The organism is Sinorhizobium sp. P24N7 (assembly GCF_042436655.1).
Taxonomy (GTDB): domain Bacteria; phylum Pseudomonadota; class Alphaproteobacteria; order Rhizobiales; family Rhizobiaceae; genus Sinorhizobium; species Sinorhizobium meliloti_A.
This window is the reverse complement of record NZ_JBHMIW010000026.1, coordinates 1-92976: the sequence shown is the minus strand read 5'-3', so window position 1 is coordinate 92976 and position 92976 is coordinate 1. Positions and strand designations below refer to the sequence as shown.

Genomic DNA, 92976 nt, shown 5'->3' with positions numbered 1-92976 from the left:
CCATCTTGGCCAGTGGCCCTGTGCGGCCACACCGAAAGGCCGAACATATGGAAGCAAGCGATCCGATCAAAAAATCTGCAAAAAACACTTGCAAGGGGGAGCCGTCCACATAAGGGATGAGGATGAGGAGAGATTGCAGTCCTCCGGAAAGTTTCTACAGCGCCACGCGTCTTATGAGACGCGCAAAGGTCGCTGTAGCACGTTGAGCTGCTGCATGTTTTTGTCCATTGATCGGCTACGATCAAAGGACACCTACAGTGGCGCACGGTCGGTACGCAAGGAATTCAAGCGCATCGCCATGCGTGCCGAGAAAACCGAACAGGCCTTAGCTCGTCCGCAGGGTTTGGGCCATGGCGCGGATGATCATGACGGCCGAGGCGGCGCCGGGATCCATGTGTCCGAGCGAGCGCTCTCCGACCCGGGCCGCGCGGCCCTTCGTTGCGACCATGGAACGCGTCGCGCTGGCGCCGTTTTCGGCGGCTGCGGTGACATCCGCCCAGAATGCCTCGGCGGACTTGCCGGCTGCGGCCGCCTGCGCCGCCGCGTCGGCGGCGGGAAGCCAGACGTCGAGCATCGTCTTGTCGCCGCGCTGCCCCTTGCCGCGCTCGCCTATGCCGGAGGCAACCGCCTGGATGAGAAGGGAGCAGGCCTCGAGGTCCAGTGTGTCGCGTCCTTCCAGGGCCTGGGCCGCACGTCGGAAGGCGGTGGCGTAAAGCGGTCCCGTCGAGGCTCCGACGGCGTTCAGGAAGGCGCTTGCCGCCGCCGTCATGACACCGCTCAGCCCGGCGCTGCCTGCATCCGTCCTCGCAAGTTCGCCGGTCACGGCAGAAAAGCCGATCGCCATGGTGATCCCGTGATCGGCGTCGCCGATCGCGCCGTCAAGTTCGGACAGATGGTCCCTCTCCGCCTCGATGGCATCGGAGATCGTCTCGAACATTTCGATCAAGCGGCGCACCGCGTTTTCCGGCATCATTTTCCTCCCGCGGCCTTTGGGTGGATCCGCAACCACCCGCCAGAGCTTCGCCCAGTTCTAGTTGACCTTCAGAAACGCCGTTTCGCAAGGGTGATGAAGCAGATCGCACAATTCCTGATCAAGATGGAGAATGGTGATCGAAGCGCCCGCCATGTCCAGCGAGGTGCAATAATGTCCGATCCAGTTTGCTTCGATCAGTATGTCCTTTGCCGCCAGTCGCTGCTGAACCCGCCGGAACAGGATATAGAGCTCCATCAGGGGCGTCGCTCCGAAGGAATTGACGAGCACGGCGACGCGCTCGCCGGGTGCTGTCTTCATCTCCTTGAAGATGCGGTCCATGATGCTGTCGGTAATCTCGTCCGCCGATCGGATGCGCTCGCGCGTCACGCCCGGTTCGCCGTGGATGCCCATGCCGACCTCCATGTCGTCCGGGCCTATCTCGAAATTGTGCCGTCGCGTCTGCGGCATCGAGCCGGGTTCGAGCGCGACGCCCACCGTATAGGTGCGCAGGTTCGCCTTGCGCGTGACGGCTTCGCAGGCTTCCAGCGACAGGCCGCGATCGCAGGCCGCGCCCGCGACCTTGAAGATGAAGAAGTTGCCGGCGACGCCGCGCCGGCCTTCGCGGTCCTCGACCGGCGAGGAGGCGACGTCATCCGTCGTCAGGACAGTCCTTACCTTGATGCCCTTTTCTTCGGCAATTTCAGCCGCCATCTCGAAATTCATCACGTCGCCGGCATAGTTGCCGTAGACGAAGAGCACGCCTTCGCCTCCGGACGCGGCCCCGGCGCATTGCACGATCGGATCGGGCGGCGGCGAGGAAAAGATGTTCCCCACGGCAACCGCATCGGCAAGACCCTTGCCGACATAACCGAGGAAGCACGGCTCATGCCCCGTGCCCCCGCCGATGACGAGGCCGACTTTTCCGGGCCTGGGGCCGCTGCGCGCGACGAGCGCCCGGTGCGATCCGTTGATCGGCTGCAGATATTTCTGATGCGCCCTGACGACCCCTTCGAGCATCTCTTCGACGACTTCGTTCGGGTTGTTGAGGAATTTCTTGACGTGGGTGCGATAGGAGCTCGGTGTCTGGACAAGCTTCGGCCGGTGCAAAAGCTTGGCGTCGAGTGCCCTGACGCCGTCGGCCCGCAAGATGCCGTGACCGGTCGCCGCGTCGGTGATGAGCACGTTGACATAGCCGCCGCGTAGCGCCGCGAGCAGGGCCGGCACCTTGTCGAAGCCGCCGGCGACCGCAATGCGCGTGCCTATCTTGCGGAGCAGGTCAAGCGAGATGCCGACCGTACGATCGTCGAGCGGGCCGGCGACCGGACGGCCGCGTTCATCGATGAAACGGCCCGCGACGACGCCGACCGCGCCGGCTGCCAGATAGTCCTGCAGCGAGACCGATTCGAAGAAGCCGCTGGTATGAATGGTGGAATTCGGCCGAAGCGAGGAGATGCCGAAAAGCACCCGGTTTGCCCTTGCCAGAGTCGCGAACTGCTCCTGAACCAGAGGTTCCTCCAGAAGCATATGCAGGAGTTCCGGCGATTTGACCACGGCCGGCGCGGTGATGTTGACGCAGCGGGCCGAAATTGCCCGTGCGACCGCCGAGGCACAAAGCTCCGGCGTATAGGCAAATGAGGCCGTGGTGCCGCCGGTCGCCTGAACCACCGTCATGTCCTGAAGGGAAGCGATACCGGCGTGCTCGCCAACCGAAAGCACGGTGCGGCCCCAGGCGACGGCGAGCGTATCGCCGGATTTCAGGAGTTTTGGAAGCGCCTGCGCCCCGGCCGCTCCGAGGCGGTCGATCAAAGGACGCGCATTGTCGTCGCTCGGGACCACGAGACAGTCGGTCAGGCCGAAATGCCGCTTCAGTTCCTGGGCGATGGTGAGCGATGCCAGTCGCGCCGACTCGATCGAAATGTTGACGATGCCTTTTTCGCGGGCGTCGGCGAGATAGCTGTTTACCGTCGCCCGCGACACACCCATGGCCTCGGCGATCTCGCCCTGCGTCATGCCGTCTTCGTAATAAAGCCAGCAGGCCCAGACATAGGGGTCGTCACCGTAGCGCAAGGGGATCGCGTCCGAAGCATCGATCGTACCGCTTCGATTGGCAGCGCCCTTGCGCGGAGAAGGTGTCTTGATCGTCATGCAGTCCTGTACTTCCCCTGTTTTCGGACCGCGAGGATGGAAGCAACGCCGTGCTTTTGCAATGGGGGCTGGGTGCCGCTGCCCCCTTTGCGCGCAATCGCGAAACCGCGGCGTCAGGCGAGCCGGGCGCGAGCCCCGTGCGACAACTCCCTGAGGATGATCGCACAGGAGGTGGCGCCGGCGTCCAAGACGCCGAGCGAGCGTTCGCCGAGGCGGCTCGCCCGGCCGATCTTGGCGACGAGATCGCGCGTCGAATCGCGGCCGGCCTCCGCGGCCGATACGAGTGCGTCGAGCGCTTCGGCGAAGGGCTTGCCGTCGGCAGTCGCCGCATCGAAGGCGTCCACCGCGGGCACCAAGGTGTCGAGCAGCGTCTTGTCGCCCACCTTGGCGGAGCCGATCGACTGGATGCCTTCGAGCCCCGCATGAAGCATGCGGCTATAGGCGGCGGCGTCGATTGCATCGGCACCCTCGATCTTTTCGGCGAATTCGGTGAACATCACGCCGTAGAGCGGCCCCATCGATCCGCCGATCTCCGTCATCAGCACGGTGCCGAGCGTATCCAGCGCCTCTGCAAGAGAGGCGTCTTTGCCCTTCAGGCGTTCTGCGGCAAGGCCAAAGCCCTTGGCCATGTTCACGCCGTGATCGCCATCGCCGATCTTGCCGTCGATCTCGCTCAGATAGGCGCGGTTTTCGATGATCCGGTCGGCAAGCGTGAGGACGATGTCGCCGGCTTTTGCATTTTCAAACGTCTGCATGTCCATTTCCTCAGAGAACGGCGGTGCAGCGGACCTCGACATCGAGGAGCGCCTTGAGTTCGTCGTCGAGCGCCATGACCGTCAGCGTCGCTCCGACCATTTCGAGCGAGGTGAAGTAGTTGCCGACGAAGGTGCGGTAGATCCTGAGGCCCCGTGCGGTGATCTCGCGCTCGATCGTGTCGTTCAGGATGTAGAGTTCGTTGAGCGGTGTCGCGCCGAGGCCGGAGACGAGCACAGCCACTTCCGTGCCCTCTGGCAGGTCGTGATCGTCCAGCACGATCTTGCACATGTCGACCGCGACCTCTTCGGCGGTCTTCAGCGCTTCGACGCGCACGCCGGGCTCACCGTGATGGCCGATGCCGACTTCCATCGTGCCGGGCTCGATCCGGAAGTTCGGATGCCCGACCGCGGGCAAGGTGCAGGGGCCGAGCCCGACCCCGATCGAGCGGCAATTGTCGATCGCCTTCTGGGCAGCCGCACGGACCTCTTCGAGGCTCGCGCCGGCGGCCGCCTTGGCCCCGCCGATCTTCCACATGAAGATTTCTCCGGCGACGCCGCGCCGCTTCTCGCGCTCTTCGGGCGGCGCGGAGCAGACGTCGTCATTGGCAACGACCGTCGCGACTTCGATCCCTGCCTTGGCCGCGAGCTTCACCGCCATCTTCACGTTCATGTTGTCGCCGGCATAATTGCCGTAGAGGCAGACGACGCCCTTGCCGCCGTTCGCTTCACGCATCGCGTCGTGAAAGCTCTTGGCCGTCGGTGAGGAAAAGAGTTCGCCGACTGCAACCGCGTCCAGCATGTTGCGGCCGGTGTAGCCAATGAAGGCAGGCTCATGGCCGGAGCCGCCGCCGGTCACGACACCCACCTTGCCGGCAACCGGCGCGCCCCTGGCGACGATGACGCGCGGATTTTCTCCGAGGCGAACGATGTCGGCATGCGCCTTGACGAAACCCTTGACGGTATCCTCGACGACTTCGTCCGGATTGTTGATGAAACGCTGCATGGCAGTCCTCTTTTGTCCGTCGCTGGCGATACGGCTCAGCGCAACACTACGTTGAATCTAACATCGTCTGCCGGAGCAGATCGGGGTCTGCCGGCGCGGTTCGCGTGCCAGGCCGGCTGGAAAATCTTGATCGAGAGCTCCTCCCTGATGACCAGCCGGATCAGCCGAACTGCGAATTTCCTACATAATTCAAACATGGCTCGACAAATGTCAACATTCACGTTAGATTGCCGGAAATTCGAGAGGGATGGAAGTGGTCATTTCCAAGATTTCCATTATTTCTCATGGACTTGGTCGTCATCCCCTGCGATCGCCCTCGGCGATCGGCTGGGGGCGGCGGGAAGTCGACGGGTGTGAAGCGCCCCTGAAATGCGGTGTGGGAGAGGCTGAATGAAAAGCATGTTTGCCGACCGGCAATTCAACTTTCTTGTGGCGACCAACGCTCTCGTGGTCGCGCTCGCTGCGGTGTTCGCAGGAGACACCTTTCTCAGCCTCTACAATTTCCAGTCGATGTCCGCTCAGGTACCGGAGCTTGCGCTGCTGGCTCTCGGCGTGATGCTTGCGATGATTGCCGGAGGCGGCGGCATCGATCTGTCCGGCATCGCGCTCGCCAATCTTGCCGGGGTAGGTTCCTACCTGCTGGTGCGCGATTGGGTTTCGGCCGATGAAGCGCCACTCGCTTTTTCGTGGCTGTTCGCGGTGGTGGCGCTGATCATCGGTCTCGCCGGCGGCTTGCTGAACGGTGCCTTGATCGCCTTCGCCGGGCTTACGCCGATCATCGCCACGCTTGGCACGCAGCTATTTTTCACAGGTCTCGCCGTTGCTTTCACCAACGGCTCCGCGATCACCCTCGGCTACATCGAGCCCCTCGACAATTTCGGCAATACCCCGGTACTCGGTGTGCCGATGTGCTTCACGCTCTTCGTCGCCATAGCGGTCCTGATCGGTGTCGTGCTCCGCTTCACGCCTTTCGGTTTCAAGCTCTACCTGATGGGCAGCAATGCCAAGGCCGCCCGTTACGCCGGCATTCCGCAGCGCCGGATGCTTCTTCTGACCTATACCGTCTGCGGAGTGCTTGCTTCCATCGCTGGGATCATCATCGCCGCCCGCACCTCAAGCGTGAAGTGGGACTATGGCAGCTCCTACGTCCTCATCGCCATTCTGATCGTCGTGATGGCGGGTGTACGGCCTGACGGCGGGTATGGACGCACGGTCTGCGTCGTCCTCTCCGCGACGGCGCTTCAGATGCTGTCCAGCCTGTTCAATTTCCTCGATATCTCGAATTTCTTCCGCGACTGCGCCTGGGGACTGCTTCTGATCGTGTTCCTGGCAACGTCGCGCGTCGATCTCCGCGCATATCTTTCGCCGCGACGCTGATCCCGAGGTCCCCAAACGGCGCAATGCCCCCCGCCGTCGATTTCTGGTCGGGCAAACAACAAGTGATGAGGAGACACTCATGTCTGTCTACAAGAAGATTGCCGCCTGCACGGTCGCTTTGGGTGCGCTTTGCGCTGCCCAGCTTGCGGTCGCGCAGGACGCCCCCTCCGTCGTTACCGTCGTCAAGGTGACCGGTGAGAATTGGTTCACGCGCATGGAGGAAGGTGTCGTTGCCTATGGCAAGGACAATCCAGCTGTGTCGACGAGTCAGATCGGACCGGCCAAGGCCGACGCGGCCCAGCAGCTTCGCCTCATCGAAGACCTCGTCGCGAAGAACGTCAGCGCAATCGCCGTCGTGCCGATGGACCCTTCCGCTCTCGAAGGCGTCTTCAAGCGGGCGATGAACCGCGGCATCAAGATCATCACGCACGAAGCCGACAGCCTGAAGAACACGCAGGTCGATATCGAGGCCTTCGATAACAAGGTCTTCGGCGCGCGTTTCAACGAGAAGCTGGCTGAATGCATGGGCAAGTCCGGCAAGTGGACGTCGTTCGTCGGGTCGCTCGGCAGCCTCACGCACGTGCAGTGGGCCGACGGCGGTGCGGAGAACGCCAAGAAATATCCGGACATGGAACTCGTTTCGGAGAAGAACGAATCCTTCAACGACGCCAACAAGGCTTACGAGAAGGCGCGCGAGATCCTGCGCAAGTATCCTGACATCAAGGGCTTCCAGGGTGGTTCGGCCATTGACGTGATCGGGATCGGCCGCGCGGTCGAGGAAGCCGGCCTCGTCGGCAAGGTTTGCGTCGTCGGCCTCGGTCTGCCGAAGGACACGGCCAAGTATCTCGAATCGGGTGCCGTCCAGAGCATCTCCTTCTGGGACCCGAAGGATGCCGGCTACGTCATGAACAAGGTCGCCCAGCTCGTGATCGAGGGCAAGGAAATCACGGACGGCATGGATCTCGGGGTGCCGGGTTACAACAAAGTGTCGGTGAAGAAGGGCCCCGGCGACGGCATCATCGTTGTCGGCGAAGCCTGGGTCGACGTCGATAAGTCCAACTACAGCCAGTATCCGTTCTGATCGCGCATCGAAGGGATACGCGGCTGCAGCCGCATCCGCCGGCAGGGATGGCCCTGCCGGCGAACTGACCGCAACTCCGGACCATGCCAATGCAGTCGACTATCATTGCCGAGAAGAAGATGCCCTCCGCAGAGACGCGGAGCGATACGACGCCTTTTCTGGAAGTTCGCGACCTGGAGAAGCGCTTTGGCGGCGTTCGCGCCCTGAAGGGGGTGAGCTTCACGATCGAGCGCGGACGTACCTACCATCTCATGGGCGAGAACGGATGCGGCAAGAGCACGCTCATCAAGATCATCTCCGGCGCCCAGCCGGCAGATGGAGGTGAGCTTGCGATCAACGGTAAAAAGGTCGAGGGCCTGACGCCGATCGGCGCCCTGGCAGCCGGCATCGAGACGGTTTATCAGGACCTGTCGCTTCTTCCCAATCTGAGCGTCGAGGAGAATGTCGCGCTGACGCAGCAGCTGGTTGCCTCCAACGGCAGCCTCGCGCGGCGTCTCGACCTCAAGGGTCTGCGGGAGACGGCCGTCCGTGCATTGAAGGACGTCGGTCTGCCGACGGAGCCCGCCTTCCTGGCGACACCCGTCGAAGAACTCCCCATCGCAACGCGCCAGCTCATTGCCATTGCCCGCGCGATCGCTTCCGATGCCGGCCTGGTCATCATGGATGAGCCGACGACCGCTTTGACGCGGCGCGAAGTGGACAACCTCATTCGCGTCGTGCACGGCCTGCACGCCAAGGGCGTGTCTGTCCTTTTCGTCACGCACAAGCTCGACGAATGCAAGGCGATCGGCGGGCAGGCGATCATCATGCGGGACGGCCTGAAGGTTGCCGAATGCGACGTCGCCACTCAGTCGAAGACCGAACTCGGCTTCTGGATGACGGGCAAGAAACTCGACGACACGCGTTATCGCGTCGATTCGCATGGTGACGAGACGCTGCTCTCGGTGGAGCGGCTCGGGGCCGCCGGCTTCGACGATGTCAGCTTCACGGTCTCCAAGGGCGAGATATTCGGGATTACGGGACTTCTCGATTCCGGGCGAAACGAGCTTGCGCTTTCGCTGGCCGGCGTGGAACCGGCGCGGCGGGGCTCGGTACAGCTCGCAGGCAGACGGGCCGATCTGTCGTCGCCCGCCTCTGCGATCGAGGCCGGCATCGGCTATGTTCCGGAGGACCGCCTGTCTGAAGGGCTTTTCCTTGGGAAATCCATCCGCGAGAATATCGTCATGGCGGTCCTCGATCGACTGCGGGGCGCTTTCGGCCTGCTCGACAGCCGCCGGGCGAAGGCTCTGGCACAGAAAACGGTCGACGATCTGCAGGTTGCGACTCCGGATATCGACAACCCCGTCATGTCCCTTTCAGGCGGCAACCAGCAGAGGGTTCTGATCGGCCGCTGGCTGACGATCGAGCCGAGCCTGCTCATCCTGCATGGCCCAACCGTCGGCGTCGACGTCGGATCGAAGGACACGATATTCCGCATCATTCAGCGCCTTGCAGGAGACGACATGAGCGTCGTCATCATCAGCGATGATCTGCCCGAGCTTCTGCAGAACTGCGACCGCGTGATGGTGATGCGCAAAGGTCGGGTCGCCGATATCTTTCCGGCCGAAGGGCTTGAGGAAGACGCAATCTACAAGTCGATGATGGCCGAAGACGGCCAGGGAGTTCAATAACATGGCCGATGTCGCAGCGACCCCCGTCAGCGGGACCGAGGGAGTGCCCGCCGCAGTCCGGACCATGCGCTGGTTTATCCGCCACCCTCCGGCCGTTACCTTCCTCCTCGTCGTGATCGTCTGCATCGTCGTGGGCACGATCAACCCGGACTTCTGGCAGGTTTCCAACCTGTTCGACATGGCACGCTCCACCGTCGTGCGCGGCCTCTTCGCGCTTGGCGTTCTCGTCGTGCTGGCATCCGGCGGGCTCGACGTCTCGTTCACGGCCATTGCTGCGCTGGTGATGTACGTCATCACCATGCTGGTCACGAATTATGCGCCGGATCTGTCCATCTGGCCGATCCTTGGCATCGCAGCCGCCGGCGGCGCGATCCTCGGCATCTGCAACGGCTTGCTGGTCCACGCATTGAAGGCGCCCTCACTGATCCTGACGATCGGCACGCAATATGCGATCCGCGGGTTTCTGCTGACCTTCATCGGAACGGCACTGTTCATGAACATCCCCGAATCCATGGACGCTTTCGGAAAGCTCGCGCTTTTACGGCACGAGGGGGCGAATGGTGCAGTCTCGACTTTGCCCGCCTATTTCCTCGTACTGGTCGTCGCTGCACTCGCCACCTGGTATATCCTCAAGCGGACCCTTATAGGCCGGGCTATCTATGCGGTTGGCGGAAACGCCAGTATCGCTTCGCGTCTCGGATACAACCTGCGCACTGTCCACGTGTTCGTCTTTGCCTATGCCGGTCTGCTCGCCGGGATCGCGGGTATCATGCACGTGTCGAGCAATCGTCTCGCCAACCCTTTCGATCTGGCGGGGTCGGAGCTGGACGTCATTGCCGCGGTCGTCCTTGGTGGCGCGCGCATCACCGGAGGCTCGGGTACGGTGCTCGGAACACTTCTCGGGGTACTGCTGATCACGCTCGTCAACAATGTGCTGATCCTCGTCGGCATCCCGAGCACGTTTCAACTTGCAATCATCGGGCTCTTCATTGTCGCCGCCGGTGCCATGTTCTCCATCAGACCGAAAAGCTGAGCGCTGACGGATGTGAAGACGTGCTGCGATCCGCAGTGTTACTGAAGGCCATCGGCGAGCCATGCTTCGACGCCGCGGGCCGCAGCACGGCCCATGGCGAGGCACGCGGTGAGGAGATAGCCGCCGGTCGGCGCCTCCCAGTCGAGCATTTCTCCGGCGGCGAAGAGGCCGGGGAGCGCCTTCAGCATGTAGCGGTCATCGATGGCGTTCAGGCGGATCCCGCCGGCCGATGAGATCGCTTCGGCGATCGGCCGTGTTGCGAGCACCGGAACGGGCAAGGCCTTGATCACGGCAGCGAGTTGCTCCGGCGCGGCTCGTGCCGCCTCCGTCGAGAGTTCGCGCAGCAATGCCGCCTTGACAACGTCGAGCCCCGCGCCCTTGCGCAGGCGGTTGGAGAAGCTCGCCTTGCGGTCTTGTCGCGCGAGATCCCGCGCGAGCCTGTCGGCCGTGCGGCCGGGTGTGAGGTCAAGGAGGAGCGCCGCCTTGCCGTCCCGGTCCAGCCGGTCGCGCAGGCTTGCCGCATGGGCGTAGACGAGGCTGCCTTCGATGCCGTGGCGGCTCACCACGAATTCGCCCGGGATCGTCCCCGCATCGGATGTTGCGGTAACGCCTTTCAGCGGTTGGCCGGCAAAACGCTCGCGGAAAACCTGCGTCCAGGCGACGTCGAAACCGCAATTAGCAGGGCGGAAATCGCTGATCGGCACGCCTCTTGCCCGCAGCAACGGCACCCAGGCGGCGTCGGAGCCGAGCCGTGGCCAGCTTGCGCCGCCAAGCGCCAGGAGAGCCGCGTCGCAACGAACGACCGTCATTTCTTCCGGCGTATCGAATACGTAGCCGTTCTCCGTGAAACCCGACCAGCGATGGCGTGTTAGAAGCCGGACGCCCTGGGCCTCCAGCCGGCGGAGCCAGCTGCGCAACAGCGGCGAGGCCTTCATAGCCTTCGGAAACACGCGGCCGGAAGAGCCGACGAAGGTCTCCGCGTCAAGTCCGGCTGCCCAGGCGCGCACGTCATGCGGGGTAAAGGCATCAAGGGCCGGGCGCAGGCTTGCCGAAGCATCGCCGAAGCGCGCTGCGAAGTCCCGGTACGCTTCGGAATGGGTTATGTTCAGGCCGGATTTTCCCGCGAGCAGGAATTTGCGCGCCGCGGTCGGCATAGCCTCGTAGACGGTCACCGCATGGCCCGAGCGGGACAAGACTTCCGCGGCCATCAGACCGGCGGGACCGCCGCCGATAATTGCGATTTCTTTTCTTTCCATCTGTGGACCACCCAGGATCTCCTCAGGCTCTCTTGGCCTGCGGCGGGCCAGGGCGCAAGCAGATTGAGGCGATTTGCGTGCCAAGCGGCTGGCGGGATGGGGAAAGGGTGCGCGGTTTTCGCGAACCAAATGGGGAAGGCGGCGCGGGCCGCCTTCCCCATCCGAGAGCGTCAGAGCGTTGCGCCGACCTTGCGAAGTTCGGCGAGAACCGGTGCCTTCGGCAGCCAGATCTTGTCGTATTCGGCGATGATCCGTCCGGCATCGGCGACGGTGACATCCTTGATCGGAATGCCTGCGCCGGCGAATTTTTCGAGGAGGGCCGGCTCGTTGGCGACGGTCGCGTCGATCTGCTCGTCGAGCGCTGCCTTGGTAAGGCGGGCGATGATCTCCCGGTCGGCCTCGGGAAGGGTCTGCCAGACGCGACCGGAGGCCAGCGCGACGCAGGGCATGAAGATGGCGTTCATCTTCAGCATGGTCTTGGACACCTTGTCGAAGCGCTGGTTCCAGGAGAAGTCGAGGTCCGCCTCCAGACCGTCCACCTGGCCGTTCGACATTGCGTCGAAAACGGCCGGTGTCGGGATCGGCGTCGGCGCTGCGCCGAGCAGCTGGTAGAAATCGCGGTAGGCGGGCGTCGTATTGATGCGCAGCTTCATGCCGTTGATGTCGTCGAGCCCGGCGATCTCCTTAGCCGAGAAGACGACGCGCATGGTGGTGATGCCCCAGGCAAGGCCGACCGTTCCGGTCTCGGCCGGAAGGACGTCGAGGAGCTTCATGGCGACCGGCTCGCGCACGAGCTTGGCGACCTTGGCAGTCGAATCGACGACCCAGGGCGCGGTGATCGCGGCAACGGCGGGAATGCGCGAGCCGAGTTCGGCGGTCATGATCCAGCCGAGATCGAGCGCGCCGCTCTGCATCTGCTGCAGCATCGCGGCCTCGTTGCCGAGCTGGCCGGCCGGAAAGACCGAGATCGACAGGCGACCGTTCGTCTCTGCCTTGAGGGCTTCGCCCACCTTGAGTGCGGCATTGTTCCAGGGATGTCCCGGCGGCGTGACGATGCCGAGGCGCAAGGTGCGCGTTTCCTGCGCGCGCACGAGCGACGGCGTGGCGAGCGAGAGGGCTGCGCCGGCGGCAACGCCGCCAAGGAAGGTTCTGCGGGAAAATGTCATGGAAGATCCTCTGGCTGGTTCGTTGTGGTTATCGGGCGAAGAAGGTCGAGAGCGAGGGAATGAGCGACAAGAGCACGAGCATGAGACAGGAGACGAAGAAGAAGGGCAGCGTCACCAGGAACATCTTGCCGGGCTTTGCGCCGGTCACCGCGGCCGCCACGAAGAAGCAGAGCCCGACGGGAGGCGAGAGGAAGCCGAGCACGAGGTTGACGACCACGACGACGCCGAAATGGATCGGGTCGATGCCGTAGACCTCGGTCGCGATCGGCAGGAGGATGGGCACGGTCATGATGAGTCCGGGGGCGCCGTCGATCACCGTGCCGATGACGAGCAGGATGACGTTGACGAGCAACATGAAGGTGACCGGATCCGAGGCGACGGTCTGGACCCAGCCGGCGACCTGCTGCGGCACCATGCCGTAGACAAGTACCCAGGAGAAGACCGCGGCGGCCGCGACGAGGAAGAGGACCACGGCCGAATAGATCCCGGCGCGCAGCATCATTCGAGGAAGATCGGAGAATTTGAGCTCGCCGATCCAGAAGCGGCCGACGAGCACCGCTGCAACGGCGCCGACGGCTGCGGCCTCCGTCGCGTTGGCGAGGCCGGAGAGGATCGAGCCGACGATGACGAAGGGGATGAGAAGCGTAGGCAGCGCATCCAGGACGATACGGGTGCGCTCCTTGAGCTTCATGCGCTCGCCGCGCGGATAGTTGTAGACGCAACCCATCGCCGCGATGACGAGGCAGAAGGCTACAGTCAGCAGAATTCCGGGCACAATTCCTGCGGCCAGCATATCGCTTACCGGAACCTGCGCGAGCACGCTGTAGACGACGAACATGATCGACGGGGGGATGATGGGACCGAGCATGCCCGAATAGGCGGTGAGCCCGGCGGCGAAGGTCTTGTCATAGCCCTTCTTCTCCATCTCCGGCACCATCATCTGCGCCATGACGGCAACCTGCGCCGTGGCCGATCCGAGTATCGAGGCGACGAACATGTTGGCGAGCAGGTTGACATAGGCAAGCCCACCGCGCATCGCGCCGACGAAAGCCATCGTCATGTCGATGATGCGCCGGGTGATGCCGCCGCCGTTCATGATCTCGCCGATCAGCACGAAGAGCGGAATGGAGATCAGCCCGTAATTGTCGACGCCGCCGAAGAGCTGCGTCGGAAAGCTCTGGAAGAGCAGGGGATTTCCGGAGGCGAAGATATAGACGATGCTGCCGAGGCAGAGGCAGACGCCGATCGGAACGCCGACGAGCATGAAGAGGAGGAAGGCGGCGGTGGTGACCATCAGTTCACTCCCTCGGCGCTCGAAAGTTCGCGCCGCTCACGCTGAGGCGACAGACCCAGGTCTTCGACGAGATTGGCGGCGCAATGGACGGTCATGGTCACGGCGAAGAGCGGAATGACGAGGCTGATCGCCCAGATCGGCCAATTCAGCGTCTGGCTGCGCTCGGTATAGAGAAAGTTGAAGCTCTCGGCCGCGAAGGCCTTAGCGTCGAAGCCGGCGCGGATGATGCCGACGGGGTCCATCCACATCCAGCAGAATGTCGCAAGCGCAAGGGCGAACAGGAGGACGAGCAGTGTCGAGGCAGCGCGCATCCAGCGCGCCGCCGCGGGCGGCAGGTAATCCGTCAGCAGCGTCACGGCGAAATCAAGTCTGAGACGCGTCAGCGCCGAGCCTCCGAGGAAGGCGAGCCAGACCATGGCGTATACGGCCGATTCATCGACCCAATAGAGCGGATGTCCGCTGTAGCGGGTGACGACGTTCAGGAGGATGAGCGCGAGAAGCACGCACATCAATCCGGCAACAGCGCGCTTTTCGAAGGCGAGCATGGCTTCGGAGAGAGAGACGATGGCGCGCGCATAAAGCGGCGGCGCGACTGACTGGTTCATGACTGTTCCCTGGGTTCCGTATAAAGTAGATTTTATACATTCTTCGAGTCAATATCATTTTTGGCGGTATTCCTGTAGCGAGCGTCCATGGTGTCACATCTCAAACATCGCACCCTCTCCGGGGCATTAATCGAGGAAATCCGGCAGGCGATTCTCTCCGGGCGCTATCCGGCCGGCAGTCAGCTGCGCCAGGATGCGTTGGCCGAAACCTACGGCGTCAGCCGCATTCCGGTGCGCGAGGTCCTGTTTCAGCTCGAAGCCGAAGGGCTGGTCAGGATCGTCCCGCAGAGGGGGGCGATCGTCTCCGAACTGTCGCTCGCCGAGATAAACGACGTTTTCGAGCTGCGGGCGCTTCTGGAACCGCGGCTCTTCCGCAAAGCGGCGCCGCTTCTCGATGGCGACGATTTCGCACGGGTGGAGGAGGTTCAAAACCGATTCCTCAGAGCGACGGCCGCAGGAGAAATCGACTCCTATGGCCAGCTCAATGCCGAGCTGCACCTGGCCCTCTACCGGCGCGCCGAGATGCCCCGGACACAGCAGATCGTCGCGTCCCTGCTGCAGACGAGCGACCGCTACACGCGCGTCCAGCTCTCAAGCGTCGCAGCGATGACCCGAGCGATGGAAGAGCATGCCGAGCTGATCCGCCTCTGCCGTGCGGGCGCTTTCGAGGAGGCGGCCGGCTTCCTGGTCTTCCACCTCAAGGCCGTGCATGAGGACCTGCTGTTCCGGTTGAAGGGACGCGAGTAGAGCCCCGCCAGAGAAGGATGGTCAAGCCTCCGGCGCCCGACCGGTCGACTCGCGCAGGATCAGCTCGACCGGCCAGAGCTCATGAATCTCCGTGGCGGGCCGTCCGGTGAGCAGCTGCAGGGTGAGGTCGGCCGAGCGCGCGCCGGCGGCGCGCAGGGACGACCGGCTCGTCGAAAGGGACGGGACCATGTTGTCGGCCGTGAGATAGGGGAAGACATCGTCATGGGCGATGACGGAGATGTGCTGCCCGACCACAAGGCCGACCGAACGCACGGCGCGATAGACGCCGAGCGCCGTCATCATCGAGCCGGCGACGAAGGCCGTCGGGCGGGGGGACTGCTCGAGGAAGGAACGGGCCGCGCGAAAACCGATCTCGTCGGTGAACTGGCCATGCGTGACGAGGCGCGGATCGAAGGGCAGCCCGCGCTGATCAAGCGCCTCGCGATAGCCCTTGTCGCGGTGGTGCGTGAAAGTGAGACCGTCGCGGCCGTTGATGAGTGCGATCCGTCTATGGCCGAGGTCTAGGAGGTGCGAGGTGGCGCGGCGGATCGCGCCTTCGTTGTCGATATCGAGCCAGGCGTGCGGCACGTCGGTCTCGGAGCGGCCATGGACCAGAAAGGGAATGCCGAGCTTGTGGAGCAGCAGAATGCGCTCGTCGTTCGGCCTCGGTGAATGGATGATCACGGCGTCGACCCGTCCGCTCGTCGCCAGCCGGCTATAGAGCTGGAGCTCGGCTTTCATATCATGGTCGGCAACCGGGCTCACGAGAATGTCTATATCCTCGCTGTCCAGCCGTTCGGCCATGCCGCTCATGAATTCGGAAAACTGGAATTCGTTGCGGCCCATAACGACGCCGATCGCGCCTGCGCGGCCCGTAACGAGGCGCACGGCGTTGATGTTCGGCCGGTAACCGAGGCGCACAGCCTCCTCGGCAACGCGCTTGCGGGTCTTCTCGCTGACTTCCGGATAGCCGCTCAGAGCACGGCTTACCGTCGTTGGAGAGAGCCCCAACTGTTGGGCGAATTCCTTAAGCTTCACGGTTCTTCCCTGCGCCCCTTCTGCGTATTGTCCGGGGATCGCTTCCGAAGCAAGTCACGCAGCAAATCGAAAGCTGCATTCGCTCGTTTTTGCGCATCGCTTCGATGCGCGGCCCTGCAGACATTCGCGGCCGGACTATACCCGGTTTGCCGGCAGTCACAATCGGTGCCTTTGCGTCGAGGACATTGCCCAGGCTTGATCGAAGGCTATCGGGGAACTATCCAAATCGTTTTAAATTCCTGTGGATGAAGTATTCTTGCAAACCGGTTGAGCGCCGAGCCGGGTTGTGGCGATGCGGCGTTGCGCGTTGGGTTAACGTTCTGATTATACGCCAAAAAATCCGAAATGGCCATGGCATTTATTTCCGCTTCGACCTCGGCTTGACAGCAGATTGTCCTTCTGACAGCTTCTGCGCACCCAAACCGTTTTCGAATTGCTGAGGAGCCTGCGGAATCGGGGGGAGTTTTGGAGGGACCAATGAACGTGAAGCCATTTGTAAGGACGCTGATTTCCTGCGCGGCGATCGTCGGCGCAATCGACCTTGCTGCGGCCGCTGAACTGTCTATGGCGGCCAATTCGACCGGCAAGAATCTGAGCTTTCTGCGGGACCAGATCGCCAAGTTCGAGAAGGAAACCGGTCACAAGGTCAACCTCGTGACCATGCCGGCTTCGAGCAGCGAGCAATTCAGCCAGTATCGACTCTGGCTTGCGGCCGGCAACAAGGATGTCGACGTCTACCAGACGGACGTCATCTGGGCTCCGCAGCTCGCCGAGCAGTTCGTCGACCTGACAGAGGCGACGAAGGATGTGGTCGGCAAGCACTTCCCCTCGATCATCCAGTCGCAGACGGTCAACGGCAAGCTCGTCGCTCTGCCCTTCTATACCGACGCGCCGGCGCTTTATTACCGCAAGGACCTGCTCGACAAATACGGCAAGACGCCACCCAAGACCTGGGACGAACTGGCGGCGACGGCGAAGGAGATTCAGGACAAGGAGCGTGCCGCCGGCAGTGCCGATATCTGGGGCTTCGTCTTTCAGGGCAATGCCTATGAGGGGCTCACCTGCAACGCGCTCGAGTGGATCAAGTCGTCCGGCGGCGGTCAGATCGTCGAGCCCGACGGCACGATCTCCGTCAACAACGAAAAGGCGGCGGCGGCCGTCGAGAAAGTCAAGGAATGGATCGGCACGATCGCGCCCAAGGGCGTGCTTGCCTATCAGGAAGAGGAATCACGCGGCGTCTGGCAGACCGGCAACGCAGTCTTCATGCGTAACTGGCCCTATGCCTACGCGCTCGGCAACGGCGAAGACAGCGCCGTAAAGGGCAAATTCGAGGTGGCCCCGCTTCCGGCCGCCACGGACGGCGATCAGCCGTCCTCGACACTCGGCGGATGGAACCTCGCGGTCTCGAAATATTCCGACGAGCAGGAGGCGGCGATCGCCTTCGTCAAGTTCCTGGGCTCGGCCGAAACCCAGAAGGTGCGCGCCATCGAGCTTTCGAACCTGCCGACGATCGCGGCGCTTTACGACGATCCGGAAGTCGCGGCCGCCCAGCCGTTCATGCCGCATTGGAAGCCGATCTTCCAGAGCGCCGTGCCGCGCCCCTCGGCCGTGGCAAAGGTGAAGTACAACGAAGTGTCATCCAAATTCTGGAGCGCCGTGCACAACACGCTTTCGGGTAACGGAACGGCGGCGGAGAATCTCGAACTTCTCGAAGTCGAACTGACGGAACTCAAGGGCGACGCCTGGTAAATCGCGAGACCCGGACGGCAGCTCTGCCGTCCGGGTCAAGATCAAACGGCACGGGCGGGACCCGCGCCAACCGGTAGGCTCACGTCATGACTGATCTCTCCCTCGCGGATCGGCCGGCTGCGCTTGCGCATGGCGGCAGGATAGGCTCGGACCTGCAGGCGCAACGGGTCCGTTCGGCCTGGCTCTTTCTCGCGCCAACCTTCCTCGTCCTGGCGCTCGTTGCCGGCTGGCCGCTCATCAGAACCATCTATTTTAGTTTCACCAACGCGTCGCTGACCAATCTGTCGGGCGCCGAATTCGTCGGCTTCGCAAATTATCTCTCATGGGTCACCCTGAAGAGCGGGCGGACGATTTACAGGGGCCTGCTTGCGGATCCCGCCTGGTGGAATGCGGTCTGGAACACGCTCAAATTCACGGTTCTTTCGGTCAGCATCGAAACGGCGCTGGGCCTTGTCGTCGCTTTGGTGCTCAACGCCCGGTTTCCCGGTCGCGGCCTCGTCCGTGCCGCGATCCTGATCCCATGGGCGATCCCGACCATCGTCTCCGCGAAAATGTGGGCCTGGATGCTCAACGACCAGTTCGGCATCCTCAACGACATGCTGCTCGGCCTCGGTCTGATCGGCGAGAAGATCGCCTGGACCGCCAGCCCCGACACAGCCATGATCGCCGTACTGATCGTGGACGTGTGGAAGACGACGCCCTTCATGGCGCTCCTGATCCTCGCCGGCCTGCAAATGGTGCCGGGCGATATTTATGAGGCGGCCAGAATCGACGGAGTCCATCCGGTACGCATCTTCTGGCGGGTCACCCTGCCGTTGATCCGGCCGGCGCTGATGGTCGCGGTCATCTTCCGCATGCTCGACGCGTTGCGCATTTTCGACCTCATCTATGTGCTGACGCCCAACAACGCGCAGACCAAGACCATGTCGGTCATGGCGCGCGAAAACCTTTTCGATTTCGACAAGTTCGCCTATGGGGCGGCCGCCTCGACCCTGCTGTTCCTGATCATCGCGACGATTACGATCCTCTACATGTGGCTCGGCCGCCTGAATTTGAGCGGAGGAGAACGCTGATGGTCGTCGCGATCGCAAAGCGGGCCGCGTTCTACGCGCTGGTTGCCGTCATCATCCTCGTCGCAGTCTTTCCCTTCTATTACGCGATCCTGACGAGCCTGAAGTCCGGCACGGCGCTGTTTCGTATCGACTACTGGCCGACGGATATTTCGCTCGCCAATTATGCCGACATCTTTTCGCACGGAACCTTCGTGCGCAATCTCGGCAACTCACTCCTCGTCGCCACGCTGGTGGTTGCCATATCGCTGCTTCTTGCCGTGACCGCAGCCTATGCGCTTGCCCGGGTACGCTTCCGCGGCCGCGGTCTGCTTCTCCTGACGATCCTGTCGGTCTCGATGTTCCCGCAGATCGCCGTTCTTGCAGGTCTCTTCGAGCTCATCCGCTTCGTCGGGATCTTCAACACGCCGCTCGCGCTCATCTTTTCCTACATGATCTTCACGCTGCCGTTTACGGTCTGGGTCCTGACCACCTTCATGCGAGACCTGCCGATCGAGATCGAAGAGGCGGCGATCGTCGACGGCGCCTCGCCGTGGGTGGTGATCACCCGCGTCTTCATGCCGCTGATGTGGCCGGCGCTGGTGACGACCGGGTTGCTGGCCTTCATTGCGGCATGGAACGAGTTCCTCTTCGCGCTGACATTCACGTCGTCGAACACGCAGCGCACCGTGCCGGTCGCGATCGCCCTGCTTTCGGGCGGCAGCCAGTTCGAGATTCCCTGGGGCAACATCATGGCGGCATCCGTGATCGTCACCGTGCCTCTCGTGGTCCTCGTGCTGATCTTCCAGCGGCGGATCATTTCCGGCCTGACGGCCGGTGGCGTCAAAGGATAGGAGAACAAGATGGCAGAGCTTCAATTGCGCGATATCCGCAAGTCCTTCGGCGCCTTCGATGTGATCAAGGGCGTCAGCATGGAAATCAGGTCGGGCGAGTTCATGGTCTTCGTCGGCCCTTCCGGATGCGGCAAGTCGACCCTCCTGAGACTGATCGCCGGGCTCGAGGAAATCACCTCCGGAACCCTTGCCTTCGACGGCCAGATCGTCAATCGGCTGACGCCTTCGCGCCGCGGCATCGCCATGGTCTTTCAGTCCTATGCGCTCTATCCGCATATGACGGTCTACGAAAACATGGCCTTCGGGATGCAGCTCGCAGGCAAGGACAAGCAGCAGTGCCGCAAGCGGGTCGAGGCGGCGGCGGAAATGCTGCAGCTCACGCCCTATCTCGAACGCCTGCCGCGCCAGCTTTCGGGCGGGCAGCGCCAGCGCGTCGCGATCGGCCGTGCGATCGTTCGCGATCCCAAGGTCTTTCTGTTCGACGAGCCGCTTTCGAACCTCGACGCGGCGTTGCGTGTGGCCACCCGGCTCGAAATCGCCAAGCTTCACCGCAGCATGCACAAGACGACGATGATCTATGTGACACATGATCAGGTCGAGGCGATGACGCTCGCCGACAGGATATGTGTCCTGAGGGACGGTCTCGTCGAACAGATCGGCACGCCGCTGGAGCTTTACGAGACGCCGAATTCGGTGTTCGTCGCCGGCTTCATCGGTTCGCCGAAGATGAATTTTCTTTCCGGCGCCTTCGCAGAGCCATACAAGGCGGACACGATAGGCATCCGCGCGGAACACCTGGAGATCGAGGAACAGGGAGGTGAGTGGAGTGGGACCGTCATCCATTCGGAGATGCTCGGTTCCGACAGCTATATTTATCTCGACATCGGGACCGGCGAGCCGGTGATCGTCCGCGAAAGCGGCATCGCCAAGCATCAGCCCGGGCAAACGATCAGGATCTCGCCGGCCGCCGGCCAGGTTCACCGCTTCGATGCGGGCGGCCGGGCCCTCGGGCGGACGGAAATGCGGGGTGCGGCCTAGAACGCAGCCACCCGATTTCGCTCGGAAAGTTTCGAAACCAAGGCTGATCCGAAGGATTTCGGATCATTCCAAAGCCTCAAACGTTAGGGCAGAAAAGGGCGGGGACCTGTGTGGTTTTCCCGGCCCGGCTCCGCGCCCACACTTCAAGTCACGGACGGTCGGCATCCGGCAGCGGGTGCCCCAAATCACGAGGAGAATGACCTTGTCTATCAATGCCATCGTGTGGGGTGAAAACATCCACGAGCAGACGAATGCGGTGGTTCGGGAGATTTACCCGGACGGCATGCACAACACGATCGCAGCCGCACTCAATTCCGACCCGGGGATCGATGCGACGACGGCGACGCTGCAGGAGCCGGAACACGGGCTCAGCGAGGCGCGGCTCGCCGCCGCCGACGTGCTCCTGTGGTGGGGCCACAAGGATCATGGCGCCGTCGACGACGCCATCGTGGAGCGCGTCGCCAAACGCGTTTGGGAAGGCATGGGTCTGATCGTTCTCCATTCCGGCCACTTCTCCAAGGTGTTCAAGCGGCTGATGGGCACGCCCTGCGCGCTCAAGTGGCGCGAGGCTGGAGAGCGCGAACGCGTCTGGGTCGTCAATCCGCGCCACCCGATCGCCGAAGGGCTCGGCGAGAACTTCGTCATCGAGAACGAGGAGATGTATGGCGAGCAATTCTCAGTGCCGGAGCCGCTGGAAACGGTGTTCATCTCCTGGTTTGCCGGCGGCGAGGTCTTCCGATCGGGCCTCACCTGGCGGCGCGGCGCGGGCAATATCTTTTATTTCCGCCCCGGGCACGAGACTTACCCGACCTATCACGACGCGACCGTACACAAGGTACTGCGGAACGCGGTGAAATGGGCGTACAACCCGCAGGGCACCTATAAGGCCATCCATGATGCGCCGAACGTCCCGGTGGAGAAGGCGCTGGAGCCGATCGTCGAGCGCGGCCCGAGACTGCACCGGGCCGGCGAAGCCGGCTATCGATGAAGGGGGCCGCCATGCGTTTGCTAATTCTCGGAACCGGCGGCATGGCCAACAGCCATGCGAAAGCCTTTGCTGAGATCGAAGGCGTCGAAATGGTCGGCGCCGTCGACGTGGACCCGTCCCGTGCCAAGGCCTTTGCCGTCACGCACGGCATCGAAAACACCTTCACCTCTCTCGACGAGGCGATCGCCTGGGGAGAGTTCGACGCCGCCACCAATGTGACGCCCGACAAGGCGCATCACCCGACGACCCTGGCGCTCATTGCCGCCGGCAAGCATGTGCTGTGCGAAAAACCGTTGGCAGAAAACTATGAGAAGGCCGCCGAGATGGCGGCCGCAGCCGAGCGGGCCGGCCTCGTCACCATGGTCAATCTGACCTATCGCAACGTCGCTCCGCTGCAGAAAGCGCGTGAACTCGTGGTTGCCGGCGAAATCGGCCGGGTGCGGCATCTGGAGGCTTCCTATCTCCAGAGCTGGCTGGTGTCGCGGGCCTGGGGCGATTGGGCAAGCGAGTCGAAATGGCTATGGCGGCTGTCGACGAAACACGGATCCAATGGCGTGCTTGGCGATGTCGGCATCCACATTCTCGACTTCGCCGGCTACGGTGCCAACAGCTCGGTCGAGCGGGTATTCGCGCGCCTGAAAGCCTTCGACAAGGCGCCGGACAACCGTATCGGCGAGTACGACCTCGACGCCAATGACAGCTTCGCCATGACGGCGGAGTTCGAAAACGGTGCGATGGCCGTGATTCATGCCAGCCGCTGGGCGACAGGCCATCTCAACGAACTGAGGCTCAGGCTGCACGGCGACAGGGGAGCCTTGGAAGTAATCCATACGCCTGATGGTTCGAGCCTGCGCGGCTGCACGGGGCCCGATGTCGAAAAGGCCGTTTGGCGGACAGTTGATGCCGGCACCGTGCCCACCAACTACCAGCGCTTCGTCGAGGCTGTGAAGGCCGGCCGGACCGTCGAGCCGGGTTTCCGCCATGCCGCGGACCTGCAGCGAGTGCTCGATCTCGCCATCGAGACGGAGCGCTCACGCCGCGAACTCGGCGTACCGGACATCGACGCGGTGGTGCAGGAACGCGCTGTGGGGTGATAAGCGGCAGGACCGCTGGACCCCGCGCGCCGCGTTCAACGATGCGGCGCGCTTTAAATCCACTTGAATCGTTCATGACCCTGGTCGATCCGACGCTGGAGTCATCGTCATCTAGGCGTGTGAATGGTGACGATAGTCCCAGACCGCCCAGGCTGCGATTGCGGCGACGAGCACGCCGAGAATGACATGGGTCCACATCGCGTTCACATTTCCCATGAAGCCGAGCAGCCAGGGAGAAACGATCAACCACAGGCCGATTATCATATTGGCCCATTCCTCCCATTCGGCGAAGGCCGAAAGGATTGCGACCGCAAGGGCGCCGAGCACGATACCGGCGATCCAGGCGTTCCACGTCGGCGCGGCTTCAGCCGCAAAGCCGATGACCCAGGGAGAGAGGAACAGGCACGCTGCCAAGACCAGATTTGCCCAATCCTGGCTTCTTCTTCCTGCCATCAGAGTGTTGGGCATGACAACCTCCACATATGAAGTTTGGCAAAGCGTCACCACTCGCGTGCAGCTTACGTTGCAACTCCGTTCGCCTCCGATCGCACGGTTCTGTAACGCTTTGAATTGCTGCCGTAATTTTACTCGCAAACCGCGGGTGTTTCAAGGAATCCATCAAGACGCGGAGTTTTGACGCCCGCTAGGGCTTCCATAGAGCATGACCAGCTCATGGAAACTGCAGTGACCGCCTGCTGCGCCTTCGTGCGTCCTTTCGGATGTTGTAGAAAATTAAAACGGCGGCGCAACGTCCGTCGCGTTGCCCCTTGGTCCAACTTCTCTCGCCAGATGCTTCGGCCGATAATCATGCGGGCTCCAGAGTGCGCGGATCCCGCATGGCTTCGAACGTACAAGTTTAATCAAGGAGTGAAGCATGGGCCTTCCAGATGCTGAAAAGCGCAAAAATGCGCAAGAATCGATCTCTATAGATCGTCGGAGCCTCCTGCTGGGCGGTACGATCCTTGCAGCTGCTGCTGCGGCAAACGGGGCCGTGGCCGTGGGCAGCGCGAAGGCTCAGGAGCAACCGGTGGCAAACACCGGCAAGCCGCCGAACGTCCTCGTCATCTTCGGCGACGACATCGGCATTCCGCAAATCAGCGCCTACACCATGGGCCTAATGGGTTATCGCACGCCGAACATCGATCGTATCGCCGCCGAGGGCGCGATCTTCACCGATGCTTACGGGCAGCAGAGCTGTACCGCAGGGCGTGCCTCCTTCATTCTCGGCCAGGAACCGTTCCGCACGGGGCTGCTGACGATCGGGATGCCCGGCGACCCGCACGGCATTCAAGACTGGATGCCGACCATCGCCGACGTCATGAAGTCCAAGGGATACGCAACCGGCCAGTTCGGCAAGAATCACCTGGGGGACCGCGACGAGCACCTGCCGACGAACCACGGCTTCGACGAGTTCTTCGGCAACCTACTACCACTTGAATGCCGAAGAGGAGCCGGAAGGCTACTTCTACCCGAAGGACGAGGAGTTCCGGAAGAATTTCGGGCCACGCGGAGTCATCAAATCGAGCGCGGACGGTAAGATCGAAGACACCGGAGCGCTCAACACCAAGCGCATGGAGACCGTCGACGAGGAGTTCCTCGCGGCCGCGAAGGATTTCATCGATCGTCAGGCAAAGGCCGACAAGCCGTTCTTCTGCTGGTTCAACTCGACGCGCATGCACGTGTTCACCCATCTGAAGCCGGAATCCTTGGGCAAGACGGGCAAGGGCATCCACGCAGACGGCATGGTGGAGCATGACGGCCATGTCGGCCAGCTTCTGCAGCAGCTCGACGACCTCGGCATCACCGAAAACACGATTGTGCTCTACACCACCGACAACGGCGCCGAGCTCGCTTTGTGGCCGGATGGCGCGATGACCATGTTCCATGGGGAAAAGGGCACAACCTGGGAAGGTGGTTTCCGCATTCCTATGATGGTGCGCTGGCCGGGCGTGGTGAAACCGGGCACGCAGATCAACGATCCCGTGACCCTGATGGACTGGATGCCGACCTTCGCGGCCGCCGCCGGTGTCCCCGACGTCAAGGAGCAGATGAAGACGGGCTTCCAGTCTGGCGACAAGAACTTCAAGGTCCATCTCGACGGCTACGACCTCACCGCGCTCCTGGAGGGCCAGTCCAAGGAACCGCCCCGCGAAGCGGTCTACTATTTCGACCAGGGCGGCAACCTGAATGCGATCCGGTGGAACGATTGGAAACTCAGCTTCGCAATCAACAGTGAAGGCAACATCGCCACGGCCACCCGCGAGACGCCGAGCTGGGCCAATATTACCAATCTGAGAATGGATCCCTATGAGCGAGGTGCAAAAGAAGGGGGAGGGGCCATGGATTTCATCGCCCGAAACATGTGGCTCCTGGTGCCGATCCAGGGCAAGATCAAGGAGTTCTTCCAGGACTTCGACCAGTATCCCTACCAGCCGGGCAGCACTCTGAACGCCAGCGGTATCAGCTATACCTGGCTGCAACAGCAGGCCGCGCTCAAGCGGCTCGGAGAGTTGGAAAGCATGGCGCCGCGTTGATGCACGTCTTCGAAGCCCGCCGCCATCGCCAGTAGGGTGGGCAATGCAGACGAGTAACGAGGATCGCATATTCCAGCCATATTGCGATCTTCGGGAAAGGCGGGGGGAAGCCTCCGCCTTTCCTTTTCGGACTTCCTGGCAATGTTCCAAGGCCTGTTTAGATTCGGGCCACCCGCTGCGTCTCGTTCGATCGCTTTATCCCTGTGCTCGTCACAGGATCGAGCCAGACCAAGTCCTTGGGCTGAAAGAACGCTTCCCGCGCCGCAGACGCGGCGCTGCTGGATCTCTGTGACAAGCACAGACGCGCAAGGTCTCTGGAAGTGCTCTATTGCTCTTCGGGCGAGGTCGCCAGCAGCGAGGACGCCGGGGACCGTACGAAGCCCGTGTATCGTTCGAACTGAAACAGAACATCGTTGATGATCTGGTTGTCCGCCATTCCCATGATGTCATAGCCGCGGCTACCGTCCGAAAAGAACGTGCGCGCCTCGTAGCGGACATCTGCCACGGTTGCGTCGTGCGCGGTGAAGGCCGGAAGTTTGTGTTCCGACATTTGCACCCCATAGACGAAATCGCGATGGCCTTCGGCCGGAACCGTGAGGGTCAGTGCTCCCGTTTCGGCATCCCGACCGACCGAAGCCGGCCGGGACCGGCGCGTCAGTTCCCTGGCCACTGCCTCCAGTGCCGGGAGCACGGAGGCGTGCAGGAATTTCTCCACCGCACGTTTGTCCGGCGTGCTCAAGGTCATCGCCAGGCGCCGCTGCCAGGGCACGCCGGACGCGGGATAGGCTCTCGGACCGACCGATCCGGGTGATTGTGTGCGGGCGAGATCGGCCCGCATCCCGACGAACAGCGACCAAACCAGAATGAGCATCACGAAGCTGAACGGCAGTGCCGTGGAGATCGTGGCGGATTGGAGTGCCGTCAGACCGCCGGTGGAGAGCAGAACGGCCGCCACGATACCGCTGAGGGAACACCAGAAAATCCGCTGAAGAGCAGGTGTCGCCGTTTCTCCGCCGGACGCAATCGTGTCGATCACCAGCGAGCCGGAGTCGCTGGAGGTCACGAAGAATATGCTGACGAGCAGAACCGCGAGCGTCGAGGTTACCGCGGGCCACGGCAGATATTCGAAGAACTGGAAAAGGGCGACCGAAAGGTCCGCCTTCACGTCACGCGCCAGCTCGCCATTGGCGATCGTCGTGTCCACGTAGATCGCCGTGTTTCCAAAGACCGTCATCCAGAGGAAAGTGAAAAGGGCGGGTACGAAGAGGACGGCGGTGACGAACTCTCTCACGGTGCGCCCACGGGAAATGCGCGCGATGAACATGCCGACGAAGGGTGACCAGGAAATCCACCATGCCCAATAGAACAGGGTCCAGCTGTCGATCCACGGGCGCGGCTCATAGGCATAGATGTTGAAGGTTCGCAAAACCAGGCTATCGAGGTAGAGACCGATGTTCTGGACGAAGTCGCGCATGAGCGTGCCCGTCGGTCCGACCGCGAGCACGAAGAGCATCAGCAGTACTGCCAGGAACAGATTGGTCTCGCTGAGAATGCGGACACCCTTCTCGACGCCGCTGACCACCGAGACGGTCGCTATTGCCGTGACCACGGTCACGAGCAGGAGCTGGACGTAGATCGACTGGGGGACACCCAACAGATAGTTCAGTCCGGAGTTTATCTGAAGGACTCCGAATCCGAGCGAGGTTGCGAGCCCGAACATTGTCCCGCAGATCGCGAAAATATCCACGACATGTCCGATCGGCCCGTGAATACCCTCCTTGAGGAGCGGGTAGAGGCCGGATCGGACGGTCAGGGGTAAGTTGTAACGGTATCCGAAATAGGCGAGTGACAGCCCGACGACCGAGTATATCGCCCAGGCGTGCACGCCCCAATGGAAGAAGGTCACGCTCATTGCCTCGCGCTGGGCTGCGATCGTCAGCGGTTCGGCTTCCGGCGGCGAAGCAAAATGCGTCATCGGCTCGCCGACGGCAAAATACATGAGGCCAATGCCCATGCCGGCGGCGAACAACATGGCGATCCAGGACAGGTACCTGAATTCGGGTTCTGAATCGTCCGGCCCGAGCTTCAGCTCGCCGTAGCGGCTGAACGCCAAAAAGAGCATCGAAAACAGAAAGATCGCGACCGCGAGCAGGTAGAGCCAACCGAAACCGGACAGGATCGCAGATTGCATTCCGCTGAAAATCGCTTCAGCTCTCTTAGGCGCAATCACACCTATCCCGACGAACAGAGCGATGACGCCCACCGAACCCACGAATACCGGCATATTCACTTTGAGATACTGCACTTAATGCCACCTCCCCACAGATTCAGCGCCCAAGAGAGGACGAGGAAAAGGACGTGTGATCTCCCTCGAATCCCTTCCGGCATAGTAGCACGCCTGCACATCGCACCGACGCATCGATAGAGACGACCCGGTTTCGCATTCTTCGTATCAGGGCATGGTCGGGTTGAGTGGGTGCAAGGCGGGCTCGCGGCGTCGGGGCGCCTTCTCTCCTTGAGTCAGCCAGATCTTCCGTGCCTTTTTCAGCCCCGGAAGGAGCAGGTCTCCGCGCACCGGCGGGGAAGATGCCTTCGCAAGGCCGTAAAGCGCTCCCTGCCGGGTCCGGTAGACCTGCTGCGTTTCGGCGTCGGCAAATCGGTCGAGCCAGAATTCGAGCGGCATCACTCCCGCCTTGCGAGACCAAGCGTTGAGCGCGCGCGCGATGGCCTCGTCCGAGCCGCTCCTGCAGGCCTGCTCCAGCTGACGGAAAAATGCCGGCTCCGATTGCCGCTCTTTCGAGCGGCGTTCCTGCCACCATGCTTCCAGCCGGCTCAGTCCGTTGGCCGAAGCCCAAAGGACGAGGGCAGTGAGCAACACGCCACCGCCGATCACAGCCAGCCGCAGCCAGTCGAAGGGCGGGCGTTGCGGCTCGGCCGCCGGAGGCGCGATGGCCGGGGAGTGGGAGGCCGCGGCTGCGACGGTCACGCCTACGGCGGGTGCGCTTGCCGATTCCGTCGCCGCGGAGGCCGGGTCGAACCAGCTCAGGGCCACCGCGGGCAGGACATAGGTGCCGGGCTCCCGGAAGAGATAGCTTGCAACATCCTTGCGGATACCCGCAATTGACTGGCCGTTGCGGTCCGTTTCTTCCGAAAGTGCGGGATCCTGCCGGTAGAGGCGTACCCCGTCCGGGGCTGAAAAATCCGGCTCGGGGATCATCATGGCGCGAAGGCCTACGGCGCGCACGGCGATCGTCCGGACCAGTGTGTCTCCCGCCTTCAAAGCTGCCGGATCCCGATCGAGCTCCTGGCTGATGCTGACCTTTGCGGCGACCACACCGGGACGTTCTCCGGCATTCGCGGGTGCTTCCCGAACGGTGAAGCGAAGCGGTGGAAGCGTAACTTCGCCGCGAGTGGCCTGAGGGGGTACTGCCGCATAGCCGAAAGTGATCACGGCAGGAGGCAGGGTGAAATCGCCCGGCGATTGAGCCGTGACGATATAGGTGCGGCGAATGCCCGAGTAAGCCGTCCCGTCGATCGTTTCGTTGAGGTTGAGCGCCCGCCCGTCATCAAGCGTCACCATCGCGCCCGGCAGGTCGATCGCGGGGAATTGCGGTGGCTGCAGGAAGTAATTCGGGACAAGCACGTCGACGTCTATGAGAATTTGCTGACCGGCATAGAGCGTTCCCTCCGACTGCAATGCGGCCCGGGCGAGCGGATCGGCGGACAGGGCCGGACCGGCGGCAGCGACCCAGCAGAACAGCGCTGCAACGAGCCGGCACAAACGGGACGCTGGGGTCATCATTGTCGGTCCCCTTCCGATGCCTCGATCGCGAACTTGCGTGCGAGAAGTGCGGCCGGCGAAACCTGGATGTTGCGCATCCACATCTCCGCCGTCTGCGCGCCGGCCTGGACCTGACCTTTCTTGCCGTGCTTGGCCTTGTCGTCGAACTGTACGTCGTCCGGGTCCAGTCCGGCGGCCTCCTGCTGCTTCTCCTCTTCCTGCTTGTCCTTCTCCTTCTTGCGCCGTTGCGCAAGCGCCAGATTGGTCTTTGCCTCGGTCCAACCGCCGCGCTGCTTGAGAGCCTGCTGGTAGGCGGCGATCGCTTCGTCGGGTTTGTCCAGATGCATCAGGGCGTTGCCTTGATTGAAATAGCTCTCCGGTGCCGTGGATTGGGCAAAGGCGTCGATCGCGTCCTGATAACGGCCGGCACGATAGAGCGAAACACCGCGCCATTGCGGCTCGGCGAAGAGTTCTGCCGCGGCGGCATAGTTGCCGCGGGAGAAAGCGCGCTGTCCCTGCTGGTCGGGCGTCAGCCACAGGTCCACGAAATCCGCCGCCTCCCCCCGCCCGGACATGGCGAACGACAGGAGCACCACGACGGCCCCGAGCCAACGGACGCTCTGACCCCGGCGGAAGGTGAACACGACCAGGATCGCGACCGCGATGGTCAGGTACCAGCCCATATCGCGCCAACGGGTAAGACCCTCCTCCGTTCTTTGTGCGAAGGACGTCTGTATGCGCCGGACGATCCAGTCGACGTCGCCATCATCCAGGGTGACCGTCGCCACCTGCGCAGAGGAGGCCGACTGGAGTTCCTTCAAAGCGTCGACATCGAGCCGTGCCTGAACGCGGGCGCCACTGCCGTCCGTCAGATATTCTCCGCTGCCGATTTTCACCGGGCCGCCTTCTTCGGTGCCGATGCCCAGCACGATCAGGTCGTTGCGGCCCGTATATTGCGAGAAAGCGGCAAATGCGCCCTGCTCGACGCCATCGGTCAGAAACAGGATCGTGCCCGGCGCCGGCTCGGCGGCCAGGGCCGCCTCGGCGGCTTCGAGCGCCATGGCGGTGTCCTTGCCTTCGACGGGCATGAGGGCTGGCGACAGGGCTGCGAGATAGGTGGCGATAAGCGACGCGTCCTCGGTCAGGGGCAGCACCATGTGGGCCGAGCCGGCATAGGCGAACAATGCCGTCCGGGCGCCTTTCCGTCTGGCCATGATGTCGCGCACCTTGAGCTTAGCGCGCTCCAGCCGCGTCGGCGAGATGTCGGTCGCATTCATCGTCCGGCCCAGATCGACCGCGATCGCGAGCGGCGCCGTGTCTTCGACGAAGGGCGGACGCTCGCGTTCCCATGTCGGGCCTGCCGCGGCAAGGCCCGAGAGGGCAATCAGGCCGGCCACCAGATAGACGGGCCGGAACGTGCGCGCCTGGCCACGGTCGACGAGGAGGTGATCGAGCAGATTGGGCGCGATCAGGTGCTTCCAGCGGGAGCGCATATCCGGTTGCCGGCGCATGAGCCATACGAGCAGTCCTGCCGCCAGGACTGCAAGCAGCCACCACGGGCGAAGGAAGTGGAAATCGGCGATCATGCTTCTGCCTCGCTGTTACGCCTGCGGGCGGCGCGGATCGACAGCAGCCACATCAAGCCGTGATAGCCGAGCACGAGGAGAACGGCGGCACCCAGCGGGTGGTGGAACAGCTCGATGCGTGGCCGCCAGCTCAGCGTCTTCTGGTTCGCCGGCGTGATGCTGTCGAGCAGAGCGTAGATATCTGCAAGCGCCTGCTGGTCCTGGCCGAAGAAATATCGCCCTCCGGTCGCAGAGGCGATCTTCTGCAGAACTGCCGTGTCGAGCTTCTCCTCTCCTTTGGCATTTGGATCGCCGATGCCGATCGCATGGATGCGGATCTTGTTCTGATGCGCGATCTCGGCTGCCTTGTCGGGGGGCATCTTGCTTGCGGTGTCGTTGCCGTCGGTCAGGACCACCAGCACCTTGTCGGGCGCCCGGCTCTCCTCGAACAGCTTGATCGACAGCCCGATCGCGTCGCCCAGCGCGGTTCGCGGGCCGGCCATTCCGGGCAAGGCGCCTGTCAGCATGGATCGGACGGTCGTATGATCCATGGTGAAGGGAACGAGCGGGTAGGGAGCGTCGCCGAAGGCGATCAAGCCCAGCCGATCATGCGGGCGGCGCTCGACGAAGTCCGCCACCACGGCCTTTACCGCATCGACTCGCGCCTCGAGATTACCCTGCGGATCGCTGAAGTCGCGCGTGTCCATCGATTGGGAAAGGTCGAGGGCGAGCATGAGATCGCGCTGCGGCTCGGTCTTCTCGATCGGCGGCTCGACGAATTGCGGGCGGGCGAGCGCCGTCAGTACCAGAACCCAGCAGATCGGTGCGATGATCTTCTGGAGCAGGTTGGCACGCGGCACGACCGAGCCTTCCGTCGGGCCGATGCCTGCGGCCCTGGTGATGTCCTCGAAGAAGGGAATGCGCACCGCCGGCGTCTGCTCCCGGTATGGCGGCAGCAGCCACCAGACGAGAAGGGGCGCGGGCAGGAGCACGAAGACCCAGGGATGGTCAAGGACGTACATCGTGGGCCTCGATCCATTGGCGTGCCGCCGCGAGGCTCCGACGCGTCGTAGCCTCGTCCGTCGAGGCTAGCGCCGACGGGCGGTATTCGCTCTCGGCGAAGAAACGATAGGCTTCGTCATTTAGCCCCGCCGTGCCGGCATGTGCGCGGAGGAAATCGGACCAGCCTTCACCACTGAGGGAGGCGACCGTTTCCCTCTGCCAGGCCGCGAGCGCAGTGCGCTTGAGAAGCGCGGGCAGGCTCTGCAAGGCGTGTCTGCGCCCGGCCGGCGTGTCGATGGCCTTCTCCAGATAGGAGAGTTCCGCGAGCGCTTCCCGGCGATAACGGTTCCGTGCGCGTCGGCGCAGCCAGCGCCAGAGGAGCGCGGCGAGGACGAGCGCCACCGCCGTGATGAGCGCCGCCCAGCCCCAGGTGGCCGGCATCATCGATACGTGCGGCGGCAAGGCGATATCGGCCATCTGCCGCAAGGTGGCGTCGAGCATCGGATCGGGCGCGGGGGCCGGGTCCATCTACCGCCTCCTTTGCCGCCAGGCAAGTTGGCCGAGGAGCGTGCGCAATTGCGGTGCCACTTCTTCGGCCGCGGAGACAGGCAGCATGGGCAGCCCCATCTCCTCCTGCCAAGAAAGCAGTTCGCGGCCCCTGTTGCGCGCAAAACTGTCTACCGCATCGCGAACATTGCCGCGGCCGAACTGCAACTCGGCCTGGAGCGCGCCGCCGCTCACGACCATTTCGCCCTGGCGCGGCAGGTCGAGGAGGAAAGGATCGTAGACGAGGACGGCAATGACGTCGTTTGCGACGGACATTCGCAAGAGAAGATCGCGTGTCTCCGGCCCATGCCCGTCGAAATCACTGACGACGATGATCAGATGGTCGTGCCGGGCGAGGGCTGCGACGCTGCCGAGAACGGCATTCAGTTGACCGGGCGACCTCTCGATGTCGGAATCTGCGCTGAGCGCATTGTTCTGGATCGAAATCGTTTCGGCGAAACGGATGACGGCCCCGCGGCTCCGGTGCGGCCGGATGGCTTCCTGCTTCACGTCGTTGAAGACCACGCCGCCGACGCGATCGCCGAGCGTCATCACGCGCCAGGCGCATAGCGCCGCAACCTCGGCGGCGGCTACCGATTTCATCGACCGGCGGCTTCCGAAGAACATGTTGGTGCGCTGGTCGACGACGATGAGGGCGGGGCGGTCCTTCTCTTCGTTATAGACGCGCACGAATGGCTGCCCGGTGCGGGCAGTGACGCGCCAGTCGATCGTTCGGACATCGTCCCCCGGCATATAGGTTCGAAGTTCCTCGAAGCTCAGGCCACGACCGCGCATGCGCGATTCATGGCGCCCGGCGAGGAAGCGGCGAACGGGGGCCTTGCGCAGGAACGTCAGGTCGGTGGCGATCGATTCCAGCGCCACGAGATTGTCGACGGAAACGTAGGCGCCATCCGTATCGCCTGCGGCCCGGCGTACGATCTCCTTCGTTCTTCCGAATGCGGGCAGAGAAATTGCCATCGCAAGTCCTCCCGATCAGGCGGTTGCCACTTTCTCCACGATCCGGTCGACGGCCTGATCCGCGGTGATCCCGCCGGCATGTGCCTCGTAGGAGAGCACGAGCCTGTGGCGGAATACGTCGTGGACGATCGCCTGGACGTCGTCCGGCGTCACGAAATCGCGACTCTTCAACCAGGCGCGAGCACGCGAAACCTTGTCGAGCCCGATTACGCCTCGCGGACTGGCGCCGACCTGGATCCATTTGGCGAGCTCCGGATCGATCTTGTCAGGATAGCGCGTCGCCATGGCGAGCGCGACGATATAGTCCTCGACCGCCTTGGAGACGGCAACCTCCGATATTTCGCTGCGCGCGGCGAGCACCACCTCGGCGGCGAGCTTCTGCGCCTCTGTGCTCCTGGCGTGCGGCGCCTTTTCCTCGGAACGGACGAGCTCCATGATTGCGACTTCCGAATTCGCATCCGGATAGTCGACGCGGACATGCATCAGGAACCGGTCGAGCTGAGCCTCGGGCAGAGGATAGGTGCCCTCCTGCTCGATCGGATTCTGCGTTGCCATGACCAGGAAGAGGGCCGGCAGCGGGTGGCTCTGGCCGCCGACCGTGACCTGCCGTTCCTCCATCGCCTCCAGTAGCGCCGACTGCACCTTTGCCGGCGCGCGGTTGATCTCGTCGGCGAGGATCAGATTGGCGAAGACCGGCCCCTGCTGGAACTTGAACTCGCCCTTGCCGCCTTCGCTGAAATAGACTTCGGAGCCGGTAATGTCGGAGGGCAGCAGGTCGGGGGTGAACTGGATGCGCGAAAGGCTGGCCTCGAGGTTCTTGGCGAGGCTCATGATCGCCCTGGTCTTGGCAAGCCCGGGCAGGCCCTCCACAAGAAGGTGGCCGTTGCCGAGCAGGCCGAGCAGAAGACGCTCGATCATGGCTTCCTGGCCGATGATCGATTGCCCGATCCTTTTGCCGAGTGCCTGAATATCTTCCCGGTTTCCCATCGCGTTCCCCTCTGTCCATTCGCGTACGCATGTTACGCATTCGAGCATTTCGTTTTCGGTGCACGGCGGCGTGCACGTGAAGGCTACATCAATACGCGCCAAGCTTCCCTGGCACGCGTTAACTTGCCAGCATCGTGGCGACCACCACAGGCCCCATGAGCGGCAGCAATACGTTCGAGATTTCCGAACTGGAACTTGCCGATCCAGTATCCGCCCGCCAGCGCCGGAAAAAGCGCCATTTCGGGCGACTGATGCAGAAGGGACTGGATGAATGTCACTGATGCCGCCATCGGAAACGGTAAAAATACGAATGTGCATGCAATGAATGGGCGGCAATTTATATGGGCGGCACACTCAAAACTGCCGGGATTGGCTCGGCTCGGCGCCCGGAACCTTGAGACCACTCCGCCTCCTTCAAAGGAGGAGCAGCTTCTTCATCACTGAGAAAACCTCCTTGTAGGGTAGTTTCGTCGCGCCGGCGACGGCAAAGGGAATGAGCGCTGCTGCAGCCACCGGCACCACCGCCGCCCGGCTGACCAGCACCGTCTTCAGCTTCTGCGTCGCATCGAACAGCTTGCTCGGATCTGCAATCTCGTCTGCCGGCTCTGGCGTAGGGTCCTCGAAGATGTTGCGGCCAACCGCATTGCGTTCGGCGGCCCGGTGGTAGCGTGTCGCTTGGGCGCCGAGCAATGCCAGGCCGTCTTGCTTCAGGCGGGAGAGCGGAGGCGTGAAGGCCGAAAGCGGATAGGCGAAAAAGGCGATGACGATTGCGAGCCAGCCGGTCATGACCATGCTGAACGTCGTCATGGAGAGACCCTCCTGGAGGAGGTTCTTTGCAATTGCGGCCGCAATTGCCGAACTCATTCCGAAGACGAAGAAGACGTAGGCGTTCGGGTATCGGGCGATGAAGGCCAATCCGCCCTTTCCGTCCGGATGGGTCGCCACCAGCCGAAGGTCGAGCCCGGCGATACGGCGCAAAAGGTGCGCCCAGACGAGGTGCCGCCACATGCCCCTGAGAAAGAGAAAGACGAAGAGGGGAAGGCTGACGCAGATCGACCACCAGCCGGCCGCAGAAATCCTGTTGCCTTCGGGCCGGTGCTCGACCGCCCAGGAGGAAACGTCGACCGTATGGAAGTTGAGGTAGGAAAGGGCTGCGGCGAAGATTGCGACCACGAGACATACGAGTTCCGCACGTCGCGAGTCGCGTTGACGCAGCGCCTCCGAGAGTTCGCGCGTGGCCTGGGCCATCGCGGTCGGCGCGATTATCGGGAGCACGCACGAACTGCGCCAGCCGAGCCCTGAGACCCCGTTCGACCTGCTGCTCCGCCAGAACGAAGGAGCCGATGCCGATGAAGAATTTCGCCCATACTCCGGGATCGGCGAGATAGGCGTTGTGGCTGTGGTCAAGGGAGAAGCTGCGCGGAATGCCGAGCAGGAAAGGCACGCCCCAGGCCAGTGCAACGAAGAGAACGGCTCTCGTTCCCGCCCGAAGCGTGTTTTCCCGCAGCAGCCTCAGCTGCGCCTGCAACTCGAAAAAGGGTCCGCCATGCGATGCGCGAAAATTGGCGAGGCCGGCAGATGGGGAGTTCCCTACCGCGTCATTATCCGCCGACGGATGTGCAGCACCGTTCACGCTCATGACCACCATAGTTCATCGCTCAAAAACGGGACCGGCACTCGCATATGCCGACGAGCCCGTAATTTATCCATCAGCGATTTTCGGGATGAGTGATAGATGGACCAAGGGCCAACTCGGGTCCGCCGGTTTTTCCGGCTGCCGGCGGTGGCTCAAATACCCCCAAAACTTCATGGCTTGCAATTGAGTCAAGCAGGCCGCACAACGGTAAATAGTCATCAGCTTGACATGATTGTTTGGCTTTATTCTATCGGCCGGTTGGCGGAAGCATGGAGTACGGCCGGGGGGCACAGTGCTGCGACTTCGACCGCGAGCGGTCATTCTTAGTTTGTTTGTGCTGTTGGCGATGGCTTTTGGTGGCCGTGCCGATCATCCCAAGCGCGTGCTGCTGGTCTATGAAAGCGAAAGTACGCTCCTTGCCGCCGAGCAGATCGCCTCGGGCTTCCACGAGTATATGGAAGCGAACGCGCCGGAACACATCGAATACTATACGGAATATCTCGACACTCTTCGCTTTTCGACGGCGGAGCACCGAGTCCGGCTTGCAAGTTTTCTGGAGGCTAAATACCGGCCGTTGGACCTGGATGTCGTGGTGGCCGCGGGCCCCGGAGCGCTGCGGTTCGTCGTGGAGACTCGTGAGCGTTTCGCCAGGAACGTCCCCGTCGTCTTCGGTGCGGTCACGGAGAGTTCCGCGGCCGCCGGGAGCCTTCCCGCCGACGTCAAGGGCGTGATCAGCCGATTCGATCTGGCCAAGACCGTTCAGCTGGCCAGTCGTCTTCAGCCGCAGGCGCGCAAACTGACGGTAATGTACGGCTCGGCGCCGTTCGACCGGCGATGGGGCGACACCGCGTTCGCCGTGCTGGGGAAGCGTTACGCCGGCCTCGACGTCGAATATGTCTCCGGTCTCTCGCTCGACGGCTTCCGGAGCACGGCCGCCGGCCTTTCCTCCGACACGGCACTCGTCATACTCACCGTCTTTGAGGATGCCGAGGGCACGAAATTCGTCCCTCGCGACGCGGCAGCCGCGATAACGGAAGCATCGAATGCGCCCGTCTACTCAGTCTATGGTTCCTATTTCGGCCCGAAAGTCGTGGGCGGTCACGTGGGCACGTTCCAGTCCACCGGAGCGCAGATGGCGGCGCTTTCGCTCGACATCGTACGCGGTGATCATTCGGCGCCCCAGACCACCCCCGCACGGGAGGCGGCGGTCGTCGATTGGGGCGCAGTCCAGCACTGGGGGATCGACGATGTTCTGATACCCGACGGCGCAGAAATCGTGGGCTTCGAGCCAAGCGCCTGGGAGCGCTACCGCATACCCATCAGCGCGGCACTCCTGGTGATGGCGGCGCAAATGCTGACGATCGCCGCGCTCGTCTATCAGAACCAGCGGGGTCGGAGGCTCGAGGCGACGCTCGCCTCCGAACGTATCGAGCTTGCACACCTTTCCAGACGGTCGCAACTCGGAGAGCTCTCCGGTGCCTTCGCGCATGAACTGACACAACCGCTGACCTCCATTCTCGCCAACGCCGAGGCGGGACAGAAGATCGCCAGCGAGCAGGCCCCGGACATGGAAGAAATCCGTGCGATCTTCGATGATATCGTCGCAGACGACAGACGGGCCTCCTCGGTGATTTCGCAGTTGCGCAGCATGATGCTGAAGGGCGAGGCCTCACAGGAAATCCTCGACCTCAATGAGGCGGTACGCCAGACCGTCGCTCTGGCGCGCGCAGAGATGGTCGCGCGCCGCACCGAGGTGGAGGTCCAGGATGAATGGGCGAGCGTGCGCGTCAAGGCCAACCTCGTTCAGCTTCAACAGGTGATCCTGAACCTGCTCGTGAATGCGGCGGATGCGATGGCCGACATCCCGCCAAAGCAACGGCGGGTTGAAATAGCGGTTGCGAAAGGCAAGAATGGGTATTGTGAATTGTCCGTCGAGGACATGGGACCCGGCATTCCCGCTGAGATGCGCAGCGAGGTGTTCAAGCCGTTTGTGAGCTCGAAGAAGGGCGGTCTCGGTCTCGGCCTCGCCATCTGCCGGAGCATCGTCGAGGCGCAGGGCGGGAAGTTGTTCTTCGACGATGCCGTGAAGCGGGGAGCGCGGGCCGTGGTCATTCTGCCGTCAGCCTAGAGGTGTCTTATGGGGGAAAACGCCGGAAAAGTACTGCTGCTGGACGACGACGAATCCGTGCTGCGGTCTCTGAGGAGGCTGCTTTCGGCTTCGGGTTACCTTGTGGCGGTGTACCGGGATGCCCGCGCGTTCCTGGCATCCGAGGATCTCCACACGGCCGATTGCGTCATACTGGATCTGAGCCTGCCGGACTCCGACGGTTTTCGCGTGCAGGAGGCACTCGCAGCGGCTGGCGGAAGCCAGTCCATCGTTTTCCTGACGGGCAGGGGGGATATCCCGGCAAGTGTGCGTGCGATGAAGGCGGGTGCCGTCGACTTCCTGACGAAGCCCGTCGAGGCGGAGACGCTGCTGGCTGCCGTAAACGTGGCGCGTCAGCGCGCACGCTCCTGGCGTGAGACGGAAGAGAAGAAGGCGAGCGTGGTGAGGCGGCTCGAAAGCCTGACCGCCCGGGAAACGCAGGTCATGCATCTTGTCGTGGCCGGCCTTCTCAACAAGCAGATAGCGGCCGATCTCGGGACGGTCGAAAAGACCATCAAGGTTCACCGGGGCCGCATGATGGCGAAACTGGGCGTACGAACGGTCGCCGACCTTGTTCGCCTGGTTGCTGTTGCAGACCCTCCTGCCGGGGGCATTGGTCCCAAGTCCAACTACGATCGGCCAGGGCCTTGATATATGAATGATGGATGAGCGAGGGTCAGCGTATCATTGCCATTGTCGATGACGACGAGCTGGTTCGTCGCGCGCTTTGTCGACTCGTGCTGTCGCTGTCCTTCAAGCCGGTGGCGTTCGCCTCGGGCGAAATGTTCCTCGAAGAACTCGAAGAGGCCAAACCGTCCTGCGTACTCCTTGATTTTCACATGCCGAACATGAATGGGCTCGACATATTGCACGAGCTCAGGGGAAGGCAGCCAAGGCTTGCCGTAATCGTCATAAGCGGCGCGGATGAAGAGGGGGTGCGTGAGAGCTGCATGCGCGCTGGCGCTGCGGGTTTCCTCAACAAGCCGCTCTCCCGCGCCTCGCTGTCAGCGGCCATCGATGGCCTGCGAGACGATCGGCGCCCGATATCGGCGCCGCGCTCCCGATAGACCCGGTGAACGGAATGGGTGTTTTCCCTCCGGAAGTGCATTTTCCATGAGAGACGCTCCGCCTTCCGGGTTATCGCTCACTCACTCCGGGTAAACGACCTTCCAGTCATTCTTGATGCTCACGATCGTCCAGCCGCGTGCAGACGCCTCGTCGAGGCCGCGTGCGAGGCGGCCGAAATGGGAGTCGCGATCATAGGCGTTTTCGCGCTGCGCGTCGTCGTGGTGAACGATCAGGCCAAAGCTGCGTCCGCGGCCGGCGGTTGTCCATTCCAGCATCTCGAAGTCGCCGTCGGAATTTCCAAAAGCGGCGATCGGCCGTCGACCGATGAACTTGTGGATGCCGACGGGCTTGCCCGGACCGTCGTCAATGAAGTCGATTTCGGGCAGACGCGTGATCGCCGGATGGCCGTCCCGCAGTTCGTACTTGGTCTTGATGCTGGAGCCGACGACGTTTTCCGGAGGGATCCCGTATACGCGTTCAGTCCACGGGCGCATGAACTCCACCCCGCCACCCGAGACGATGAAGACTGCGAACTGGTTCGCCTTCAGATAGTCGATCAGTTCGACCATCGGCTGAAAGATGTGTGCGGTATAGGGTTTGCCCGATGTCGGATGCCGAGAGCTTTCGATCCAATCGGAGACGATCTTCTCGAATTCCTCGGCGGACATGCCGGCGTGGGTTGCGGCGACGAGTTCCAGCAGTCCACGCTCGCCGCTCGCCGCGACTCCGGCCATGTCCCCCGAGAGCACCGATTTGAACGGTTCCGTCGTCTGCCATTTCGGGTGCTGCGGCGCCAGCTGCCTGACGCGGTCGAGCGCGAAAGCGAGCTGCACATACATGGGCTGTTCGCCCCAGAGCGTCCCGTCATTGTCGAACACTGCAATGCGGGCCGCAGGCTCGACGAAATCGGGGCTGCCTTTCGTCGTCGTCGCTGCCACGAACTCCAGGATACGCGCCTTTGCGTCACCCTCGGCCCATGAGGGCAAGGTCTCGGTTCCTTCGGCCAGTGCATGACGAACCGAGGAGCTCGCGGCTGTGAAAGCAACGATTTTCAAGGCCGAGCGGCGGCTGATCTCGAACATGATCTATCTTCCTGAACTGACGTTGACGATGAACGAACGCCCTGGGCGACGAGGACGTCGAGGCTTCCGAATGTACGCGCCGGCATGCCGGCCGCGGATCGAAAGCAGTGGCAAAAGGCATTCCATCGCAGACGCACGCCGACAATATCATTCGGCTGTTTGCGGAGCAGCGATAGTTGGACCAAAGGCCAACTTGCCGCTGTTCAATTCGCCACGTATCCGCAAGTAATGCCAGTGGTGCAACTACTTTCCACGTTAGCGTTCTACCAAGGGAAGTCCGGTAGTTATTCTTGCAATCGGACCGACGTGCAGGCAGGGAGACATCTTGGATGACGCTCGACAGAAAACGATCCGAAGGAGCAGGTCGGGTGCGTAGGGCAGGAACATCGGCGCCGACCTTCCCGCATGCAGCGGCGCTTGCCATTGCTGTCGCGGCGGGTTGCGGCGTTGCCCAGGCACAGGATTCCTCCGGCGCCGACCTCGCCAAGCAGCTGTCGAACCCAATCGCCTCGCTCATCAGCGTGCCGTTCCAACTGAACTACGACCGTGGTTTCGGACCGGATGACGGGCACCGGGTCACCTTGAACGTGCAGCCGGTGATACCGATCAGCCTCAATGAAGACTGGAACCTGATCTCGCGAACGATCTTGCCGATCATCTCTCAGGACGACATTGCCGGGCCTTCCGGCGATCAGTTCGGCCTGGGCGATACCGTGCAGAGCTTTTTCTTCTCGCCCAAGGAGCCGACGGCGGGCGGGATCATCTGGGGTGTCGGTCCCGTCTTTCTCATCCCGACAGCCACGGACGATCTGCTCGGCAGCGAGAAATGGGGCATCGGACCGACGGCCGTCGTCTTGAAGCAGGACGGCCCCTGGACCTATGGCGCTCTGGCAAATCACATCTGGTCCTTCGCAGGCAATGACGACAGGGCCGATGTCAACTCGACCTTCCTGCAGCCCTTCGTCTCCTACACGACACCGGACGCCTGGACATTCGCGCTCAACACCGAAAGCACCTATGACTGGGAAAGCGACGAGTGGTCCGTCCCGGTCAACTTCCAGGTGTCCAAGCTGGTCAAGTTCGGCGAGCAGCCGGTGAGCATTACTGCCGGCGCCCGTTACTGGGCGGCCGCACCGGACAACGGGCCGCAGGGCTGGGGCGCACGCCTCGCCGTCACCTTCCTTTTCCCGAAGTGAGGTGGGCCCGCGAAGAGCCTTCGGAGCGCTTCGCAACGAGTTCAGCGGCGCCATGGCGGGCCCGCAAAGCATGAGAGAGAGGTCGAGCTGACGCTCGAGACCGTAAGCTGAAGTGCAAACGCAGGGAGTGAGGCTATGCCGACTGAGTTGCTCAGACTGATCGCCCGTCCGATCGGTGTCGCGGGGCTCGCAATTTTGGTGGCTGCGGGTCCGGCCCTGGTTCCCCGAGGTCTTGCTCAGCAGGCCGCGCAGGCTCAGGCGGGCGAGGCGAGCGATGATCAACCCGCTCTCCTGACCGAGGAAGAGCTCGAAACCATGGTCGCGCGCATCGCGCTCTATCCGGACGAGCTCGTCGCGCTGGTCAGCTCCGCTTCGCTCTTTCCGCTGCAGATCGTGGAGGCGGCGCGGTTCCTCGAAGAGAAGAAGACGAACAAGGAGCTGCAGCCGAAGGAGAGCTGGGACGACAGCGTGATATCGCTTCTCAACTATCCCGAGATCGTCAAGATGATGAGCGACGATCTAGACTGGACGCAGGCGCTCGGCAGCGCGCTCGCCTACCAGCAGAAAGACGTTCTGATCGCGGTCCAGACTCTGCGCGACAAGGCGGTGGCGGACGGCGTCATCAAGACCGACGACAAGGTGAAGGTCGTCAACAAAGGCGACAACATCGTCATCCAGGCGGCGGATCCGGAAAAGATCTACGTCCCGAGATACGAGCCGGAAATGCTCTACGAGCCGGGCTACGCGCCGGCGCCAATCGCCTATTATCCCGATCCCTATCCGAGCTATTACTACCCGACAGCCCCCTATTTTGCCGCCGCGATCACCGGGGCTGCGATATGGGCGGCGGCCGTCGACTGGGACGACTGGGGCGTCTGGGGCGGGCATTGGAACGGCGACGTCGACATCGACTGCGACAATTGCTTCAACGACATCGATATCGACCGCGACAAATTCAAGATGAACGATGTCGACTGGAAGAATGTCGACCGATCCAAGATCAAGTTCGACAAGAATCAGTTTGCCAATATCGATCGCGACAAGTTTACGAACGACTTCAAGGCAAACCGCGACAACAACATCGCCAACCGGGCGAAGGACGTGCGCCGCGACCGAGGCGAAATCGCTCGCAGACCGAGCAAGGTTTCCGTCGACGACATCCGCAAGAGCAAGGTCGATGCGAACCGCGTTCGGGCCGAACGGGAGCGGGCGGGCAATGCCCAGCGTCGTGTGGACGCACCGCGCCCCGATGGCGGGGCTGCGGCGAACCGCGCCCGTGCAAGCACAGGCAAGGCCGCAGGCGCACGGTCGAACGTCCACCGCAAGGCGCATGCACCGAAACCGGGTGCACACAACGTGCGACATTCCTCCGGCGGCAAGCACTCGGCGCTCGGCAAGGTCGGTAAAAAGCGGCAAACCCACATGTCGTCCAGCCGCGGCCACCATTCCATGGGCGGCGGTCATCGTGGCGGCGGTGGGCACAAGATGGTGAAGCGTGGCGGCGGACGCCGGCGGTAATCAGATCGGGAGGCTAGGATGACCAAATCCATTCGTGACGGGATCGCTCTCTCGCTCTTCGGGATGATCCTCCTCGGCGGCACGGCGCTCGCTCCGGCAGTCCTGGCCCAGGAAGCCGGTGAGGATACGCCGCTTGCAGACTATGCGGCGGCAGAAGATCCGCCCGTTTTCGACACGCCGGAACTGGCGGTCGAGGCTTTCAAGACGACCGTCACCGGCGGCGATTTCGACAAGCTCGCAGTGCTGGTCGGGCTGGACCCGGCCAAGACAAGGTCGAGCGAAGGAGTGATGGAGACCTATGCCGACATACAGGAAGGCGTGAATGAGAAGGTCGTCGTCGAGGAAGTGGAGGGTCGCAAGGTCCTCGAGATCGGCGACGAGCTGTGGCCGTTTCCCTTCCCCATCTCGAAGGGGGACGACGGCAAATGGGCCTTCGACACCTTTGTCGGACTGGAGGAGATCGCCAACCGGCGGGTCGGTGACAACGAACTGGCGACGTTAGCCACCATGCGCGCCTATGTCGGAGCGCAGGAGGAGTATGCCCTCGGCGACCACGACGGCGACGGCGTCCTGGAATACGCGCAGAAACTGATCAGCGACGAGGGTACGCAGAACGGCCTCTATTGGCCTGCGGAGAAGTTCGAAGGCGAGGACAGCCCTGCAGCCGCGGCTCTTGTAGAGGGCGATGCCGTGGAACGGGCGAAGGCCGGCCAGGGCTATCAAGGTTATCGCTACCGTATCCTGACAAGTCAGGGCGACAACATCGCGGGCGGCAAGTTCGACTTTGTCATCAACGGCAACATGATCGCCGGCTTCGGCCTGGTGGCCTGGCCGGTGACATACGGCGTCTCGGGGGTGAAGACTTTCGTGGTCAACCGCAACGGTATCGTCTACGAAGCGGATCTCGGGGAAGAAACCGAGAAGACTGCCGCCGGCATCCGCACATTCAACCCGGGCGACGCTTGGGCGATCGCCGAAGACTGAGGGCGCGAACCCCGGTGCGCCGGGCTTGCCGGAACGGCGCCGCAGAAGCCGTGTGATGCGAAGGGGTGCGATGCGTCGGCAACAGCAAGGAATTTTATGCCGCCTGCAGCCCTTCCATCGAAAGGCGAATGCGGACAATATCGCGGGCTTGGTCCAAGATGCTCTGAATGAATTGGGCTGCTAGCCGTCGGCGGAAGATCCAGGAACCGGTTTCAGTGAGAATGCCAATGAAGTCGTCTTTGCACACCGCGGCCGAACTTCAACCCGCGGCGGAAATGGTCTGGATTTCCGGTGCGACCTTCATGATGGGGTCGAACGACCATTATCCCGAGGAAGCGCCAGTGCACCCGGTGACGGTCGACGGGTTCTGGATGGACGAGACGCCGGTCACGAACCGTCAGTTCCTGGAGTTCGTCAATGCGACCGGACATGTGACCTTCGCAGAAAAGCGGCCGCGCGCAGAAGACTATCCCGGCGCCCCGCCGTCCAATCTGAGAGCAGGCTCGCTCGTCTTCACGCCGCCGAAACGCCCGCTGAGGGGAAGCGACATATCGCAATGGTGGATATTCACCCTCGGCGCCAACTGGCGGCACCCGCTCGGGCGCAAGAGCAGCATCGGAGCGATTCTGGACCACCCGGTCGTCCATGTCTCCTATGAGGATGCAAAGGCCTATGCCGCATGGGCCGGCAAGGAATTGCCGACCGAGGCCGAATGGGAACTCGCGGCGCGCGGCGGTCTCGATCAGGCCGAGTTTGCCTGGGGGGACGAGTTCGCCCCGGGCGGAAATCACATGGCCAATACCTGGCAGGGCAGCTTCCCGGTGGAGAATTCGCTGGAGGACGGCTTCGCGCGCACGTCGCCGGTGAGGTTCTACCCGGCGAACGGCTGCGGGCTCTACGACATGATCGGCAATGTCTGGGAGTGGACCACGGACTACTGGTCCATGCGCCACCCGGAGGCGGCTGCGAAGCCGTGCTGCATTCCGAGTAATCCGCGCAATGGGGATGTGCAGGCCAGCATCGATCCCGCGGCAAGAGTGAAGGTTCCGCGCCGCGTCCTCAAGGGGGGATCGCATCTCTGCGCGCCCAACTATTGCCGGCGGTATCGTCCCGCAGCCCGGCACGCTCAGGAGACGGACACGACGACCAGCCATGTCGGTTTTCGTTGTGTCAGGCGCGTCCGCTGAGATGGGTGACCGGTCATCCGGGCCGGCGGGGATGCGCAGTTTGAATGGGATCGTTACACGGGTTTCAATCTCGCCGTGTAAGGGTCTAAGTTGCAGGTCGAATGTGAGGGGCGGCGCGACGGCGCCCGGAGTTTGTGAGGCGTTGTTTTGCTGAGTGTAGGTTCGTGCGGAGGGCGGCTCCGTGTTGCGAAAGCCGGGGGCGCGGCTCTGTCGGGGTTTGTCGCGCTCGCCCTTCTGGCCGGCTGCGGAGGTCACCCGAAAGGCGTGATGACTCCGGTGGCTCTGGCGCAGCCATCTACGACGTCTCAGGTCGACATGCTGGTGGCCACGACCCGCGAGCCCTCGGGAGACCCGGCGACCCTGTTTTCGGGTGAGCGCAGTGCGACGCTTTCGATGACCGACGTGGCGGTATCGATCCCGCCGGACTCGCGCCGCAAGCCGGGCACGGTGCAGTGGCCGCGCAAGCTGCCGCCCAACCCGGAGACGGATTTCGCCGTGACGCGGGTGCGCGAACTGGCTTCGGATGACGAGGCGCGCAGCTGGTTCCAGATGCACAATCAGGGCGGCCACGTGCTTCTCTTCGTTCACGGCTTCAACAATCGTTACGAAGATGCGGTCTTCCGGCTGGCGCAGATCGTGCACGATTCCGGTGCGCATGCGACGCCGATCCTGTTTACCTGGCCGTCACGGGCGCGCGTGTTCGACTATAATTACGACAAGGAGAGCACCAACTACTCACGCACGGCGCTCGAAGATACGCTGCGCACGCTTGCGAATTCTCCGCATGTGAAGGACGTCACCATCCTCGCCCATTCCATGGGAACCTGGCTGACGATGGAAGCGCTGCGCCAGATGGGAATTCGTGACGGAAAGATCGCGCCGAAGATCGAGAACGTGATCCTCGCTTCGCCCGATATCGACCTCGACGTCTTCGCCAAGCAATGGGTCGACATGGGCAAGGCACGGCCGAAGTTCACGGTCTTCGTTTCACAGGACGACCGCGCGCTGGCGGTCTCGCGCCTGATCTCCGGCGACGTGTCGCGGCTCGGCGCGATCGACCCGACTGCCGAACCCTACCGTACCCAACTGGAACATGCCGGGATCACCGCAATCGACCTGACCAAGGTCGAGACGGAGGACGGCCTGCATCACGGCAAGTTCGCCGAAAGTCCTGAAATCGTGCAGTTGATCGGGCAGCGGATCATCAAGGGCCAGACGCTGACCGATTCCGAAATCACTCTGGGCGACGGAATCACCGCCGTCGTCGCCGGCACCGCCAAGAATGTCGGGAACGTTGCGGCCGCCACGATTTCCGCGCCGGTCAATATCATCGAACAGAGCGGGACGCGCCGCAAGAAGGTCAACCTCGAGGAGACGCTGACAAGCGCCGAGACAAGCGAAAACCCGACCCAGTGACTTAGCCAGGGACTTAGAAGGTCTCCCGGCCAATTATGCCATGATTTTTGTGCGGACTGCCTAGATTCAGAGAGTTGTGGCGTTTTGGTATTTCACTGAATCGCTTAAGGATTGAAAGACTTTGTCGAGCCGCGGCCGATCGTGACGGCGGGCAATATCGGAGGATGTGATGACATCTCGTTTAATAGCGACTTTGGCTTCCATCGGAACCTGCCTGCTTCCCGGCGCTGCCACGGCGGCGGACATCTATTCTCCGGTGGCACCGGAAACCCAGCAGGTCACCACGGAGAGCGGCTGGACGTTTTCCTTCGCGCCCTACTTCTGGGCGGCGGGGCTTTCGGGCGATATCGAGCAGTTCGGGGCTTCCGTGGACGTCGACGCCAGTTTCAGTGATGTCTTCGACCACCTGGATTTCGCTGCGATGGCGATCGCCGAAGCGCGCAACGGGCCCTACAGCATCTTCGGGGACGCGATGTACATCAAGCTTTCCGGCCAGGGCGGCACGCCGAGGGGCTTTTTCGCAGAGGATGTCGAGCTTTCGACGGAGACCTTCGCCGGCACACTTGGCGCCGGTTACGCGATCTATGAGGACAGCGCCGCACGGCTCGATGTCGTCGGAGGCTTGCGTGTGTGGTCCGTCAAGAGCGAGCTCTCCTTCCAAGGGGGCCTTCTCGACGGTGAGTCGAGGACCGACGATGCGACCTGGGTGGACGGAATCGCCGGCTTTCGCGGCACCTATTCGTTTACGCCCGAGATCTACATGACTGGTTGGGGCCTTGTCGGCGCCGGTGGCGCGGATCTCGACTGGGATGTCGCCGCGGCTATCGGTTACCGCTTCAGCGATACCGTTTCGGCGCTTGCCGGTTACCGCGCGCTGGGTGTCGACTACAGCAATGACGGATTCGTCTTCGACGTCGTCGAGCAGGGGCCGATCCTCGGGCTCGTGGTGCGCTTTTAGAGCACATCCAGGAAAAGTGTGTAACGGTTTTCTGTCCGAAAGTGCGTTCGATCAAATGCTCTAGAAGGTTCCGGCTCTTCGCTGGAACACTGACGCGGCTAGCCCTTTCCGGTCCTCAGGCCTTCGAGCAGCGCCCGAAAGCCTTCGACGGCCTTTTTCGACGTTTCCTGCGGGTCGGCGGAATTGGCGATCCATAGCGCTGCATGGCTGCTCGCTCCGTTGATAAGACGGGCTGCAGCTTCCGTGTCGACGTCGATGATCGCCCCTTCGGCCTTGAGGCGAGACAGGCTTCCCGCCAGCGCCGCTATGCAGCCTTCGTTCATGGGCCATTGCGATATATCGCCGAGCACCGCGGGTCCGTCACGGAACATGATGCGCTGAATTTCCGGTTCGAGAGCCATGCGGATATAGGCTACGCACTCATCGACAAATCCTTGCCAGCGCGTCGGTGCTTCCGAAGAGACCTTGTTCAGGCGCGCCGTCATCTCGGCGTCGATCTCCCGGATCACCGCCTGCAGCAGCCCCTTTTTGTCACCGAAATGATGGTAGAGCGCACCGCGGGTCAAACCGGCCTCGGCGGTGAAATCGTCCATCGACGAGTCCGCATAGCCGATGGTGCCGAAGGAATGCCTGGCGGCCGCGATCAGCTTTGCGCGGGTCTCGGCGATCATTTCCTTTCGCGGTCTGTTCATGTCGTCTCCCATTTCGCATACGCCTCGTATTTTATTTGACATACGCCGCGTATGCAACTAACTAGATAACATACGCGGCGTATGTCATCTAGCACCATCTTCCAAGGAGCGTCTCATGTCCAATCCCTATGGGAAAATTTTCAGGGCGCCGGGAGCCAAGGGCTTTTCGGCAGCAGGCTTCTTCGCACGACTGCCGATTGCGATGGCACCGATCGGAATCGTCGCAATGCTGTCGCAGACCCATGGCGAATACTGGCTGGCAGGCGCGGTTTCGGCTACCTTCGCCCTCACCAATGCGCTTGTCGCGCCCCAGATATCGCGGCTCGTCGACCGGGTCGGCCAGACCGCCGTGGTCGTTCCCACGACGATCGTTTCAGTCGCCGCATTCCTGGCGCTGATCATCGCTGCCAACCGGGACTGGCCCGCATGGACTTTGTTCGCGTCTTCCTTCTTCGCCGCCACGATGCCCAGCATGCCCGCCTTGGTCCGCGCCCGCTGGACCGAGATCTTCCGCAATCAACCCGAGCTGAACACAGCCTTCGCCTTCGAATCGTCGGCAGACGAGCTTGTCTATATCTCCGGCGCCTCGCTCTCGGTCGGCCTCGCCGTCGCTCTGTTTCCGGAAGCCGGCATGCTGACGAGCACGATATTCCTCGCGCTCGGGACGGCGGCTTTCATCCTGCAGCGCTCGACCGAGCCGAAGGTGCGCCGTTTGGAGGCCGGCATCTCGCAGGCCTCGGCAATCCGTCAGCGTCCCGTGCAGATCATCACGCTTGCCCTGATTTTCGTCGGTTCGATTTTCGCCACGGCGGAAGTCAGTGCGGTCGCGATCACCAAGGAGCTCGGAGAGCCGCAGGCGGCCAGCCTCGTCATCGGCGTCTATGCGGTCGGCTCCTTCCTGGTGGGCCTGGCGCTCGGTGCGCTGAACCCCGCCATGCCCCTGCACAGGCAGCTCCTGATCGCCGTGAGCGTCATCGCCATAACGTCGGTGCCTCTTCTCTTTGCGGACACCGTGCCGCTCCTCGCCTTGGCGGTTTTCGCCAGCGGCATCGCGATTTCGCCCACCTTCATCACGGCATTCGGGCTGATCGAGCGGCGCGTACCCGAGTCGATGCTGACGGAGGGCGTTACCTGGGTGATGACCGGCATCGGCATAGGCATGGCCTTGGGCGCGTTCGTCTCCGGCTGGGTCGTCGACAATTTCGGCGCGCAGAACGGTTTCTGGGTGTCCGTGGCCGCCGGGGTGGCGACCGTCGTGACGATAGCGGCCGGCCAGCGCAGCCTTGCGGGCGGCGGAGCGCTCGCGGCAGCGGTTCCGCAGCCGGCAGAGTAGAGCACCGCCTTCTGGCCGGAGGCAGGCCGCCGGTTCATCCGTCGGCCTGTCACGATTACGGGAGAGATGGATGGCACGAGGATCACTCATAGCCGCCAGCGGATTATGCGCCGGACTCGCCGCCCTCGCGGCGCTGGCGGTTTCGGCGGAGCGCCGGAACAGGAGCCCGTGGCGGCCGATCAACGCGACGAGCCACTGGATACACGGCCCGCGCTCGGGGTCGGTATCGCGTCCCGATCTCGCCCACACCGGCACCGGCTTTACAACGCACATGCTCGCCTCGTTCTGGTGGGCACTCCCGTTCTCGGCAATGATCGGGCGCAGCGCGCGGCCTTCGCCCTCGCGGGTCGTCGCCGCAGCGGCAGGCACTACCGCTCTTGCAGCCCTCGTCGATTACGGTCTGGTCCCCAAGCGCCTCACGCCCGGCTGGGAGCTCGCTTTGCCGAAATCGGACCTGATGACGGCCTATGTCGCCATGGGTCTCGGCCTTGTCCTGGGAACATACCTGCATGCCGCAGCCGCCGGCACGGTCCTGCCTTTCGACGACCAGGAACAACGCCCTTCCTGACAGGTTAGGGCCGCATACCCGCAAGACGCAGGCGCTAAAGATGCCACGGCACAGTGAGGAGGTCTCGAATGAGCAGCCGACCACCACCCATCCCGTCGGACAACCGCAGCCACAAGGGAGCCGGAGAGCCTCGAACCGTATCCGCCGGGGCGAAGAAGCCCGACCTCGCAGAAAATCCGGAGAAGAAGGGGCAGCAGGGCAACACCAAGGTCGATACGACCCATCAGGGCTATCAGCAGGACAGATGAGGCAGAGCGCATGTCCACTTCCAAGAAGACACCCGCAAGTATCCGCCAGGGCGGTCCCGGCGCCTCCCACGAAAATGCGAAAGCCCCGCTCGAAATAGAGAAGCCGCCGGCCGAGTCCGAGCGCCGGACGCGCAGCAAGGTTTCCGGAGGCGGAGGCGAGCACGACCGCCACCACAGCCACGATTGGCGCCGTAAGGGCGGACACTGATCGGGCAACACCCCGTAATCCTATGGCCGCAGGATGAACAAATCCGTCGCATGGACGTTCTGCTTGACCCGCAACGGGTGGAGGAGTTCGCCATGCGACGCGGTCTGCGCCATCACCCTACGATCGACCTGATCGTGTTCATCGCCGCCCTCGGCCTGGTTTCCGCCATCATGATCGCGTCCCTGTTCTTCGGTTAGCCCGCGCGCGCGGACGCGCAGGCCGTTCCGCTTCGCGAATCACCCGATGCATCGCGCCGCCTCGAAGCGGAGCCTGGGCCGGTTGCGGCGCCACCGGAGCGGGCGTAATGCGTCGCAGACCGAAAGACCAATAATCATCAACGATTTCCGCATCATGGGGAGTGATGCCGATCAGCCTGTGCGTGTCGTGGCGGCGCCAATGCGCAACTCTTATTTGCCTATAAGGAATGTTTCGTCGCCAACTTTCAAGGTTCGAGCCGGCCGAGTTCCCGCCTGCTGCTGGCGCTGGGTGCCGCCTTGGGGCGGCACGGCAGCCGACACGCTTTTAGGCATCCAGACCTACCAGCTTGGTAACGGCCAGGGCCATGCGATGCTCCTTCCCACAGGAACCGCATCCTGCGTGGCGATATCTTCAACCGCGATCGCGCAATGAACATCGGCGGTGCCTTCCAGGCGGCGGCGCTGCGGAGGAGGCATTTTCCGCAGCGCTCGGCGGCGCCCCTGGGGAGGGGGAGAGAGCGAGGGACGCCGCCCGGGTCGGCTTCGACGGAGGGACGAGAGCCCATCCGCTCTTCTGAACGTGTCGCCTCGAGGAAGCGACGGCGCCCAACAGGCTGCGGTGCGGGTGCTTCCGAGAAATGGAGCTTTCCGCAAATTCTTCGGCGTAACTTGGGCGCGGGAAGATACCGGCCGCGCTGGCGGCCGGCACGAGCGCTCAGGCGTTGAGCGACTTTGCAAAGGGCAGGACGCGGATCCGCTTGCCGAGCGCCTTGAAGGCCGCGTTGGCAACCGCAGGCCCGATCGGCGGAACGCCCGGTTCGCCGATCCCCGACGGCGGGTTGGCAGAGGCGAGGATATGGACCTCGACCTTCGGCATCGCATCGATCCTGAGCGGTGTGTACATGTCGTAGTTGCCCTGATCGACCTGGCCTTCTGTGAGCGTGATCTCCTCGCCCAGGATGGCGCTCAGCCCGAAGCCGATCCCGCCCTCGACCTGAGCGCGGACCTGATCCGGATTGATCGCCAGGCCGCAGTCGACGGCCGCAACGACGCGCTCGACCTTGATGCCCTCGCCATCGATGGAAACTTCGGCAATCTGAGCCACCACCGAACCGAAGCTCTCGGCGACCGCGACCCCGCGGAAGCGGCCTTCGGGCAGAGGCTTCTGCCATTCGGCCTTTTCCGCCGCCAGCTTGAGAACGGTCGCGTGGCGCGAGCCGGGCTCGAGCATCGACAGGCGGAACTCCAGGGGATCCTGCCCGGCAGCCTCGGCGACCTCGTCCAGGAAGGCTTCGGCTGCGAATGCGGTGTGCGTCGAGCCGACGGAGCGCCACCAGAGGACCGGAACGCGAACGTCGGTGGTCGTAAGCCCGACGGTCTGGTTCTGGATGGCATAGGGCAGGTTGTTTGCTCCTTCGACGGATGTCGGGTCGACCCCGTTCTGGACCATCCCGTCCCAGGCCGTTTTCGCCACGATCGACTGACCGACGATGTGATCGCTCCAGGCAACGAGTTTCCCGCTTGCGTTGATGCCGGCCTTCAGGCGATGCACATAGGCCGGCCGATACCGCCCGGCGCGCGTATCGTCTTCGCGGGTCCATTGCACCTTGACCGGTGCACGAAAACCGAGAGCCTTCGCCACATGGACGGCTTCGGCCACGACGTCGCCGTCGAATACCGCACGCCGGCCGAAGCTGCCGCCGGTCTTCATGACGTTGAGCCGGACCTTTTCGACCGGTACGCCGGCAATTTCGCTGGCGAGTTTCTGGTAGACGTCGGGGAGCTGATGCCCGCCCCATACCTCGATCGTGCCGTCTTCGTTCCTGCGTGCGACCGCATTCAGGGGTTCCAGGGCGGCATGCGCGAGATAGGGGAACTCGAACGTCGCTTCGATGACCTTTGCGGCCGATGCGAATGCGGCGTCGGCATCCCCGTCCTTGCGCGCGAATGCGGCCGGTGTCTTGCCGGCGAGGTCGCGATAGGTGGACATGAGCTCGGGCGTGCCCCGTTTTTCGGCGTCCGTTTCGTCCCACTCGACGGTGACCGCTTCCCGGCCCTTGATCGCGGCCCACATATGTTCGCCGACCACCGCCACGCCGCGCGGCGTTTCCACCACGTCGACCACACCCTTGATGGCGCGGGCGACCGTAGCGTCGAAGGACTTGACCTTGGCGCCGAAGAGGGGCGGGTGGATCATCACCGCCGTCAGCATGCCCGGCAGCTTCACGTCGATCGTGTATTGCTCGGTTCCGTTTGCCTTCCGGGCGCTGTCGAAGCGCTTCAGCTTGGCGTTGCCGATGAGCTTCCAGTCGCCCGGTTCCTTGAGCTTTACGTCGGTCGGCACCGGCATCGTGGCCGCTTTTGGCGCAAATGCGCCGAAACCGCCGCTCTTGCCGGAGGGATGGGCAAGGGTGCCGTTCTCGACGGTTATCTCAGCCGCGTCGACGCCCCACTCGGCCGCGGCTGCAGCAACCAGCATCGCCCGGGCTGCGGCACCTGCCTTGCGGTAACGTTCCCAGGAGGTAGACATGGAGGTCGAGCCTCCCGTGCCCTGCATGGTCCCGCCAAAGGCGATATTGCCATAGGCCGGTATATTGCCGGCCGCGCCCTTGACATCGATCGTGGACCAGTCGGCGTCGAGTTCTTCCGCCACCAGCGTGGCGACGCCGTTATAGGAACCCTGACCCATTTCGAACTGTGACGAGAGCACGGTGACCTTTCCGTCCGCTCCGATCATCAGGTAGGGAGAAAATGCGTGTGAGCCGCTCTCCGTTTCCGCCTCGCCCGCAAATGCCGGGGAGGCGGCGAGAACCCGGTATCCGACGGCAATGCCGGTCCCGGCCGCGAGCGCGCCGAGCAGGAATTGTCGCCGCGACGTTTCCATCCGGGCGGCAGGACGGGCGATCGATTGCATCAGTTTCGATATCATGTCAGGCCTCCAGACGCTTCGCGGCTTCGTGAATGCCCGCGCGGATACGATGGTAGGTGGCGCACCGACAGAGATTGCCGGACATGGCGGCGTCGATGTCGGCATCCGTCGGTTTGGGATTGTTGGCCAGAAGGTCCGTAGCGGACATGATCTGGCCGGACTGACAGTAGCCGCATTGCGGAACGTCGAGATCGGCCCAGACCGCCTGCACCGTCTCGGCAACCTTTCCGTTCAGGCCCTCGATCGTCGTCACCTCGGCTCCTTCGATGTCGCCGATGAAGGTTTGACAGGACCGAGTGGGCGAGCCGTCGACATAGACCGTGCAGACGCCGCATTGCGCCATGCCGCAGCCGAATTTCGTGCCCGTCAACCCGACAAGGTCCCGGATTGCCCACAGAAGCGGCATATCCGCCTCGGCCTCGATCTTGTGGTCGACGCCGTTGATCTTAACAGTCACCATGGTGTTCTCCTCGCGTTTCGGCGCGTGAAGCGGATGCCGCTGCCACATGCCGGACTGACGCTGGCGCGGATGTGGAAAGGTCTTCCGCCCACATTCCGCTCAAGCTCTTGGAATTACTCACGCTCACGAGTCAGGCAACCTGACCTAAGACCATGAACGAGACCTGGAGCTTAGAAGACCATTCGCCGGGCTGGTAGATTCAATCCTGCCGAATTATTGCCCATTCCTGCCAGGTTGACGGGATCGTGATCATCGCACCGGGTGGGACAGCAATCATCCCGCGGAGTTCCGCCTGGTCGAATCGTTGGAATTCAGAATCGCCCTGATGTCGCGCAGCGGCGGATGGCCGAATGCCCGGCGGTACTCCCGGTTGAACTGGGTCGGGCTCTCGTAGCCGACCTGCAGCGCCGCCGTTGCCGCATCGAGCGACTTGGAGAGCATCAGTTCCCGTGCGTGATGGAGTCGCAGATGCTTCTGGAACTGCAGGGGGCTCATCGCGGTCATGGCTCGGAAGTGGTGGTGCAGCGTGGAGACGCCCATATTGGCGATCTCGGCCAGTTCTTCCACGCGAAGCGGTTTGGTGTAGTTTTCCTTCAACCATAGGACCGCCTTGGCGACGCGGTTGCTGTTCGTGCCCGCGAGCGCGAAGCGCCGGAGCCGCGCGCCCTGCTCGCCGGTGAGAAGCCGATAGAGGATCTCGTTCTGGATATGGCCGGCCAGGAACGGAATGTCGGCCGGCGAGCCTGCAAGCGAAATCAGCCGGAAAAGGGCATCGAAGAGCTCGCGCGTCGCGGTGCCGACAGCCACACCAAGGTCGCGCTCGGGAATGTCGGTCGGGTGTATGTCGTGATCGGCAATGATGCGCCGCACTTTTTCCATGTCCAGACGCAAGGCCGCTGCGACATAGGGCTCCCCTTCGCTTGCCGCGCAGATCTGCGCAGTTACGGGAAGGCCGATGGCGGTGAGGAAGAAGCAGCCTTCATCGTAGACGAGCGTCTCGTTGCCGACGCGGACATTCTTGCTTCCCTTGATGATGAAAGAGAGGCTTGGCTCGTAAACGCTCGAAAAGGGGCCCGCCGGCTCGACGATGCGATAGAGCGAGAGGCCCGGAACGGGATGCGCGAAGGAAAGCCCGTCCCAGGGCAGTTTCGACAGCCTGTCGAGAATCTGCGCGCGAAGGGCTGCGGTCTCTTCGCGCAAGTCCCTTTGCGGGAACATGATCGTGCTCATTCCTGCTCCTGCCTCTGATCCTGTGTCCGATCATGGGGATCGAAACCCGGTGAGATTATCACATTATTCCGAATTCGACAGAATTGGGCAAGAGTGGCCGATCTCCACTTACTCTGCCGCAAGCGGCGCCGGGTAGCGCTCCTGTTCGTCCGAATCGTCCTGCGCGTCGGCAGGCTCTGGGTCCGTTTTGCGCGATTTCGGCTCCTTGCCGAAGAAGAGCGCATAACCGGCCGGCAGAACCAGGATCGTCAGAACGGTGGCAACCAGTATCCCGCCCATCATCGCATAGGCGAGCGGTCCCCAGAAGACGCCGCGGGAGATCGGGATCAATGCCAGCACCGCGGTGAGCGCCGTCAGCATGATCGGTCGGAAGCGGCGCACCGCAGCGCCGATGATCGCCTCGGAACGTTCCATCCCGGCCGCGATGTCCTGGTCGATCTGGTCCACCAGAATGATCGAGTTGCGGATGATGATGCCGAGCAGCGCGATGACCCCCAGGATGGCGACGAAGCCGAAGGGTGCTCCGCTGATGAGCAGGGCCGCCGCCGCACCGATGATCCCGAGCGGACCGGTTGCGAGCACCAGCATCGCCTTGCCGAAATGCTGGAGCTGCACCATCAGGAGGATGACGATCACCACCAGCATGATCGGCGCCTTGGCGGCGATCGAGGCCTGGCTCTCGGCGCTGTCTTCGGCGCCGCCCTGGATCTCCACCTTGTAGCCGGGCGCAAGACCCTCCCTCAGTCCCTTGAGCTCGTCGAAGAGCTGCATCGCCACGTCGTTCGGCTGCACGCCGTCAGGCAGCGTTCCGCGCACGGTGATCGTGGGCAGCCGGTCGCGCCGCCACTCGATACCCTGTTCCATGACGGGAACGACCTTGGCGATCTGCGAGACCGGGACGAAGCCGCCGAAATCGGTGGGCACATAGACCGACTGGACGGCAGAGAGCAGGTGGCGATTGCCGCCGGGTTCCCGCGCCACGATGGAGACCGTTTCCTCGCCGTCGCGGAAGCTGTCGAGCGGGACGCCGGACATTGCCGCCTGCAACATCTGGCGGATGCGCTGCGACGTGATGCCGAGGGCGCGGGCGCGGTCCTGGTCGATCACCAGCTTCATCGCCGGCACAGGTTCGAGCCAGTCGTCATGAATGGCGCCGAGCAGCGGGTTTTCCTGAAATTTCGCCTTCACCTGGTCGGCGATGCGACGGACTTCCTCGCGGTCGGGGCCCATCACCCGCATCTGCACGGGCCATCCGGTCGGCGGTCCCAGGAACAACCGGTCGACCTTGGTGCGGATGGAGGGGAAATCCTCGGCCAGTATCGTGCGCAGCTTGACGATCAGCCGCTCGCGGGCCGCCTCGTCCTTTGCCATGACGAGGAGCTGCGCGAAGTTCGGATTGCGAAGCTGCTGGTCGAGCGGCAGGAAGAAGCGGGGCGCGCCTTCGCCGATATAGGTGGCGATGAAGCGCTTGTCCTCATCGTCCATCATCCGCTCCTCGAGCGCCTTCGCCTGCTTTTCGACCTCCTTGATGCTCGTTCCCTCCGGCAGCCAGAGATCGACCAGAATTTCCGGGCGCGAGGACTGCGGGAAGAAATTCTTCGGAATGAACTGAAATGCCCAGAGGCTCGTCACGAAGATGGCAAGCGTCGTCAGGAGCACGACGACGCGATGGCGCACTGCCCAGCCGACGGTCGCCCTCAGGCGGCGATAGAAGCGCGTATCGAAGACGTCGTGATGGGTGCCGGCGTGGTGGCGCTGCTTCAGGATCATGTAGCCGAGCCAGGGCGTGAAATAGACAGCCACGAACCAGGAGACCACCAGGGCGATGCCGACGACGTAGAAGAGCGAGCGGACATATTCGCCGGCGGTCGATTCCGCGAAGCCGACGGGGATAAAGCCGGCGGTGGTGATCAGAGTGCCGGTCAGCATGGGAAAAGCGGTCGAGGAATAGGCGAAGCTTGCCGCGTCGATCTTTTCCAGCCCCTCTTCGAGCTTTCGCTCCATCATCTCGACCACGATCATCGCGTCGTCGACAAGCAGGCCGAGAGCGATGATCAGCGCCCCGAGCGAGATGCGCTGGAGGTCGATGCCCAACTCGTACATGATCGCAAAGGTGGCCGCGAGTACGAGCGGAATGGCAATCGCGATCACGAGACCGGAGCGCCAGCCGATCGACAGGAAGGAGACGATGAGGACGATGATCAGCGCTTCGATGAGCGCGTGGCTGAACTCGGTTATCGCTTCGGTGACGACTTCCGGCTGATTGGAGACTTGATCGACCGACACGCCGTAGGGCAGGGCGGACTCAAAGCGATGGTAGGTCGCTTCCACTGCCTTGCCTACGTCCGTGACGTTGAAGCCCTTTGCCATGACGACGCCGATCTGGACGCTGTCGTGGCCGTTGAATCGGAATTTCCGTGCATAGGGATCTTCCAGCCCGGAGGTCACGGTCGCGATGTCGCCGAGCCGGATGGTCCGGTTTCCCGCCCTCAGCCGCAGTTCACGGATGTCCTCGACCTTGGTGACGTCTCCTTCGACGGAGATGCGCACCGAGCGCGTACCGGTGTCGACAGAGCCGGCATGATCGACATTGTTCTGACCGGCGATCGCATTGCGCAGGTCGTTGAACGTCAGGCCGCGCTCTGCGAGAACCTTGGAGGAGAGGTCTATATAGATTTTCTCGGGCTGGTCTCCGAGGATCACGACCTTCTCGACGCCTGGTGTCGTCAGCAGCATGTCGCGCCCTTCGATCGCGAAGCGCTTCAGTTCGGGGTAGCTGAAGCCGTCGCCGCTGATCGAATGCAGGGTGATAAAGGTGTCGCCGAACTCATCGTTGAAATAGGGGCCGAGCACGCCCTCGGGCAGCTCGTTGCCGATGTCGCCCACCTTCTTGCGCACCTGGTAGAAGGCGTCGGCGACCTCGTCTGCGTCGGTGTCGCCCTCGATCTGGACCGTGATGATGGCGCTGCCGGCGCGCGTATAGGAACGGACGAAATCGAGATGCGGCGTTTCCTGCAGCTTGCGCTCGATCTTGTTGACGACCTGGTCTTCCATTTCCTGGATGGAAGCTCCCGGCCATACGGCTTGCACCACCATGACGCGGAACGTGAATTCCGGATCCTCGCGTTGCCCCATGCGCAGGAGCCCAAGCCCGCCGGTGATGATGATCAGCGCCAGTAGGAAGCGCGCGATGCTCGGATGCCCGATCGCCCAGCGCGAAAGATTGAACGGTTTCTTGTCCTCGGTGGAGGCGTGCATGGCCGTCGTCCCGTTCTACTGGTGGAGGTTGAAGCACTTCCAGGAAAAATGGGAACCGGTTTTCCGTGTTAAGTGCATAGTTTCAAAGTGTCAGAGCGCTTCTTTGCTGCGAGCTCTAACGGAGAATTTCGGGCGTTTCGGCCCGGGCGGACTGCTGCTCGGCCGATTGCTGTTCGCCCGCCTGAAGTCTCACCTTCAGATCCTCGGCCATGAACTGTGTGCCTGCGGCAACGACGAGGTCGCCGGCGCCGAGGCCTTCGGCGACCCGCACGCCGTTATCGGCGAAATCGGCGAGCTTGATCGGGCGCGCATGGACGGTCGAGAAGTCACGGTCAACGATCCAGACGATATTCTGGCCGTCCTTCTTCGACAGCGCGCTCAGGGGGATGGAAACGAACGGCGCCGAGCTTTCCGCAGCCGCCTCGACCGTCGCCGTCATGCCGAGAAGCACGCGCTTGTCGTTCGGCAGGCTGACGCGTACGGAAAAGGTGCGCGAGCGCGGATCGGCACTGCCGGAGACTTCGCGCACATGTCCGTCGAGCACAAGCATGTCGTCCGACCAGAAGCGCACCCCGACCGGTTTGCCTGGCTTGAATTCGGCAATGTCCGTTTCCGGCACTGCGATTTCGACTTCCTTCTCGCCGTCGACCGCGACGGTCACGACGGGCGTTCCGGTGCCGACGACCTGGCCGATATCGGCGTTTACGATCGTGACGATGCCGTTCTGGTCTGCCTTGAGGTCCGTATAGTTTACCTGGTTCTTCGCCTGGCTCAGCGACGAAGCCGCGGCGTCTCGCGTCGAGACCGCCTGATCGTAAACAAGGGTCGCCTGATCGAGTTGAGCCTGGGAGGAAAACGATTTGCTGAAGAGCTGTTCGGCCCGGAGTTTCGCAAGCGCTGTCGTCCGGACCTGCTTTTCGGCGGCAAGCAGGTCTGCCTCTGCGCTCGTGACCGCAAGCTGATAGTCGGTGGCGTCGATACGGGCGAGAATGTCACCCGGCTTGACCCGGTCGCCGATATTGACGAGCCGTTCGGTGATCTTGCCGCCGACGCGGAAACCGAGGTTCATCTCCGTGCGCGCTCTGACCGAGCCGGAATAGTGAAGCTCCCGCGGCTCGCCGGCCGGAGCAATCTCCACGACCTTGACCGGGCGTATGGTCTCCTTCGTCTCGACTTTCTCCTCCGAGCAGCCGGAGAGAACGGCAGCGAGCAGAATCACGGTGAGGAGACGGGCGGCGAACGGTCGGTTGAGGGCGCTTCCTGAAAACATCGCTCTTACTCTCCTTGGCCGCTCTGCGGCGGCGCGGCGTTTTTGTGCATGGCTTCGCCCCGAAACCGCTCACATGTTGGAGCGGCAAGCTTATTTTTTCAGCGCCCGGATCGCGAACTCGATGAGCTCCTCGGGTGTCGCGCGGTTTTCCTTGGCGAGACACTGGGCGACGATCTGCGGATGGCAAAGGGTGACGAGACTGGCGCCGAAGCATCTGGCGGCGATAGCTGGGTCCTGTTCGGCGAACTCTCCGGCTTCGATCCCCTCGCGGATAATAGCTGCGAGGAGCTCGTCCAGACGGCCGATATGTTTCTCGATCACGTGCCAGTCGCGCTCGATCGCCACGACGACCATTTCATGGACTTTCTGTTCGTCGAGCATTGTCTCGACCGTGAGCTTGTGCTGCCCCAGCCCGTAGCGCCTCAGCCGCTCGGAAGCGCTGAGCGGCAGACGCGCGATTTCCAGCGCCTGCTGGTAGCTTGCTCCGAGCATGCGTGAGCAAAGCGCCTGATGGATTTCCGTCTTCGACGCGAAGAAGCGGTAGATGTTGGCCGGTGACATATCGAGCTCGCGCGCGATATCGGCGACGTTTGTCTTGGCATAGCCGTAATGGCGGAACAGCCGCTCCGCCGCTTCAAGAATACGCGTCACGTTTTCCTGGCGGGCTGCGTCGGCGGCGTTGTCTGCGAGATCGCTCATCCTGTCTCCTGCTGATGAGTGACGAATTTCGAATTTCGTTATTCCTAATCCGAAAATCGTTACCTGTCAACCGCCGACTCCTTTTGCTGACGCGGGAGTGATATGCTCATTGACTCATTATACCAGTTCGGCTATTCGGATCGTCGATATAGCTGAGGAGTTGCGAATGACATCGATCGCCCTGTTCGGCGCCGGCGGGAAGATGGGCTGCCGCCTGGCCAAAAACCTCAAAGGCTCGCGTTTCGACGTGCGCCATGTCGAAGTGAGCGAGGCGGGCAAGGCGCGGCTGGCCGACGAGCTCGGGCTTCAGGCCGTCGCTGCCGATGAGGCGCTGGACGGTGCCGAGGTGGTCATTCTGGCGGTGCCGGATACGGCGATCGGCAAGGTTGCTTCCGCGATTGTGGATAGGCTGAAGCCCGGCACGATGGTCATCGTCCTCGATGCGGCGGCACCCTATGCCGGTCATCTGCCGGAGCGCGGCGATCTTACCTATTTTGTTACTCATCCCTGCCACCCGCCGATCTTCAACGACGAGACGGACCCGGCGGCCAAGCGCGACTTCTTCGGCGGAGTCGCCGCCAAGCAGCACATCGTCTCCGCGCTGATGCAGGGGCCGGAAGAGGCCTATGCGCTCGGCGAGGAGATCGCAAAGGTCATCTGGGCGCCGGTAATGCGCTCGCACCGGGTGACGGTCGAACAGATTGCGCTGCTGGAGCCGGGCCTCTCCGAAACGGTCTGCGCCTCGCTGCTGGTCGTGATGCGCGAGGCGATGGAGGAGTGCGTCAAGCGTGGCGTCCCGAAAGAGGCCGCGCGCGACTTCCTGCTCGGCCACATGAACGTGCTCGGCGCCGTGATCTTCGAAGAGACGCCCGGCGTTTTCTCCGACGCCTGCAACAAGGCCATCGAATTCGGCAAGCCGATGCTCATGCGCGAGGACTGGAAACGCGTCTTCGAGCCGCAGGAGATCGCCGACAGCATCCGCCGCATCACCTGATCGCGCGAACGGAATACCGGAGCCTGTGAGGACAGCTCCGACGTTTTTTCAACCTGGGAGGAAAAGCAGATGAAACTGACACGCAGAATGACCATCGCCGCTTTCGCGGCGGTATTGGCGGCGAGCTCCGCCATTCCGGCCTATGCGGCCGACCTCATCGCCATCATCACGCCGTCGCACGACAACCCCTTCTTCAAGGCCGAAGCAGTGGGTGCCGAGGCCAAGGCGAAGGAACTCGGCTACGAAACGCTGGTCCTCGTGCATGACGACGATGCGAACAAGCAATCACAGCTGATCGACACCGCGATCGGCCGCGGCGCCAAGGCGATCATTCTCGACAATGCCGGCTCTGAAGCGTCCATCGCGGCCGTCCAGAAGGCGAAGGATGCGGGCGTGCCGTCCTTCCTGATCGATCGTGAGATCAATGCGACGGGGGTCGCCGTCTCGCAGATCGTCTCCAACAACTATCAGGGCGCGCAACTCGGTGCCGAGGAATTCGTGAAGCTGATGGGCGAGTCCGGCAATTATGTTGAGTTGCTCGGCCGCGAAGCCGATCTCAATGCCGGCATCCGTTCGAAGGGCTACCACGACGTCATCGACGAATATCCGGAGATGAAGATGGTGGCGCAGCAGTCGGCGAACTGGAGCCAGACCGAGGGCTACAGCAAGATGGAGACGATCCTTCAGGCCAATCCCGACATCAAGGGGGTTATCTCCGGCAACGACACGATGGCCATGGGCGCGATCGCCGCGTTGCAGGCGGCCGGCCGCAAGGACGTGATCGTCGTCGGCTTCGACGGCTCCAACGACGTTCGCGACTCGATCAAGTCCGGCGGCATCAAGGCCACCGTCCTGCAGCCGGCCTACGCCCAGGCGCAGATGGCGGTGCAGCAGGCTCACGAATACATCACCACCGGCAAGGCGCCGGCGGAAGAAAAACAGCTCATGGACTGCGTGCTGATCAATAGCGAAAACGCCGACCAGCTCGAGACCTTCGCGCTGGCGGATTGATCGGCTCCAGGGAGTTTGAGCGGGAGCGGGCGAAAACCGTCCGCATCCGCTAAGCCTTCGAAGCTGCGCACCGTGCTTACCGAAAACCGGCTTCGCTTTTCGGGGCGATGCGCTGGGCACGCGGCCGATACGCTGCGCGCCTGTCCTGTCATGGAGTGAATTTCGATGCCGAAGTTTAAGGTCGCAGCCGCACTTGTGGTTGCGGGCGTGATGGCACTCTCGGGCTGCAAGATCATCAAGACGCCGACTGCCGAAGAGGCCGCCGAGGCTGCCTCCGGCGGCTTCAATCCCAATCGCATGGTCGCCGAGATCTGGGACGCCAAAGTGCTTCCCTATCTCGACAGAAAGGCCGGTCCGTTCGTCGAAGTGACAGCTCTTGCCGAGAGCGATCCGCAGGCGGCGGGTGCCAAATACGGCCACAAGGAAAAGCAGGGAAGTGCCCCCTGGACTTTTGCGGCGCGTCTCTCCGGCACCATCGTCAAGGCCGAAACGAAGTCGCGTTCGGCCTATGTGGAAGTCGATGCGAACGGAGACGGCAAGGCGGACGCGCGCGTGCAGATCGGCCCGGCGATCCGCGGCACGGCGATCCGCGACAGCCTCGACTTCGTCAACTTCAACGAATTCAAGAACCAGATCGAGTGGGCGCAGTTCGGCAAGGCCTTCAACACGCACGTCAACGGACTGGTGCTGGAAAAGCTGTCCCGCGACGAACTTGTCGGCAAGAAGCTCGACGCTGTCGGCGCCTATCCGCTGCCCGCCAAGGGCCAATTGCCGCTATTCGTTCCGGCTCAGCTGACGGTGGGCGGATGATCATGCACCCAGCTGACGACGACAATTGCGTCCTGCGCCTCGAAGACGTGACGAAGGTCTATTCGGGCATCGTTGCGGTGCGCCATGCGAACCTTTCGCTCCGGCGCGGCGCCGTGAACGTGCTCGTCGGCGAAAACGGTGCCGGCAAGTCGACCCTGATGCGGATCATCGCCGGCGTCGAGAAGCCCTCGCTCGGCCGCATCCTGCTCGACGGCCAGGAGGTGGAATTCCATTCGCCAGCCGACGCGCAGCGCCATGGCATCGGCATGGTCTTCCAGGAACTCAACCTGTTCGGCAACCTCTCGGTTGCCGAGAACATCTTCGCGACCCGTGAGCTGACCCGGGGCATTCGCGGCATCGATCATCGCGCACAGGTCGAGAGGGCCACCGGGTTCCTCGACAGGCTCGATGCCGGGATCGATGCCGAGACGCTCGTCGAAGACCTGCCGATCGGGCAGCAGCAGCTAGTGGAGATCGCCAAGGCGATCTCGCTCGATACCCGCATCCTTATTCTCGACGAGCCGACGTCGGCCCTTTCGGCGGCGGAGGTTGATGTCCTTTTCAAGGTCATCCGCGAGCTGAAGGCGCAAGGGGTGGCGATCGTCTACATTTCTCACCGGCTCGAAGAGCTGATGCGGATCGGCGACTACATCACCGTGCTCAGGGATGGACAGATCACCGGCCACGCCATGGTCAAGGACATCGATACCAGATGGATCGTCCGGTCGATGATCGGCTCGGACGCGAAGGACTTCGCCAAATCGATCGACCACCGCCTCGGGGAGGAGGCGTTCCGCGCCGAGGAGATCTGCCTGCCGCGCCGGACCGGCGGGCTCGCGGTCGACCATGTCTCGATCTCGGTCCGTGCGGGCGAGGTGTTGGGTATCTACGGGCTGATGGGGGCCGGCCGCAGCGAATTTTTCGAATGCGTCATGGGTCAGCACCCGCATTCCTCGGGGCGGATCTTCGTCGGCGGGACGGAGGTCGACGCCAGCGACACGTCGGGCAGGATCAGCGCAGGATTGGCGCTCATTCCGGAAGATCGCCAGCGCGAGGGTCTCGTCCAGGCGCTTTCCATCGCCAGCAATCTGACGCTTGCGAGCCTCGACCGCTTCGTGCGCTTCGGCTTCCATATCGTCGGCGCGCGGGAGCAGGCCTCGATCGCTGCGGCCATCCGCGATCTTTCCATCAAGGCACCCAACCCGGACTTCGAGGTGACTTCGATGTCCGGCGGCAACCAGCAGAAGGTCGTCATCGGCAAGGCCCTGATGACCAAACCGAAGGTGCTGCTGATGGACGAACCCAGCCGCGGCATAGATGTCGGCGCCAAAGCGGACGTCTTCCGTACCATGCGCCGGCTTGCCGGCGAAGGGCTCGCCATCCTCTTTTCCACCTCCGACCTCGAAGAGGTCCTGGCGCTCTCCGACCGCATCGCCGTCATGAGCAACGGACGGCTGGTCACGGTCATCGACCGCGCGGACGCGACGGAAGAGATGATCGTGAAGGCCTCGGCCGAGGGTCATAAAACGACAAGGGAACACGCCTGATGACGACGGCAACGACGACCACCAACGCAACCGACGCGACGAGCGGCTCGGTGCTGCTCACATTGATGAAGCTCAGGACGTTCATCGCCCTCTTCGCGGTTATCGCCTTCTTTTCGATCTTCGCGCCGAACTTTCTTTCGACCGCCAATCTGATCCTGATGTCGAAGCATGTGGCGCTCAACGCCTTCCTGGCCATGGGCATGACCTTCGTCATCATCACCGGCGGCATCGATCTTTCCGTCGGTTCGATCGTCGGGCTCTGCGGCATGGTGGCCGGCGGGCTCATCCTCAACGGCATCGATCTGCAGTTCGGCTACACGGTCTATTTCAACGTCGTCGAGGTCTGCCTCATCACGCTCGCCGTCGGGATCGTCATCGGCGCGGTCAACGGGCTCCTGATCACCAAGCTCAACGTGGCACCCTTCATCGCCACGCTCGGCACGCTTTATGTCGCGCGTGGCTTTGCCCTGCTTTCATCGGGCGGCCAGACATTCCCCAACCTCGTCGGCAAGCCGGAACTCGCGACGACGGGCTTTGCCTTCCTCGGCTCCGGCCGGCTTCTCGGTCTGCCGGTTTCGATCTGGATCCTCATCGTCGTGGCGCTCGCGGCCGCGTACGTGGCCAGGTACACGCCGATCGGCCGGCATATCTTCGCCGTCGGCGGCAACGAGCGTGCCGCCCGCATGTCCGGCATCCGGGTCGACCGGGTGAAGATGTTCGTCTATATGTTCTCCGGCTTCTGCGCGGCGATCGTCGGACTGGTCATATCGTCGGAACTCATGGCCTCACACCCGGCGACGGGCAATTCCTTCGAGCTCAATGCCATTGCCGCAGCGGTTCTCGGAGGCACGTCGATGTCCGGCGGCCGCGGGACGATTGGCGGCACCATCATCGGCGCCTTCGTTATCGGCATTCTTTCCGACGGTCTCGTGATGATGGGCATCTCGTCCTTCTGGCAGATGGTCATCAAGGGGATCGTGATCATCGTCGCCGTCGTGGTGGATCAGGCGCAACGCCGGCTGCAGCAACAGGTCACGCTGATGCAGCTTGCGAAAAAGGGGTGACGGGGCATGACAGACCTCAAAGGCGCGCTGATCGGCTGCGGGTTCTTCGCAGTCAACCAGATGCACGGCTGGCGTGACGCCGAAGGGGCACGCATCGTTGCGATCTGCGATCGCGACCCCGAGAGGCTGAAGGCGGTCGGCGACGCGTTTGACATTCAGCGGCGCTACACCTCCGCCGAGGACCTTTTTGCCGATGGCGGCTTCGATTTCGTCGACATCGCGACGACCGTGGGAAGTCACCGGGCGCTGGTGGAAATGGCCGCACGACACGGGGTCGCGACGATCTGTCAAAAGCCGATCGCGCCCACCATGGAGGACGCCAAGGCAATGGTCTCGGCTTGCGCGAAATCAGGCGTGGCGTTCATGGTTCACGAGAATTTCCGCTGGCAGTCGGCGATACGGGCGGTAAAGGCGGCGATCGACAGCGGCGCGATCGGCGAGGTGTTCTGGGGGCGGATAAGCTTCCGATCGGGTTACGACGTCTTCTCCGGCCAGCCCTATCTCGCCACGGGCAAGCGCTTCATCATCGAGGATCTCGGCATTCATGCGCTCGACGTCGCGCGCTACATCTTCGGAGATGCGACGGCGGTGACCGCGCGCACGTGCCGAGTCAATCCGGCGATTGCCGGCGAGGACGTCGCGACGATGCTCCTGGACCATGACGGGGGGATCACATCGATCGTCGACTGCAGCTACGCGACCAGGCTGCCGATCGAGCCCTTTCCCGAGACCCTCGTGGAGGTGGACGGGAGCAAGGGCACCTTGCGGCTAACGCAGGGCTATCACCTTGCCGTTCACGCGAAGGGGGCTACGAAGCTGACGAATGTGGAACCGCCCGTCCTTTCCTGGGCGTCGCCACCCTGGCACAACATTCAGGAGAGCGTCGCGCTGATCCAGCAGCATTGGATCGAAGCCTTGCGGGAAGGACGCGAGCCGGATACGTCCGGCCGCGACAATCTCGAGACCTTCGCCCTGGTCGAGGCCTCCTATCTGAGCGCGGCGGAAGGGCGGACCGTATCACTCGCGGAGGTTCTCGGATGACGGTCTCCCGTGCCTTTCTCCTCTTCGGCACCGACGAGAAGGAGCCGGAGGCGCGCAGGATCGAGGCGGGCCGCTTGAGCGCCGATTTCGTTAGCGGCAATCTGCGCACGATCCGCTTTGCCGGCAAGGAGGTACTCAGGGCCATCTCCTTTCTCGTCCGAGACCGGGATTGGGGTACCTGCGAGGCGGAAATCGGCGACCTCACATTTGAGGAGGGCCGGGCCGGGACAGTCGTTCGGTACTCCGCCAGGTTCCGGTCGCCGGACGGGGCTCTTCTCGCTTGCAGCGCGACGATCGACCTGAAGCCCGACCGCCTCGTCTTCGGCGCGCGCTTCACGCCGGATCGTGATTTCGAAACGGCGCGCGCCGGCTTCGCCGTCCTGCATCCGATCGTCGGTCTGGCCGGTCGGCCGGTCGAGGTGGAGCATGGAGACGGCCGGGTCGAACGGTCGGTCTTCCCGGACCTCATCGAGCCCTGGCAGCCGTTCGTGGACATCGCGGCGATTACCCACGAAGTTTCGCCCGTCATCAAGGCCGAGTGCCGCTTCGCCGGCGACGTGTTCGAGATGGAGGACCAGCGAAACTGGACCGACGGCTCCTACAAGACCTACGTGCGCCCGCTGGAACTGCCCTGGCCCTATCTGCTGAAGGCGGGAGAGACGGTGCACCAGGGCGTGACGCTTTCGATTCTCGCGGCTGAGGACACCGTCGAGCAGGAAGAGCGCAGGTATGGCAACATTCGCCTTTCGCTCAGGCGCGATGCGGGAAGATTGCCCGAGATCGGCATCGGTCTGCGGCCCGACGCTGTAGCCGAAGAGCTGGACAATGCGGGGCTTGTGAAGCAGGTCGGCGCACGGCACCTCGTCTGCCATTTCGACCCGGATGCCGGTCACGGCCTGGCTGACCTTCGGCACTTCCGAGGCGTGGCCGACGCGTCGGGCTGTGCGGTGACACTCGAATGTTTCGTTCCATGCAAGCGACCCCTCGATACGGAACTCGGCGAGATCGCGCAGCTTGTGCGCCAGAGCGGCCTCGACCTCGCAAGCCTGGCCGTCTCTCCCTCGGTCGACCGGCAGTCGACGCCGCCCGGTAGCGTCTGGCCAGAATGCCCGCCGCTCGAAGACATCTATGCGGCCGCTCGGAAGGCATTTCCGGGCGTACCGCTCGGCGGCGGCATGTTCAGCTATTTCACCGAGCTCAACCGTAAGCGGGTGCCCGCCGAAGGACTTTCCTACGTCACCCACTGCACCAGCCCGATCGTCCATGCGGCCGACGACACGAGTGTGATGCAGACCTTCGAGGCGCTGCGGGACGTAACCCGGTCCGTCCGCGCGATCTATGGCGCGAAGCCCTATCGCATAGGTCCCTCCACGATTGCCATGCGCCAGAACCCCTATGGCAGCGCGACGAAGGACAATCCGTTCGGCAAGCGGATCGCCATGGCGGCGCGGGACCCCCGACATAACGCACTCTTCGGCGCTGCCTGGACGCTTGCCTATGCCGCGACGGTTGCCGATGCGGAGCCGGAGCTATTGACGCTTTCGACGCTTACCGGACCATTCGGCCTGATCGCCGGCGCCGGGGAGCCCGTCGAAGCCGGTCGGACGAGACCGCTGTCTCATGTCCTGACCTGGCTCGCGCAGCTGTCGGACGGCATGCGGATCGCGGTCGAAACATCCGCGCCCGAATGCGTTGCCGGCCTTGGTGCGGCGTTGAATGGAACGAGTACCTTGTTGCTTGCCAATCTTACACCCGATCTGCAACGGGTGATGCTTCCCGAGGCCGGCGCGCTTAGCCTCACGCTTCTCGACGAGAGCTGGTTGCGCAATGGCGCGGAGGAACCGAAGGCGAAAGCGCACCAAAGCGACAGCCTCGACCTGTCCGCTTATGCGGCTGCCCGCATCGATATGCAGTGATTCACGTGGGTCGGATGAAGGCTTGAGCGCGAAAGCGCGAGAGCGACGACTACTGGTGACTCCTTCCACGCGCCCTCCTGTGGTATCCTCTCGGCTTGCGCTTCCTCCTGGGGGGTAAGAAAATGGAAGCTCTTGCAGCCCTAGCGCGAAACTGCATCGTCACGCTATTGTGCGGTTGCGCGCTCTTCGCACCTTCGCTTGCTGCCGAGGAGGCCGATGACGTCGCGACCGGGACGCGGCTTGCCGAATTATTGCGAGCCGCCCGAAACGTCCTTTCGAATTACCAGTCGCTCATCAATGACCCGGCAATCGGAGACAAGAAACTCGACGGCGAGCGGTTCACGGCCGAAGCGATCTCCCTTTATGGCGAGCGCACCGGCCATCCGTTGATCTCGGATGATCTCGGCGATCGCGACCGCAAGCTTCTCCAGGCGCAGGTCGAGGCGATGCGGGAAGTCGTGAATGAAGAGCAGGACGACATAAACCGCCCCGGGATCGGGTTCAAGGGTTTCGTCCCGGCCATTTTCGCGCGTCTGATGAACGAGAAATTTGCCGTAAAGGCGGGCAATGAGGCGCTGGTCCGCGTGACGGCGCCGGAGGTTCTGGTGCGCAACCGCAAGTCGCTTCCCGATGCCTGGGAGGCCCGGGTCATCAACGAGGTCTTCTCGGATCCGCAGAGGCCGAAGGGTGAACTCTATACGGAAGTGACGCAGGTGAACGGCCGCCCGGCGTTCCGGATGCTGCTGCCGGAATATTACACGGAGTCCTGTCTTTCCTGTCACGGTTCGCCGAAGGGTGAAATCGACGTCACCGGCTATCCGAAGGAAGGCGGCAAGGCCGGCGATCTGGGCGGTGCCATCAGCATCGTCTTGTTCAAATGAGTGCGCTTGGGCATGAGCTCCGGTCGACACAGGCCGCCCGGCCCGCGAAAAGGCTCGACAGCCGGATCACCGATCTGCCGATCTCTGCCCGCGTGGCCGCGCTCACCGCGGCCGGCCTGATCAGCCTTGTCCTTTCATCCCTGTTTCTCACGCAGGCGCTTTATCGCAGTGCCGAGCGCATGGCCGAAACCAGGGAGCTCTTCGATCGGGCGGCATCGGCCGCATCGGCCCATGTGGCATTCGGCGATCTCAGATATTGGCTGACCGATCTCTCCGTCAGTCTGCTGATGAACTCCCAGCGCAACGCCGACGAGGCCCGCGAACGGTTGCAGGAGCAGTTGGCGGGCCTTGCAAAGCACGCGCCCGAGGCGGTGGAGGCAATTCGTACGGAAGTCGACGCCTATGTCGAAACGGCTCTGCAGGCAGCCGACAGCTACACCCAGGACAACCGCATCGTCGGCAACGCCTTGCTGGCAAAGGCGCGCACCCACAGCGGCAAGGTCGATGCGGATCTCAACAGGCTCGTGGAACAGGTAAAGGCCGAGGCGGAAGCTGCCCGCAACGAGGTCGTCGTGCAAACCGAGAAGACAGCCACGACCGCGGCCATCCTGGTGGGCGGCGTGGTGTTGATCGGTTCGCTGCTGACGCTCCTCGTCCTGCGCTCTATCGTCGGCCCGCTGCGGCGCCTCAATCGCGTCATCGGCGACCTGACGGAGGGACGTTACGACGTCGATATCCCCGAAGAGGGCGGCGACGAACTGGGAGCGATGGCAAGGACGCTTTCGCTCTTCCGGGAAAGCGCCATCGAAAAGAAAAAACTCGAAGACGAAGCGGAGCGGCAGCGGCGGACGATCGCAGCCGCGCTCGAGGTGATTTCGGATGGCTTCGTCCTCTATGACTCCGAAGACAGGATCCTGGTCGCCAACAGCAAATATTGCGAAATCTTCCCGAGCCACAAGCCGAACACGCTCCGCGGCAGGAGCTTCCGCGAAATCGTGGAGCAGAACCTGGAGATGGGCCAGGTGGATCTCGAAGGCAAGTCGCCGCAGGAGTGGGTCGACGAGCGCGTAAGGCTGCATCGGGACCCTGCCGGCCTCGTCGACGAGAAGCGGTTCGGCGACAAGTGGGTCCGCATCAGCAAACGCAAGATTCCGGACGGCGGAACGGTCGCCGTCTACACCGACATCACCGAGCTCAAGCAGCGGCAGGTCGAACTCGAGCGCGCGAAGAGCCACGCCGAGTCGGCAAACGAGGCCAAGAGCCAGTTCCTCGCCTCCATGAGCCACGAGTTGCGCACGCCCCTCAATGCGATCATCGGCTACAGCGAGATGCTGATAGAGGAGGCACGCGACCACGAGGATGAGGAGCTCGTTCCGGACCTCGACAAGATAGCGTCCGCGGGGCGCCATCTTCTTTCGCTGATCAACGACATTCTCGACCTGTCGAAGATCGAGGCGAACAAGATGGAGGTTTTCCTCGAGACCTTCAGCGTTGCCGACTTGCTCCGTGACGTTGCGGCGACGGTCGCGCCGTTGATGGCCAGGAACGGAAACGAGTTCACGCATGACTTCGAAGCCGATCTCGGCGAGATGCATTCCGACCAGACCAAGCTGCGCCAGAACCTTTTCAACCTGCTCAGCAATGCGGCCAAGTTCACGAATGGCGGGCGGGTGACCTTGAGGGTCCGGCGCGAGCAAAGATCGGACCGCGACTGGCTTGTGTTCCAGGTCTCCGACACCGGCATTGGCATGTCACCGGAGCAGCAGGAACGGCTTTTCAATGCCTTCACCCAGGCCGATGCCTCCACCACCCGAAACTACGGCGGCACGGGCCTGGGCTTGAGCATCACGCGCAGCTTCTGCCGCATGATCGGCGGCGTCGTTACCGTCGAAAGCGAATTCGGCAAGGGTTCCATGTTCACCATGGAGGTGCCGGCGCAGTGCGAGAGAGAGGCCGACGGACCGTCGGCCGCACCCGTACCACAGGTCGGGTCGGGCCGCACCGCACTCATCATCGACGACGAGCCGGCTGCCCGCAGTCTTATCGCAAAGGCACTGGCGGAAGCGGGCCTCGCTTCGATCGAGGCATCGAACGGACAGGAAGGATTGGCTGCCGCACGCAAGCATCGGCCAGACGCGATCATCCTCGATATCATCATGCCGCATCAGGACGGCTGGTCGGTCCTGCGCGCTCTGAAGAACGATCCCGAATTATGCACGATCCCGGTGATCCTGGCGACGATCCTGGCGGACCGCGAGCTGGGTCTTTCGCTCGGCGCGGTCGAATATCTGACGAAGCCGATCGATACCGACAAGCTGGTCCGGACGATCGAGACATTCGGGAGCGGCAAGCACGACGTTCTGGTCGTCGACGACGACCAGGCCTCCCGCGAGTTTCTCAGGCGCATTCTGGTCAAGAGAAAGTGGACCGTACACGAAGCGGGCGACGGCATCCGCGGACTGGAAATGATGAAGCGGATTCTGCCGCGTCTCGTCCTGCTCGACCTTCTGATGCCGGAAATGGATGGGTTCCAGACGCTCAGCGAAATGCAGAGGATTCCGGAGCTGCAGAACATTCCGGTGGTGGTGGTCACGTCGAAGGACCTCTCCGCAAACGAGCTGAAATGGTTGCGCGACCGCGCGGTCGCTGTCGTGAACAAAGGCGCAAACAGCCGCTCCCAGCTGGTCGCCGCCCTCGAACGTCAGATCGGAACGGGCGCTTCGGTCGGCAAAGCCCTCGCGGACGGCTGAACATATGCAGGAGGAGAGCCGCAAATGACGAGAATCCTTCTGGTGGAAGACAATGAAATGAACCGCGACATGCTTTCCCGGCGGCTGTCTCGCCGGGGCTTCGACGTGCTGATTGCTGAAAACGGAAAGGCCGGCGTCGAACTTGCCGCATCCGAAAAGCCGGACCTGATCCTCATGGATATGAGCCTGCCGGTGATGGACGGCTGGGAAGCGACACGACGGATCAAGGCCAATCCGCTGACATCCGGAATACCGGTCATCGCCCTGACGGCGCATGCAATGGCAAGCGACCGGGAGATGGCCCTTGAAGCCGGATGCGACGATTACGACAGCAAGCCGGTCGACTTGCCCCAACTCGTTCGCAAGATCGAGCGGCTGCTCGCGGTATAGGTGGGAAAATGACCACCGGCAACGACTTCCAGCACCAGGCGATCGCCGCTCACGTGGCCCAGCGATTGGCCGGCCCGGCGCGGGCAATCCTGGGCTTCCAGGAACTGCTGATCGAGCAGGCGCGGGATCTCGGTTTGATCCACATTAAGAGCGATCTCGACCGGATCGGTGCTGCAGCAAGGCAACTGAACGGCTTTATAGATCGCCTTCTCGAGGGCACGGCCTGCGCTCTGGAGGAAGGAGAAGCGGAGGCGGAGGCACGGCTCCGCCACGACCTGCGCACGCCGCTCAACGCCATCATAGGCTATTCCGAAATGATCCTCGAAGAGGCAGGCGATGCGCCGGAGCATGCGCTGAAGGAAGACCTCCATGTGATATTGTCGGCGGCGGCAGAGCTCCTGAGGCAGGTCGACGCCATCGCCAGCCTTTCGCGCGGGGAAACGGTCGAGATGCTTCAACCGGGGGAACGCGCCGAAATCGACGCGGCAGGGCTCGAGCGACTTCTGTTCAAGGCACAAGAGATTGCATGGCCGGAGCAGGGGGGCAGGATCCTTGTCGTCGACGACGTGGCCAGCAATCGTGATCTCCTGTCCCGGCGGCTGCGGCGCGAAGGTCACCGCGTGGTCACCGCCGAATCCGGACTGTCCGCGCTGGCAAAATTGGCCGAGGGCGAGTTCGACCTCATCCTGCTCGACATTCTGATGCCGGACATGAACGGCTTCGAGATGCTGTCGCGATTGAAGTCCGAGGAGCGATGGAAGCACGTCCCGGTCATCATGATCTCGGGCTTGAGTGATGTCACGGCGGTAGCCCGCTGCATCGAGGCCGGCGCCGACGATTATCTGACGAAGCCTTTCAATCCGATACTTCTGCGCGCACGGATCAACTCCACGCTCGAGAAGAAGCGCTGGCTCGACCGGGAGCATCGCTACCTCCAGGAGATAAAAGCGGAAAAGCTGCGGGCGGATTCCCTCATTCGCGCGATCCTGCCCGACCAGATCGTTGCGCGGCTGCAGGATGGCGAAGAGATCATCGCCGACCGCTTCGAAGAGGTCTCCATTCTATTTGCCGACATCGTCGGCTTTTCGCCCATTGCAGCGAGATCGACTGCGTCCGATCTGGTCAGGCGCCTGGACGGAATGTTCAGGAGGTTCGATCTGCTTACCGAGCAGCACCGTGTCGAGAAGATCAAGACCATAGGAGACGCCTATATGGCCGCCTGCGGGATTCCGGAGCCTGCGCCGGATCATGCCGACCGGGTCGTGGGCCTCGGAAAGTCCATGCTTCGATCCTTGCAGGACACGGAAGCCGGGCCCGACCGTTTTCGGGTTCGGATCGGAATCCATACGGGGCCCGTCGTCGCCGGACTGATCGGGCGGCTCCGGTTCGTCTACGACGTTTGGGGAGAGACGGTGAACATAGCGAGCCGGCTTGAATCCCAGGGGGTGGCCGATTGCATACAGATCTCCGAGGCCACGAGGCGCGCGCTGCGCAGTCAATGGACGCTCGAGCGCCGTTGCGCCCTGGAGCTGCGAGGCATAGGCGCAGTCGAGAGCTACCTCGTTCGATGACGGCTCCGGTTTCCGGGGAGGTTCTTTCCGGCATCCCGGCTCTTCGCCCTGCGGGCAGCCTTTATTCCGCCCGTTTCTTCATTCTCTGTTAAGGAATACATTCCTCTGAGGAGATGGTGCTCATGGCCCTCGGCGCATCCCAACGTTTGCATGACGGCGTTGCGGCCGTGGAAACCATGACGCGTTTTGCACTTGCGGTGCTGGCGCTTGCCTCGGGCGTCTATACCTATCTCGGCGTCCGCAGCATTCTCGACGGCTCCCCGACGTCGGTCTTTTTCGCGGCGATCATCTACTCGGCCTCGGTTTCCGTCGGCATCTACGCCTTCTGGTCCTATATGGCCCGCTTCTATCCGCATGTGACCAACCATACGGGCCGGGCCGCCATGCTGGGCGTGATGGCTCTGGGTGCGGCGATGATCATCGCCATGTCGAGCTGGCTCAATGCGGCGGCGCTGGCAGGTTCCGCCGCGCTCGAACAGCATCTTGCGGAAACGGTGGAGGATTATACCGCCGACCTAGACCAGGCGCATCAGAACGCGCTTGCGGCCCAGAGCCTGCTGCCCGATATCCAGCGCGCATCCGAACGCTTTGCCCAGCTTGCCGCTTCGGAGCGGCAATCGGGAGCGCTCACCGGCACGACGGGGTCCGGAAGTGTGGTGCAGCTTCTGTCGCAAATGTCGGCGCAGATGAAGGATCTGGAAAACGGTATCAACGCCTCCCGCGAACAGGTGACGATACTTTTCAACCAGGGACAGAAGCGGCTCGAGACGATGCGGACGCTGGTTTCCGCGCCGGGTGCGGTCGCACCACGTGCCGATCAGTTCTCCTCGGAAGTGGTGGCGCTCACAGGCGTCATAACGTCGCTCGGACAGACTTCGATCGCGCCTTCGATCCGCCGTGCCGCAGACGACCTGTCGCTCGGCTTCATCGCACCCGTGGCCGACGGCGGCGATGCCGATCTCGTCAATCGCCAGGACCGGGTGATGGAGACTGTCCGAGCCTCGGTGGCAGCGCAATCCAAGGTTCTCTCCGAAGCGGCTGACGAAATACTGGCGCGTGCGCCGGTGGCGGAGCGGCGTTTCGTTCCGCTTTCATCCGCTGAGGCGGTGCTGCGCTATGCGACCGATTTCATTCCCGCCTGGGCGGGCGCCATTTCCATCGACCTGCTGCCGGGCGTGCTGGTCTTCATTCTGGCCGCGGTTCACAGCGCCATCCGCAAGCAGGAGGAGAAGCTGCCCTTTGCCGAGCGCATCACGGCGGCCGAGCTCCTGCAGGCCTTGGAAGTGCAGCGCGCCGTGACGGCGAATGGCGGGCAACTCGGCGACATAGTCGCTCAGGCGGAAGCGGAGGAGCCGAACAACATCACCAGCCTCGACCCGAGGACGCGTGCAAAGGATCGGTCGCATGAGGATCGATGAAGCGATCAAGGCGCTGGTCCGGATCGACGACGGTGTGCTGATGCGCGGCGCCTTCTTCGCGATGCTGGCGGCCGCGGGGGTCTTCCTGCTGATCGACCTGCGCGAAATCTCCGCGATGAATGCCGGACTGCCCGGTTTCGATCCGATGCTCGAGGATCGGCCGGTCCTGCCTCCGGCATTGACCGAGGCTGCGCCCAACGGCCCGCCAGTCCAACCGGGAAGCTCCGACGAAGTGCTGCGCCAGCCGATGAGGTTCGATCTCCGATCCGGCGGCGTCCTGCTCGCCGAGGGCACGATCGACCTCGGCGCCGGTTCGCGCTTCGCCGAGGAGATCGAAGCGCGCGGCGAATATGTAAGAACCGTGGCCCTCAACTCGCCCGGTGGTTCGGTGGACGATGCGCTCGCGATGTCGAACCTGATCCGCGAGAAGAAGCTCGATACCAAGGTGGCATCGAAGGCGCTCTGCGCGTCATCCTGCCCGATCGTTTTTGCCGGGGGTGTCGCGCGTGTGGCGGAAAAGGACGCACTGATCGGCGTGCATCAGGTTTTCAGCCGCGGCGAGGAACGGCCGACACCGGCCCAAGCCATGTCTTTCGCACAATCCACCACGGCCAGAGTCGCCCGCCATCTCGATACGATGGGAGTCGGCCCAGGCGTCTGGATCAACGCTCTCGAAACACCGCCGGACCGGCTCTATTACCTGACTGAAAAGGAGATGGTTGATTTTCATCTGACCACGGAGCCGGTCGCGACAGCCAAGACGAAGGGTTAGGTGCAGCGGTTTTTCGTGCGGAGATGTGTAATATTTAAAGGCGTTTCACTTCTTCATTGAAACACTGAAAGCCTCACGTCTCGTACATCTCAGTCACCCTCATCGGGTATGTTGAGCAGATGACCGCAGGCCTTGCAGTGGACGGCGTCGGTGTCGTGCCTCTGCAAGCCGCATTGAGGGCAGGGGAAACTGACCTTGTAGGGCCTGACAACGGCCTGCGCGAGCCTTACGAACAGCGATATGCCGACGATCATCGTGATGACCGAGGTGAGCTTGCCGAGCGTGCCCGGCAGGGTGATGTCCCCGAAGCCCGTCGTGGTGATCGTAGCCACCGTGAAATAGAGTGCGTCGACGAAACCTTCGCCGCCTTCCCGGTGATAGAAGAACGTCGTGTAAACGAAGCCGGTGACGACGAAGAGGAATACGAGAAAGTTCAGGCAGGCACGGAAGACATCCTGCAGATGCGACCACCCGGCGCGGCGAAGACCTTCGAGCAGGAGCGGACTCTTGCCGATCGCCCAGATGCGCATCACCCTGAGGAAGGCGAAGTTGAACAGCAGGTCGGGGAAGAGAAGCGTGCCGAGAATGACCACATCGATCCAGGTCATCGGCCGCCGGAGGAAACGCTCGATCGAAGGCGCGGCCAACGCTCTCGCGATGAGCTCGCAACCGATCCATGCGGCGATGATGTAGTCGATGATGAGATAGGACGGACCCGCTCTCAGATAGGGGCCGAGGATAAAAAAAGCGAGAATGCTGAGGTCGATGATGGCAAGCAGCGCTTGCCAGCGCAACGCCCACGGGTCCCGCCCGCGTTCCAATCGCTGAAGCGCCAGCCTTGTCGAATTCAACTTCGAATGCGCCCGCGGCTGGTCAGTCATATCCATGGAGCTGAAATAGGGGACGCCGAATCCCGGGTCAAGGAGCATGCCTTGGCTGTTCGGGACGTGGCGAGCTCAAAGTTGCAGCCGTGCCGTTCAGGCCGCAGTCCCAATTCAGCATGGGCGCGAGTGTCAGGCGCCCGCAAGCTTCCTCAGGTCGTCGACTGCGCCGGGCGCGGCGGCAAGGACGATCGAGCCGCGGGTCAAACTCTCTCCCTCAGTGGGGAAGGGCAGGTGCCAGCCGCCCGCTTCCTGGACGAGACAGTAGCCGGCGAGACAATCCCATGCGTGCATATAGGGCTCGTAATAGCCCACCAGGCGGCCGGCGGCGACATAGGCAAGCATGAGTGCGCCGGAACCGTTGCGCATGAAGGTGCCGCCGGCCTCCAGCAGGTTTTCGACCATCTGTCCGACGAAGGCCGGCTTGACATAGTTGTTGGCGCCGAGCCCGGTCACGTGGTTGCGAATGGTGCGCGAACCATCGAGCGCGAGCGCCTTGCCGTTGAGACGCGCGCCGAGGCCGAGTGCTGCCGCGTAGAGTTCGCCGTGGCATGGTGCGGCGATGACCCCCACCACCGGTATGCCGGCATGAACGAGGGCGATGGAGACGCACCAGTTGGGCATGCCGTTGACGAAAGGGCTCGTCCCGTCAATCGGATCGACCGCCCATGTGAAGCCTGAGCGGCCGGGAACGAGACCGTATTCTTCGCCGAGCACGCCGTCGTCCGGGTAGGCCTCCGCGATCCGATCGCGGATGAGATTTTCGACTTCGCGGTCGGCGATGGAAACCAGGTCCTGCGGGTCGCGCTTCGTTTCGATGATCAGCGTTTCGCGGCGAGCGAAAAAATCGAGCGCCATTGCGGCCGCCTCGCGCCCGATGGTTTCGGCCAATGCCAGGCGGGCTTCGAGCCCGGGGACGACGTGAGAAGTCATGAGGGAATCCTTGGTTGCAAATTGCCGGGGCTAACCGTTGATGAGGGCAATGCCGCGCTCCTTGAAGGCGATTGCCACATTCGTTTGGGGCGCAAGTGCCCGCTCCACCGCCGGGTCGACCACGAAGAGCGTCCCGGCTGCCGTCTTGACCTCGTACTCCACGTGATCGCCGAGATAGGCCGTATGGGTGATCTCGCCTGAAAAACTGCCGGCTGCGGACGGCTCCAGCGTGATCGCGTTCGGGCGCACCGCAAGCTTCGCCGGTCCGGGGCGCATTCCGCGGCCGCTTACGCGATGCGTCAGCCGTTCCACACGGATCGTGGCCTCGTGACCGTCGACGTCGATCACGTCGCAGGCAACGACATTGGCTTCGCCCATGAAGTCAGCGATGAAGGCGGAGGCCGGCGTTTCGTAGAGTTCGCGCGGGGCACCCTCCTGGGCTATGCTCCCGTCCTTCATCACGATGATGCGGTCGGAGACGGCAAGGGCTTCGTCCTGATCGTGCGTGACATAGACCGCGGTGAAACCGAGCCGCTGCTGCAGTTCACGGATTTCGGTCCGGACGCGGCGCCTCAGCCTTGCATCGAGATTTGACAGCGGCTCGTCGAGGAGAAGAACCTGGGGCTCCAGCACCAGTGCACGGGCGACCGCGACGCGCTGCTGCTGCCCGCCGGAGAGCTCGGCCGGCAGGCGCTGGCCCATGCCGGGCAGGCCGACCAGGGCCAGTCCTTCCTCGGCTCTTTCGCGCGCTTCCTTGCGCTTCATGCCTGACGACTCCAGGCCGTAGGCCACGTTGTCGAGGGCGTTCATGTGTGGAAAGAGAGCATAGGACTGGAAGACCATCGAGACGTCGCGCTCGTTTGCGGGCAGCATCGTCACGTCCTTGCCGCCGATCAGGATGCGGCCGGATGTCGGATGTTCGAGGCCGGCCAGCATCCGTAGCGTCGTGGTCTTGCCGCAGCCGGAGGGTCCGAGCAAGGTGACGAGCGTGCCTGGTTCGATGGTCAGCGACAGGTCGGGAATGGCGGTGAAGGCACCGAACTTCTTGCATATGTTCCGGAAGACGACGGAACCGGGAGCCACGACGGTCATGCGGTTTTCTCCTGGGGAAGGGGAGCGGGCGCGCGGGCAACGGCCTGGACGCGGTTTTCGCGCCGAAGCCTGCGTTCGCCGACGACAAGCTGGAAGCCGGCGATGACCGATATCATCACCACGATCAGCATGGAGGAATAGGCGATCGCCACGCCGTATTCGCCGTTTTCGACCAGCCCGACGATATAGGCCGTCGCCATGTTGTACTCGGCGCTGACCAGGAAGATGACGGCGCTGATCGAAGTGATCGCGCGCACGAAGGAATAGACGAGGGCGGCCGTGATCGCCGGGCGCAAGAGCGGCAGAATGATCTTGCGGATGGTGCGGAAGCTATCGGCCCGGAGCGTCAGAGATGCCTCGTCGAGGCTTCGGTCGAGCTGGCTCATCGCCGCCACCCCGCCGCGCACGCCGACGGGCATGTTGCGGAAGACGAAACAGGCAACGAGGATCAGAGCGCTGCCGGTCATTTCGAGCGGCGGCAGGTTGAAGGCCATGATGTAGCTGATGCCGATGACAGTCCCCGGAATGGCGAAGCTCATCATCAGGGCGAACTCGAAGAGTTCGCGGCCGGCGAACCTCTGGCGCACGATCAGATAGGCGGTTAGGAGCCCGACGGCTGCCGTGAGCGGTGCCGATATCAGGGCAATCTCCATCGTCGTCCAGAAGGAGTTCCACGCAACGCCCGTCCAGGCGATGCTGCCGTCGCGGAACTCGACGGAGAATGCCTTGACGTAGTGGGTGAGCGTCAGCGAGTTGTCCAGCCCCCAGGTCTTCACGAAGCCGCCGACGAGGATCATGCCGTAAACGACGAGCGTGAAGAGCGCCCAGGGGATGACCAGGGCATGGACCGCGATTGAAACCGTGCGCGGCAGGGCGGCGTGACTGCCGCTGTCGCCCTTTCCGGTAACCGTCGCGAAGCTCTTTCCCGAAAGCCAGAAGCGCTGCGCCAAAAAGGCCGTCAGCGTGAAACACAGGAGAATGATGGCGAGCACGGCGGCGCGGGAGGGATCGTTCTGCGAGCCGACGACGGCGAAGAAAATTTCCGTCGAAAGAACGCCATGGCTGCCGCCCAGCACCAGCGGATTTCCGAAATCGGCCATGCTTTCGATGAAGCCGATGAGGAATGCATTGGCAAGCCCCGGCTTCATCAGCGGCAGCGAGATGCGCCAGAAAGTGCGCCAGCGGTCCGCCCTCAGCGTCTGCGACGCCTCCTCCATTGACGGGCTGACGCCTTCGACGACTCCGATCAGCACAAGGAAGGAGATGGGCGTAAAGGAAAGGACCTGCGCAATCCAGATGCCGGTGAGGCCATAGAGCCAGCGGCCGGGCTCGACGCCGATCAGCGTGGACAGGGCTTCGGTGATGACGCCGGAACGACCGAAGAGCAGGGTAAGCGCGAGGCCGACCACGAAGGGCGGCGTGATGATCGGCAGCACCGTCAACAGCCGGAGGCTCCGTTTGTAACGGAAGCCGGTACGGGTCGCGACGAGGGCGAAGGCAAGGCCGAGGATGGTCGAGCCGCCCGCGGTCATCACCGCCAGCCAGAAAGTCCGCCAGGCGATCCCGCAGCGCCCGCCGCCGACCACGCAGTCGAGACTCCAGATCGACGGATCCACGATATTGCGGGTGAAGCCTTCCGGATTGAAGGAGCCGTCGAAATCCTGGAAGGCGCCGACCAGCATGCTCCCGACAGGATAGAAGACGAAGACGGCGACGAGAAAGACAAGCATCGAGATGGCCGAGACGACGAAGGCGTCGCCCTTCATCACGCCGCGTTCGGCCAGCCCGAAGGCGAAAAGGAGGACGAAGACGAGCGCCGCGAGCACCGCCCCCGCGCCCATCGAGGGCTGGCCGTCCGCAAGCGCGCCGAACAGCGCTTCGCTGATCGTCCAGTTCCAGCCGGAAAAGCCGATGGCGAGGCCCTGAAGGGCCAGAACGGCGATGCCACCTGCGCCAGTCCAGGCAAGGAAGCTTCCTCGCCGCGCGGGATCGCCGATGAGGCGAGCAGCGGCGGCGACCATCATGGCCAGCGCCGGAAGTATCAGCCACCATTTACCGAAGGAAGCGATCTGAAGGAGACCCGGCGCTGCGGCCGGTTCTTCCGGAAAGGCGGAAAGCCAGCCGAAGCCGAAGAAACCGCCGTCGATCCTGTACCAGGGAAGGAGGACGAAGGCGGCAAGCCCGAGAGCCAGCGCGATATCCAGTCTGCGGTTGTGGGTTTTCATGGATGGGCTGTCCGTGCCGCCGTGTCACGATGAGTTGTTCCGAATACAAGCGAGATCGCTGCCGTTAGAAAAGAACGCGATGCGAGCGGAACAGCTCATCTGGCCGAGATTGCCGGAGTCGAGCCGACGGTTTCCCGACGGCTCGACTCCGTTTGAAAGGCGCGTTGCGCGATCAGTTCGCGGCTGCGCCGATCTCCCGGTCCCAGCGCTCCAGGAGCTCTTTGCGTTTGGCCGGATCGCCGTAGGTCTTGAAGTCGTAATCGATCAGCTTGATGTCCTCGAACTTAGGTGCCTCTTCCGGCACCTTGGCCGTCTTGTTGGAAGGAAGCTGGAACGATTTCGCCTCCTTCATACTGGACTGCACGTCGGCGGAGAGCGCCCAGTCATACCACTTTTTGGCGCTCTCGAGGTTCTTTGCACCCTTGATGATCGACATCGAGCCGATTTCGTAGCCGGTGCCTTCGCAGGGCGCCACGGACTTCACAGGGAAGCCTTCCACCGTCTGCGCCACCGCATCGTGCATGAACACGATGCCGATTGCCGTTTCCCCCCGCGCCGCGGCCTTCACCGGTGCGGACCCGGACTTCGTGTATTGCGACACGTTTGCGTTCAGCTTCTTCAGATAGTCGAAAGCCTCGTCCTCGCCCATGATCTGAACGAGCGTTGCGAGCGCGGTATAGGCGGTGCCGGAAGAATTGGGATTGGCAATCTGGACTTCACCCTTGAAGGACGGATCGAGCAGATCCGCCCAGCACTTCGGCTCCTTCAGGTTCTTCTGCTTGAAGATCTCTGTGTTGTAGCCCCAGCCGAGTGCGCCGGCATAGACGCCGACCGTGCGGTAGCCGGCACTCTCGGCCTGCTTGACGGCCCATTCGTGCAATTCGCCGAGCATCGGCGACTTGTATTCGAGCGTCAGTCCCTCCGAGGCGGCCTGCAGATGCGGGTCGCCGGTGCCCGCCCACCAGATGTCTGTCTTGGGGTTGCGCGCCTCGGCCCGGATCTTCGCGTAGGTTTCGCCGGAAGACAGGCGAACCATGTTGACGGAGATGCCGGTCTTCTTTTCGAAGGCGCCCTTCATCTGCTCGCAGATCACCACGTCGGCCGAGCAGATCAGATTGAGATTTCCGTCGGCCTGCGCGGAAAAGGCAAAGAACGTCGCACCCGCGGCGAGCGCTGCCGCGGCCAGTTTAACCAAACCCATCGGTTTCCTCCCAGATTGTGCCGGCGCCTCCGTGCCGGACGCTTTTTGCAAGCGCGTGCAAATGCTGCACGAGGATACAGGGAGTGTCAATAAATTTGTTCGATATTGCGCAATATGACGGCGTTGCACGCAATTGCAAAATAGTGCAATTCTGCGTGCGAGATCGAGGAGAGGTCGTGAATGCCGCCGAAGCCGTTTGTCAGCGCCCAGGAAGTCGCAGAGCGGGCGGGCGTCTCACGCTCAGCCGTCTCCCGTACCTTTACGCCCGGCGCCAGCGTCTCGCCCGAAACCCGGCGAAGGGTTGTGGAGGCGGCGGAAGCGCTCGGCTATCACGTCAACCATCTCGCGCGCGGACTGATGCGCAACGAGAGTGGCATCGTCTGCCTTATCGTATCCGAGATGAGCACGCCCTACCGCGCCAACCTCATCCGGGCGATGACGCAGCAATTGCAGAACGCCGGCAAGGTCGCCATGCTGATCAACACGGACCGCTCGGACGGCAGTGTGGATCTCGCGTTGCGGCAGGCAATCCGGTACCGTGCAGATGCATCGATCATCCTGTCCGGAATGCCCGACCGGTCGATTACCCAGCTCTGCCTCAAGAACGGCCAGCGCCTCGTCCTCATCAACCGCGACGACGACCAGCAGGGCCCTCTTCGTATCAATCTCGATGACGCGGAGGCGGCGGGGCGGGTCGTCACCGCTTTCGTGCGCGCCGGTTGCCGGCGTCTTGCCTTCGCGAATTCGCAAGCCGGCACCCCGAGCCTGATGGCGCGCGAGCACGGTTTCGTGGCGGCGGCAAAAGCAGCGGGCCTCCCGGTTCTGGTCGAGCGTCACGGGCCGACAAATTACGAAAGCGGCCGCGTTCTGGCGCAGCGGCTGCTGACACTCGGCGAGCGGCCCGATGCGGTCTTCTGTGCCACGGATCTCCTTGCCTGCGGCTTCCTGGATGCCGCGCGCCACCAGTTCCGTGTCTCCATTCCCGATCAGCTCTGTGTCGCGGGTTTCGACGACATCGAACAGGCCGCCTGGTCCTCCTATGACCTGACCACTTTCGCGCAACCCGTGGACAGGATAGCCCGGGAGGCGGTTGCTTGGCTCGTCAACGAGAGGCAGGAGCCGGTCGACCAATCGGTCCGCTTCCGGCCTGACCTCATTTGGCGCTCATCCGTTCGGGGAGGGTAGCTCCGGTTCGACTCTGCACAGATGGTATTCGCGAGCCGATTTAATGCGAATACCCCCAATTTGTTACTGGTTATAGTAATTCGTTTGTGTAGTATCCCACTTGCACCGACACATCTTCTTGCATCGCTATGGCTTGTAATGGGCTGTGCTGGAGACCGTATTGCCGTGTCCGTGCTCTCTTATTGAGCTGGTGGGAAATGAATGGGGCCCTGGCCGATAACGGTCAGGGCCTTTCGCTCGGGTAAGCCCTGATTCCGCCAGGACGTCGAGCTTCGAACCCATCCGGATTGCCGGCGTGCTGTGCCCCAGCCCCCGGCGAGGCCAGTCGCTGAAGCGCCAGGCCTCTGACCGTCTTCCCCCGTCCGAGACGGCTGACGAAGGACTAGCACGCATAATGCTTCGGCTCCACTGACCCATCAGGGCTATCGCCGGTGAATATCGGGGATATCCGGAGCACTTCCAGGAAAAGTGCGCAGCGGTTTTCCGTCCGGAAGTGCGAAGCTTAAAGGGGTTAGCGCACTTCCAGGAAAAGTGCGCAGCGGTTTTCCGTCCGGAAGTGCGAAGCTTAAAGGGGTTAGCGCACTTCCAGGAAAAGTGCGCAGCGGTTTTCCGTCCGGAAGTATGCGGCTTCGAGGAGCTAGACGGAAGCTTCCAGAAATGCGCGCGAAAAGCCCGGTTCCGTTACTTCGATCGTCCCTTCGGGGATCTTCAGCAGCCGTTCGACAGCCATCCCGTAGGTGCGCATCCAGCCATCCAGCGTCCGCGCCGCGCCGTCCAGGTCGCCGGCTTCGGTCTGCTGCAGGGCCTGATGCATCGTTTTGGCGACGCCAAGCCGCAAATACAACAGCATCGGCGCGAGGGCTTCAGGATCGGGTGCGTCGAGGCTCCCCTCCTTGTGACCGCGCCTCAGAAGTTCGGTTAGAAAGGGCAGTGTCACAGCGCTGACCGCTACGTCGATGCGATGATAGAGGACGACGTTCTCCGGCTTGAAAAGTGCGTTGAATGTATTCTTCAATTGCGGCGCCATGTCCACTTTCAGCCGGCGCGAACCCGCGAAAAGGGCATTCAGCTGGCCGACCGCGTCGAGGGAGGGATCCTCGAATACTGTTTGCAGTTCCTTCAGGCTTTGGCGGGCCATGCGCGCGGCGACCGCCTCCAGCAGTGCCTCCTTCGAAACGAAGTAGTGATAGAACGCCCCCTTGGAAACATTCGCTTCCCGGATCACGTCGTTAACGGTCGTGTTTTCGTATCCCTGCTCGAAGAACAGGCGTTCAGCGCAGCCGATGATCTCATTCGTTCTGACGTCAGGCGATTTCTTGATTCGTGGCATAGACCTGTCCTGAACCGGAGAACTACGTTCTACACGTGTTGCTAGGATGCGCGAAGTCCTGTGTGCGATTATAGACCGACGGTCGGTCTAATGCTATCCTGACAGTCTGTGCGGGTGAGTTTCAGGAGTGGTTCGTGCGGCTTATGCGGCAGATGAGGCGCTACGCGGCAGGTATTGCGATAGCCGCCGCAGTCGGTGCCGTTGCCTTCTGGTATGCGACCCGGGCGGTGCCCGTTTCGGTCGTGACGCCGAAGCGCGGTGATGCGGCGGAGATCGTGTATGCCAGCGGCGTCGTGGAGCCGCGCGTTTGGGCAAAGGTCACTTCGACAGTGCGCGAGCGGATCGTCGAGCAGTGCAACTGCGAGGGCGAACGAGTGGAAAAGGGTGCCGCGCTCGCGCGCCTGGACGATACGGAGGCGCGGGCGATTCTGAGCGAGCTGCAGGCGCGCCTGTCGCTTGCGCAGGAAGAATACCGCCGCAAGCTCGCCTTGGCCGAAAGAAATACGATAAGCGAGCAGACTGTGGACAGGGCCCGCACCGACGTCGCTCAATTGGAGGCATTGATCGCGGGGCAGGAGGCGCGCCTTGCGGCCTATGTGCTGCGCGCGCCCAGCGACGGGCGGGTGCTTCGGCAGGATGGAGAGATCGGCGAGGTGGCCGAGCCGGGGACCGTTCTCTTCTGGGTCGGAGAGCCGCGACCGCTGATCGTGGAGGCGGAGGTGAACGAAGAGGACATTCCGCGGGTCGAAGTGGGCCAGAATGCCTACCTTCGGTCGGATGCGTTTCCAGAGCGCGCGCTCGAGGCGGTTGTCGACAGCATCACGCCGAAGGGCGATCCCGTCACGAAAACTTACCGTGTTCGCCTTCGGCTGCCGGAGGACACGCCGCTCAGAATCGGCATGTCCACAGACGTAAACATCGTGGTTCGCGTGTCGCGCAACGCCTTGGTCATCCCCGCGGCAGCGGTCAGCGGGACTAGAGTCGCGGTGGTTGAAGGCGGGACGGCGAAACTGCGCGAAATCAAGACCGGCATCCGCGGCACGAACGGCGTAGAGATCCTTTCCGGCCTGGAGGAAACCGCACACATAATCTCGCCCTTGCCCCCCGACTTAACCGAGGGGACTCGGGTGGATGTGGTTGAAACAACAACGAATTGAACGCCATGCGCCTGATCCTCGATATCGCCTTGACGCACGTCGCCGGCCGCGGCCGCCAGACCCTCGTCGCGGTCGTCGGTGTCGCCGTTGGCGTCGGCTTCTCGATCGCCATGGCGGCGCTGATGCAGGGCGGGCAGGACGATTTCGTTCGCCAGCTCGTCGACACGATGCCGCATGTCGATGTGACCGATGAGCAGCGCTCGGCGCGGCGGCAGCCGGCGGAAGACCTCTTCGAAGCCGTCGCCATATCCGGGCTGAGGCCGCGGGACGACCGGCGCGGCATCATCAATCCGACCAAGGCGGTCTCCTGGCTGGAAGAATGGATGCCCGGCAGGCTTGCCGCGGTTCTGAACGTTCAGGGCGTGATCCGCTACTCGGGCCGCGAAGTCGGCGCCGTGGTGATCGGGATCGAGCCGGAGAAGGAGGTGAAGGTCTCGCCCATCGTAGAGGATTTCGAGTCCGGCAGCTTCGGCGCGCTTGCGGCCGGCGGCAACAACGTCGTGATAGGCGATACCATGGCCTCTAGGCTGGGTGCCGGGCTCGGCGATACAATTACCGCCGTGTCTTCGGAAGGCCTTGCCCGCAACTTCAAGATCGTCGGCCTGTTTCATACCGGCACCACGGCGCGTGACGAAGGCGAAGCCTATGTGCTGCTGAAGAACGCCCAGATCCTGTCCAACAGGCCGAATGCAATCAACGAGATCCGGATCAAGCTCGACGACCCGAACGCCGCGCCCACCGTGGCGCGTCGCGTGGAGGCCGAACTCGGCTACAAGGCGGTCGCGTGGCAGGAGGCGAACGAGTCCATTCTCGAAGCGCTCGTCGTACGCAACGTCATCATGTACACGGTCGTCGCCGCGATCATGCTGGTAGCGGGTTTCGGCATCTTCAACATCGTTTCCACCATCACGCACGAGAAGGCGCGCGACATCGCGATCATGAAGTCGCTGGGCTTTTCGCAAGCCGACATGCGCCGTCTGTTCGTGATCGAGGGGCTGGCGATCGGCATAGCGGGTTCCCTTCTCGGCTGGGCGCTCGGTTTTGCTGTCACCTACGCCCTTTCCCGGGTGCGGTTCGAAATTGCCGCGACCGGCCAGGAAATGACCAGGCTACCGATCGCGTGGAGCATTCTTCACTATGCCGTAGCGACAGCCTTCGCCCTGTCCTCGGCAGCGGTCGCCGGTTATCTGCCTGCCCGCCGGGCAGCACGCGTCAATCCGGTGGACATCATAAGGGGTGCGACATGAGCCCGCTGATCGAGGCTCGCGGCCTCACGCGTATATTGCATGAGACGGTTCCGGTAACGCTGGTGAAGGACATCGACCTCATCATCGACGAGGGCGAGTTCGTGGCCGTTACCGGCCCCTCGGGATCGGGAAAGTCGTCGCTGCTCTATCTGCTGGGGCTGCTCGACCAGCCGACGCAAGGCATGCTCCGCGTCCGCGGTCGCGATACGGAGCCCATGAGTGAGAAGGAGCGGGCGGAGACCCGCCTCGCCACAATGGGGTTCGTCTTCCAGTTCCATTTCCTCCTGCCGGAATTTACCGCGCGTGAGAACGTCGAAATCCCGATGCGCAAGCTTGCCCGCCTCGGCCGCGACGCGATGCGGACCCGGGCGACCGAATTGCTGTCCTCGCTCGGCCTCGCCGCTCATCTCGACAAGCGGCCGGATCAGCTCTCGGGCGGCCAGCGCCAGCGCGTGGCGGTCGCACGGGCGCTTGCCAACGATCCGCCGCTGATCCTGGCCGACGAGCCGACCGGAAGCCTCGACAGCAGGAGTTCGGAGCAGGTATTCGCAATTCTCGACGGACTTGTCCGCGAGCGCGGCAAGACGGTCGTCGCCGTGACGCACGACCTGGGCATGGCTGCCCGCATGGATCGTCGCATCCACCTCGTGGATGGCGAGGTCAGCAAGGAAGAATAGATGCGGGAGTTTCGCCGAACGGCGCGGAGCCGGCCGGCGGATGCTCAGCGCTGTTCGTCCATTTCGGCGAGCTTGCGGACCCGGCGCCGGAAATCCTCATCGGTGGAGAATTCGGCGGCGAGGTAGGCTGCAACAAGATCCCTTGCCAACCATGCGCCGACGATCTGGGCGCCGATGCACATAACGTTGACGTCGTCATGCTCCACCGATTGATGGGCGGAATGCACGTCATGGCAGACCGCGGCGCGGATGCCCTTCACCTTGTTGGCCGCGATCGAGGCGCCGACGCCGGTGCCGCAGACCATTAGCCCGCGATCCGCCTTGCCCGCGATGATCGAGGAAGTGACCGTCTTTGCGATGTCGGGGAAGTCTACCGGGTTCGCATCGTACGAGCCTGCGTCATGCACCTCGTGGCCGAGCGAGGTGACGTGGTCGATGATCGTGGCCTTGAGGTGAAAGCCAGCATGGTCGGAACCGATGACGATACGCATATTGGTGTCTCCTGGAGAAAAGATTACTGGGCGATCAGGCGGGGCAGCCACAGCGTGAAGTCCTTCGCTAAAGTGAGGATGACAAGCGTGGAAACCAGCGGAATGTAAAAGGGCACAAGCGCTCGCAGGAGCTGCCGGATGGACACCTTGGCGATGTCCGACACGAGGAACAGCGACAAACCCATCGGCGGCGTCAGCAGTCCGAGCATCAGGTTGAAGATCGTCACGATGCCGAGTTGAACGGGGTCGACACCGGCCATCACGAGCGGCGGGGCGATGATGGGAACGAGAAGCAGCGTTGCGGTCGTCGAGTCGAGGAACATGCCGGCGACGAAGAAGATCAGGTTTGCGATGATCAGCAGCATCAGCGGGTCCTTCGACCAGCCGAGCAGCGTCGCCGCAAAGGTCTGAGGCACCTGCTCGACCGCCAGAATCCAGCCGAAAAGCGCGGCCGAGGCGACGATGATGAGGATCGCGCTGGAGCTGCGGGCCGTCAGAACCGCCGAATGCCACAGATGCGCCAGCGTCAGTTCACGGTACAGGACGCCGCTGATGAAGATGACATAGACGGCCGTTATCGCGGCCGCCTCGGTCGGTGTGAAGGCGCCGGCCGTCATGCCGCCGACCATGAGCGCCGGAGCAAGAATGGCCGGTAGCGCCGGCACCAGCGTGCCGACCAGCTCGCCTGCCGTCGGCCAGCGCTCCGCGCGCGCATGGCCATGTCGGATGGCGACGATCAGCACCGTGAGCATCAGCAGGGCGGTACACAGCACGGCGGGCATGATGCCCGCTACGAGGAGTTGGACGATCGAGACGCTCGTGACCGAGCCGTAGACGATGAGCGGGATGGAAGGCGGGAAAATCGGCCCGAGCGTCGCGGAAGCGGCAGTTACCGCGCCGGCGAAGGATGGATCGAAGCCGCGCTTCTTCATGGCGTCGATCTCGATGCGCCCCAGGCCTCCGATGTCGGCCAGCGCCGCCCCGGACATTCCGGAAAAGATCAGGCTTCCGAAGACGTTGACCTGCGCCAGGCCACCCGGCATCCGCCCGACGAGCGTATAGGCGAAGCGGAAGATGCGATCGGTAATGCCGGAGAGGTTCATGAGGTTGCCGACGAAGATGAAGAGAGGCACGGCCACCAGCGGAAACGAATCCAGCGCGTAGGTGATCCGCTGGGCAAGCAGCCCGAACGGCAAGCCCTCGACAAGTACGTAGAGAATTGACGGCAGCAGGATGGCGTAGACCACCGGGAAGCCAAGCATGAACAGACCGAGGAAGGCCGCAACGACCAGAAAACCCATGAACCAACCTTTCAGACTGCGACGTTCTTATCCGCCTGCGGCGGCTTGCGCAGATGCAGAAGATGGACGAGCGCCGCACCCGCGAAACCGAAGAGCGTGGCACCCAGAAATATCCAGAACGGGATGCCGAGGGTCGGCGTGGCGTTGGTCAGGTTCCGGGTGATGTTCATGGCCGTGACCCAGCCGATGAACCCCGTTACGCCGATCGCACAGGCCGAGATCGCGACATTCACGATCGCGCGCGCCCTCCTCGACATTGCCGCCTTGAACTCGCCCATGACGATATTTTCGCCGTGCCCGACCACGAGTGGATAGGCGAGGAACACCAGGCAGATGAGCAGGAAGCGGGTCAGTTCCTCCGCACCGATGAAAGGCAGGCCGAAGACGCTGCGCATGACGACCTGAGCCGTCGGAACGATGACCAGCCCCGCCATCACGGCAACCACGACAATCGTCAGGACACGTTCGGGCAGACGCATCTTCTCCCCTCCCATTCTGGCTGAAAAAATACAGGCGCTGCTGGGACAAGGGACAGTGGCTTGCCCCTGCAGCTGTTCGGTTTACTTCACCGCTTCGATCTGCTCGATGAGCGGTGCGAAATTCGGGAAGTCCTGCCGGATCTGGGCGCTGACCTTGTCACGGAATGCCGCGACGTCGAGCCCTTCGGCCTCTGTGATGACGGTCATGCCGCGGCCCTTGAGTTCCTTCACCAGATCGGCCTCGGATTCGGTCGCCATCTTCAGCGATTTCTGAGCCTCCTCGTCGAGGACTTTCGTCAGAGCCGTCCGCTGCTCTTCGCTCAATCCCTGCCAGACGTCCTCATTGATGAAGACGGCGAGCACGGCGCGCATGTGACCCGTCATCGACAGATGCGATTGCACCTCGTTGAGATTGTTGGAGGCGATCATGGTGAGCGGATTTTCCTGGCCGACGACCACGCCCGTCATCAGCGCTGTCGGGAGTTCGGCAACCTCGACCGGGGTGGGAATGGCGCCGAAGCCCTTGACCATGGAAACCCATAGCTCCAGCGGGACCGCTCGGAAAGGCTTGCCGGCAAGGTCCGCCGGCGTCTTTACCGGGAAGTTGGAGGAGATGTGGCGGTCGCCGCGATAGATGCGCCCGATGATCCGCACGCCCTGTGCGATGAGCTTTTCGTTGATCGCCTGGAGAGCCGGTGAGGACTGCGGGTCCGTCGCAGCGAGCGCATGGGCGCCGTCGCGGTAGATGAAAGGCGCGTTGAAGACGGCGACCTCAGGCACCAGTCGTGCGAGGGAAGCGAAATCATGATGGCCCATGGAGATGGAACCCATGCGCACGCCATCCACCATTTCCGCGACCCCGCCGAGCTGGCTGGCGGGATAGACTGTGACGGTGATTTCGCCGCCGGTCGCGGCCGCAATGCCCTCCGCCGCCTGTGCCGCATAGACCGTCTGGATGTCCCCTTCTGCGCCGACATGCGCATAGCGCAGTTCGGTTGCGGAAGCGGCTCCGGCAAACAATGCGGCTCCCAGCACGGCGCCGGCCATCCGGCCATGTTTCAGAAAATTCAGCATGCTCTCCTCCTCCCTGGATAAAACTAGCTGTCTGCTTCTTTTTCCTCTTCTTGCGGCGCGCCCTTCCTGGTGAAGGCAGCTATGTAGCTTTTGCGCCGAAGCTCGTCGCCGATGGCGAAATGTTCGCGCAGCATCCTGTCGGCCTTGTCCGGATCGCGCGCGAGAATGGACAGAAAGACGTCCCGATGGGCCTCCACGAGATAGTCGGTGATGCCGGGCGCGTCGCTCGTCTCGGCGCGCCGCTGGACATGGCTGCGCTTCAGAAGGTCGGATATCGAGCGGTAAACCGTGACGAGCGCGGGACTGCGGCTGGCCTCGACGATCGCCATGTGAAAGGCGAAGTCCGCAGCGCCCCCGTCTTCGGCGTCGTGAAGCGTGTCCATCAGCCGTGTCAGCAGGCCGCCGATGCGTGAGAGGTCGCTATCCGTCGCGCGGATGCAGGCAAGACGGATAGCCTGGCATTCGATCGCGACACGAGCCTGCATGATGTCGTCGAGCATATCGGGCTGCTGGGCGAGGCAGAACGTCAGGAAATCACCGAAGACGCCCACGTCGGCCTTGCGCACGAAGGCGCCCTTGCCATGGCGGATATCGAGGAAGCCCAGATTGGCGAGCGACCGCAAAGCCTCCCTCAGCACCGGCCGCGATACGCCGAGAGCGAGGCAAAGCTCCCTCTCGCCCAACAGCCTGTCGCCCACCTTGAGCGCACCGGACAACAGCTGCTCCCGGAAGAAGGAGAGCACCTTTTCCGTTCCCGCAAGTTCGTCGGCGCCTTCGGATAGCACAGGGTTCATTGAAATGGTCCCAACTGGTAATACCAGGAAGCACCACATGCGTCTGCCGGTCAAGCCGCGCTGCTTGAATTCTCGGAAATTTGTTGAGAATGGCCCGCCCGCCCGCCCGCCCGCCCGCCCGGCTAGGCCGCGAGTCGCAAGAACCTCAGATGC

The 92976-nt window shown here is 62.9% G+C and carries 81 protein-coding genes and 1 pseudogene; 44 read left to right on the top strand and 38 right to left on the bottom strand.

The features are described 5' to 3' along the window. Positions 1-325: 325 nt before the first annotated feature. From dhaL (ACFHWW_RS31930) to ACFHWW_RS31915, 4 genes are all read right to left on the bottom strand, one after another. Positions 326-970 (bottom strand): dihydroxyacetone kinase subunit DhaL, encoded by a 645-nt coding sequence (gene dhaL / locus ACFHWW_RS31930; RefSeq protein WP_275598704.1) that lies wholly within the window; start codon positions 968-970, stop codon positions 326-328. Between the two features lie 60 nt (positions 971-1030). Further along, positions 1031-3118, bottom strand: a complete 2088-nt coding sequence (locus tag ACFHWW_RS31925) for a bifunctional sugar-binding transcriptional regulator/dihydroxyacetone kinase subunit DhaK (RefSeq protein WP_379943281.1) — start codon at positions 3116-3118, stop codon at positions 1031-1033. A gap of 113 nt (positions 3119-3231) precedes the next feature. Beyond that, positions 3232-3873, bottom strand: coding sequence for a dihydroxyacetone kinase subunit DhaL (dhaL, locus tag ACFHWW_RS31920; protein WP_275598706.1), 642 nt, complete (start codon positions 3871-3873; stop codon positions 3232-3234). A 10-nt stretch (positions 3874-3883) separates the two neighbouring features. Continuing rightward, on the bottom strand, positions 3884-4876 hold the full coding sequence (locus tag ACFHWW_RS31915; RefSeq protein ID WP_100672462.1) for a dihydroxyacetone kinase subunit DhaK: 993 nt from the start codon (positions 4874-4876) through the stop codon (positions 3884-3886). 390 nt (positions 4877-5266) lie between these two features. On the opposite strand from ACFHWW_RS31915, the gene ACFHWW_RS31910 reads away from it, so the two are divergent. The 4 genes from ACFHWW_RS31910 (at position 5267) to ACFHWW_RS31895 (ending at position 10037) form a co-directional block, all read left to right on the top strand. Beyond that, positions 5267-6253: an ABC transporter permease gene (locus ACFHWW_RS31910; protein ID WP_100672461.1), complete on the top strand. Its 987-nt coding sequence runs from the start codon at positions 5267-5269 to the stop codon at positions 6251-6253. 79 nt (positions 6254-6332) lie between these two features. After that, positions 6333-7334 (top strand): autoinducer 2 ABC transporter substrate-binding protein, encoded by a 1002-nt coding sequence (locus tag ACFHWW_RS31905; RefSeq protein WP_275598707.1) that lies wholly within the window; start codon positions 6333-6335, stop codon positions 7332-7334. Positions 7335-7423: 89 nt separating this feature from the next. Next, positions 7424-9004, top strand: coding sequence for a sugar ABC transporter ATP-binding protein (locus ACFHWW_RS31900; protein WP_379943278.1), 1581 nt, complete (start codon positions 7424-7426; stop codon positions 9002-9004). A gap of 1 nt (position 9005) precedes the next feature. After that, positions 9006-10037 carry an ABC transporter permease gene (locus ACFHWW_RS31895; protein ID WP_275598709.1) on the top strand — a complete coding sequence of 344 codons (1032 nt, stop codon included), beginning with the start codon at positions 9006-9008 and terminating at the stop codon, positions 10035-10037. Between the two features lie 38 nt (positions 10038-10075). Here the strand turns inward: ACFHWW_RS31895 and ACFHWW_RS31890 are convergent, their stop codons facing one another. The 4 genes from ACFHWW_RS31890 to ACFHWW_RS31875 all read right to left on the bottom strand — a co-directional run bounded on the left by ACFHWW_RS31890 (position 10076) and on the right by ACFHWW_RS31875 (position 14358). Beyond that, complete coding sequence (locus ACFHWW_RS31890) at positions 10076-11293, bottom strand: NAD(P)/FAD-dependent oxidoreductase (protein WP_275598710.1); 1218 nt, start codon at positions 11291-11293, stop codon at positions 10076-10078. A gap of 170 nt (positions 11294-11463) precedes the next feature. Further along, positions 11464-12459: a TRAP transporter substrate-binding protein gene (locus tag ACFHWW_RS31885; protein ID WP_379943275.1), complete on the bottom strand. Its 996-nt coding sequence runs from the start codon at positions 12457-12459 to the stop codon at positions 11464-11466. Positions 12460-12487: 28 nt separating this feature from the next. Next, positions 12488-13753 (bottom strand): TRAP transporter large permease, encoded by a 1266-nt coding sequence (locus tag ACFHWW_RS31880; RefSeq protein WP_379943273.1) that lies wholly within the window; start codon positions 13751-13753, stop codon positions 12488-12490. Next, a complete protein-coding gene (locus ACFHWW_RS31875) occupies positions 13753-14358 on the bottom strand; it encodes a TRAP transporter small permease (RefSeq protein WP_275598713.1) in 606 nt (201 codons plus the stop codon). The genes ACFHWW_RS31880 and ACFHWW_RS31875 overlap by 1 nt, the downstream gene beginning before the upstream one ends. 87 nt (positions 14359-14445) lie before the next feature. On the opposite strand from ACFHWW_RS31875, the gene ACFHWW_RS31870 reads away from it, so the two are divergent. Next, entirely contained in the window at positions 14446-15105 is a 660-nt protein-coding gene (locus tag ACFHWW_RS31870) for a GntR family transcriptional regulator (RefSeq protein ID WP_275598714.1), read from the top strand. A 21-nt stretch (positions 15106-15126) separates the two neighbouring features. On the opposite strand, the gene ACFHWW_RS31865 is transcribed toward ACFHWW_RS31870, so the two are convergent. After that, positions 15127-16143 (bottom strand): substrate-binding domain-containing protein, encoded by a 1017-nt coding sequence (locus ACFHWW_RS31865; protein ID WP_379943270.1) that lies wholly within the window; start codon positions 16141-16143, stop codon positions 15127-15129. Positions 16144-16620: 477 nt separating this feature from the next. On the opposite strand from ACFHWW_RS31865, the gene ACFHWW_RS31860 reads away from it, so the two are divergent. The 6 genes from ACFHWW_RS31860 (at position 16621) to ACFHWW_RS31835 (ending at position 22915) form a co-directional block, all read left to right on the top strand. Next, on the top strand, positions 16621-17892 hold the full coding sequence (locus ACFHWW_RS31860; protein ID WP_379943268.1) for an ABC transporter substrate-binding protein: 1272 nt from the start codon (positions 16621-16623) through the stop codon (positions 17890-17892). Positions 17893-17978: 86 nt separating this feature from the next. Continuing rightward, positions 17979-18965, top strand: a complete 987-nt coding sequence (locus tag ACFHWW_RS31855) for a carbohydrate ABC transporter permease (RefSeq protein ID WP_379943266.1) — start codon at positions 17979-17981, stop codon at positions 18963-18965. Further along, complete coding sequence (locus ACFHWW_RS31850) at positions 18965-19795, top strand: carbohydrate ABC transporter permease (RefSeq protein ID WP_275598717.1); 831 nt, start codon at positions 18965-18967, stop codon at positions 19793-19795. The genes ACFHWW_RS31855 and ACFHWW_RS31850 overlap by 1 nt, the downstream gene beginning before the upstream one ends. A gap of 9 nt (positions 19796-19804) precedes the next feature. Continuing rightward, positions 19805-20833, top strand: a complete 1029-nt coding sequence (locus ACFHWW_RS31845; RefSeq protein WP_275598718.1) for an ABC transporter ATP-binding protein — start codon at positions 19805-19807, stop codon at positions 20831-20833. A gap of 202 nt (positions 20834-21035) precedes the next feature. Further along, positions 21036-21821, top strand: a complete 786-nt coding sequence (locus ACFHWW_RS31840) for a ThuA domain-containing protein (protein WP_198516742.1) — start codon at positions 21036-21038, stop codon at positions 21819-21821. Between the two features lie 11 nt (positions 21822-21832). Next, positions 21833-22915 carry a Gfo/Idh/MocA family protein gene (locus ACFHWW_RS31835; RefSeq protein ID WP_379943263.1) on the top strand — a complete coding sequence of 361 codons (1083 nt, stop codon included), beginning with the start codon at positions 21833-21835 and terminating at the stop codon, positions 22913-22915. Positions 22916-23026: 111 nt separating this feature from the next. Here the strand turns inward: ACFHWW_RS31835 and ACFHWW_RS31830 are convergent, their stop codons facing one another. After that, complete coding sequence (locus ACFHWW_RS31830; RefSeq protein ID WP_379943261.1) at positions 23027-23383, bottom strand: SPW repeat protein; 357 nt, start codon at positions 23381-23383, stop codon at positions 23027-23029. A 406-nt stretch (positions 23384-23789) separates the two neighbouring features. Between ACFHWW_RS31830 and ACFHWW_RS31825 the strand changes: the two are divergent. Further along, positions 23790-25449: pseudogene (locus ACFHWW_RS31825) on the top strand (arylsulfatase). A 325-nt stretch (positions 25450-25774) separates the two neighbouring features. On the opposite strand, the gene ACFHWW_RS31820 reads toward ACFHWW_RS31825, so the two are convergent. The 9 genes from ACFHWW_RS31820 to ACFHWW_RS31780 all read right to left on the bottom strand — a co-directional run bounded on the left by ACFHWW_RS31820 (position 25775) and on the right by ACFHWW_RS31780 (position 35556). Beyond that, positions 25775-27754: a BCCT family transporter gene (locus ACFHWW_RS31820; protein ID WP_379943259.1), complete on the bottom strand. Its 1980-nt coding sequence runs from the start codon at positions 27752-27754 to the stop codon at positions 25775-25777. 147 nt (positions 27755-27901) lie between these two features. Then, positions 27902-29251 (bottom strand): BatD family protein, encoded by a 1350-nt coding sequence (locus ACFHWW_RS31815; RefSeq protein WP_379943257.1) that lies wholly within the window; start codon positions 29249-29251, stop codon positions 27902-27904. Further along, positions 29248-30816 (bottom strand): VWA domain-containing protein, encoded by a 1569-nt coding sequence (locus tag ACFHWW_RS31810; RefSeq protein WP_379943255.1) that lies wholly within the window; start codon positions 30814-30816, stop codon positions 29248-29250. Before ACFHWW_RS31810 ends, ACFHWW_RS31815 begins: the two co-directional genes overlap by 4 nt. Beyond that, positions 30813-31817: a vWA domain-containing protein gene (locus ACFHWW_RS31805; RefSeq protein ID WP_379943253.1), complete on the bottom strand. Its 1005-nt coding sequence runs from the start codon at positions 31815-31817 to the stop codon at positions 30813-30815. The genes ACFHWW_RS31810 and ACFHWW_RS31805 overlap by 4 nt, the downstream gene beginning before the upstream one ends. Continuing rightward, complete coding sequence (locus ACFHWW_RS31800; RefSeq protein ID WP_379943251.1) at positions 31804-32325, bottom strand: DUF4381 domain-containing protein; 522 nt, start codon at positions 32323-32325, stop codon at positions 31804-31806. Before ACFHWW_RS31800 ends, ACFHWW_RS31805 begins: the two co-directional genes overlap by 14 nt. Further along, positions 32326-33321, bottom strand: a complete 996-nt coding sequence (locus ACFHWW_RS31795; protein ID WP_379943249.1) for a DUF58 domain-containing protein — start codon at positions 33319-33321, stop codon at positions 32326-32328. It lies immediately after the preceding gene. Positions 33322-33336: 15 nt separating this feature from the next. Further along, positions 33337-34308 carry an AAA family ATPase gene (locus ACFHWW_RS31790; RefSeq protein WP_379943247.1) on the bottom strand — a complete coding sequence of 324 codons (972 nt, stop codon included), beginning with the start codon at positions 34306-34308 and terminating at the stop codon, positions 33337-33339. Between the two features lie 83 nt (positions 34309-34391). Further along, a complete protein-coding gene (locus ACFHWW_RS31785; RefSeq protein WP_379943245.1) occupies positions 34392-34586 on the bottom strand; it encodes a hypothetical protein in 195 nt (64 codons plus the stop codon). A gap of 136 nt (positions 34587-34722) precedes the next feature. After that, positions 34723-35556: a hypothetical protein gene (locus ACFHWW_RS31780; RefSeq protein ID WP_379943243.1), complete on the bottom strand. Its 834-nt coding sequence runs from the start codon at positions 35554-35556 to the stop codon at positions 34723-34725. Here ACFHWW_RS31780 and ACFHWW_RS31775 point away from each other — a divergent pair. From ACFHWW_RS31775 to ACFHWW_RS31760, 4 genes are all read left to right on the top strand, one after another. Continuing rightward, positions 35543-36040 (top strand): hypothetical protein, encoded by a 498-nt coding sequence (locus tag ACFHWW_RS31775; RefSeq protein ID WP_379943241.1) that lies wholly within the window; start codon positions 35543-35545, stop codon positions 36038-36040. The two genes, ACFHWW_RS31780 and ACFHWW_RS31775, sit on opposite strands and share 14 nt — an antisense overlap. 238 nt (positions 36041-36278) lie before the next feature. Then, positions 36279-38072: an ATP-binding protein gene (locus ACFHWW_RS31770; protein WP_379943284.1), complete on the top strand. Its 1794-nt coding sequence runs from the start codon at positions 36279-36281 to the stop codon at positions 38070-38072. A 9-nt stretch (positions 38073-38081) separates the two neighbouring features. Continuing rightward, positions 38082-38741 (top strand): response regulator transcription factor, encoded by a 660-nt coding sequence (locus tag ACFHWW_RS31765; RefSeq protein ID WP_379943239.1) that lies wholly within the window; start codon positions 38082-38084, stop codon positions 38739-38741. 14 nt (positions 38742-38755) lie between these two features. After that, positions 38756-39157 carry a response regulator gene (locus tag ACFHWW_RS31760; protein WP_324764220.1) on the top strand — a complete coding sequence of 134 codons (402 nt, stop codon included), beginning with the start codon at positions 38756-38758 and terminating at the stop codon, positions 39155-39157. An 81-nt stretch (positions 39158-39238) separates the two neighbouring features. On the opposite strand, the gene ACFHWW_RS31755 is transcribed toward ACFHWW_RS31760, so the two are convergent. Then, a complete protein-coding gene (locus ACFHWW_RS31755; protein ID WP_379943237.1) occupies positions 39239-40240 on the bottom strand; it encodes an HAD family hydrolase in 1002 nt (333 codons plus the stop codon). 422 nt (positions 40241-40662) lie between these two features. On the opposite strand from ACFHWW_RS31755, the gene ACFHWW_RS31750 reads away from it, so the two are divergent. The 6 genes from ACFHWW_RS31750 to ACFHWW_RS31725 all read left to right on the top strand — a co-directional run bounded on the left by ACFHWW_RS31750 (position 40663) and on the right by ACFHWW_RS31725 (position 47499). Then, positions 40663-41436 carry a transporter gene (locus ACFHWW_RS31750; protein ID WP_245425181.1) on the top strand — a complete coding sequence of 258 codons (774 nt, stop codon included), beginning with the start codon at positions 40663-40665 and terminating at the stop codon, positions 41434-41436. Between the two features lie 135 nt (positions 41437-41571). Further along, on the top strand, positions 41572-42954 hold the full coding sequence (locus ACFHWW_RS31745) for a DUF3300 domain-containing protein (RefSeq protein ID WP_379943235.1): 1383 nt from the start codon (positions 41572-41574) through the stop codon (positions 42952-42954). 18 nt (positions 42955-42972) lie between these two features. Continuing rightward, positions 42973-43938: a DUF2950 family protein gene (locus ACFHWW_RS31740; protein WP_379943233.1), complete on the top strand. Its 966-nt coding sequence runs from the start codon at positions 42973-42975 to the stop codon at positions 43936-43938. Between the two features lie 227 nt (positions 43939-44165). Next, positions 44166-45125: a formylglycine-generating enzyme family protein gene (locus tag ACFHWW_RS31735; protein WP_379943231.1), complete on the top strand. Its 960-nt coding sequence runs from the start codon at positions 44166-44168 to the stop codon at positions 45123-45125. 147 nt (positions 45126-45272) lie between these two features. Then, positions 45273-46541 carry an alpha/beta hydrolase gene (locus tag ACFHWW_RS31730; RefSeq protein ID WP_379943229.1) on the top strand — a complete coding sequence of 423 codons (1269 nt, stop codon included), beginning with the start codon at positions 45273-45275 and terminating at the stop codon, positions 46539-46541. A gap of 169 nt (positions 46542-46710) precedes the next feature. Continuing rightward, positions 46711-47499 (top strand): hypothetical protein, encoded by a 789-nt coding sequence (locus ACFHWW_RS31725; protein ID WP_379943227.1) that lies wholly within the window; start codon positions 46711-46713, stop codon positions 47497-47499. A gap of 98 nt (positions 47500-47597) precedes the next feature. On the opposite strand, the gene ACFHWW_RS31720 is transcribed toward ACFHWW_RS31725, so the two are convergent. Then, the gene (locus ACFHWW_RS31720) at positions 47598-48191 is read right to left on the bottom strand and encodes a TetR/AcrR family transcriptional regulator (RefSeq protein ID WP_379943225.1); all 594 of its coding nucleotides are present in this window, start codon (positions 48189-48191) and stop codon (positions 47598-47600) included. 115 nt (positions 48192-48306) lie between these two features. On the opposite strand from ACFHWW_RS31720, the gene ACFHWW_RS31715 reads away from it, so the two are divergent. The 5 genes from ACFHWW_RS31715 to ACFHWW_RS31695 all read left to right on the top strand — a co-directional run bounded on the left by ACFHWW_RS31715 (position 48307) and on the right by ACFHWW_RS31695 (position 50745). Beyond that, positions 48307-49524, top strand: a complete 1218-nt coding sequence (locus ACFHWW_RS31715; RefSeq protein ID WP_379943223.1) for an MFS transporter — start codon at positions 48307-48309, stop codon at positions 49522-49524. A gap of 70 nt (positions 49525-49594) precedes the next feature. Next, on the top strand, positions 49595-50092 hold the full coding sequence (locus ACFHWW_RS31710) for a hypothetical protein (RefSeq protein WP_379943221.1): 498 nt from the start codon (positions 49595-49597) through the stop codon (positions 50090-50092). 68 nt (positions 50093-50160) lie between these two features. Then, on the top strand, positions 50161-50340 hold the full coding sequence (locus tag ACFHWW_RS31705; protein WP_379943219.1) for a hypothetical protein: 180 nt from the start codon (positions 50161-50163) through the stop codon (positions 50338-50340). Between the two features lie 10 nt (positions 50341-50350). Beyond that, positions 50351-50548 (top strand): hypothetical protein, encoded by a 198-nt coding sequence (locus ACFHWW_RS31700; RefSeq protein ID WP_379943217.1) that lies wholly within the window; start codon positions 50351-50353, stop codon positions 50546-50548. Between the two features lie 50 nt (positions 50549-50598). Further along, entirely contained in the window at positions 50599-50745 is a 147-nt protein-coding gene (locus ACFHWW_RS31695; RefSeq protein ID WP_100672421.1) for a hypothetical protein, read from the top strand. Between the two features lie 715 nt (positions 50746-51460). Here ACFHWW_RS31695 and ACFHWW_RS31690 read toward each other — a convergent pair. The 6 genes from ACFHWW_RS31690 to ACFHWW_RS31665 form a co-directional block, all read right to left on the bottom strand. Continuing rightward, positions 51461-53674 carry a molybdopterin cofactor-binding domain-containing protein gene (locus ACFHWW_RS31690; protein WP_379943215.1) on the bottom strand — a complete coding sequence of 738 codons (2214 nt, stop codon included), beginning with the start codon at positions 53672-53674 and terminating at the stop codon, positions 51461-51463. Position 53675: 1 nt separating this feature from the next. Further along, on the bottom strand, positions 53676-54134 hold the full coding sequence (locus tag ACFHWW_RS31685) for a (2Fe-2S)-binding protein (protein WP_379943213.1): 459 nt from the start codon (positions 54132-54134) through the stop codon (positions 53676-53678). Positions 54135-54407: 273 nt separating this feature from the next. After that, the gene (locus tag ACFHWW_RS31680) at positions 54408-55364 is read right to left on the bottom strand and encodes an AraC family transcriptional regulator (protein WP_275598727.1); all 957 of its coding nucleotides are present in this window, start codon (positions 55362-55364) and stop codon (positions 54408-54410) included. Positions 55365-55472: 108 nt separating this feature from the next. Further along, entirely contained in the window at positions 55473-58622 is a 3150-nt protein-coding gene (locus ACFHWW_RS31675; RefSeq protein WP_379943211.1) for an efflux RND transporter permease subunit, read from the bottom strand. Positions 58623-58737: 115 nt separating this feature from the next. Next, positions 58738-59892, bottom strand: a complete 1155-nt coding sequence (locus ACFHWW_RS31670; protein ID WP_379943209.1) for an efflux RND transporter periplasmic adaptor subunit — start codon at positions 59890-59892, stop codon at positions 58738-58740. A gap of 90 nt (positions 59893-59982) precedes the next feature. After that, entirely contained in the window at positions 59983-60591 is a 609-nt protein-coding gene (locus ACFHWW_RS31665) for a TetR family transcriptional regulator (protein WP_102764061.1), read from the bottom strand. Between the two features lie 166 nt (positions 60592-60757). Between ACFHWW_RS31665 and ACFHWW_RS31660 the strand changes: the two genes are divergently transcribed. The 13 genes from ACFHWW_RS31660 (at position 60758) to ACFHWW_RS31600 (ending at position 76756) form a co-directional block, all read left to right on the top strand. Further along, positions 60758-61585, top strand: coding sequence for a phosphogluconate dehydrogenase C-terminal domain-containing protein (locus ACFHWW_RS31660; protein ID WP_324764204.1), 828 nt, complete (start codon positions 60758-60760; stop codon positions 61583-61585). 69 nt (positions 61586-61654) lie between these two features. Further along, a complete protein-coding gene (locus tag ACFHWW_RS31655) occupies positions 61655-62596 on the top strand; it encodes a D-ribose ABC transporter substrate-binding protein (RefSeq protein ID WP_014527519.1) in 942 nt (313 codons plus the stop codon). Between the two features lie 165 nt (positions 62597-62761). After that, positions 62762-63406 carry a DUF2291 family protein gene (locus ACFHWW_RS31650; protein WP_379943206.1) on the top strand — a complete coding sequence of 215 codons (645 nt, stop codon included), beginning with the start codon at positions 62762-62764 and terminating at the stop codon, positions 63404-63406. After that, positions 63403-64953: a sugar ABC transporter ATP-binding protein gene (locus tag ACFHWW_RS31645; protein WP_379943204.1), complete on the top strand. Its 1551-nt coding sequence runs from the start codon at positions 63403-63405 to the stop codon at positions 64951-64953. Before ACFHWW_RS31650 ends, ACFHWW_RS31645 begins: the two co-directional genes overlap by 4 nt. Further along, positions 64953-66017: an ABC transporter permease gene (locus ACFHWW_RS31640; protein WP_100672412.1), complete on the top strand. Its 1065-nt coding sequence runs from the start codon at positions 64953-64955 to the stop codon at positions 66015-66017. Before ACFHWW_RS31645 ends, ACFHWW_RS31640 begins: the two co-directional genes overlap by 1 nt. Positions 66018-66023: 6 nt before the next feature. Continuing rightward, the gene (locus tag ACFHWW_RS31635) at positions 66024-67058 is read left to right on the top strand and encodes a Gfo/Idh/MocA family oxidoreductase (RefSeq protein ID WP_338283173.1); all 1035 of its coding nucleotides are present in this window, start codon (positions 66024-66026) and stop codon (positions 67056-67058) included. Beyond that, the gene (locus ACFHWW_RS31630) at positions 67055-68974 is read left to right on the top strand and encodes a hypothetical protein (RefSeq protein ID WP_379943201.1); all 1920 of its coding nucleotides are present in this window, start codon (positions 67055-67057) and stop codon (positions 68972-68974) included. The genes ACFHWW_RS31635 and ACFHWW_RS31630 overlap by 4 nt, the downstream gene beginning before the upstream one ends. Before the next feature lie 122 nt (positions 68975-69096). Next, complete coding sequence (locus ACFHWW_RS31625) at positions 69097-69855, top strand: DUF3365 domain-containing protein (protein WP_379943199.1); 759 nt, start codon at positions 69097-69099, stop codon at positions 69853-69855. Continuing rightward, the gene (locus ACFHWW_RS31620) at positions 69852-72605 is read left to right on the top strand and encodes a response regulator (RefSeq protein ID WP_275600078.1); all 2754 of its coding nucleotides are present in this window, start codon (positions 69852-69854) and stop codon (positions 72603-72605) included. Before ACFHWW_RS31625 ends, ACFHWW_RS31620 begins: the two co-directional genes overlap by 4 nt. 24 nt (positions 72606-72629) lie before the next feature. After that, entirely contained in the window at positions 72630-72995 is a 366-nt protein-coding gene (locus ACFHWW_RS31615) for a response regulator (protein ID WP_100672407.1), read from the top strand. An 8-nt stretch (positions 72996-73003) separates the two neighbouring features. Next, positions 73004-74566: an adenylate/guanylate cyclase domain-containing protein gene (locus ACFHWW_RS31610; protein WP_379943196.1), complete on the top strand. Its 1563-nt coding sequence runs from the start codon at positions 73004-73006 to the stop codon at positions 74564-74566. 122 nt (positions 74567-74688) lie between these two features. After that, the gene (locus ACFHWW_RS31605) at positions 74689-75984 is read left to right on the top strand and encodes a hypothetical protein (protein WP_033046208.1); all 1296 of its coding nucleotides are present in this window, start codon (positions 74689-74691) and stop codon (positions 75982-75984) included. Further along, complete coding sequence (locus tag ACFHWW_RS31600; protein WP_379943194.1) at positions 75971-76756, top strand: hypothetical protein; 786 nt, start codon at positions 75971-75973, stop codon at positions 76754-76756. Before ACFHWW_RS31605 ends, ACFHWW_RS31600 begins: the two co-directional genes overlap by 14 nt. A gap of 89 nt (positions 76757-76845) precedes the next feature. On the opposite strand, the gene ACFHWW_RS31595 is transcribed toward ACFHWW_RS31600, so the two are convergent. From ACFHWW_RS31595 to ACFHWW_RS31575, 5 genes are all read right to left on the bottom strand, one after another. Further along, a complete protein-coding gene (locus tag ACFHWW_RS31595) occupies positions 76846-77643 on the bottom strand; it encodes a potassium channel family protein (protein WP_015008578.1) in 798 nt (265 codons plus the stop codon). 126 nt (positions 77644-77769) lie between these two features. Then, on the bottom strand, positions 77770-78570 hold the full coding sequence (locus ACFHWW_RS31590; protein WP_379943192.1) for an inositol monophosphatase family protein: 801 nt from the start codon (positions 78568-78570) through the stop codon (positions 77770-77772). Positions 78571-78600: 30 nt separating this feature from the next. Beyond that, positions 78601-79662, bottom strand: a complete 1062-nt coding sequence (locus ACFHWW_RS31585; protein ID WP_102762830.1) for an ABC transporter ATP-binding protein — start codon at positions 79660-79662, stop codon at positions 78601-78603. Continuing rightward, on the bottom strand, positions 79659-81887 hold the full coding sequence (locus tag ACFHWW_RS31580; protein WP_379943190.1) for an ABC transporter permease: 2229 nt from the start codon (positions 81885-81887) through the stop codon (positions 79659-79661). Before ACFHWW_RS31580 ends, ACFHWW_RS31585 begins: the two co-directional genes overlap by 4 nt. Before the next feature lie 172 nt (positions 81888-82059). Continuing rightward, complete coding sequence (locus tag ACFHWW_RS31575; RefSeq protein WP_338283181.1) at positions 82060-83088, bottom strand: ABC transporter substrate-binding protein; 1029 nt, start codon at positions 83086-83088, stop codon at positions 82060-82062. 180 nt (positions 83089-83268) lie between these two features. Here ACFHWW_RS31575 and ACFHWW_RS31570 point away from each other — a divergent pair, with 180 nt between their 5' ends. After that, positions 83269-84273 carry a substrate-binding domain-containing protein gene (locus ACFHWW_RS31570; protein ID WP_379943187.1) on the top strand — a complete coding sequence of 335 codons (1005 nt, stop codon included), beginning with the start codon at positions 83269-83271 and terminating at the stop codon, positions 84271-84273. Between the two features lie 637 nt (positions 84274-84910). On the opposite strand, the gene ACFHWW_RS31565 is transcribed toward ACFHWW_RS31570, so the two are convergent. Further along, entirely contained in the window at positions 84911-85603 is a 693-nt protein-coding gene (locus tag ACFHWW_RS31565) for a TetR/AcrR family transcriptional regulator (protein ID WP_379943185.1), read from the bottom strand. A gap of 134 nt (positions 85604-85737) precedes the next feature. Between ACFHWW_RS31565 and ACFHWW_RS31560 the strand changes: the two genes are divergently transcribed. Genes ACFHWW_RS31560 through ACFHWW_RS31550 form a run of 3 tightly spaced genes read left to right on the top strand, consistent with a single transcriptional unit; the run spans position 85738 to position 88684 of the window. After that, positions 85738-86760, top strand: a complete 1023-nt coding sequence (locus ACFHWW_RS31560) for an efflux RND transporter periplasmic adaptor subunit (RefSeq protein ID WP_379943183.1) — start codon at positions 85738-85740, stop codon at positions 86758-86760. A gap of 5 nt (positions 86761-86765) precedes the next feature. After that, the gene (locus tag ACFHWW_RS31555; RefSeq protein WP_379943181.1) at positions 86766-88007 is read left to right on the top strand and encodes an ABC transporter permease; all 1242 of its coding nucleotides are present in this window, start codon (positions 86766-86768) and stop codon (positions 88005-88007) included. Next, positions 88004-88684, top strand: coding sequence for an ABC transporter ATP-binding protein (locus ACFHWW_RS31550; protein ID WP_379943179.1), 681 nt, complete (start codon positions 88004-88006; stop codon positions 88682-88684). The genes ACFHWW_RS31555 and ACFHWW_RS31550 overlap by 4 nt, the downstream gene beginning before the upstream one ends. Positions 88685-88728: 44 nt before the next feature. Here ACFHWW_RS31550 and rpiB read toward each other — a convergent pair whose 3' ends face one another. The 5 genes from rpiB to ACFHWW_RS31525 form a co-directional block, all read right to left on the bottom strand. After that, complete coding sequence (gene rpiB / locus ACFHWW_RS31545) at positions 88729-89175, bottom strand: ribose 5-phosphate isomerase B (RefSeq protein WP_324764186.1); 447 nt, start codon at positions 89173-89175, stop codon at positions 88729-88731. A 23-nt stretch (positions 89176-89198) separates the two neighbouring features. Next, positions 89199-90476 (bottom strand): TRAP transporter large permease, encoded by a 1278-nt coding sequence (locus ACFHWW_RS31540; protein ID WP_379943177.1) that lies wholly within the window; start codon positions 90474-90476, stop codon positions 89199-89201. 11 nt (positions 90477-90487) lie between these two features. Then, a complete protein-coding gene (locus ACFHWW_RS31535; protein WP_324764184.1) occupies positions 90488-90955 on the bottom strand; it encodes a TRAP transporter small permease in 468 nt (155 codons plus the stop codon). A gap of 81 nt (positions 90956-91036) precedes the next feature. Further along, positions 91037-92029 carry a TRAP transporter substrate-binding protein gene (locus ACFHWW_RS31530; RefSeq protein WP_379943174.1) on the bottom strand — a complete coding sequence of 331 codons (993 nt, stop codon included), beginning with the start codon at positions 92027-92029 and terminating at the stop codon, positions 91037-91039. Positions 92030-92052: 23 nt separating this feature from the next. After that, positions 92053-92823, bottom strand: coding sequence for a FadR/GntR family transcriptional regulator (locus tag ACFHWW_RS31525; protein ID WP_379943172.1), 771 nt, complete (start codon positions 92821-92823; stop codon positions 92053-92055). Positions 92824-92976: the final 153 nt, after the last annotated feature.

Coding starts and splice junctions, on each gene's coding strand:
- ACFHWW_RS31745 (WP_379943235.1), top strand. CDS start 41,572: ATGCCGACTGAGTTGCTCAGACTGATCGCCCGTCCGATCGGTGTCGCG.
- ACFHWW_RS31635 (WP_338283173.1), top strand. CDS start 66,024: ATGACAGACCTCAAAGGCGCGCTGATCGGCTGCGGGTTCTTCGCAGTC.
- ACFHWW_RS31905 (WP_275598707.1), top strand. CDS start 6,333: ATGTCTGTCTACAAGAAGATTGCCGCCTGCACGGTCGCTTTGGGTGCG.
- ACFHWW_RS31895 (WP_275598709.1), top strand. CDS start 9,006: ATGGCCGATGTCGCAGCGACCCCCGTCAGCGGGACCGAGGGAGTGCCC.
- ACFHWW_RS31550 (WP_379943179.1), top strand. CDS start 88,004: ATGAGCCCGCTGATCGAGGCTCGCGGCCTCACGCGTATATTGCATGAG.
- ACFHWW_RS31615 (WP_100672407.1), top strand. CDS start 72,630: ATGACGAGAATCCTTCTGGTGGAAGACAATGAAATGAACCGCGACATG.
- ACFHWW_RS31585 (WP_102762830.1), bottom strand. CDS start 79,662: ATGACCGTCGTGGCTCCCGGTTCCGTCGTCTTCCGGAACATATGCAAG.
- ACFHWW_RS31765 (WP_379943239.1), top strand. CDS start 38,082: ATGGGGGAAAACGCCGGAAAAGTACTGCTGCTGGACGACGACGAATCC.
- ACFHWW_RS31880 (WP_379943273.1), bottom strand. CDS start 13,753: ATGGTCACCACCGCCGCCTTCCTCCTCTTCATGCTCGTCGGCGTTCCG.
- ACFHWW_RS31755 (WP_379943237.1), bottom strand. CDS start 40,240: ATGTTCGAGATCAGCCGCCGCTCGGCCTTGAAAATCGTTGCTTTCACA.
- ACFHWW_RS31815 (WP_379943257.1), bottom strand. CDS start 29,251: ATGATGACCCCAGCGTCCCGTTTGTGCCGGCTCGTTGCAGCGCTGTTC.
- ACFHWW_RS31620 (WP_275600078.1), top strand. CDS start 69,852: ATGAGTGCGCTTGGGCATGAGCTCCGGTCGACACAGGCCGCCCGGCCC.
- ACFHWW_RS31670 (WP_379943209.1), bottom strand. CDS start 59,892: ATGTTTTCAGGAAGCGCCCTCAACCGACCGTTCGCCGCCCGTCTCCTC.
- ACFHWW_RS31810 (WP_379943255.1), bottom strand. CDS start 30,816: ATGATCGCCGATTTCCACTTCCTTCGCCCGTGGTGGCTGCTTGCAGTC.
- ACFHWW_RS31640 (WP_100672412.1), top strand. CDS start 64,953: ATGACGACGGCAACGACGACCACCAACGCAACCGACGCGACGAGCGGC.
- ACFHWW_RS31570 (WP_379943187.1), top strand. CDS start 83,269: ATGCCGCCGAAGCCGTTTGTCAGCGCCCAGGAAGTCGCAGAGCGGGCG.
- ACFHWW_RS31860 (WP_379943268.1), top strand. CDS start 16,621: ATGAACGTGAAGCCATTTGTAAGGACGCTGATTTCCTGCGCGGCGATC.
- ACFHWW_RS31835 (WP_379943263.1), top strand. CDS start 21,833: ATGCGTTTGCTAATTCTCGGAACCGGCGGCATGGCCAACAGCCATGCG.
- ACFHWW_RS31530 (WP_379943174.1), bottom strand. CDS start 92,029: ATGCTGAATTTTCTGAAACATGGCCGGATGGCCGGCGCCGTGCTGGGA.
- ACFHWW_RS31650 (WP_379943206.1), top strand. CDS start 62,762: ATGCCGAAGTTTAAGGTCGCAGCCGCACTTGTGGTTGCGGGCGTGATG.
- ACFHWW_RS31540 (WP_379943177.1), bottom strand. CDS start 90,476: ATGGGTTTTCTGGTCGTTGCGGCCTTCCTCGGTCTGTTCATGCTTGGC.
- ACFHWW_RS31830 (WP_379943261.1), bottom strand. CDS start 23,383: ATGCCCAACACTCTGATGGCAGGAAGAAGAAGCCAGGATTGGGCAAAT.
- ACFHWW_RS31565 (WP_379943185.1), bottom strand. CDS start 85,603: ATGCCACGAATCAAGAAATCGCCTGACGTCAGAACGAATGAGATCATC.
- ACFHWW_RS31555 (WP_379943181.1), top strand. CDS start 86,766: ATGCGCCTGATCCTCGATATCGCCTTGACGCACGTCGCCGGCCGCGGC.
- ACFHWW_RS31700 (WP_379943217.1), top strand. CDS start 50,351: ATGTCCACTTCCAAGAAGACACCCGCAAGTATCCGCCAGGGCGGTCCC.
- ACFHWW_RS31660 (WP_324764204.1), top strand. CDS start 60,758: ATGACATCGATCGCCCTGTTCGGCGCCGGCGGGAAGATGGGCTGCCGC.
- ACFHWW_RS31575 (WP_338283181.1), bottom strand. CDS start 83,088: ATGGGTTTGGTTAAACTGGCCGCGGCAGCGCTCGCCGCGGGTGCGACG.
- ACFHWW_RS31630 (WP_379943201.1), top strand. CDS start 67,055: ATGACGGTCTCCCGTGCCTTTCTCCTCTTCGGCACCGACGAGAAGGAG.
- dhaL (WP_275598706.1), bottom strand. CDS start 3,873: ATGCAGACGTTTGAAAATGCAAAAGCCGGCGACATCGTCCTCACGCTT.
- ACFHWW_RS31525 (WP_379943172.1), bottom strand. CDS start 92,823: ATGAACCCTGTGCTATCCGAAGGCGCCGACGAACTTGCGGGAACGGAA.
- ACFHWW_RS31780 (WP_379943243.1), bottom strand. CDS start 35,556: ATGGCCCAGGCCACGCGCGAACTCTCGGAGGCGCTGCGTCAACGCGAC.
- ACFHWW_RS31695 (WP_100672421.1), top strand. CDS start 50,599: ATGGACGTTCTGCTTGACCCGCAACGGGTGGAGGAGTTCGCCATGCGA.
- ACFHWW_RS31580 (WP_379943190.1), bottom strand. CDS start 81,887: ATGAAAACCCACAACCGCAGACTGGATATCGCGCTGGCTCTCGGGCTT.
- ACFHWW_RS31710 (WP_379943221.1), top strand. CDS start 49,595: ATGGCACGAGGATCACTCATAGCCGCCAGCGGATTATGCGCCGGACTC.
- ACFHWW_RS31850 (WP_275598717.1), top strand. CDS start 18,965: ATGGTCGTCGCGATCGCAAAGCGGGCCGCGTTCTACGCGCTGGTTGCC.
- ACFHWW_RS31680 (WP_275598727.1), bottom strand. CDS start 55,364: ATGAGCACGATCATGTTCCCGCAAAGGGACTTGCGCGAAGAGACCGCA.
- ACFHWW_RS31690 (WP_379943215.1), bottom strand. CDS start 53,674: ATGATATCGAAACTGATGCAATCGATCGCCCGTCCTGCCGCCCGGATG.
- ACFHWW_RS31625 (WP_379943199.1), top strand. CDS start 69,097: ATGGAAGCTCTTGCAGCCCTAGCGCGAAACTGCATCGTCACGCTATTG.
- ACFHWW_RS31725 (WP_379943227.1), top strand. CDS start 46,711: ATGACATCTCGTTTAATAGCGACTTTGGCTTCCATCGGAACCTGCCTG.
- ACFHWW_RS31900 (WP_379943278.1), top strand. CDS start 7,424: ATGCAGTCGACTATCATTGCCGAGAAGAAGATGCCCTCCGCAGAGACG.
- ACFHWW_RS31685 (WP_379943213.1), bottom strand. CDS start 54,134: ATGGTGACTGTTAAGATCAACGGCGTCGACCACAAGATCGAGGCCGAG.
- ACFHWW_RS31590 (WP_379943192.1), bottom strand. CDS start 78,570: ATGACTTCTCACGTCGTCCCCGGGCTCGAAGCCCGCCTGGCATTGGCC.
- dhaL (WP_275598704.1), bottom strand. CDS start 970: ATGCCGGAAAACGCGGTGCGCCGCTTGATCGAAATGTTCGAGACGATC.
- ACFHWW_RS31910 (WP_100672461.1), top strand. CDS start 5,267: ATGAAAAGCATGTTTGCCGACCGGCAATTCAACTTTCTTGTGGCGACC.
- ACFHWW_RS31795 (WP_379943249.1), bottom strand. CDS start 33,321: ATGGCAATTTCTCTGCCCGCATTCGGAAGAACGAAGGAGATCGTACGC.
- ACFHWW_RS31595 (WP_015008578.1), bottom strand. CDS start 77,643: ATGGATATGACTGACCAGCCGCGGGCGCATTCGAAGTTGAATTCGACA.
- ACFHWW_RS31705 (WP_379943219.1), top strand. CDS start 50,161: ATGAGCAGCCGACCACCACCCATCCCGTCGGACAACCGCAGCCACAAG.
- ACFHWW_RS31675 (WP_379943211.1), bottom strand. CDS start 58,622: ATGCACGCCTCCACCGAGGACAAGAAACCGTTCAATCTTTCGCGCTGG.
- ACFHWW_RS31925 (WP_379943281.1), bottom strand. CDS start 3,118: ATGACGATCAAGACACCTTCTCCGCGCAAGGGCGCTGCCAATCGAAGC.
- ACFHWW_RS31735 (WP_379943231.1), top strand. CDS start 44,166: ATGAAGTCGTCTTTGCACACCGCGGCCGAACTTCAACCCGCGGCGGAA.
- ACFHWW_RS31890 (WP_275598710.1), bottom strand. CDS start 11,293: ATGGAAAGAAAAGAAATCGCAATTATCGGCGGCGGTCCCGCCGGTCTG.
- ACFHWW_RS31600 (WP_379943194.1), top strand. CDS start 75,971: ATGAGGATCGATGAAGCGATCAAGGCGCTGGTCCGGATCGACGACGGT.
- ACFHWW_RS31875 (WP_275598713.1), bottom strand. CDS start 14,358: ATGAACCAGTCAGTCGCGCCGCCGCTTTATGCGCGCGCCATCGTCTCT.
- ACFHWW_RS31720 (WP_379943225.1), bottom strand. CDS start 48,191: ATGAACAGACCGCGAAAGGAAATGATCGCCGAGACCCGCGCAAAGCTG.
- ACFHWW_RS31655 (WP_014527519.1), top strand. CDS start 61,655: ATGAAACTGACACGCAGAATGACCATCGCCGCTTTCGCGGCGGTATTG.
- ACFHWW_RS31605 (WP_033046208.1), top strand. CDS start 74,689: ATGGCCCTCGGCGCATCCCAACGTTTGCATGACGGCGTTGCGGCCGTG.
- ACFHWW_RS31885 (WP_379943275.1), bottom strand. CDS start 12,459: ATGACATTTTCCCGCAGAACCTTCCTTGGCGGCGTTGCCGCCGGCGCA.
- ACFHWW_RS31805 (WP_379943253.1), bottom strand. CDS start 31,817: ATGTACGTCCTTGACCATCCCTGGGTCTTCGTGCTCCTGCCCGCGCCC.
- rpiB (WP_324764186.1), bottom strand. CDS start 89,175: ATGCGTATCGTCATCGGTTCCGACCATGCTGGCTTTCACCTCAAGGCC.
- ACFHWW_RS31790 (WP_379943247.1), bottom strand. CDS start 34,308: ATGGGAAACCGGGAAGATATTCAGGCACTCGGCAAAAGGATCGGGCAA.
- ACFHWW_RS31535 (WP_324764184.1), bottom strand. CDS start 90,955: ATGCGTCTGCCCGAACGTGTCCTGACGATTGTCGTGGTTGCCGTGATG.
- ACFHWW_RS31870 (WP_275598714.1), top strand. CDS start 14,446: ATGGTGTCACATCTCAAACATCGCACCCTCTCCGGGGCATTAATCGAG.
- ACFHWW_RS31915 (WP_100672462.1), bottom strand. CDS start 4,876: ATGCAGCGTTTCATCAACAATCCGGACGAAGTCGTCGAGGATACCGTC.
- ACFHWW_RS31855 (WP_379943266.1), top strand. CDS start 17,979: ATGACTGATCTCTCCCTCGCGGATCGGCCGGCTGCGCTTGCGCATGGC.
- ACFHWW_RS31645 (WP_379943204.1), top strand. CDS start 63,403: ATGATCATGCACCCAGCTGACGACGACAATTGCGTCCTGCGCCTCGAA.
- ACFHWW_RS31610 (WP_379943196.1), top strand. CDS start 73,004: ATGACCACCGGCAACGACTTCCAGCACCAGGCGATCGCCGCTCACGTG.
- ACFHWW_RS31800 (WP_379943251.1), bottom strand. CDS start 32,325: ATGGACCCGGCCCCCGCGCCCGATCCGATGCTCGACGCCACCTTGCGG.
- ACFHWW_RS31845 (WP_275598718.1), top strand. CDS start 19,805: ATGGCAGAGCTTCAATTGCGCGATATCCGCAAGTCCTTCGGCGCCTTC.
- ACFHWW_RS31740 (WP_379943233.1), top strand. CDS start 42,973: ATGACCAAATCCATTCGTGACGGGATCGCTCTCTCGCTCTTCGGGATG.
- ACFHWW_RS31715 (WP_379943223.1), top strand. CDS start 48,307: ATGTCCAATCCCTATGGGAAAATTTTCAGGGCGCCGGGAGCCAAGGGC.
- ACFHWW_RS31665 (WP_102764061.1), bottom strand. CDS start 60,591: ATGAGCGATCTCGCAGACAACGCCGCCGACGCAGCCCGCCAGGAAAAC.
- ACFHWW_RS31760 (WP_324764220.1), top strand. CDS start 38,756: ATGAGCGAGGGTCAGCGTATCATTGCCATTGTCGATGACGACGAGCTG.